Origin of the sequence: Thermomonas sp., assembly GCF_023953935.1 — a bacterium.
GTDB lineage: Bacteria > Pseudomonadota > Gammaproteobacteria > Xanthomonadales > Xanthomonadaceae > Thermomonas.
Genome location: NZ_JAMLIW010000003.1, coordinates 120001 through 235343 on the forward strand (window position 1 = coordinate 120001; position 115343 = coordinate 235343).

The window sequence follows — 115343 nt, forward strand, 5'->3', positions numbered from 1 at the left end:
GGAGAACTGAAATATCTAAGTACCCGGAGGAAAAGAAATCAACCGAGATTCCGTCAGTAGCGACGAGCGAACGCGGACTAGCCCAAAAGTCGAGCAAGTTCTAGCAAAACACTCTGGAAAGGGTGGCCGTAGGAGGTGACAGCCCTGTATGCGAAAGGGCTTGTTCGATGAAATTGAGTAGGGCGGGGCACGTGAAACCCTGTCTGAACATGGGGGGACCATCCTCCAAGGCTAAATACTCCTGACCGACCGATAGTGAACCAGTACCGTGAGGGAAAGGCGAAAAGAACCCTGGTGAAGGGAGTGAAACAGACCTGAAACCGTGTGCGTACAAGCAGTCGGAGCCCCGTGCTTCAAGCACTTTGTGCCTGAAGCCGGCGGGATGCGCGTGGAGTGAGGTTGGGGAAGCGCGAGCTTTTGCCAATCCCGAATCACGAATCCCGAATCCCAGCTTCAAAAGCAGGGTTTTTGAAGCACGGGGTGACGGCGTACCTTTTGTATAATGGGTCAGCGACTTACTGTTTGTGGCGAGCTTAACCGTATAGGGGAGGCGAAGGGAAACCGAGTCTGACAAGGGCGCATAGTCGCAGGCAGTAGACCCGAAACCGGGTGATCTAGTCATGCCCAGGGTGAAGGTACCGTAACAGGTACTGGAGGCCCGAACCCACGCCCGTTGCAAAGGTCGGGGATGAGGTGTGATTAGGAGTGAAAAGCTAATCGAACCCGGAGATAGCTGGTTCTCCTCGAAAGCTATTTAGGTAGCGCCTCATGTGAATCCTCTCGGGGGTAGAGCACTGTTATGGCTAGGGGGTCATCGCGACTTACCAAACCATTGCAAACTCCGAATACCGAGACGGACTGCATGGGAGACACACGGCGGGTGCTAACGTTCGTCGTGAAAAGGGAAACAACCCAGACCCACAGCTAAGGTCCCAAATTACCGCTGAGTGGAAAACGATGTGGAAAGGCACAGACAGCCAGGAGGTTGGCTTAGAAGCAGCCATCCTTTAAAGAAAGCGTAATAGCTCACTGGTCGAGTCGGTCTGCGCGGAAGATTTAACGGGGCTAAGCGGTAAACCGAAGCTTGGGGTGCATGATTCTTCGGAGTTGTGCGCGGTAGAGGAGCGTTCCGTAGGCCTGCGAAGGTGGATTGAGAAGTCTGCTGGAGGTATCGGAAGTGCGAATGCTGACATGAGTAACGACAATGCGGGTGAAAAGCCCGCACGCCGAAAGCCCAAGGTTTCCTTGCGCAACGTTAATCGACGCAGGGTGAGTCGGCCCCTAAGGCGAGGCAGAAATGCGTAGTCGATGGGAAGCTGGTTAATATTCCAGCACCTCGCATACATGCGATGGAGGGACGGAGAAGGTTAGGCAGGCCGGGCGTTGGTTGTCCCGGTGAGAGGGTTGAGGCGGTGCTCTTAGGCAAATCCGGGAGTGCAACGTTGAGACCAAGGACGAGTCCAATTGGACAGAGCTGCCGATATCACGCTTCCAGGAAAAGCTCCTAAGCTTCAGTGTATGCAGACCGTACCGCAAACCGACACAGGTGGGTAGGATGAGAATTCTCAGGCGCTTGAGAGAACTCGGGTGAAGGAACTAGGCAAAATAGCACCGTAACTTCGGGAGAAGGTGCGCCTCGCATGGTTCATAGCTGAGCGAGGCCGAAGTAACCAGGCCGCTGCGACTGTTTATCAAAAACACAGGACTCTGCAAACACGAAAGTGGACGTATAGGGTCTGACGCCTGCCCGGTGCTGGAAGGTTAATTGATGGGGTCAGCCGCAAGGCGAAGCTCTTGATCGAAGCCCCAGTAAACGGCGGCCGTAACTATAACGGTCCTAAGGTAGCGAAATTCCTTGTCGGGTAAGTTCCGACCTGCACGAATGGCGTAACGATGGCGGCGCTGTCTCCACCCGAGACTCAGTGAAATTGAAATCGCTGTGAAGATGCAGCGTTCCCGTGGCAAGACGGAAAGACCCCGTGAACCTTTACTATAGCTTTACACTGAACGTTGAGTTCGTCTGTGTAGGATAGGTGGGAGGCTGTGAAGTGTCGGCGCTAGCTGGCATGGAGCCAACCTTGAAATACCACCCTGATGTGCTTGACGTTCTAACCTGGGCCCGTAATCCGGGTCGGGGACCGTGTATGGTGGGTAGTTTGACTGGGGCGGTCTCCTCCCAAAGAGTAACGGAGGAGCTCGAAGGTACGCTCAGCGCGGTCGGACATCGCGCACTGTGTGCAAAGGCATAAGCGTGCTTGACTGCAAGAGCGACGGCTCAAGCAGGTACGAAAGTAGGACTTAGTGATCCGGTGGTTCTGTATGGAAGGGCCATCGCTCAACGGATAAAAGGTACTCCGGGGATAACAGGCTGATACCGCCCAAGAGTTCATATCGACGGCGGTGTTTGGCACCTCGATGTCGGCTCATCACATCCTGGGGCTGTAGTCGGTCCCAAGGGTATGGCTGTTCGCCATTTAAAGTGGTACGCGAGCTGGGTTCAGAACGTCGTGAGACAGTTCGGTCCCTATCTGTCATGGGCGTTGGAGATTTGAGAGGGGCTGCTCCTAGTACGAGAGGACCGGAGTGGACGAACCTCTGGTGTTCCGGTTGTCACGCCAGTGGCATTGCCGGGTAGCTATGTTCGGAAGCGATAACCGCTGAAAGCATCTAAGCGGGAAGCGCGCCTCAAGATGAGATCTCCCGGGACACAAGTCCCCTGAAGGAACCATCAAGACCAGGTGGTTGATAGGCAGGGTGTGTAAGCGCAGCAATGCGTTGAGCTTACCTGTACTAATGATCCGTGTGGCTTGACCATATCACCTCAAATTGCTTTGGCTTGACCAAAGCCCTTGGCCTCGACGCACGTTGGGCCTCGTCAGTCAATGTTCGCTACTTCCCACTTATCCGCGAGTCCTTCGCAAGAGCCGGCACATCCTTGTGCCGACTTCCCAGGAAGAGCCCGCAACCCCACGAGAGCGTGTGCGCTTGGCATCCTGTGATGCCGTCAGCGACCCTCCACCCTCTCCCTGGTGACAACAGCGCTGTGGTCCCACCCGATCCCATCCCGAACTCGGAAGTGAAACGCAGCCGCGCCGATGGTAGTGTGCATCCGCATGCAAGAGTAGGTCATCGCCAGGGCCTTTATCGAAAGCAAACCCCCAGCTCAATGAGCTGGGGGTTTGTCTTTGCGGCCGGCCATCTTATCCGGCCAGCCCGTTGCTGTGCGCCGCGCAGCGGCGGACTGCAACAGGTCATCGCCAGGGCCTTACACCTAACCCCCGTCCAGTCCTCTGGGCGGGGGTTTTTTCCTTGGGCGGGCGAGCTCAGATCGTGAAGCTGGCGTAGCGCCAGTGCCACGGCTCGTAGACGATGCCGTGCGGGTTGTCGCGAGGGTAGCTCATGTGGAATCCGTGTCCGGGTGCGTGTGTTTGCAACCAGACGAATGCTGGCGTGGCTTCGAAGGATTGCTCGGCCGGGGGGTCGTCCAGCGTGCCGATGTCCAGCGCCAGCCCCGAGTGGTGTTCGGAAAACCCGGGCGCGGCGTTGACCGCGAGGATCTCATCGATCGTCTGTCCACGCGCCAGTTTGCGTTCGAAGATGCCAAGCTGGTAATCGTGGCTGCGATAGCCGGAGATCGCTTCCAGCACGATGCCAGCTTCCAGCGCCGCGTCCTGCATCCGTCCCCAAGCGCGGGCGGCGCCCGGATCGAGCCAGAGCGGCCGCCGCCAGCGATCGAAGCCGGCAAAACGCATCTGCGTCGGCTCAGGGATCAGGGCAAGGCCGCTGCGTGCGGCATAGCGGTCGGCGTCCAGGCCCAGGATTTCCAGACGGACTTGCATTCGATGCAAGGGCAGCGTCGCGACCCGTTCGAGCCCGTTGCGGTGGCGGGCAGCGTCCTGAGCGAGGGCGCGCTTGGCGCTGGCCAGACCGGGTTCGCGGCCGAGGTTCGGGATCAGCGGTTGCAGGCCTTCAGCCAGCGCAGCCGCGAGATATTGCCCATCGCGCTTGCGCCGCAAGACCCGCTGCGCGCGCGCCAGCAGGCGAGCGTGGGCGTTGCTGCGGGCATGCAGCAGCCCGCCCGGCCACAGCTCGATGTCCGGGGTGTTGAGCAGGGTGGCTTGCAGCGGAATGCAGCTGGCGCGCATGGACGCAGGATAGGCCATTGCCGCGGTGGATTCAGGTCGCCGATGCGGCGCGCAGGGCGTCCAACAGCACCTGTGGGCGTTCGAGGCTGAGCAGGATGTGCTGCTTGCCGTTGCGCAGTGGCAGCCACAGCACGCGCTGGCGCTGGGTCAGGAGGCAGAAGGCGCTGCCCAGGTTGTTACGCATCCGGTAATGCCCGGCGGTATAACCGATCGTGGCGTAGCCGTTGCTCCGCCAGCCGGGGCGCAGTTCGGTGTGTTCGTCCAGATTGACCGTGCGAGCGCGCTCCAGGTCCAGTTCAGCGACGGCAACGCGCTTGGCGTACATCGCGGCGCGGACGTGCAACATGCTGCCATCCAGCGTCACCGCACGCCGATGCATCAGCCACAACAGCACTGGGAGCATGACGAGCACGAAGCCGATCGGAGGCAGCAGCGCGTACAGGGTCTTGAGCGGACCCTGGGCCGAATCGAGGATCGCGTAGAGCATGATGCCCAGGGGTAGCAGGCCCACCAGCGCGATCATCGACAGCGGCGCCAGGACCCTGGGCGGGCTGACGTCGAAGGTTTCGGGTGTGGCGTTGTCCATGAATCAGTGCGCCTTGATCCATTCGGCGACATCCCGGATCAGGCTGGCATCGACGTGACCGGGCTGCTGGTATTCAGCCAGTGAACCGTCGCCTTCGCCGGTGATGCCCAGATGGTTGAGCGACTCATACAGTTTGAAGGTCACCTTCGGGTCGGTATGGAAGGCCTCGCGCCAGTTCTGCCAGTCGGCATCGACCACCTGGATGTCGCGTGCGCCTTGCAGGATCAGCATTGGCAATTTGACCTGTTCGGCCTCCGCCACCGGATTGACGGCATCGACGCTGCGCCAGTAGCCGGCGGGCTGGCCCATGAGGGTGGCGGTGGTGGCCGGCGTCAGCGGGTCGCGGGCCTGGCGGACCTGGTCGGTCAGTGCCGCGATCGCGGCGCGTTCGGCGTCGTCGATCTTGCCATCGTTCAAGGCGGCCAGGCGACGATTCTGCTCGATCACGATGTCGAGCAATGAGCGTGACGGTGCGGCCAGCAGGATCAGCCCATCGACATGACCGGACACCGCGGCGATTCGCGGTGCCATCATCCCGCCCTGACTGTGGCCGAGGACAAAGATGCGGTCGGGATCGACGCCCTGCACATGACGCAGCGCTTCGACCGCGAGGACAGCGTCATTGGTGGTCTCATCATCGATGGTGAACTCGCCGCTGGCAAAATCCTGCGGGCGCGCCTTGGTGCGCTTTTCATAGCGCAGCACGGCAATGCCTTGCGCGGCCAGCCCGCGCGCGATGTCGAGGAAGGGCCGGTTCGGGCCGATGGTTTCATCGCGATCCTGCGGGCCGGAGCCGTGCACCAGCACCACCGCCGGAACGAGTTTCGCAGGAGCCTGGCCGTCGCCCTTGGGCATGGCCAGCGTTCCGGGCAGGGCACGTTCGCCGTCACCGACGCTGACATCCTGCTCGGTGAACGGCGCATCGGCGGCAACCGGAGGGACGGCTTCGGCCGTGGGCGCGGGTTGGATCAGGAAGCCGACGATCTTGCCTTCACCATCGAAGGCGAATTTGGCGAGCATTTCGCCTTTCTCGAAATGCAGGGGAATCGTGACCAAGGTGGCGCCATTCTGTTCGGCCGTCTGCGCCTCGCCGCGACCGGTGGCCGCGCCGACCATGCCCGGCAGCGATTCCCACACCGCCTTCAGTTTGTCCTCGGGAACGGCGGCGGCCATTTGCGCACCGAACAACTGTTCGACCTGTGCGTACTGCCCGGCGTCGAGGTGATCCAGCGCCTGGGCGGCGATCGCAGCCGGAGTTGCCGGGACGGCGTCCTGCGCGAAGGCGACGGGGCTGGCAGCCAGACAGGCGGTCAGAAGAACGGAAAGCAGGGTGCGGCGCATGTCAGGCTTCCTTCTTGAAGATCAGGGTGGGGGAGGACACGGTGGGCGTGGCGTGGACCACGTTGACCAGTTCCCAGCCATTGCGACCTTGGCGGTCGAGTTCTTCCTGCAGGGCTTCGAGCTTGAAGCCGCCCATCAGGCCGGTCTTGAGTTCGATGACCAGGTAGTTCCACTTCGTACTCATGGTTCCCTCGCGGATTTCGATTTGGAGTCGGGCAGACGCCCGGCCTTGCGCAGTGCGTCGCGCAACACGTATTCGATTTGCGCATTCAAGCTGCGGAGTTCGTCGTCGGCCCAGCGCTGCGCGGCCACAAGGACCTCGGCATTGATGCGCAGCGGATAGGCCTTTTTTTCGGACATGAAGACGTGATTCGTGATTCGTGATTGGTGATTGGTGATTGGTGATTGGTGATTGGTGATTGGAAAGAGCGGGGGGATTCGCGCTTTGTGAGTCTTGATGCGGGATCGGGGCTGGATGTCTCCGAAAAGCAGAGCAACGCGCTCTTGCTCTTCCGAATCCCCAATCCCCAATCCCCAATCACGGCCCTCAATACAACGTCCCCGTATTGACGATCGGCTGGGTGGCGCGTTCGCCGCACAGCACCACCAGCAGGTTGCTGACCATCGCCGCCTTGCGCTCCTCGTCCAGTTCGACCACGCCGTTCTTCTTGAGTTCGTTCAGCGCCATTTCGACCATGCCCACCGCGCCGGCCACGATGCGGGTGCGGGCGGCAATGATCGCGTTGGCCTGCTGGCGCTGCAGCATGGCTTGGGCGATTTCCGGGGCGTAGGCGAGGTGGCTGATGCGGGCGTCGAGCACTTCCACCCCGGCGTCGGCCAGACGTTCGGTCAATTCGTCCCGCAGATGCTGGCTGATCTCGGTGGCGTTGCCGCGCAGCGACAGCTGGCCTTCCTCGTGCACGTCGTAGGGATAGCTGGTGGCCATCGCCCGCAGCGCGGATTCGGACTGGATGTGGACGAAGCTTTCATAGTCATCGACGTTGTACACCGCCTCGGCGCTGTCCATGACCTGCCAGACGATCACCGCGGCGATCTCGATCGGGCTGCCTTCCAGCTCGTTGACCTTGAGCTTGCCGGATTCGAAATTGCGCACCCGCAGCGACACCTTCTTCTTGCCGAAGAACGGGTTGTTCCAGCGCAGGCCGTTGGTCTTGACCGTGCCGACGTACTTGCCGAACAGGCTCAACACCGCGGCCTGGTTGGGCTCGACCTTGTACAGGCCGATCAGGCTGAGGAAGGCCAGCGCCAGCACCAGCAGACCGAGCAGGAGATTGGCCACGGAGGCGGGGCCTTCCGGGCTGTCGACGTCCGGGCCGACGCCGGTGATGAACAGCCAGATGCCCGCGGCGGCAATCAGGAACACCGCGATCAGGAACGGGATGCCGGGCAGGGAATGGACGGGATTTTCTTTCATGGCGGAGTCTCGCGAAGGTGTGCGGCATATTGATATCAAAATGATATCTAACATACAAGAGCCACCCGACGAACGGTCGTTCGCGCCCGATCACTGCTGGGGAACGAGGTAGAAGATCGGCGCCGGGCTGAACTCGCCGGTGGCGTACAGACCGGCGCCGCCGGCGCTCCAGGTCAGCGCTTCCGCCTGCGGGATGGGCGGCACGTCGTGCGCTTCCGGCGGGTGTGAAACCGCGTCGGCCCAGTCTTCGCCATCGGCACGCCGATAGAACAGCACGCTGCCGTAGGTCAGCACGGCCAGGGTGCTGCGGTCCGGCGAGATGTCGGCCGCCGTCACCTGGGAAAACAAGGCAGCCAGTTCCGGATCCTTGTTCCGCATTTCAGCGCTGGCCTGGGGTATGCCGACCAGTCGACCGACCCGGCGCGCTTCCAGCGTGGCGCCGTGGGGGTCGGCCAAGGGCAGGGTGAACAGCTCCGGCGGTACCCGTTTTTTCGAGATCAGCAGGATCTGCCCGTGCGCGGCATCGACGGCCACCGCTTCGCAGTCGCGGGCGCCGCCGTCCGGCCAGCGGGCATGGATGCTCCAGACGGGCCGCAGTTGACCGTTTTCCAGCGTGGCGGGTTCCTCGAACACGTACAGGACGAAGTCGCGCCGACGCCCGCCGTTGTCGCCGGTGTCGGCCAGCAGCAGGTAATGGCGACCCTGCAGGTCGAAGCTGGAAATGTCTTCCCAGTCGACGTTTTTCGCGCCTTCCACGTCGAACCGCGCCAGCAGACGCCCGCGCCGGCTGATGGCGTACAGCCGCGCCGGGTTGCCGCTGTCGTTGTGGGCCCACAGGACGTCCGCGTGGGCACGCGAGGCGGCAAGCCCGCTGATTTCACTGATTTGACGATTGGTCACCAGCCCGGCCAGCCGGGCAAACGGCAGGCTGGGCGCCGAACAACCCGCCAGCAGCATGGCCAATGCGGCGGCGAGGCAAGCGGCAAGGCAAGCGGCAAGGAGCGGGCGCATCGACATGGGGCAAGGATCGCATGCGCCGGGGTTGCAGCGAAGAGGCAAGCTCCCGGTTCACGCAAGGGGGCGATCGAACGGCATTGCGCCGGAGCGCAAGGTCGGCCGCGCTGGCCCTTGCCCCGCCGCGTGTGCGAGGATGGCGGGATGGCAGAGTCTTCCGGATATGCGGTGTTCTTCTTTCCGCCGGCGCTCGAAGCGCTGGGGGATGGCATCAAGCCTTACCTCCAGATGGGGCCAGCAGGGCCGTTCGTGCCCTGTCGCGAGGTGGATACCGGCGGCGCTTTCGTCGAGATGACCCTGGAAGGGCGGGCGCCGGACGGCCGCACCGTCGAATTGGAGCTGATGGTGCCAGGCAACATGGTGCGGATGATCGTGTCGGCGCGCGCCGATGCCGAATTCGGGTTCTACGATCGCACCAAGCCGGTGGCCGTGGGGGTCAAGGAGGCGTCGGAACCCGTGACGACGGCGCCAACGGCGGCCACCGACGCCCCGCCGCCAGCGTTGCCCCCGGCATAGGGCAGGCGCGGCCCGTCGGCCACAGGCTCGGCGGCATCAGCAGGCAGCGGCATCCCCGACATGCGGCGGCAGTTGCCGACGGCCCGCCTCGTCCGTCCACGGCCGCCACGCGCGCCCATCAAAGCGCTCCAGCGGCTGGAACCGGCGTTTGTAATCCATCTTGCGGTGCCCGTCGATCCAGTAGCCGAGGTACAGATGGCTGCGGCCCTCGCGGCGTGCCCATTCGATCTGGCGCAGGATGGCCAGGGTGCCGAGTCCGCGCTGCACGGCCTCCGGTTCGTGGAAGGTGTAGACCGCCGACAGCGCATCGGGGACGCGGTCGGTGACGGCGACGGCGAGCAGGCGATGGCTGCCGTGTTCGCGCAATTCAAGGAAGCGGCTGTCGTTCCAGCTGCCGATCAGGAATTGTTCGAATTCATGGCGGCCGTGTCCGTCCATGCCGCCGCCGGGATGGCGCGCCGCCAAATAGCGCTGGTAGAGCGCCAGTCGTTCTTCGTTGCACTCGGCCTGGACGATCCGGGTGTCCATATCGGCATTGCGGCGCAGACAGCGGCGCTGGCTTCGGTCCGGCTGGAACGCGGCCACCGGGACGCGCACCGCCACGCAGGCATTGCAGCCGATGCAGCTGGGGCGATAGACGATGTCGCCGGAGCGACGAAAGCCCCAGTCCAGGGCCATCGGATAGAACTGCGGCAGGCGCGGGTCGCGCTGGTCCAGCACCAGGTCGCGCGCCTCCCGTTCGGCAAAGTAGCCGCACGGATGGGGCGCGGTACGAAACAGTCGCAGGGAGTCGTCGCTGCCGCCCATGCCGCCAGCATAGCCGCTTGTTCAGTTGCCAGTCGGAATGCGGCGTCAACGCCGTTCGGAGCGGGGCGTTATCAGGTCATCCCCGGACGGTTCCGGGAGGAGAACGGTTCATGAAAAAGACGCGCCTGCTTGTCCTCATTCTCGCATCCGCCGGCCTGTCGGCAACGGCATTCGCCCAGAGCACGACCGGGAGTGCGACCGCCGCGCCGGCGACTTCGGCGCCGCGCCCTGCCCACGCCATGCGCGTGGATGCCAACGGCGACGGCGTGATCACCCGCGAGGAGGCCGCGAAATTCCCGCGCCTGGCCACCAGCTTCGACCAGATCGATACCAGCAAGGACGGCAAGCTGTCGGCCGACGAAATGAAGGCCTGGCGCATGCAGCAGCGTGGCGATCGCTCCGGCCGGCGCGGCAGCGGTGAGCACCGGGCGATGACGCCGGAAATGCAGGCGCGCATGCAGCAGCAGCGCATGGCCTGCTTCGACAAGGCCGACACCAATCATGACGGTCAGCTCAGCCGCGACGAGTTCGCGAAGCTGCGCGAAGCCTGTGGGTCGATGATGGGGCACCGCGATCAGCGCGGCCAGCGCGGCCAGCGCGGTCCTGCGGGAGCCCCGGCACCTGCCGCAGCGACGCCGGCGCAGTGACCGGCAGCCGCGGCGTCTCCCAAGGGTGACGGTCGCGCGCGGCCATCGGTCCGGCGCCGGCTCAGTGCGTTGGCTGCACGCTCCAATGGACGCCGTCGCGTCGGGCACGGAAGCCCTGCGCGGCGGCGGCGCCGATTTTCAGCTGGACTTCGCCCTCGCCGCTGCCGTCGGTCAGGTAGTTGTCGATTTCGACCCGCAGCGCGTTCGGGTCGCTGCAGGCAGAGGCGGGTTGGACGGTGACGCCGGCTGCAGCGGCCTGCGACACGATCTCCGGCGCCGGATCGCGGCCGTCAACCCGCACGCAGCTGGTCCTGGCGCCCTGGCTGGCGGCCACGGTTGCAATCAGTTTGACGGCCAGCGCCTTGGGCACGTCCAGGCGGAAAATTGCAGTTTCGGTGATGGCCTCCGGAACGACCGGCGGCGGTGCGGCGTGCGCTCGGGCCGCCGTCGGCGCGGCGCTTGAGGCAGGCCGGTGGCGCGGCAGGAACACGATCAGCGCGATCACGATGGCGATCATCGCCAGCACACCAATCCGCCAGCGCTTGCGTGCCGGTGAATTGGCGCCCGATCCCGGAGCGAACTCGAAGCGGGTGTTCGACAATGCATCGGCATTGCCGTCGCGGGTGGATTCCAGCAAGCCCAGGTCGCGCAGGAGCTGGCGTGCGCGCGGCTGGTCGTCGGCGTTGATGATCCACAGCGTCGGCAGCGCGTCCGGATCACGGGCCTTGCGCAGGTCGTAGCTGAAATTGCCGCGTCGGTGCCCGCGCCAGGAGCGGCCATTGCTGATCTTGACCTCGATGCCTTGCTTGCGCAGCAGGTCGGCGGCGGCTTCCACGTTTTCCAGCCGCTGGCTGCGGAACACCTGCCTCACGGTGGCGTCCGGTCGGGCAGCACCCGGATCAGCCCTTCCTGCGCGCTGCTGGCGATCAGCCGGCCGCTGCGGTCGAAGATCTGCCCGCGCGCCAGGCCGCGGGCGTCCTGCGCGCTGGGGCTGTCGATTGAATACAGCAACCAGTCGTCGGCGCGGAACGCACGATGGAACCACAGTGCGTGGTCGAGCGAAGCCATCAGCACGTTCGGCTGGTAGTAGCTGATGCCGTGCGGGAAGGTGGCGGTGCCGAGCAGGTGGAAATCGCTGGCGTAGGCGAGCAGGGCGCGGTGCAGCTCAGGTGCGTCCCCGACCTTTGCGCTGAGCCGGAACCAGACCTGCTGAAAGGGCGGCCGCTTGGGCGGGTTGAGTTCATCGCGCGGATAGACGTGGCGAAATTCGAACGGGCCATGCCGGTCCAGCCAGCGCTGCACCTTGATCGGCAACAGCGCGAGTTTTTCCGGCGGCACCGCCGGCGACGGCTCCAAATCCTCGGGCTTGGGCACTTCCGGCATCGACAGCTGGTGTTCGGCGCCGTCTTCGTGCTCCTGGAACGACGCCGCGCAGAAGAAGATCACCTGGCCGTGCTGGATCGCCGTGACCCGGCGCACCGAGAAGCTGCCGCCGTCGCGAGTGCGGTCGACGCGATAGACGATCGGCGCTTCGATATTGCCCGCACGCAGGAAATAGGCGTGCAGCGAATGCGCCGCGCGCGGCTGCGCCAAGGTGGCTTGCGCCGCCGACAGTGCCTGTCCCAATACCTGTCCGCCGAACACGTATTTGGTGCCGATGTCGCGACTCTGGCCGCGGAACAGGTCGTCTTCCAGCCGCTCCAGCGACAGCAGTTCGATCAGTTCGGAGACGGGGGAGACCATCGGCGAATTATACCGGGGGTGCCGAGGGTGGGCGGTTTTGCGGGATGGCGTGGCGGGATGTGGACTCCGTTCATGGTTCGACAGGCTCACCACGAACGGAGTGTTGGCTCACCACGAACGGAGTGTTGGCTCACCACGAACGGGGTTGGGGGGCATCGACGAGGTCTTCACGAAGTGCCATCACCGTTCGCCCTGAGCCTGTCGAAGGGTGAACGGTGGTCGGCAAGGCCAGTCAGGCTGCGATCCTGGATTCCTGATCCGGATCAAGCCGTTCGCGGCAGCGGAACCGATTGCAGCACCACCTCCCACGGAAAACATGAACCAGGGTCGCGCTTGCGGGGAACGCGCTGGGTCGGGTCGTCGCTGGCCGGGACTTCGGTCGTATCGAGATCCTCGTGGCCGGCGATCTGGATCAGCGAGGGGATGCGCGCGTGCAAGGTGTTGACCAGTGCGACCAGCGCCGCGATCTGCGCCTCCGGATAGGCCTCGTCCATTGCCTGATGGCGCGAGTCCAGCCAATCCGGATAGCGCCCGGTATTGACCAGTTCGATACCGATACTGCGGGCGTTCCAGCCGTGGACGTGATGGGCGATGCGCTCGGTCGGGACGTATTCCTCGATGCGGCCATCCCGGTCGATGTAGTAGTGGCCGCTGTTGCCGGTGCCGGAGGGGTACAGCAAGCGCTCGCCGAACGCCCGCGCGGTGGCCAGATCCGGCAGCTCGGTGCAGTGGATCACCACGGTGTCGATCTGCGCCGTTGCGCGCCGTTCGAGCGCACCGACGTAGGGCAGGGGATGACGATGGATGGCAGGCGAAGGCACGCGCCGATGCTAGCATCCGCGCATGAAAGGACACTGCATTCTCTCCCACGGCTTCGAAAGCGGTCCCGGCGCCAGCAAGGTGACGGCGCTGGCCGAAGTCGCCGAGCGCATGGGCTACAGCCACGAGCGCCCCGATTACACCGATCTGGATGGCCGGCAGGAAGTGACCCCGCTTGGCGACGTGCCGGCGCGGATCGCGCGTTTGCTGACATTGGTCGATGCCGCCGCCCGGCGCGGTCCGGTGGTGCTGGCGGGCTCCAGCCTTGGCGCTTACATCAGCGGCTTCGTGTCGCTGCAGGTGCCGGTGGCCGGGCTGTATTTCATGGCGCCGCCGGTGGTCATGGCCGGCGCGCTGCCGATGCCCGCTGCCGATGTGCCGACCGCGATCATCCACGGCTGGCACGACGAGCTGATCCCCGCCGCGCAGGTGGTGGCCTGGGCCGGCTCGCGCGCCGCGCGTTTGTTGCTGGTGAACGACAGCCATCGCTTGAGCGATCACGTGCAGGCCAGTGCCGAGGCGTTCGCCGCGCTGCTGGCTGCGCTCGTCATGCCCGCGTAGGCGGGCATCCATGGACGGTGAGGCGGCAGGTCGTCATTGCTTCCCTTGCGCGTCAGTCCCGCTTCCGCGGGAATGACGACACATACCCAAGAGTGTCGGAGTTCATTTGAAATTTTTCGCCTCCTGCGGCAAGGGCCTGGAATACCTGCTGGCCGATGAATTGCAGGCGCTGGGCTGTGCCCGTGCCACCGCGACCATGGCGGGTGCCAATGTCGAAGGCACGCTGGAAGACGCGCAGCGCGCGGTGCTGTGGTCGCAGCTGGCCAGCCGCGTGCTGTGGCCGATCGCCGAGTTCGACTGCGCCGACGAGCATGCGCTGTACGCCGGTGCCTGCGCGGTGGACTGGGCGCAGCATATCGGCCCGATGCACAGCATCGCGATCGATGCGCATGTCTCCGGCGCGGCGATCACCCATGCGCGCTACGCCGCGCAGCGGGTCAAGGACGCCATCGTCGATGTCCTGCGTCAGCAGACCGGACAGCGCCCCGACGTGGACGTGGAAGCCCCCGATGTGCGCATCAGCCTGGTCCTCCGCAAGGGCCGCGCGATCCTCTCGATCGACCTGTCCGGCGGCCCGATGCACCGGCGCGGCTGGCGCAAGGTGCAAGGCGTGGCGCCGCTGAAGGAGACCGTGGCCGCGGCGGTGCTGCTGCGCGGCGGCTGGCCCAAGGCCTATGCCGAAGGTGGCGACCTGCTGGACCCGATGTGCGGCAGCGGCACCCTGTTGATCGAGGGTGCGCTGATGGCCGCGGATGTCGCGCCCGGCCTGCGTCGCCACGACGGCTTGCCGCCGACGCGCTGGCTGGGCTTCGACCAGACACAGTGGCAGGCCTTGTGCGAAGACGCGACGGCGCGGGCCCAGCGCGGACTGGCCGCGCTGCGGCCCTGCATCCACGGCAGCGATCTCGATCCGCACGCGATCCGCGCTGCTAGGGAGAACGCGGAGCTCGCCGGAGTGCGGGAAGCGATCGACTTCAGTGTGCGCGATATCACCGATCTTCCGCAGCAGGCCAACGCGAAGGGCGTGGTGGTGTGCAACCCGCCGTATGACGCACGGCTGGCCGCCGATCCGGCCCTGTACCGCGCCTTGGGCGATGCGCTCAAGCACGCCGCGCCGCAATGGCGGGCTGCGCTGCTGTGCGGTGATGCCGAGCTGGCCCACGCCACCGGCCTGCGGGCGAAGAAGAGCTACCAGCTCTTCAACGGGGCGATCGAATGCAGCCTGATTGCGGTCGACCCGATCGCGCCAGCGCAGCGTGAGGGAACGGACAAACGCGCGCTGCCGGAGGGCGCGCAGATGGTCGCCAACCGGATTCGCAAGAACCTCGACAAACTGGCGCGCTGGCGGCAGCAGGAGCAGGTGACCTGCTTTCGCGCCTACGATGCCGACATTCCCGAATACGCCTGCGCGGTGGATGTGTACACCACGCTGGCGGGCGAAACCTGGCTGCACGTGCAGGAATACGCCGCACCCACCGAAATTCCCGAGGCCACCACCCGCAAGCGCCTCAATGACTTGCTGATCGGCGTGCGCGCAGTGTTCGGCCTGCCGCGCGAGCGGGTGGCGGTGAAAACCCGCAGCACCGGCAAGGGCGGCAGCAAGTACGGCCGTTTCGACCATCGCGGCGAATTCCTCACGGTCGAGGAAGGCGCCGCGAAGCTGCGCGTCAACCTGTTCGATTACCTCGACACCGGGCTGTTCCTCGACCACCGCCCGCTGCGCGCACGGATGGCGCTGGAGGCGCGCGGCAAGCGTTTTCTCAACCTGTTCTGCTACACCGGCGCGGCCAGCGTGCAGGCGGCGGTGCAGGGCGCTTTGCTGACCACCAGCGTCGATCTGTCCGCGACCTATCTGGAATGGCTGGCCGACAACCTGCGCGAGAATTCGATTGGCGGCACCCGCCATCGGATCGCCCAGGCCGACGCGCTGCGCTGGCTGGAAGCCGACCGCGGCGAATACGACGTGATCTTCTGCGACCCGCCGACCTTCTCCAATTCCAAGCGCGCCGCCGATTTCGACGTGCAGCGTGACCATGTGCGCCTGTTGCGCGCGGCGGTGGCGCGGCTGGCGCAGGATGGCGTGCTGTATTTCTCCAACAACTTCCGCCGCTTCAAGCTTGACGAAGCCGCGCTCGCCGAATTTGCTCAGGTCGAAGAGATCAGCGCGGCCACCCTTCCGCCGGATTTTTCCCGCAATGCGCGGATCCATCGGGCGTGGCGGATTTCCGCGCGCTGACCGCGGACGGGCGGCGGAACGCGGCCGGGATTTTTTGCAATACTGGCCCTTGCGAACTTGCCTCGGAGTGTTGCCATGCGTGCGCGATCGCGTATCGGAAATTGCCTGCTCGCTGCCGGGCTGTGGGCGGGCCTCGGCCCGGCGGGCGCGGCCCAGCCGCCCGCTGCGGGCGCGCACCTGGAAACCTTCCGCTCGCAGCGCCAGCTCGACAAGCTGGTGGACGCATGGAGCCGCTTGCTTGCCCAGCGGGGCGTGGTGGCCATGAGCGCGGCGGCGATTCCTGCACCGCCGATGGCCGCCCCGGCCCCGCCAGAGAGCGCGGGAGCGGTGAATCCCATCGATGTCTCGGGTGCAGCCGCCAATGGCAACGATTCCATCACCAACAACCAGGTCCAGGGCGTGGACGAGGGCGATATCGTCAAGCGCCGCGGCGATTTCCTGATCATCCTGCGGCGCGGACGGCTGTTCTCGGTCCGAATCGGAGGGGATGCCCTGCAGCCGGTCTCGCGTGTGGACGCGTATGCGCCGGGCTCCGATCCCCGCGGCACCTGGTACGACGAAATGCTGGTCAACAACGACACCGTGGTGGTGATCGGCTACAGCTACCAACGCCAGGCAACCGAGCTGGGGCTGTTCTCGCTGGCAGCGGACGGAACCTTGCACTACCGCGATACCTATTATCTGCGCAGCAACGACTACTACGATTCGCGCAACTACGCCAGCCGCCTGATCGGCAACACGCTGGTGTTCTACACGCCGCTGTACCTGGGCGGCATGCGCGAGGACAGGCTGATCTACCCGGGCCTGGCCGCGCGGCCGCAGGGGGATGCCGAGCCGGTATTCCGGCGCCTGCTGCCGGCAACCGCGATCTATCGCGCCGACGAGGGCATCGATCCGCTGACCGACGGCGTTGCGCTGCACACCGTGACCCGCTGCGAGCTGACGGGCGCGGCCCCGCGCTGCACCTCCACCGGCGTGCTGGGGCCGCGCGGGCGGACCTTCCACGTTTCGCGCGATGCCGTGTATGTGTGGATCGCCGCAGGCGGCAAACGGCAGATCGGGCGGGTGCTGCGCATGCCGCTCGACGGCGGCGCGGTTTCCGCGCTGCAGGTCCACGGCGCGCCGATCGACCAGCTCTCGTTCCACGAGGATGCGGGCGGCCACCTGAACGTGCTGGTGCAATCGGAAGGGCGCGGGCAGGGCATGTGGCGCAGCGAATGGGGCGCGGGCCAGCTCGCGCTGTTGCGCACGCCGCTGAGCGCGTTCGGCACCCTGCAGGCAACCACCCCCGACGGTGCCTATCGCTTCCTGCCGCCGATCGCGGCGGGCAATCGGCAAAATCGCTTCGTCGGCGACTGGCTGCTGTACGGCGTTGCGCCCTATGGCTGGATGCGTCAGGCCGCGGGCACGCCGGATCCGGAGCCGGAACCGGCCTATGCCGTGCACTACGCGCAGCCGAACGACCCGATTCGCCCGCTGGCGCTGGGGCATTGGGTGCAGCGCATCGAGGCGATGGGGCAGGACGCGGTGGCGGTGGGGCCACTGAAGGACGATCTGGTGTTCAGCACGATTGCGCTCGGATCCGATGCGGCCGCGCCGCACGGGCGCTTCGTGGCCGGTTCGTCGCGGCAGTCCGAGAGCCGCACCCACGGGTTTTTCTACCGGCGTGACGATGCCACGCACGGCGTGATCGGGCTGCCGGTTCTGCGCGAGACACCGCCGGAACCGCGGGAGGCCGGCGCCAGTCCATCCAGCGCCACGGTGCTGTATCTGCGCAACGCGGCACTGGACCTGAGCCGGCTGGGCGAACTGGCGGCCAGCCCGTTTCGCAGCGTCGATGACGGCTGCAAGGCCAGCTGCGTGGACTGGTACGGCAATGCGCGGCCGATCTTCATCGGCCCGCGGGTGTTTGCGCTGCTGGGCTATGAGCTGGTGGAAGGCCGGCTTGCAGACGGGAACATCAGCGAGCGGCGGCGGGTGAACTTCACACCATCAATGAAGTAGCGGCGATGGATCCGGGTGTGGGGATTTCGGACGCCATCGCGGGGCGCGTGCTCAGGCAGGCTGCGCGCGTTCTCCTGCACCCATGCCAACGCATCGACACCCCAGCGGACCGGCTCGGCGCGGACCAGCCCGACCGGCCCTCGCTGTTTCAGAAGCTCGACCGATTGGGAATAGCGGCGGATGGCGGTGAATTCGTCATTCACGCGTCTCCGGTGCGGATTCGAAGTGCCATTCAGCCGCGAACGGGCAACGACCAGGGGCCCGGTCTGGTCTTTGCGTCGGACAACGTCGTATTCGCGTTGCTGCATGCGCTGCAAAAGCTCTGGCGGACCGATCCGGATGCCTCCTTGCGTGGCATTGCCGGTCATTCCCGCGTGCATGGAGGCCTGTACCGCTGCCTGCATCCGTTTTCCGGCGCCGCCGCGTATGGGTTCGTCAGCCTCCATGAGGCGCTTGAGCGGGTGGTGGATCCCGATCGCCGGGTGTATCTGCACCTGTGCCGGCGGCAGGGGTTCCGGCTGCGCCGCCAAGGCGCCGTGACCCGGCTTGCGCGGGGTTGGTTTCGCAGCACGAGCGAATGGGTGGCGGATGTCGAGGTCATGCCGGAGCACGTGATTGCAGCGAGCTTGCGGGATCTCGGGCTCCGGGTGGCCCTGCACCCGGAAGGGACGACGCACCTGCAGGCGCTGTTGCGCTATCGCTCGGCGCGCACGGCGTGTTGGAGCCGGACGTTGCGGGATTCCGGCATGACGACTGCCGCCGGGCGTGAGTCGGGTTCGGGCATGGACTGCGCTGAACGGGGCTGAAAAGCCCAAGGCGGGCTTTTCCAGCATTGCCATGTCTGTCGCGTTGCCACTGGACGCAATACGCGTTCAGTGGACAAAGGGCTTACTTCTTGCGCCGTCCGAACAGGCTGCTGACGCCGCTGGCCGGGCGGGATGATGCCGGTGCTGTAGGCGCCGGGGCGGGCTGGGGGGCTTCCGCATCGGCCTTGGCGTTGACCGCGTAGCCGGTCGCCAGGTTGGCGTTGATGAAGTCCCGGACTTCCTCTTCCGGCACGCCGGCAGCTTGGGCGATGTCGGCGACGTTGGCCGCGCTTTTCATCATGATCGTGGCGATCCGGAAGTGCCGCGGGTATTCGCGTTCGATCTGCGGCCATTTGCGCAGCCGGAACGCGCCGTGGGTCGGATTGCCCGAGAGCAGCCCGCCCAGCCATTGCAGCCGTGCCACCGGCTGGGCCGGGCCGAGTTTGGCGACTTCAGCTTTCCAGTCAGCCTCATTCAGGGTTTCGGATGCGACCGCGCCGGGCTCGGCCGAAAAACAAGGGGCGGCGGACTTGAGTTCCTTGGGGCCATGCCAGAGACCGGCTTGGCTATCCAGCAAGACCGTGGTGCCATCCTTCGCCGTCACGCGCACGCGCTGCGCGCCGCGCGCGCCCAGCCAGCCGCGCAGGGTGCGTGGCGTTTGGGTGGCCGTTGGCCCGGGCTTGGTTTCCGGCACGGCGGCAACCACCGGCTCGGTGGCCACGTCCGCTGCGTTTTCGGCCTCGGCCTCGGCGGCGGGTTGCAGGTCGGGTTCGGGCGGCGTCCGGGCAGGAGGGCTGTCGGTCGTCACGGCCGCTTCGGTTGCGGCCACCGGCGCTACTTCGGCCTTGGGCCGTGGCGCTGCCGGCGGTGTGGACTTGTTGTCGACGAGGCCGGACTCATAGGCTTCTTCGCCGGCGATTTCACTCAGCAGTACGGTCAGGTCGTCGGCGCTGATCGGCTTCGGCAACCGATAGGGCGTCTTGCTGCGCTTGGCCGTGGTCAGCCCGATCACCTTGCGCCCGACCCCGTGCAGCTTCAGCCAGCTCATCGGCCCGTACAGGCTGTCCATGTCGACCACGATGTATTCGGCGCTGTCGTCGCCGGTCAGCACCCAGCGATTGCCGCAGGCGGCGTTGGCCTCCTGGAAGGCGGCATGGATCGCGGCCTCGGTGGCCCGGTCCATCCCGGTCGTGCCAAACGTCAGTGTCATGATCGAGTTCCCCTTGTCGTAGCGGGTCGCCGGTGCCACATGGCTGCGATCGCAGACGCCCGAGCGTACGCCGATGGACGGCGACGCGAGCGTCGAATGATACCCGATCGCGGCAGCCCGGGGAACGCGCCTGCGTCGCCGGTCAGTGCTGGCGGGCACGGATCGGCTGACGCGGCGATGGTCTCAGAAGTGGCGCGCCCGGTTCCTGGGCAGCTGGGCCTTCAGGAAGGCCATCTGGTCGGCGAGGATATTGCGGTTGGACAGGATCAGGTGTTCGATCCAGCTCGGCCGGTAGGGCACCGCCAGCAATGGCATGCCGGCCTGCTGCGGGGTGCGGTTGCCCTTGTGCGAATTGCAGTGGAGGCAGGCGCTGACCACGTTCTCCCAGATGTCGCGGCCACCTTTGGACAGCGGCAGGACGTGGTCGCGGGTGAGGGTGTTGCCGTGGAATTCGCGCCCGCAGTACAGGCACAGGTGCTGGTCGCGGGCGAACAGCGCCGGGTTGGTCAACGCGGGCGTTGGGTCGAGCGCGGCGGGACGCGCGTGGCCGCGTGCGGCGATGATCGGATGCAGCTGGATCAGGCTTTGCCGGCCGCTGCCGCGATTGATGCCGCCGTGGATCGACAGGCAAGGGTCGCCCAATGTCCAGGCGACGGCGTCGCGCGCGTACAGGCAGGTGGCGTCTTGCCAGCTCAGCCAGTCGAGCGCGCGGCCGCAGGCATCCAGCCCGAGCAGGCGCAGTCCGGCCGACGGATGATTCCGGTTCGGAAAAGCCAGCAGGCCGGCCGCAGCCATGGCCACGGACCCCGTGCCCACACCCTTGCGGTGCGCGTGTGCTGTATCGCTCTCCATACGGGAATCCAGTTTATACGCCGTTCCTGCGGCTTTGGGTAGCGAACCCGCGCAAACCGGGGGCAGGGACGCCGTTTGCTTCCGCTCGCCGGCGAGTAAGCTCTTGGACTTCGGTGGATACGCCGCTTTTTCGGGGATGGGCGCACATGGGTTCAGAGTCGGTCGTCCGGACGGGGCGGCGCAATTTCGTGAAGGCGGCCGGGACCCTGCTGCTGGCTTCGGCGTTCCCGGCGTCCATTGCCGGCGCGGTTGAGGCCGTGCCGGATGGCTTGGAGCGCGCGCTTGCAGAGCTCGCGGACGCGGCCATCCGCACTCGGGCCTGTCCCGGGATCCAGATGTCCGTCTGGCAGGAAAATCGTCCGCGGGTGACGCTTGCCCGCGGCAGCGCGAATCTGGAAACCGCCACGCCGGTCGCGGCGGCCAGCGTGTTCCGCGCCGGTTCGCTGACCAAGCAGTTCACGGCGGCGTTGATCGCGAAGCTGGAGGAACAGGGCAAGCTGTCCGTGCACGACGGACTGGATCGGTATCTTGAGTTCTTCGCCGGGAAACACCCGCCCACGCTGCTGGAGCTGATCCACCATACCGCCGGGGTCCACGCTGCCACGGAGTCCGTTTTCGATCCGCGCAACGTCACCCAGGTGGAATTGGCCAGGCGCATTGCGGCGCAGGAGAACTTGTACGACTTCCCGCCCGGGACCGCATGGTTGTACAGCAATGCCAATTACATCCTGCTGGGGGCGGTCATCGAGGCGGTCACCGGACAGCCATTGGCCACGGCGGCGCGGCGCCTGTTGTTCGAGCCGCTCGGCCTGGCCGACACGGCGTTCGATGCCAATGCGGACGTCGTGCCGAACCGGGTCAACGGCTACACGCCAACCGCCGCCGGCGCGGTGGCGTTTGCCAATGCCGACTGCCTGCCCGTCGAACAGGCGGGCGGCGCCGGCGCGATCCGATCGACGGCGACCGACCTGTGCCGGTGGCATCAGGCCTTGTTCTCGGGAAGTGTCGTTTCGCGAGCTTCGCTCGAGCGGATGCTGGCCCCGGCCCGGCTGCGGGACGGCCGTCCGGCCATCGAACACCGGTTCGATCCTGCCGATGCCAACATGGGCGCCACCGGCTACGGGTATGGCCTGCTGCTGGATCGCGCCACCAGGGATGGCGGCTTGATCGCGCTGCACAGTGGCTTCATCAGCGGGTTCTCGGCCTGGCTGGCGACCCATGTGCCGAGCCGGCTGACGGTGGCCTGCCTGTGCAACGTCGATCCGAATCCGAATCTGCCGTTCAGGCAACTGCGCAGGACGGTGTTCGCGCAACAGCTGCCGTGATCCCGTTGGGCCGTTCGGCTGTCAGCCCTGCGGCCCGAATCCGGCCTCCGGCAGCGCCATCAGGCTGTCGGCACCGCTTTCGATCGCGGCCTTGTGCGCCAGCGTGCGCGGCAGGATGCGGGCGAAGTAGAAGCGGGCGGTGTCGCGCTTGGCGTCCTTGAACACCTGCGGGCGGTCGGAGGCATTGGCGGCGGCGACCGCGCGCACCCACCAGCAGGCCAGCGCGACGTAGCCGGAATAGAACAGGTAGTCGGTGCTGGCCGCGCCCAGTTCTTCCGGGTTGGCCATGCCGCGCATCACGGTGGCGATGGTGAGCTGGCCCCACTCCTCGCACTTGGCGCGCAGCGGGCCGAGGAATTCGGCCAGCGCGGGGTCGTTGGCATGTTCCTTGGCGAAGGCCTCCATGTCGGCGAGGAACAGCTTGAGCCCGGCGCCCTGGGTGGCGGCGGTCTTGCGGCCGATCAGGTCCAGCGACTGGATGCCGGTGGTGCCTTCATACAAGGTGGTGATGCGGGCGTCGCGGGCGAGCTGCTCGATGCCATGCTCGGCGATGTAGCCGTGGCCGCCGAAGCACTGGATCGCGTTGTAGGTGTTCTCGATCGACCACTCGGTCAGGCAGGCCTTGCAGATCGGGGTGAGGAAACCGACCAAGGTGTCTGCGCGCTCGCGCTCGGCGGCATCCTGCGAACGATTGGCGATGTCGAGCTGGGCATAGGCCGACAGGCTCAACATGCGCCCGCCTTCGATCAGCGCTTTTTGCACCAACAACATCCGACGCACGTCCGGCTGCACGATGATCGGATCGGCCGGCTTGTCGGGGAATTTCGCGCCGGACAGCGAGCGCGATTGCAGGCGTTCGCGGGCGTAGCGCAGCGCGTTCTGGTAGGCGCGTTCGGACAGGGCGTGGCCCTGGATGCCGACCGCGAGGCGGGCGGTGTTCATCATCACGAACATCGCCTGCAGGCCCTTGTGCGGCTGGCCGACCAGATAGCCTTCGGCGCCGTCGAAATTCATCACGCAGGTGGCCGAGGCGTGGATGCCCATCTTGTGTTCGATCGCGCCGCAGCGCACCGCGTTGCGTTCGCCAACCGTGCCGTCACGGTCGACCTCGAACTTCGGCACCACGAACAGCGAGATGCCCTTGGCGCCGGGCGGCGCGTCCGGCAGCTTGGCCAGCACCAGGTGGATGATGTTGGGAACGAGGTCGTGCTCGCCGGCGGTGATGAAGATCTTGGTGCCGGTGATGGCGTACTTGCCGTCAGCCCGCGGCTCGGCGCGGGTCTTGAGCAGGCCGAGGTCGGTGCCGCAGTGCGGCTCGGTCAGGCACATGGTGCCGGTCCATTGACCCGTCACCAGCGGCTTCAGGAAGACTTCCTTCTGCCAGTCCTCGCCGTAGGTTTCCAGCGCTTTCACCGCCCCGTGCGAGAGCATCGGGAAATTGCCCCAAGCCAGGTTGCCGCTGTCCACCAGCTCGGTGACGGCGCTGCCGATCAGCGCCGGCATGCCCTGACCGCCGTGTTCGGGGTCGTTGGTCAGGCCGGTCCAGCCGCCTTCGACGAATTGCTGGAAGGCCTGCTTGAAGCCGGGCGGTGGCGTCACATCGCCGCTGGCGGGATCGAATTTGCAGCCGACCTGGTCGCCGACCTGGTTGAGCGGGGCCAGCACGGTTTCGGAAAAGCGCGCGGCTTCATCCAGCACCGCGTCCATCAGCTCGCGACTGACGTCGGCCTGGCCGAGGCGGGTGAACAGGGCTTCGGCCTGGAGCACGTCATGGATGACAAACCGCAGGTCGTCGAGGGGGGCCTTGTAGCTGCTCATGGGGTCGGGTCCTGGCGCATGCGGGCCGCCGATCGGCCCATCCGGTGAGGGACATACTATAGCGTATGGTGCGGCGGAACGGGAAGCCCGCGCGCTAACTCAGCGCAGGGTGCCGGGCAGGCCGGGCACCGGCGAGAGCGCACTGCTGGCCTTGACCTTCCAATCCTTTGCACCCGCGCCTTCAGGCGTGGCCTGCACGCTGCCTTCGAGGGTGTAGCTCAGGCCGTGGCCGTCGGCCAGCGCAGTCGCAATACGGGCCATGCCGGCGGGCGTGGGGACGAGCGTGGTGACGTGGGTGTCGGCGGATTCCGGGCCGATTTCCAGATTCGGCTGCGCCTCGATATGGGCCGCGGCGCCGTTGTCGAAGCGCAAGTCCAGGCGCACCGCAGTGAAGCGCATCGGCATGCTGCTGTAGTTGTTCAGCCGCAGCTGCAGTTCCCAGCGGCCATCGGCGCGGACGGTGAGCTGCTGGAGGCTGGCGGCGGGCTGGGACACGCGTCGCACCGGGCCGCGGCCGCTGCAGCTGGTCAACAGCAGGATGGCAACGATCGGCAGCGCAAGCCGAAGCAGTCCGCGGAGGGTCAACGATGCCGGCATGGCGTCAGAACGTTTCCGGGCCGGGCACCGGAAGTTCCCGGATGTAGAGGTCCTTGGCCTTGATGAAGGCCTCGGCGCAGCGGTAAGCCTCGCGTCCCAGTTCGATCCGCGTGGCGTCATCCAGCGCGGTTCCGGAGTGGGCGCCCACGAGCTGGGCGAACAGGGTCAGGGCGATGTCGTGGATATCCATGGCGTGGCTCGGTTGGGTCCGGCTGGGCGAATGTCGAACATACACCGCCCGCGCGCCGGCCGGAACCCGGTGATGGTCTTCCGGTGGCGATTCCGCGGCGGTCGGCGCAGGTCCGGACGGCGGTTGTCACCGCCCGGATCGCCTTACCAGATCACCACGCGGGCATCACCGCTGCGCACCATGGCATCGCCCGGCTTGCAGCTGAAGGCCTGCTCGAACGCGGTCATGTTGGATGGTGCGCCGATCGCGCGGAAATTGGCCGGCGCGTGCGGATCGGTGTTCAGGCGCACGCGCAGTTCATCCGGGGTGAAGTTGCGGCGCCACACCGTGGCCCAGTTGAAGAAGAAGCGCTGGTTCTCGCTGTGGCCGTCGATCATCTCGTCACCGGAACGACCGGCATCGCGCAACGCCTTCTGATAGGCATCCCAAGCCACGTTCAAGCCGCCGAGGTCGGCGATATTCTCACCCAAGGTCAGCTGGCCCTTCACGTGCAGGCCATCGATTGAAACGTAATCGTCGAACTGCTTCACCAGCCGCGCGGTGCGGGCTTCGAAACGCTCGCGGTCGCCGGGCGTCCACCAGTTGTTGAAGTTGCCGTGGGCATCGAATTGACTGCCCTGGTCGTCGTAGCCGTGCATCATCTCGTGGCCGATGACCGCACCGATGCCACCGTAGTTCAGCGCCGGATCGGCCTTGGGGTCGAAGAAGGGTGGTTGCAGGATCGCGGCCGGGAACACGATCTCGTTCATCAGCGGGTTGTAGTAGGCGTTGACCGTCTGCGGCGTCATGCCCCATTCGCTGCGATCGACCGGCTTGCCGATCTTGGCCATGCCCCAGGCGTGGTTGAAGCGCGCTGCGGCCAACACGTTGCCGAGGTAATCACCGCGGGAAGTGGCAAGGCCATCCCAGCTGCGCCAGTGATCCGGATAACCGATCTTGGGCGTGAAGCTGGCCCATTTCTCCATCGCCTTCGTCCGGGTTTCCGGGCTCATCCAATCGAGGTGTTCCAGCCGCGCCTTCAGCGCCAGCCGCAGGTTCTGCACCAGCGCCTCCATCTGCGCCTTGGATTCGGCGGGGAAATACTCGCGCACGTACAACTGCCCCAGCGCCTCGCCGGCCGAGCCCTCGACACCATCGAGTACGCGCTTCCAGCGCGGTTTCTGCTGCTGTTGTCCACGCAGGGTGCGGGCGAAGAAGGCGAAGCGCTCATCGGCGAACTTCGAGGACAGCATCGGCGCCATCCCGTCGATCATGTGTGCGCGCAGGTAGGCCTGCCATTGTGCGGCCGGCACGTCGACCAGCATCTTGTTGAATTCGGCGAAGAACGCCGGCTGCGACAGCGAGAAGCCATCCGCCTGCACGCCATTGGCGCTGAAGAAGGCCGACCACGGGAAGTTCGGCGACAGCCGGTCGGCCTCGACCATGCTGACGAAGTGGTACTGGTTGTTGGGGTCGCGCAATTCGATCGGCGAGAGCGAAGCGCGTGCCAGCCGGGTCTCGAAGGCGAGCACGTCACTGGCCTGCTGCTGCGCGTCCGCCGCGGGGATGCCGGCGTTCTGCAACTGCCGAGCGACGTGGGCGACGTAGGCGGCACGAATCGCCTTGTATTTCCCGTCCGGACCGTCTTCGAGGTAGTAGGCCTTTTCGGGTAGCGACAGGCCGCCCTGGTAGGCATAGCCGATCTTGTGGCTGGAATCCTTGAAATCGGCTTCGGCACCGAAGGCGAACACCGCGCCGCGACCGGCCGCGAATTCCTCGCGCAGGTAGGCAGCGATGTCGGCCGGCGTCTTCAGGGTGTCGATGCGATCGAGCATCGGCCGGATCGGAGTGACGCCCGCGGCCTCGATGGTGGCTTCGTTCATGCCGCTGGCGTACAGGTCACCCACCAGCTTTTCGATCCCGCTGGCATTCGGGTTGGCGGCGGCGGCTTCCACAAGGTGCCGGCTGGCGGCTTGCGAGCGCTCGTCGAGCATCTCGAAACTGCCCCAGCTGGTCTTGTCCGACGGCACCGGGTTGGCCGCAAGCCAGCGGCTGTTGACGTAATCGGCGAGGTTGTTGCACGCGTTTTTCGATGGGTCGAGGTCGCTGCTGCGGAAGGCCGCCAGCGGGGGCAGGTCGCTGCCGTGGGCAGACGCACCGGCACTCGCATCGACGGCGGGTGCGTTGGCGGCGGCGAGGGCGGCGGTGATGGCCAGCGACAGGAGCAAAGGTTTGCGGACGGTCACGGGAAGTCTCCTGGGATCAGGTGGGCGCTAGGCGCGAATGCAACCGGGCAATGCTGCGCCGCGCCTTGTTCACGCATGGCGAAGGAAATATCTGGCGGGAACTCAGGGCGAGAAATGCGGATCGGACAGGCGCATCTCCGTCACCGGCCCGTAAGCCTTGAGCAGGTCGCGGATTTTCGCTGCATCGCCGATCACCACCATCACCAGATCCTTGCTGTCCGGGAACACCGCGCGGGCGGCGGCGACTTGCTCGGGCGTGGCCGTGGCCACCGCATCGAGGTAGCCGTCGATGTAGCTGCGCGGCTCGCCGTACAGGGTCAGCCAGGCCAGCGTGGTGCCGACCTGCGCCGCGGTTTCCAGACGCGGTGCGAATTGGCCGGCAATGTAGTTTTTCGCCGATTGCAGGGTGGCGGCATCGAGCCCATCGCGGTGCAGGCGGTCGAGGGTGGCGATGGCCATGTCGATCGCGGCGGCAGTGGAATCGGTCTTGGTGAAGGTGGTGATGTCCACGCTGCCGGGCTGGATCTGGCGGTCGATGCTGGCGCGGGCGCCATAGGTCAAGCCCGACTTCACCCGCAGTTCGGTATTGAGCATCGAGGTGAAACGGCCACCGAAGGCGGTGGCGACGATGTCCTGCGCGGCGCGCGCCGGGTCGTCGCGGGTGGTGCCGATATTGGCCAGCGCGAAATAGGTCTGGGTGGCTCCCGGTTTGTCGACCAGCAGCACGCGACGGCCCGATTGTCTTGGTTCTGCGGCGACTGTCGGCAAGCTGCCGCTGGCACGCGCCCAACTGCCGAACGCACTGCGCACCTGCGCGGTGACGGCGGCCGGATCGAAATCCCCGGAGATGACCAGGATCAGGCGGTCGCCGCCCATCTGCGCCTGCCGGAAGGTTTGCAGATCGTCGAGGCTGATGTGGGCGAGGCTGGTTTCGTCGCCTCCGGTCGGACGGCCGTAGGGATGGCCGCGGAACAGCCAGGCATCCGCGTAAGTGCCGATCAAACGGCGCGGATCGGAATCCTTGGCGGCGGCGATGCCGTCAATCGTGCGCTGGCGCAGCTTGTCGAATTCGTCCTGCTGCATGCGTGGCCGCAGCAGCGCATCGGCCAGCAGCGAGAGCATCAGGCCGCTGTCTTTGGACAGAAATTGCGCGCTGGCGACGATGGCTTCCTGACTGCTTTCGATCGACAAGCTGCCGCCGGCGCCGTCCACGGCCTGGGCGAAGGCGAGTGCATCGCGCGTGCCCGCGCCCTGCGAGAGCAGGCTGGCCAGCAGCTCGGCGCTGCCTTCCTTGCCCTGCGGATCGGCGAGTGAACCGCCGCGCACCAGCGCGGTGGCCGAGACCAGCGGGACATCCTTGCGCGGAACCAGAATCAGGGTGGCGCCGTTGTCCAGCGTGAGGGTCTGGGCTTGCGGGAGGCGTACACCGGAAGCGGCCGCCGTTGTGCTGAACCCGGCCAGTGCGATGGCCACGGTGAGCGTCGTGATGATGATTCGCAACAGGCGCATGGGCAGTCCGTTTCGGTGGTTGAAAGTGCAGGCATTGGCAGCGTTCATCGGCCGGACTCCGTGCCGTCGGCGGCCGGCAGCAGCAGGCCGGTGGTGCGGTTGCGCTGGCGCAAAAGCTTCGCCGCCAGCGCCTGGATGTCGGTGGCGCTCACCGCCGCATAGCGGGACGGGGCATCGAACGCCAGCCGGTAATCGCCATTGAAGACCTCGAAGGTGCCCAGCACACGTGCCTTGCCGTTGATCGTTGCCATCTGCCGCCAGAACGCCGACAGCTGCAGGTTGCGCGCCTTGTCCAATTCGGCGGCAGTCACGCCATCGCGGACGATGCGCGCCAATTCGTCGTCGAGCAGCGCCTGCGCCTTGGTCACGTCGGCGCCCGGCGGCAGCATCGCGTAGACCCAGAACAATCCGGGATCGAAGCCGAGATCGGCAAACGCGCCCACGTCCACCGCCGCCTGTTCGCGTTCGACCAGGCGCTGGTGCAGACGCGAGGAATCACCATCGGCAAGAATCGTGGTCAACAGTTCCAGTGCCGGTGCGTCCTTGCCGGCGGCGCCGAAGCCGGTGTGGAACGCGTAGGCGAGGATCGGCGCGCGCACGTCGCCGCGTTCGACCACGATCCGGCGTTCGCCGAGTTGCTCGGGCTCGACCGTGGTGACGGCGGGCGGTGCCGGCTGGCGCGGGGTTGTCGCGAGATATTGATCGGCCAGCGCGAACACCTGCTGCGGGTCGATGTCGCCGGTGATCACCAGCACCGCATTGTTCGGTGCGTAATAGGTCTTGAAGAAGGCCTTGAGGTCGTCGATGGTCCAGTGCTCGATGTCGCTGGGCCAGCCGATGGTCGGGATGTGGTAGGGATGGGCGATGAAGGCGGTGGCCTGCATCTGCTCCACCAGGGTGCCGAAGCCGTCGTTGTCGACGCTGGAGCGGCGTTCGCTGTAGACCACGCCGCGCTCGCTTTCGACCACCTTGGGATCGAAGGCGAGGTTGGCCATGCGGTCGCCTTCCAGATCGAAGATGGTCTCCAGCGCGGAGGAGGGGAACCAGTCGGTGTAGATGGTGAGGTCATTGCTGGTGCTGGCGTTGTTGCTGCCGCCGGCGGCCTCCATGGTGCGGTCGAATTCACCCGGCGCGCGGCGGCTGGTGCCGTTGAACATCATGTGTTCGAAGAAATGCGCCAGCCCGGTGATGCCGACGTGTTCGTTGCGGCTGCCAACCCGGTAGAAGGTGTAGTAATTGGCGCTGGGGATGTCGTGATCCGGCCAGACGATGATCTTCAGGCCGTTGGCCAGGGTCTTGCTGACGATCTGCTCGCTGCCGGGAACGGCGGCGGCAGCAGGAGCGGGCCCCGCCGGCTGCGCGGCCAGTGCTGGCAAGTTGGCGCAGCCCAGCAGCAGCGCGAGGGCGGAGGAAAGCAGGCGCATGGCGTTTTCCGGAGGGGAATCGGGAAAGCATGACCGATCGCCGCCGCCACGCCAATCTGCCGGAAGTCGTGTTGCGGGCGCCGTGCGGCGGTCGTCTGTGGGAGCGTGCCCTGCGCGCGACGGAAGTGCGTTGATACCTGAAGATGTACTTGCGTCAGCGCCGGTCGCCTGCCTCCGCGTTCGGCCCGCCACTCAGTGCTTCGCATCCGGCTTCGATGCGTGGCCGCGGGCCATCCCTGGCCCGCTCGGACCGATCACGGAGGCAGGCGCCCTAGGGGTATTCCATTCTGACATTCGGTTTGCGTTTGCGTCAGCGCCGGTTGCTTGCCTACGCACTCTGCCCGTCGCTCGGAACTTCGCCGGGCTCCGCAGGCCTTTTGGGCAAATGTCCCCCGGCATCCGCCTGCGGCGAATGCCTCCTCCTTTACTTTGCCCAAAAGGCCCGCGAAACCCGACGAATCGGGGTGCGATTTTTGGCCACGCAAAGCGAGGAACCACAGTTCGCGGGTTGCTCGCTGGGGTTCGAGCGGGCCATCCATGGCCCGCTCGACCCGATCGTGGCGGCAGGCGCCCTCGGGGGACCTCCGAGCTTGTACGCGCATGACGCCCGCACTCTTGCGCTACCCTTTCGTCAACACCTGACAGGGGCAGCGCATGCGCGTGCATTTCCACGGGGCGGCCGGCGACGTCACCGGCTCAATGCATCTGGTCGAGGCGGCGGGGAAGCGGATCCTGATCGACTGTGGTCTGGTGCAGGGCAGCCCGGAGGCGGATGCGCGCAACTTCGCGCCGTTTCCGTTCGATCCGAAGGACCTCGATGCGCTGGTTCTGAGCCATGCCCACATCGACCACCTCGGGCGGGTGCCGCGGCTGTGCATGGACGGATTCCGCGGGCCGATCTTCACCCAGCGCGCCAGCGCCGATCTGCTGCCGATCATGCTGATGGATTCGGCCTCGCTGCAGGAGAATGAGGCCGAACGCGACAACCGCCGGCGCAAGCCAAATCAGCCCAAGGCGATGCCGCTGTACACCCGCGAAGATGTGCGCGAGGTGTTCTCGCAGGTGCGCCCGCTGCCGTATGCACAGCGCACCGAAATCCTGCCCGGCGTCGAACTGGTTCTGCGCGATGCCGGCCACATCCTCGGTTCGGCCATCGTCGAAGTGTTCGCCGACGGCCGCAAGCTGGTGTTTTCCGGCGATCTCGGGATGCAGGGAACCCCCATCCTGCGCGACCCCGAGCCGGTGGCGCAGGCCGACCTGCTGCTGATGGAATCCACCTACGGCGATCGCAACCACCGCCAGCGGCACGATACCGTGCGCGAGCTCGGGGAGATTCTCGATGCGGCATGGAACGATCGCGGCAATGTCCTGATTCCGGCGTTTGCAGTCGGGCGCACGCAAGAACTTCTGTACTGGTTCGCCCGTCACTGGGACGACTGGGACATGGCGCGCTGGCGCATCTTCCTCGACAGTCCGATGGCCTCGAAGGTGGTGCAGGTCTATGACCGCCACCATGAATTGTTCGACGCCGAAGCACGCGAGGTCTGGCGCGGCACACCCAACCCGTTCCGGCTGCCGAACCTGCGGGTCACCGAATCGGCCGAGGAGTCGATGGCGATCAATCGCATCCGCGGCGGCGCAATCGTGATCGCCGGCAATGGCATGGCCAACGGCGGGCGCATCCTGCATCACATGCGGCAGAATCTGCCGCATCGACAGACCCGGATCATCTTCGTCGGATATCAGGCGCAGGGCACGATCGGGCGGCGTCTGGTCGAAGGGGCGCGGTGGGTGCGCATCCACGGTCACGACGTGCGTGTCAACGCACACCGGCACACGGTGGGCGGGCTGTCCGCGCATGCCGATCAGGCGGCGCTGCTGAATTGGTATGCCGGATTCCAACCGTCGCCACCGGTCGCGCTGGTGCATGGCGAGGATCTGGCCCGCGAAGCGCTGGCGGGTGAAATCCACGAGCGCCACGGCGTCGAAGCCGTGCTGGTGCGGCCGGGAGACGTGCTGGAAGTTTGAACGCGGGCTGTCCTTGGCCACTCTGTCCGTTGGGCTGAAGGTATCGGTAATGACTGGTCGCGGGATCGGGGAAGCGCTGGGTTGTGGGTGTCCCTGTTCGCCTTGTGCGCTCGCCTGCGAGATGTAAATGGGACTTGACCTTTCCATGATGTCAAGGTCAAGAATCGAAGCAAATCGACAAAGGAACCGGCGTGAATGACCATCTGCATCACCACGGCCATGCTGTGGGCGAACAGGCCCATGTGGGCATCATCTACACCTGTCCGATGCACCCCGAAGTGCGGCAGGATCATCCTGGCAACTGCCCCATATGTCACATGAACCTGGTTCCCGAGGGGCAGCCGGTTTCAGGCCACGATCACCATGGCCATGCTGCGGGTGAGCAGGTCCCGGCATCCGCGGCTCAGCCGCCTCAGGAGGCCCCAGCGGGCACCACCTACACCTGCCCCATGCACCCGGAGATCCGGCAGGACCATCCCGGCAACTGTCCAATCTGCGGCATGACATTGGAACCGGTGATACCGCTGGACGAGGAGGACAACAGCGAACTCATTGATTTCCAGCGCCGCTTCTGGTGGACGCTGCCGTTCACCGCCGTCGTCACCATCCTGGCCATGTTCGGTCACCGCCTCGGTTGGTTCGACATGCGAACTCAGACCTGGGTCGAACTGGTGCTGTCACTGCCCGTGGTGTTGTGGGCGGGTGTCCCCTTCTTCACGCGCTGCTGGCAGTCCATCATCAATCGCAGCCCCAATATGTGGACGCTGATTGGCCTGGGCACCGGCGCCGCCTTTGCCTACAGCGTGGTCGCCACCCTCGCACCCGGTGTGTTTCCCGATTCGTTCGTGGCCCACGGCCGCGTCGCCGTCTATTTCGAGGCGGCCGTCGTGATCATCTCGCTGACCATGATGGGTCAGATCATCGAATTGAAGGCGCGCTCGCAGACTTCTGCGGCGATCAAGGCACTGCTCGGCCTGGCGCCCAAGACGGCACGCCGCATCAATGCCGACGGCAGCGAGGAGGACGTGCCGTTGAACCATGTCCACGTTGGCGACCTGCTGCGCGTGCGGCCCGGCGAGAAGGTGCCCGTCGATGGCGTGGTGGCCGAGGGCAGCAGCGCGGTCGATGAATCCATGCTGACCGGCGAACCAGTGCCGGTGACCAAGCGCGTGGGCGACGGGCTGATCGGCGCCACGCTGAACACCAGTGGCGCACTGGTGATGCGTTCCGAGAAGGTCGGCGCCGCCACCATGCTGTCGCAGATCGTGCAGATGGTGGCCAATGCCCAGCGATCGAAGGCGCCGATGCAGCGCATGGCCGATGTGGTGGCCGGCAGGTTCGTGGTTGTGGTGGTGCTGATCGCTATCGCGACTTTGTTCGTCTGGGGATTCTTCGGCCCCGAGCCGAGCTGGGTGTTTGGCCTGATCAACGCCGTGGCGGTGCTGATCATTGCGTGCCCGTGTGCGCTGGGCCTGGCTACTCCGATGTCCGTGATGGTCGCCACCGGCCGCGCGGCCACGCAGGGGATTTTGTTCCGCGACGCCAGCGCCATCGAGAAGATGCGCGAGGTGGATACGCTGATCGTGGATAAGACCGGCACCCTGACCGAAGGCAAGCCGGCCTTCGACACTGCCGTCGCGGCCCCGGGCTACAAGGCTGACGAGGTGCTCCGTCTGGCCGCCAGCCTGGACCAGGGCAGCGAGCACCCGCTGGCAGATGCCATTGTTCGCGCCGCCCGGGACAAGGGGCTGGCGTTGAGCAAGGCCGACGACTTCGAATCGGGCAGTGGTATCGGCGTGCGCGGCACGATCGAAGGCAAGCGCCTGGCGCTGGGCAACACCGCCTTGATGCAGCAGGAGAGCGTCGCCACCGATGCGCTCAAGACGGACGCCGAGCGCTTGCGCGGCGAGGGCGGTAGTGTGATGCACTTGGCCGTGGATGGCCGGTTGGCCGGCATCCTGGCCGTCACCGACCCGATCAAGGCAACCACGGCTGACGCCATCAAGACGCTGCACGACAGCGGCCTGCGCATCGTCATGGCGACGGGCGACGGCTTGACCACGGCTAAGGCGGTGGGTGCCAAGCTCCACATCGACGAAGTGCACGGCGAAGTCAAACCGGCCGACAAGCTGGCCCTAGTGGAGCGGCTGCAGAAGGAGGGGCACATCGTCGCCATGGCCGGCGATGGCATCAATGATGCACCGGCTCTGGCCAAGGCCGACGTGGGCATTGCCATGGGCACCGGCACCGACGTGGCGATGAACAGCGGACAGATCACCCTGGTCAAGGGTGATCTGCGCGGCATCGTCGCCGCGCGCGATATCTCCATCGATACGGTGCGCAACATGCGCCAGAACCTGGGGTTCGCCTTCGTCTACAACGGCATCGGCGTGCCGATCGCAGCCGGGCTGTTGTACCCCTTCACCAGTTGGTTGCTGTCGCCCATGATCGCGGCGCTGGCGATGAGCCTGAGCTCGGCTTCGGTGGTATTCAATGCGCTGCGGTTGCGGCACGCCTAGCGCGAACTACCTTCCCGGTTCATCCCGTCAGCCCAACGCAAGCTCGCAGACGCACGGATGCCTGCAACTGATCTGCCCAAGCCCAATTCAGGTACAATGCCAAGGTTCTGCGCACGGCGGATCGTTTTCCCGGTCACGCCCGCCGCCTTTGCGGCCTGCTTCACCCCCACGCCTTTCGTCGCGCAGACGCGGCTCGGAGTCCCGTTGCCGTGACATCTGCCGACCCGCGCTCGGTTTTCGGGAAGCGTGCGGGCCTGCCCGTGCTTGTGCACGGTTTGCAACCTTTGGAGCAAGACAACATGACGTTCGAACAACTTGGCGTCGCGCCGGCCCTGCTGCGCGCGTTGGCCGACTGCGGCTATGCCACCCCCACGCCGATTCAGCAGCAGGCCATCCCGCTGGTCCTGGCCGGCCATGACGTGCTGGGCGGCGCCCAGACCGGCACCGGCAAGACCGCCGCGTTCGGCCTGCCGCTGTTGCAGAAATTGGCAGCGCTTCCCAAACCCGAAGGCCTGCACCGTCCGCGCGTGCTGGTGCTGACCCCGACGCGCGAGCTGGCGGTGCAGGTGGGCGAGAGCCTGCGCAGCTATGCCAAATACCTGCGTCTGAATGTCAGCACGCTGTTCGGCGGGGTGGGCATGCAGCCGCAGCTGGATGCCTTCCGCCGCGGGGTGGACGTGCTGGTGGCCTGCCCGGGCCGGCTGATCGACCATCTCGACCGCGGCAGCTGCAAGCTCGGCGACGTGCAGATGCTGGTGCTGGACGAGGCTGATCGCATGCTCGACATGGGCTTTCTGCCGTCGATCAAGCGGATCATGAAGCACGTTCCGCAGCAGCGTCAGACGCTGCTGTTTTCGGCCACGTTCGAGCCGCGCATCAAGGCGCTGGCGCTGGAGTTCATGCGCGAGCCGAAGCAGGTGCAGGTGGCGGCGCAGAACTCGGTGGTGGAAACCATCACCCATCGCGCGATCCCGGTTGATTCCGCGCGCAAGCGTGATCTGCTGATCGACCTGTTGGCCCAGCGTTATACCGAGCAGGTGCTGGTGTTCGGCAAGACCAAGCACGGCTGCAACCGGCTCGCCGAGCAGTTGGAGAAGGCCGGGTTGCCGGCGCTGGCGATCCACGGCAACAAGAGCCAGAACGCGCGCCAGAAGGCGCTGAACGAATTCAAGTCGGGCAAGACCCGGATTCTGGTGGCCACCGACGTGGCGGCACGCGGGTTGGACATTCCCGACCTGCCGCTGGTGATCAACCACGATCTGCCGATGGTGCCGGAGGACTATATCCACCGCATCGGTCGCACTGGCCGCAACGGCGCCACCGGCGAAGCGATTTCATTGGTGTCGCCGGACGAGGCCAGCCTGCTGCGCCAGATCCAGAAGGTGCTCGGCCGCGAGATCGCGATGGAAGCCGTGCCGGGCTTCGAGCCTTCGCGCGCCATCCGCAGTGATGCCAAGCCGTTTGACGCCGCCCCGCGCGGACCGCGCCCGGCGCGCAATCGCCGCCCGCACGGCAAGCCGCGCAGCGTCGAGGCACACGCGCACACCGGCCCCAAACCGGCGCGCGATGGCCAACGCAGCGGGCAGCGTGACGGTCAGCGCAACGGGCAGCGCGACGGGCAGCGCAGCGGCCAGCAGCAGGGCCACCGCCGCGGCGCACGCTGAAGCGTGGCCGCAGCGGCGCAGTTGGCCGCGTGATGACCCGGAGCTTGCGCGCTTCGTGCTAGCCTCGCGCGCCGACGGTGGCATCACGACAGGTTGACGACGCATGGCAAGTGCATTGACCCAGACCCGGCCCGGCCCTTGGTGGCGGCCGTGGCTGTCGGCCGAAGCGCTGATCCTGGCGGTCAGCGGGTACTGCCTGCTGGTGCTCAACGGGCCGTTCTGGGACGGCGTGCGTGCGGCCACCGATTCGTCCCGGGTCCTGCTGTCGCTGGGCGTGGCGGTGTTCGCGCTCAATGCCTTCCTGCTCGGCCTGCTGAGCTGGGGCCGGGTGGCGCGGCCGGTCCTGGCCGTGGTGCTGGTGGTCAGCGCGCTGGCGCACTGGTACATGACCCGCTATGCGGTGGTGTTCGATGCGGAAATGATCCGCAACGTGCTGCACACCGATGTGGCCGAAAGTCGTGAACTGATCTCGCTGCGGATGCTGTTGCACGTCCTGCTGCTGGGCGTGCTCCCGGCGGCATTGGTGCTGCTGGCGCGCACCCGCAAGCGCACGTTCGGGCGCGGGTTGCTGGTGCACGGCGGCTTCCTGGCCGCGACCCTGCTGCTGACCGTGACCGCCGTGCTGGCCTCGTCGCAGGGCGTGTTTTCGTTGATGCGCGCGCACAAGGCGCTGCGCTACCAGATCACCCCGGGCAACTATCTGGTCGGACTGGTCAACGTGGCCAAGCCGTCGAAGAAAAGCGGCCCGCTGCGGGTCGTGGGCGCGGATGCGGTGCGCCCGCCCGCGGCCAAGGCGCGCGCGCCGCGGCTGCTGGTGCTGGTGGTGGGTGAAACCGTGCGCGCGGGCAATTGGGGCTTGAACGGCTATGCCCGCCGGACCACGCCGGAGCTCGCCGCGCGCGGGGTGGTGAATTTCACCGACGTGCGCGCCTGCGGCACCAGTACCGAAGTCTCGCTGCCGTGCATGTTCTCGGTGCAGGGGCGCGAACACTACGATCGTGATGCCATCCGTGGCTCCGAATCACTGCTCGACGTGGCCGCGCGCGCCGGCGTGGGCGTGCTCTGGCGCGACAACCAGTCCGGCTGCAAGGGCGTGTGCGCGCGGGTGCCGTCGCACACGATGGGCCCGCAGGATGCCGCCACTCTGTGCGCGGCTGGGCGCTGCTTCGACGAAATCCTGCTGGCCGGGCTGGCTGAAAAAATCGCAGCGCAGCCTGGCGATGCGCTGATCGTCCTGCACATGCTGGGCAACCACGGGCCGAATTACTTCGAGCGCTATCCGCCCGCGTTCGAACGCTGGACGCCGGTCTGCCGCACCGCCGAGCTGAGCCGATGCACGCAGGCCGAAGTGGTCAATGCCTACGACAACGCGATCCTCTATTCCGATGCCGTGCTCGGGCGCCTGATCGACCTGCTCAAGAACCAGCGCAGCCACGATGCGGCGATGCTGTACGTGTCCGACCACGGTGAATCGCTGGGCGAATACGGCCTGTTCCTGCACGGCGCGCCGTATTCGATCGCGCCCAGGCAGCAGCTCGACGTGCCGATGGTGCTGTGGCTGTCGCCGCAGTTTGCAGCCGATGCCGGACTCGACGAAACCTGCCTGCGGGCAGCAGCGCGCAAGCCGGCCAGCCACGACAACCTGTTCTCGACCGTGCTGGGCGTGTTCGACGTGCGCACGAAGGTGTACCGACGCGACCGCGACCTGTTGGCCGGTTGCCGCACGCAACCGGTGGCGGCCGCGGATCCACCCCGTATCCCGTAGGAGCACCGAGGCCGCAGGCCGAGGGGCGCGAGAGTCTTTCTGTCAGCCCAGCAACCCGCGCACCTTGCGCAGCGCGGCGATGAACGCCTCGATTTCGGCGTGGGTGTTGTAGTAGGCGAGCGAAGCGCGGCAGGTGGTGCCCACGCCCAGCCATTGCAGCAGCGGGTGCGCGCAGTGCTGGCCGGAACGCACCGCCACCCCTTCCAGGTCGAGCAGGGTGGCCAGGTCGTGGGAATGGGTGCCGTCGATGGCGAAGCTGATCACGGCAGCCTTTTCCGGCGCGGTGCCGAAGATGCGCAGGCCGTCGATCTTCAGCAGCTCTTCGGTGGCGTGCGCCAGCAGCTCCTGCTCGCGCGCGGCGATATTGGCCAGACCGATCGCATCGAGATAATCGCTGGCGGCGCCGAGCCCGACCGCGCCGGCGATATTGGGGGTGCCGGCTTCGAAGCGGTGCGGCGGGTCGTTGAACACGCTGCCTTCGAAGCGCACTTCCTTGATCATCTCGCCGCCGCCGAGGAAGGGCGGCATCGCCGCGAGGTGCTCGCGCCTGGCCCACAGCAGCCCGGTGCCGGTAGGGCCGCCCATCTTGTGGCCGGTGGCGGCGTAGAAATCGCAGCCGATCGCGGCGATGTCCACCGCCATGTGCGGTGCCGCCTGCGAGCCGTCGACCACGCTGACGATGCCGCGTTTGGCGGCCTCCCTGCAGATCGCGGCGACCGGATTGATGGTGCCCAGCACGTTGCTGACGTGGGTCACGCCCAGCAGCTTGACCTCGGGGGTCATTTTCGCGAACAGGCCGTCAAGATCGAGGCTGCCGTCCGGCCGCAGTTCGGCCACCTTGAGCACGGCGCCGGTGCGCTGGGCAATCAGCTGCCAGGGCACGATGTTGGCGTGGTGCTCCATCCGCGTCACCAGGATGGCATCGCCCGGTTGCAGTCGCGGCAGCGCGAACGAATATGCCACCAGATTGAGCGCGAAGGTGGTGCCGCTGCACAGCACCAGCTCGTCGGCGCGGATGTGGAAGTGGCGGGCCAGGGTGGCGCGCGCGCCTTCGTAGGCCTCGGTGGCCTCGTTGCCCAGCGCGTGCACGGCGCGGCTGACGTTGGCGTTGTGGCGACGGTAGAACTCGGCGGTGGCTTCGATCACGCAGGCCGGTTTCTGGCCGGTGTTGGCGCTATCGAAATAGATCAGCGGCTTGCCGTGGACCTCGCGCTCGAGGATCGGGAAATCGGCGCGCACGCGCGTCCAGTCGATGTCCGCCGCAGCCATATCCGTTCGTGGAGAGCCCCCTTCCGTTCGTGGTGAGCCTGTCGAACCATGAACGGAAGGCCGTGGCGTAATCATGTCGTCACCCGTTCCAGCGCGCCGTCCAAGGCGGTCTCGCACAGCGCGCGCACCGGCGCGGCGTCGATGCGCGTCACCACCTCGCGGCAGAACGCGCCGGTGAGCAGGGTGCGCGCTTGCGCCTCGGGCAGCCCGCGCGAGCGCAGGTAGAACAGCGCTGTGGGATCGAGCTGGCCCACCGTGGCGCCGTGGACGGCTTTGACGTCGTCGGCGTGGATTTCCAGCGTCGGCTGGGTGTCGATCTCGGCGGTGTTCGCCAGCAGCAGGTTCTTGTTCGACAGGTCGGCGTCGGTGCCATCGGCGCCCTGGTGGATCAGGATGCCGCCGTGGAAGACCGCGTGGCCGCGCCGGCTGGCCAGCCCGCGCCAGACGAAATTGCTGGTGGTGTCGAGCGCGGCGTGTTCGATCCCCAGCCGGGTGTCGACGTGGCGGCGACCGTCGGCCAGCAGCACGCCGTCGGCGCGCCAGTTCGCGCCGTCGCCTTCAAGGCGGACGTTGAGCTCGTGACGGGTCAGCGCGGCGCCGAGTTCGAGATCGGTGCGGTCATAGCCCGCGGACTGGGCCAGCACCACATCGGTGCGTGCGAACAGGGTGGCGCGCGGCGCGGCGGTCTGGATGCGCGCCTGCGTGAGTTGCGCGTCGTGGGCGACGTGGGCATGCAGCAGGGCGTTGCCGAGGTGGGCGTGGTCGCCTGAGGCCAGCTCGTGCTCGACGATCGTCAGCCTGGCACCTTCGCGCAGTTCGACGAAATGGCGCAGATGCCAGGCGACGTCGCCGGCCGCGGCATCGGCCGCACCGACCTGGACCAGATGCAGCGGCGCTTCGATCATCGCACCGGCGTTGACGCGGATGACCGCGCCCTCGCGCGCCAGCGCCGCGTTGAGGCGGGCAAATGGCTCATCGACGCGCAGATAGCGGCGTTCGAGAAAGGCCAGCGCGCGCGGATCGTCGCCTTGCAGCAGCTGTGACAGCGGGCGCAGGTCGAGCCCGGCGGGGAGCGCGGACAGATCGCTCAGGGCGGCATCGAAGCAGCCGTTGACGAACACCAGCCGCGGCGCCGGAATCGCGGCGAGCAGGGCAGGATCGACCGCCACCGCCTTCGCGACGCCGAAGCTGCGGCGTTCGAGCTGGCGCAACGAGGTGTATTTCCAGGCCTCGGCGCGCGGCGGCGGCAGGCCGTCTTCGAGCAGGCCGTCGAGTTCGGCCCGGCGCGCGGCGTCGCCCTGGAAGCCGGCCGCGAGGGAATCGAGCAGGGCGCTCATCAGGCGGCTCCGCGCGCCGCTTCCGGCGCCATCCGCTGCTTGATCCAGCCGTAGCCGTGCGCCTCGAGTTCCAGCGCCAGCTCCGGCCCGCCGGTTTCGACGATCTTGCCGTCGGCCAGCACGTGCACCACGTCGGGCTTGATGTAATCGAGCAGGCGCTGGTAGTGGGTGATGATGAGGAAACCACGGCTCGGATCGCGCAGCGCGTTGACGCCGTCGGCCACCGCTTTCATCGCGTCGATGTCGAGCCCGGAATCGGTTTCGTCGAGGATCGCGAGCTTCGGTTCCAGCAGCGCGAGCTGGAAGATCTCGTTGCGCTTTTTCTCGCCGCCCGAGAATCCTTCATTGACGCCGCGGTGCAGCAGCTCGTCCTTGAGGTGAAGCACGGCAAGCTTTTCGCGCACCCGCTTGAGGAACTGCATCGAGTCCATCTCGGGCTCGCCGCGGGTCTTGCGCTGGGCGTTGAAGGCCGAGCGCAGGAAATAGGTGTTGTTCACGCCCGGAATTTCCACCGGATACTGGAAGGCGAGGAACACCCCGGCGGCGGCGCGCTGCTCCGGCACCAGATCCAGCAGCGGCTTGCCGTCGAATTCGACCTCGCCCTGGGTCACCTCATAGCCGTCACGCCCGGCGAGGATGTTGCCGAGGGTGGATTTGCCGGCGCCGTTGGGCCCCATGATGGCGTGGACTTCGCCGGCCTTCACCTCGAGCGAGAGGCCCTTGAGGATTTCCTTGCCGGCGACGGAAGCGTGGAGATTGGAGATTTTGAGCATTGTTGGTGATTGGTAGGGCAGTGATTGGTGATTGGTGATTGGTGATTGGTGATTCGGTAGGGACGTGATTGGTGATTGGTGATTCGGTAGAGACGTGATTGGTGATTGGTGATTGGTGATTCGTAAAGAGCGTGATGGGCGATCAAATTGCTTTGGCTCTCACCAATCACCAATCACGAATCACCAATCCCGGCTCTCACCCCACCGACCCTTCCAGGGTGACATCGAGCAGGCGCTTGGCTTCGACCGCGAACTCCATCGGCAATTCGCGGAACACCGATTTGCAGAAGCCATCGACGATCATCGAGACCGCGTTCTCCGGGTCGATCCCGCGGCTGCGGCAGTAGAACAGCTGGTCGTCGGATATCTTCGAGGTGGTGGCCTCGTGCTCGACGGTGGCGGTCGGGTTCCTGACTTCGATGTAGGGGAAGGTGTGGGCGCCGCAGGTCTTGCCGATCAGCAGCGAATCGCACTGGGTGTGGTTGCGCGCGTCCTCTGCGTTGGCGCCGACCTTGACCAGCCCGCGGTAGCTGTTCTGGCCGCGTCCGGCGCTGATGCCCTTGCTGACGATCTTGCTCTTGGTGCGCTTGCCGATGTGGATCATCTTGGTGCCGGTGTCGGCCTGCTGGTAGTGGTGGGTGAGTGCCACCGAGTGGAACTCGCCGGTCGAATCGTCGCCCACCAGCACGCAGCTCGGGTACTTCCAGGTGATTGCCGAACCGGTTTCGACCTGGGTCCAGGTCACCTTGCTGCGCGCGCCGCGGCATTCGGCGCGTTTGGTGACCAGGTTGTAGATTCCGCCGACGCCGTTCTCGTCGCCCGGGTACCAGTTCTGCACGGTGCTGTACTTGATCTCGGCATCGTCCAGCGCAATGAGCTCGACCACCGCCGCGTGCAGCTGGTTCTCGTCGCGCATCGGCGCGGTGCAGCCTTCGAGGTAGGAAACGTAGGCGCGCTCCTCGCAGATGATCAGGGTGCGTTCGAACTGCCCGGTGTTGCCGGCGTTCATGCGGAAATAGGTCGACAGCTCCATCGGGCAGCGCACGCCCTTGGGGATGTAGACGAAGCTGCCGTCGGAGAACACCGCCGAATTGAGCGCGGCGAAATAGTTGTCGCCCTGTGGTACTACCGTGCCGAGGTATTGCCGCACCAGTTCGGGATGGTGCTCGATGGCGTCGCTCATCGAGGTGAAGATCACCCCGACGTTGGCCAGTTCCTTCTGGAAAGTGGTTGCAACTGAAACCGAATCGAACACCGCGTCGACCGCCACCCCCGCGAGCTTGGCGCGCTCGTGCAGCGGCACCCCGAGCTTGTCGTAGGTGTCGAGGATTTCCTTGGGCACCTCGTCCAGCGATTTGTATTTCGGACCCTTGGGCGCGCTGTAGTAGGAGATCGACTGCAGGTCGATCGGATCCATGTGCAGCTTGGCCCAATTCGGCGGGGTCATGGTCAGGAAGCGCTGGTAGGCCGCGAGCCGCCATTCCAGCATCCACTCCGGTTCGTGCTTCTTGGCCGACAGCGCGCGGATGATGTCCTCGCCCAGGCCCGGCGGCAGCGATTCGGTCTCGATGTCGGTGATGAAGCCGGCCTCATACTTGCGTCCGAGCTGGGCGCGGATTTCGGCGTTTTGTTGCTCACTCATTCGATCAGGTCCTGGCGGAGGCCGTACGCGCGAAGGCAGCAGGATGCGGCGCGGGGGCCAGCATCTGCGCCAGCGAAACGCCGCGCAGCGCTTCGATCACGACGTCGTTGATGCGGCGCCAGTTGCTGCGCACGCCGCAGATATGTTCGATCCCGCAGTGGCCGGCGGCCGCGCTGCATTCGGTCATGCTCAGCGGGCCTTCCATGGCCTCGACGACCTCGATCAGGGTGATCGCGTCGGCGGGTTTGGCCAGCCGGTAGCCGCCGCTGGCGCCACGGAAGCCCTGCACCAGCCCGGCGGCGGCCAGCGGCTTGAGCAGTTTTGCCACCGTGGGCTGTTCCAGCCCCGAGCGTTCGGCCAGCTCCGGCGCGCTCAGCACGGCGCCCGGCCGCGCGGCGAGCACGGTCAGGACGACGGTGGCGTAATCGGTCAGTTTGGTGACGCGAAGCATGGGGAGGCAGCGGTCAATCGGTACTGAAATTGTACGATTTTGCGACCGCCGCCGCCATGATCAGCGCCTGATTTGCGTCAAGGTCGTGTTCACCCGGTTCGTTATCCAGCCTGCGACCGCCTGCGTGTACGCCGATGGCAGGCCGAGCTGGCTGTTGATTTCGCCGTGCTGCAACGCTTCCGGCAGCACCTGCGCCGGCACCGACGCGGCGTTGGCACGGCTGGCCAGCTTGCGCGCTTCGTCGCAGGGCGAGGTCGGGAAGTGGCGGGTGCTGGAGCACACCAGCAGCAGCGGCAGGGCGCGTCGATCCAGCTGCTGTTGCGGTGAGACCGAGCGCCAGAACGCCGGATCGCTGCCGAAGGCGTTGCGGTACAGCTCGGGCACGCGCGCCTGACCCATCAAGGACGGCACGTCCAGCGCGCCGCTGTCCAGCGACACCACGCCCAGCGGGCGTTGGGCGCCAGCCTTGCGCAGCAGATCGGGCTTGGTCGCGACCAGCACCACCAGGTGCGCGCCGGCGGAATGCCCCATCAGGAGCATCCGGCCCGGATCTGCGTTCCACTGGTGGGCGTGCTGCTGCACCGAGGCGATGGCCGCGGCCACGTCCTCGGCCTGCTGCATCGGATCGGCGTCCGGGACCAGGCGGTTGTTGGCGGACACGAACACGAAGCCCTGGTTCAGCCAGTACGCGGCCTTGTTGCCGACCACGCCGGGTGAGGCCTTGTCGCCGCGGCGCCAGCCGCCGCCGTGGACCATGAACAGGATCGGCGCGCCGGGTTGCGCGTGCGCGGGCAGGTAAACGTCATAGCGCTGCTTCGGGTCGTTGCCGTAGGCGATGTCGCGCTCGATGCGGGTGCCGGCCGGCAGGTCGGCCCTGGGCGTGGCCGCGCGGCGTTGCTCCAGCAGTTGGCGGAAGCGCTGCTGGGCCGATGCCTCGCTGCCGATGCCGGCAAACAGGGCGACGGCGAGCAGGGAGATGAGCGTGGGAGTGGCGATGCGCATGGGGCTTCCTTCCTTCCGTGCAGAGTCGATCACGACAACGCGTCAGCCCGCCGCCGGTTGACCGTGGGGCAGCAGGCAGGGCTGCCGATGGCGTGAACAAACCCTGCGGGTGACAGTTGTCATCGCGGATCGTTGACGGCTGATCGTGGTGGCACTGAACTCCCTGCGGACAATGGTCCTCGCGAAATGGAATCGGGCCTGCGCCCATCCATCCATTTCGCCACACCTCCGCAACATCAGGACATCACCATGAACAGCCAAGCCAATTTCCAGACTGCCTTCGTCGACCGGCTCCAGTCCACCGCCGGTGAACTGCTCGACCGCGCGAGCAAGGCCGAGGGCGGCGAGCGCTCGCATCTGCTGCATTGGCTGCTGGCCGCGCTGGCGCTGTTTTTGGTCTGGCGGATGGGGCGCAGCATGAAGAAACTGTTCTGGACCCTGTTCGGGGTTGCCATGGCGGTGTACTGGAGCGGCGGCTTCGCGCTGTTGACGCGTTGACAGCGCGTCTCGTGCCTGCGGTCGTGCCCGTTGCAGTGACGGCAGGGCGCGGACTGGGCACAATGGGCGCTTTCATCCCGTATCCGCGTCCATGCCGAGAAAGATCGTCACCCGCAAGTCCGCCATCCACGGCAATGGCGTGTTTGCCGCCGTCGCGATCGCCAAGGGCGAACGCATCATCGAATACAAGGGCCGCCTGCGCAGCCACGAGGAGGTGGACGCCGACGACAGCGGTGACATCGAAAGCGGCCATACCTTCCTGTTCACCTTGAACGAGGACTGGGTGATCGACGCCAATTTCGAAGGCAACGCGGCGCGCTGGATCAATCACGGCTGCGCGCCGAACTGCGAGGCGGTGCTGGTTGAAGATGAAGACAACCCGAAGCGCTCGAAAGTGTTCATCGAGGCGATCCGCGCGATCCTGCCGGGCGAGGAGCTGACCTACGACTACGGCATCACCCTGGCGGTGCGCCACAGCCCGCGCCTGAAGAAGATCTGGGCCTGCCGCTGCGGCGCCAAGACCTGCACCGGGACGATGCTCAAACCCAAGCGCTGATGGTGCGGCAGCCTCAATCCTCCTCGGCCTGCGGTTTGAAGGCCTCCATCAGCTTCTTCTGCACCTGACCCGGGACCGGCTCGTAGCGATTGAAGTCGAGCGTGTAGCGGCCGCGGCCGGCGGTGGCGGACTTCAGCTCGGCGCCGTAGTTCTCCAACTCGGACAGCGGCACCAGCGCGCGGATCACGATTTCCCCGCTGGCCAGCGCATCGGTGCTGTTGATGCGCGCGCGTTTGGTGGCGAGGCCGCCGCTGATGTCGCCCATGCAGGCCTCGGGAGCGGTCACTTCCAGATCGACGATGGGTTCGAGCACCTGCGGCCTGGCCTTGCCCACGGCGTCGAGGAAGGCGCGCTTGCCGGCGGCGATGAACGCCACCTCCTTGCTGTCGACCGGGTGGTGCTTGCCGTCGTACACGGTCACCCGCAGGTCCTGCATCGGATAGCCGGCGATCGCGCCGCTGGCCAGCACCTGGCGCACGCCTTTTTCCACCGCCGGCAGGAACTGGCCGGGGATGGTGCCGCCCTTGACCTCATCGACGAACTCGAAGCCGGCGCCGCGTGGCAGTGATTCGACGCGCAGGAACACCTCCCCGAATTGACCGGCGCCGCCGGTCTGCTTCTTGTGGCGGTGGTGGCCTTCGGCATTGACGCCAATGGTCTCGCGGTAGGCGATCCGCGGCGGGCGGGTCGTCACTTCGACCTGAAAGCGGTCCTTCAGGCGTTGCAACATGACCCGCAGATGCAGGTCGGACAGGCCGCGGATCACCGTTTCGTTGGTCTCGCCGCTGTGTTCGACCACGAAGGCCGGATCCTCTTCGGCCAGCTTGCCCAGCGCGGTCGCCAATTTCTGTTCCTGGCCCTTGGTGGCCGGCTCGATCGCCATGCCGAACATCGCGCGCGGGAATTCCATCGGGGTCAGCGAGATCAGATCCTCGTCGCGGGAATCGTGCAGCACGGCTTCGTAATGGAGTTCGTCGATCTTGGCCACCGCGGCGATGTCGCCGGGGATGGCCTGCTGGATTTCGACGTGCTCCTTGCCCTGAAGTCGGAACAGGTGCGCGATCTTGAACGCCTTCTTTCCATCGTCCACGAACAGCGGCGTGTCGCGCCGCACCGTGCCCTGGTGGACGCGGAAAATGCCGAGCTTGCCGACGAACGGATCGTTGATGAGCTTGAACACGTCGGCGATGACGTGCGCGTCCGGATCCGGCCGCGCCGTGATCGGCTGGGCGTCGTCGCCCTGGCCTTTGCGGAACGGCGCCGGGTTGGCCTCGCCGGGGTTCGGGAACAGGCGCTCGGCAACGTCGAGGAATTTGCGGGTGCCCACGCCGGTGCGCGCCGACAGGAACAGCACCGGGATCAGGTGACCCTCACGCAGGCATTTTTCGAAGGCATCGTGCAGTTCCTCCGGGGTGATCGCGTCCTCGCCATGTTCGAGGAAACGATCCATCACCTCCTCGTTCATCTCGACCACCTGGTCGAGGATCTTCTGGTGCCACTCGGCGACCGGGCCGAGGTCGCTGTCGCCTTCGCGGCCGCCGAAGCAGTCGATCACCCGCGTGCCGCCGTCGGCGGGCAGGTTGATCGGCAGCACCTCCGGACCGAACTCCTCGCGCAGGGCATTGAGCACGCGCCCGTCGGCGTGGCCGGTGTCGATCTTGTTGATCACGATCGCCCGCGACAGCCCGCGCCCGATCGCGTAGTGCATCATCCGACGGGTGCCGTGGCCGATGCCGGTTTCCGGATCGACGACCAAGGCGATGGTTTCCACCGCGTCCATCACCCCCAGCGCCGGACCGCGGAAATCCTGGTAGCCGGGGGTGTCGATCAGGTTGAGGTGCATCCCGGGACGGTCGATGCTGGCGATCACCGCGTCGATCGAATGGCCGCGCTCCTTTTCGATCGGGTCGAAGTCCGACACCGTGTTGCCGCGTTCAACCGTGCCTGCCGTCTGGAGTGCGCCGCCGGCATGCAGCAGGGCTTCGAACAAGGTGGTTTTGCCGGCGCCGGGGTGGCCCGCCAGGGCCACGTTGCGGATTTGCGATGTGCTGTAGGACATGCCGTGCGTCTCCCTTCATGAGGGTGGGTGGTCGCCGTGGCGACCCGCGGTTGGCGCGGCGGAAGCAACGCTGCGCGCAATCGTCACGGCGTGCCGCCACCTTAGCGCAGCCCGCGTGCAGGTGATCGTGCGCTGCAACACGCTGCCGAGTTCCGCCGTGGCAAGCTGTCGCCGGGCTAAACGCCCGTGGTTGCGCCTGCCGTGTTCAGCTTCGCGTCAACTGTTCGGATGCAATGTCATCGCACGCTGGTCGATACGCCACCGGCGAAGGGGATGCCAACATGAAACGCCTGTTTGTCTCGCTTCTGGCCGCGGGTCTGTTTGCCGCCAGCCCGGCGCTGCTGGCCCAGAGCTACGGTGATCCGGACTATAGCGATCCGGACTATGGCCGCCAGTACAACGACCTGCCCGCAGACGATGCCGGCGCTGTCGATGCCGACGCCACCGGGTACTACGACTATGCGCGGGTGATCCGGGTGGATCCGGTGCTGGATGACCGCTACGCCGCCACGCCCGGCCCGACCCGGCGCTGCTACGACCGGCAGATGCCCGGCCGCTACGAATCCGACCCCTACGCCTACGATCGCGGCGGCTATCGGGATGAGGGCTATTACCGTGACCCGTATTACGACCAGGCGCGCGGGTCACGGGCGGGCAGCAATGCCGCCGCGATCATTGGTGGCATCGCCGGTGCCGTGCTCGGCAGCCAGGTGGGCGGCGGCAGCGGGACCTATGCCGCCACCGCCGTCGGTTCGCTGCTGGGCAGCATGGCCGGCCGTGAAATCTACGAGCAACACCAGCGCGACCGCTACGTCCGCGGCGGCAACGTGCGCGTTTGCGACCCCGAGCCGGTGCGTGACGATGGCTATGGCTACGACGGCAATGGTGGTGACCCCGGCACGGGCGGCTACGACGTCACCTATGAATACAACGGTCGCCAGTACACGCGGCGCATGGACTACAACCCCGGCGACCGGATTCGGGTGCGGGTCGAGGTGACGGCCGACTAGCGGCAGCCGCTGCCGCGGGCTCAGACCCCGCCGACGGCCTTGGCGGCGGCTTCGGCGCGGCTGCGCGGGCGTGTCGCATGACGCGGCACCCCGTTTTCGTCGAGCACCCGTTCGATCCGGCTGAACACTTCGGCGCGGGCAAAGGGCTTCTTCATGAAATCGTCGGCGCCGATGCGCTGGACGTAGAACTGCTCGGTTGCCGCCGCGTTGCCGGAAATCATGATGATCGGCACGTTTGCCGTGGCGGGGTCGCGGCGCAGGGTGCGCAGGACGTTGAACCCGTCGACCCCCGGCAGGACGATGTCGAGGAAGATCAGGTTTGGCACTTCCTTGCGTGCGATTTCGATCCCGCTCTCGCCGTCGTAGGCGGTCAGAACCTCGTAATGGTTCTGCTGGAGCATGCGCTTGAGCAGGGCGACGATCGTGTGGGAGTCGTCGATGACCAGCACCCGGGTGCCCGGCTGGGCGTTCTTGCGGTCGTGCTCGCGACGGTCGATCAGGCGCCCGCCGCCATCCGATGCCTGACCCTGACCCGTGGGTGTGACCGGCTTGCGCTTGAAGAGATCGAAGAAAGCCACGAGCGCGCCCCCCAGTGTGCGTCGCGGCTATCTTACCAGCGAAGCGCCGGGATGGTCAGCCTCGCGGTTGCCTGCGGTCGGCGGCCAGTGTGCGCAGGGTGAACAGGCGTGCCGCCTTGCCCCAGGCCAGCGCACCGCTGATCAGGCAGGAAAACAGCAGCCCCAGCGCCAGTCCCGCGCCCAACCGCTGGCGCAGCCACAGCAGGGCCAGCGCCAGCAGCACCGCCAGCAGCCACGGGAAGACATAGGCCGACAGTACCGCGACCGGACGGCGGATCAGCATCCCGGCGCCGCGCCACCAGGCCTTGATGGCGGAACGCAGGTTGGGATCGGCGGCCAGCCAGCCGCGCCCGGCTTCGACGCTGGCATGGGCCAGCACCAGCAGGATGCCGCCGATGAGCATTGCCGCGTCGGTCCAGCGGCTGACGTCGGCGGCGAGGATGGCGTGCTCGTTGAACTTGCTACCCATCCCGAACAGCACGGTGGCCAGCATCGCCGCCGCACCCAGCGGTACGACCGACCACAGCAGCAGCCGCAGCAGCGGCCAGAACTCGCCGATGGCGCCGCGCAGCAGGTCGCCGAAGCCCGGGCGCACGGCGCTGCGCGCCGCGACCAGGGTGGCACCCACCAGCAGCGGCGAGAGCAGCAACATCAGGCCGCTGCCAATCCAGAGGCTGGGACCCAGGAACGACAGCGGGGAGTTGGGCGCGAGCAGCGCGTCGGTCAGCCCCATCGGCGCCTTGCCGTCGGCGGCGGCATTGGCCAGCAGGGAGTGGTCGAGCACCGAGCCCAGCCAGCCCCACAGCGGCAGCGCGGCGATCACGGCGCAGCCGAGGCTGGCCAGGACCCACAGCAGCAGCAGGCGCCATTGCAGGGCGCGCAGGAGCGCGGTGGGGACGGCGGAGCGGGCGCGAACGGGGCGGATTGACAGGTTCATGGGGGCGCCCTCAGACGGTGACCAGCAGGGTGAAGAAGGCTTGCAGCAGGGCGGTGAAATCGCCGAACCAGCGGCGACTGGCGCGCGGGTTGGCTTCGATGCTGTAGCCATCATTGAGCTTGTTGGCGTCCATCCGGATCCGGTTGTCCGGATCGAGCTGGGCCGAGACTGCTTTCACGGGGGTGTCCAGCACGAAGCGCTGCCAGCTCTCCTGCGCGGTGACGGGAAGGTCGCGGTGGCTGCCGTCGGCGAAATTCACCCGCAGGACCTGCGGCGGCTTGACGGCATCACGGCGCACCATGATCACGGTATGGAACGGGAACGGGCCGCTGCCGGGCTTGGCATTGGGGTGGGACTTCTTCCAGGCGGCACGCGCATCGGCGATCTGCTTGTCCACCGCCTTGCTGTCCAGCATGACTTGCTTGCCGTCCTGCTGGTGGTAGCCGGGCAGCGGCAGCACTTCGCGGCTGCTCATGCTTGCGATGCGGTCGTCGGTCTTGCCGGTGGCGAAGACGTAAGCGTTGAAGGCGGTGTTGACGATGTCGGCGCGGCCAGTGCCTTCGGCCAATGCATCGCGCAGGTCGGCGATCGACGGATGGCGGAACTTCCAGCGCTCGTAGTACAGCTTCATCGCCCGTTCCAGCGCAGGCTTTCCGACCAGCATCTCGATCTGCCGCATCGCGGTGGCGGTGCGCGAATACACGGTGCCGTAGCTGGCGCTGGACATGCGCGACCAGCTGTTGCCGCCGAGTGGATCAGCCGGATCGGTGAGCATGGCGCTGATCCGTTCCATGTCGAACGGGCGCAGCTGGTAGCCGATCCCGAAGGCCTGCAGCCAACTGGTGCCCACATTGAGCATCTGGTTGCGCGAGGTCATCATGCGCTGGTCCCAGTACTCGTTCATGCCTTCGTCGAGCATGGGCTCCTCGAACTCGTTGGAGCCGAGGATGCCGTAGAAGTAGCCGTGGCCGAACTCGTGCACGGTGACGAAATCGAGCATGAAGCGGCCGAGGCTGCCGGGCGCGACCTGATCGGTGCTGTCGGCGGTGAAGAAGGTGGGATATTCCATGCCCCCGGCTTCGGCCGCGCCGTAGGGCGGCACCACCGCGGTGGCGGTCTTGTAGGGATAGGGGCCCAGCGTGCGCGAGAAATACGCCAGCGAGTCGATCGTGGCCTGCGCCACCGGCTCGGCGTTGCTGGTGTATTCGGGGGTGTAGAGCACGCGCACCTCGACCGGGCCCAGCGGGCCGTTCCAGGTGCGCACCAGCGGCTTGGCGTAGCGGCGGTCGGCGGTCCAGGCGAAATCGTGGACGTCGTGCTGGACGTAGCGGTGGGTCACCTTGCCGTCGCGCTCGACGGGGGCGCCGGTTTCCTGCCCAGTGGCGCCGACGGTATAGCCCTTCGGAACCGTCAGGCGCACGTCATAGCTGCCGTAATCGGCATAGAACTCGCTGTGTAGGTGGAACTCGTGGGCGTTCCAGCGCGGCGCGGTGGCACCGCGTTCCCCCGGCAATTCCAGCACGCCGATCTTCGGGAACCACTGGCCGATCAGATGGAAGCTGCCGTAGTAGCCGGTCCGCGCCACCACCCGCGGCAACTGGTCGAAGAAGTCGATGTTCAAGGTGGTGCTGGCGCCCGGCGCGACCGGCTGCGGCAGGTCGATGCGGACCACGCTGCGGTCGGTCTTCGGGCCGTTGTCGGGCTGCACGTAGGTCCACTTCGCCGCCGCGCCGCCCTGGGCGACGCGATCAAGGCGGATGTAGCCGTATTCACCGTCGCGGGTGGCCACGTTGCTGCGGAAGCCGCTGGCGCTGGCGCGCTTTTCGGTCATGAAGGTGCTGCCGGGGCCTTCAAACGCATTCAGGTACAGGTGGACGTAGATGCTGCACACCGGCTGCGCGCTGCGGTTGCGCCAGGTGAGGGTCTGCTTGCCGGTGATGGTGTGCTTGTCGGGGTCGAGGGTGGCGTCGATCGAGTAGCTCACCACGCGGTCGGACAGGGTGGCGGCGTTGGCGGCACGCGGGCCACCCCAGGCGGTGGGGGCACTCGCGGTGCGCACTGCGGCGGCATCGGGCGCGGCCAGGGGAATGGCCGCGCAGGTGGTCGGTGCCGCGGTTTGCGGGACAGTCGCGCCTGGAACGGTATCCGGCGCCTTGGCGATGGCGGTGGACACGGGCAGGGCGAGCAAGGCTGCCAGAACGGCGGAGGTGTGGCGGCGGATCATGCGATGGAATCCCGGCAATGGGCTGTCACCCAAGATGGGCGATCGACCAGGGTGCGACAAGTGACAAGAGTCACGTGTCCGGAAGTCATGTTTCCAGACGATATGAGGGAGCCGTCGTGCGGCAATTTGCCGGCGAACCCGGTTCGGATGACCTGGTTTCAGGATGCGCGCAGGAAGCAAAGGATTTATCGTGGCCGCGTACGTGGGCCGGGCAAGGGGACAATCGGTGAATCGGGACAAAAAGGAACTGGTCTTGGAGCGGATCGCGCGGATGTTCCTGTGGGCGCTGTTCCCGGTGCTGCTGCTGGCGGGCGTGTCGGCTTGCACCCGGTCGGCCAGCCCCGTTGGCGGTGGCGACGCCGAGGCTTCGGCGACCGTGCCCGCCGATGGCACCGCCGAGCGGCCAGGTTCCATGTTGGCCTACGAGCATCGCATCAATGTGGTCTTGCCCGAGGATGCGATCATCGGGCGCTTGCGGGCGACGCAGGCGGCCTGCACCGGCGCGCGATTCGGACGTTGCGAAGTGCTGACGGTCGATCAGTCCGGCGGCGATGCGCCGAGGGCGACGCTCACGGTGCGGATCGTTCCGGCCGGCGTGGAGCCGATGATCGCGCTGGCGGGCGAGGGTGGTCGGATCGGTGCGCGCAATACCCGCGCCGAGGATCTGGCTCAGGCGGTCAATGACAACGCGCGCCAGCGCGCACGCCTGCAGAAGGAATTGGCCCTGCTGCAGGAATTCCAGCAGCGCAAGGATCTGGCGGTGGCCGACATGGTGGCGCTGTCGCAGCGGATCTCCGACACCGAATCGCAGCTGGAATCGGCGGAACAGGAAGGCGCCCAGCAGCAGCGGCGGATCACCACCCAGTTGCTGACGATCGGGTTCGGCCCCACCGGCAGTGATTCCGGGCTGGGCGAGATCGGCAGCGCAGTGCGGGATTCCGGCGAACTCTTCGCCCAGGGCGTGGCGTGGATGATCCGCGCCGTCGCGTTCCTGCTGCCGCTGGCGCTGGGCCTGTTCGTGCTGGTCGTCATCGTGCGCCGACTGCGGCGCAGGAAGTCGGCGGGCAAGCCGCAAGGGTGATGCCACCCCGGAGTCACCAGTCGCAACAGGGCGCCGCGGTGGTTCGCCGGTGCGTCAGCGCGCGGGCGGGGTTCGCACCGGCAGCGGGACGCCGCACAGGTCGATATGGCCGGGCGGCTGGGTGTAGAAATCGTCCTTGCGGTTGCGCCGCGCCTCGGTGGCGTCGATGAAGGCCTGGCTGTCGGTGCGCAGCAGCTGCAGCGGCGTGCGCTGTGCCGCCGGCACGTCGCTGGCCAGCTTGACCGACAGGATCGGCGTGCGCAGGGCCGGGTCGGTGTAGAAGCCCATCGGCGCGGGGCCGCGCGGGATCACGCTGAGCAGTTCCATGCCTTGCACCACCCGGCCGACCACGGTGAGCTGGTGGTCGAGCGCGCGCGGCGCCTGCCCGATCACGGCATAGAGTTCAGCGCCGATGCTGGAATCAGGCGCGTTGTTGCGGCCGGCGCCGACCACGCCGTAGCAATGGGCCATCCACATCCGGCCGGTCTGCGGATTGCGCCCGACCGGGAAGCCGTCGGCGAATCCCACCTGTGGCGCCCAGCCGTCGACATCGGGCAGCCGGTCGAAGCGCACGCCGGCATCGCTGCGGGTGAATTCGGCGGGCAGGTGGGTCTTGGTGCCCGCCGGATAAGGCTTGGCCTTGCCGGCTTCCTCGCCTTCGGCATCACCGAACTGGACCACGAAATTGTCCTGCGAGCGGTAGATCGTCAGGCCATCCCAGAAGCCGCCCTTGGCCATGGTCTTGATGTTGGCGACATGCTCGGGCGCGAAGCCGGGGGCCAGTTCGATGATCACGCGGCCGGTCGCCAATTCCATGTACAGCGTATTGGCCGGATCGAGGTCGCGCCAGGCGCTGGCGGGTGCGGCGTCGATGATCTCTTGCGCCGTGCGCGGCTTGGGCGGCGCACCGGCATCCTGCGCGACGGCGGGGGCGATGACGGCGGCCGCGAGGGCGAGGGCGAGCAGGGCGAGGCGCATGGTGTGACTCCAAGGAGAATGATCAAGCATAGACCTTGGAACCACCTTGGAGGCACATGCGGGGTTCGCACAAGTATTGGAGGGGGTGAGTTCGGTATTCTTTCCGACATGAACAGGACTGCATTTGCATCTCCCAAGGGTGTTTGCCAGAACTGCGGTGCGAAGTTGGCCGAAAACATGCGTTTTTGCAGTGTGTGCGGTCAGGATCATCGCCATCGACGCCTGCGGGTCGACGAGCTGGCACGCGATTTGTTATCCGACCTGTGGACGCTGGATGGACCATGGTTTCGGACCCTGCGTGCCCTGGTTCCGGAGGCCGGGAGCTTGTCGAAGCAATACGTCAATGGCCACCGCGTCGGCCATGTGAATCCGGTCCGCTTCCACCTGATCATCCTGGTGGTCGAGGTGGCGTTGTTGGGCCTGTTTTCCGGAATATTCGAGTTCAATCTCCCCGGCTACGTCGAATGGGAGGCACTGCTGCTGCTCGTCATCTTCGTGCCGCTGATATCGTGGTTGCTGCGAGTCACCTGCGGCCCGACTTACAGCTTGGCCGAGGTCATGGTGCTGACCTTGTACATGCTGGGAATGACATCACTGACCTGTGTCTTGTTGCTCGGCATGTTCGGGCTGTTGGCATGGATTCTCCATAACATTCAGCAGCCGTGGCTGTGGAACGCTGGGGTGCTCGTCATCGCCGGTATCGGCTACGTTCTGCTGCCGGGCTACTTGATGCTCAGTCTGGTTCGTTTCTTTGGCTGCCGCTGGGGCCGTGCCTTCGTCGTGGTCGCAGGCTTTCCTCTGTTGGGGCTTGCGGTGGGTGCGGGATTCAAGTGGATCAACGCGCTGTTTGGCTGGGCTCTGGCGGGAAAGTGAGCGGCAACCGATACGCCTGCAGAATCGGGATGTCCGTTGCTTTCCTTCGATCGCCTGCCGTTGTGGCAACTGCGTCATGCGGTCGAACGATAGAATCATCCTCGAGACGGGAGAATCATGAAATGCGCGTGTTGGCCTTCCCCGCAACGCGAGGAGCGGGTTGGGTGGGCAGGTTTCTACCCGCGCTGCGATCGGCGTCGCGGCGAGGGCTGAGTTGAGCGCGCTGGCGCTTTCGTGGGCGTGGCGGGCTTCACCGGCGCCTGTGCCTGCGCCGCGATGAACTCCCGCACCTGCGGATAGATCTGCGTGCGCCAGCGGCGGCCGCTGAAGATGCCGTAGTGGCCGGCGCCGGCGGCGGTGAGCTGCTGGCGCTTGCTTGCCTGGATGCCAGTGCACAATGCGTGCGCGGCGTGGGTCTGGCCGAGACCGGAAATATCGTCGAGCTCACCTTCGATGGTCAGCAGCGCGCAGTCGCGAATCTTCGACGGATCGACGCGCTCGCCAGCGACATCCCACAACCCGCGCGGCAGCAGGTGCTCCTGGAACACGGTGCGTATGGTGTCGAGGTAATACTCGGCGGGCATGTCCAGCACCGCGTTGTATTCGTCGTAGAACTTGCGGTGGGATTCGGCGGAACTGAGGTCGCCCTTGATCAGATCCTGATAGAAATCCCAGTGCGACAGCCCGTGCCGTTCCGGGTTCATGGCGACGAAGCCCATGTGCTGCAGGAAGCCCGGATACACGCGGCGTCCCACGCCCGGATAGTTGGCCGGGACAGTGTGGATGACGCTGTTCTCGAACCACCACAGCGGCTGCCTGGTGGCGAGGTTGTCCACCGCGGTCGGCGAGCGGCGGGCGTCGATCGGGCCGCCCATCATCGTCATCGATTTCGGCAGCGGCTCGTCGCGCCCGGCCATGAGCGAGATCGCGGCCAGTACCGGCACGGTCGGCTGGCAGACGCTGATGACGTGCAGGTTGTCGGTGCCGATGTGGCGGATGAAGTCCTGCACATAGGCCACGTAATCATCGAGGTGGAAGGCGCCGGCATCGGTCGCCACCATCCGCGCATCGGTCCAGTCGGTGATGTAGACCTTGTGGTCGGGCAGCAGGGTGCGCACGGTGTCGCGCAGCAAGGTGGCGTGGTGGCCGGACAGCGGCGCGACCACCAGCACCACCGGGTCGTCCTTCATCCGCGCCAGGCCGTCGGCCTGGTCGTGGTAGCGCTTGAAACGCAATAGTCGGCAGAAGGGTTTTTCCAGCTCGACCCGTTCGACCACCGGGATCGGGTGGCCTTCGACCTCGATCTGGTGGATGCCGAACTCGGGTTTCTCGTAGTCCTTGCCGAGTCGGTACATCAGCTCGAAGCCGGCGGCGGTGCGCTGCGAGCCGGGCAGCGAGGACAGCCAACTGTCCTGCGCGGAATAGATGCGGGCGTTGGCATCGGCCCAGTAGGCGAGGGGCGCGAGCCCGGTGCGCCAGAGTTCATGCAGTGGATAAAGCACCATCGGCTGGACGTGTTCCCGTATGCGGCGATGCAGCATAGCGCGCCGGGCGCGGCGGAATGTGATCCAGTTCGCGTTTCCGATGCCCCCGGCGCCGCTTCAGTCCGGCAATTCCAGTGCGGCGGCGGCCCCGACCCGTCCCGGTGACAGCCAGCAATGTGAACCCAGCGGGCGCAAACCCAGCGCGCGCAGACGCTTGCGATAGAACGCGGCGGACCGCTGCTTGAATTCGTCCTCGTCCCCGATCGCACCGTCACCACGGGTGAAGGCCTCGATGAAGGCAACCCCGCCGCACAGTTCCGCCAGCGCCGGCAGGCCGCGATCGAGCTCGGGCGTTGGCAGGTAATGCAGCACGTCGCTGCAGATCAGAAGATCGGCCGGCGGGCAGGGCCGCAGCTGCGCGAAGTCACCGAAGCGCGCGTAGTGCAGATTGCGCCGGCGGCCGTAGCGGGCGATGGCGTATGCGCTGGCGTCGAAGCCCAGGTATTGCACGTTCGGCCGCAGCTTCAGCAGCGGCGCGCGCCACGCGCCTTCGCCACAGCCGATGTCGAGCACCGTGCGAAGTGGGCGCTCCAGATGGTATTCGGCGGTCGCCACCGCCAGCAGCACCTTGCGCGCCAGCCGTGCGGCACCGCCGATGCCGCCGTGACGATACCACTGGTCGAAGTAGGCGCGGTCGTAGGTCTTGGTCATCGTGGCATCCTAATGGCGAACCTGTCGTCGAGCCCGCGCATGGCCTATCTGCTGACCAAGACCTTCCACCTCGTGTTCGTGATCGCGTGGATGGCGGCGGTGTTCTACCTGCCGCGCATCCTCGTCAACCTCGCCGAGGCGGGCGACGTGCCCGCGGTGCGCGCGCGGCTGCTGCTGATGGGGCGGCGGTTGTATCGTTTCGGCCATGTGATGTTCGCGCTGGCATTTGCGCTGGGCCTGACCCTGTGGCTGGGCTATCGGGTGTTGCCGCACTTCCCGACGCTGGTGGTGGCAGGCACGCTCTGGCTGCACGTCAAGCTGGGGCTGGTGATCCTGTTGTTCGCGTATTACGTCTGGAGCGGGCGGCAGCTGGCGCGGGTCGAACGCGGCGGGGCATTGGGGTCGGCCACGCTGCTGCGCTGGATCAACGAACTGCCGCTGCCGCTGCTGGTCGCGATCGTCTGGCTGGTGCTGGCCAAGCCGTTTTGAGGTCTTCGCGCCGCGGAGGCGAGATTGCGATTGCACGTGGCGCCCGGGGTCGCCTTGCGCTCCTGCGGTCAGTGAGGTGGCTGGAAGTCGGGAATCTTCGGCAATTCCACCGGCACGCCGTTGCCATCGCACAGGCCGCGTGCGCACAGCGCGGCGCGCAGGCGCGGGGTGGCCTGGATGATGATGTGGTAGAGCGCGTTCTGTTCGAGCGATCCGCGCACCGCGGCGCTGCCCGGCCCCAGCGCCCAGACGCCGACGTCTTCGCCACCGTGGGTTTCACTGCCCAGCGGGACCAGTGCTTCCTGCAGGTAGTCGGGGGCCGCGGTGTCAACCTGGCCCAGGTCCGGGCGGCCGGTGGGCGGCGCGGATTGTCGCTTGGGGTGGTGCGGGAAATGCTTGGGCCCGGCGGGCTGGGCGTCGCTGGCGCCGGTGTTGCCGGGGCCGTTGGCGTAGATCAGGCTGGTGTAGGGCAGGCCCGCCTGGTCCGGCGACGGCGTGTCCTTGCCCGCCGCGCGCACCAGGCCGAGGATCGGATTGCCGCGCGCCGGATAGCCGATGAGGTTGAGCGTATGTGAGTGGTCGGCGGTGACGAGGATCAGGGTGTCCTCGGACGAGGTCAGCTCCCGGGCGGCGCGGATCGCGTTCGAGAATTCGATGGTTTCGTCCAGCGCGCGGAAGGCGTTGCCCTCGTGGTGGGCCATGTCGATGCGCGCGCCTTCGACGAGCAGCACATAGCCGTTGCCGCCGCGGGACAGGTGCCGGATCGCCGCACGGGTCATTTCGGTGAGCGAAGGTTCGCTGCTGCCCGTGGCGATGCGGTCGTGGTTGTAGGCCATGTGGTCGTAGTCGAACAGGCCGAGCACGCTGCGCGCGCCATCGGCGGCGGCCAGTTCCGCGGCGGTGGTGACATAAGCACCCTGTGGATGCGCCTGCCGCCACTCCGCGATCAGGTCGCGGCCGTCGCTGCGCAGGCCGTGTTGGTCCGGTCGCTGCGGATCGGCCTGTGCCTTGGTCAGGAATTCCTTGCGCCCGCCGCCGAGCACGATCGACGGCCCGCGCCCGTTGGCGGTGGCGTCGATCAGCTGGCGGGCGATGTCGCGGCAGCCGGCCGCCTGCGCGTCGGCGGGCAGCTGGGCGTTGTTTTCCCAGCGCCGGTTGGGCGAGTGGGCATAGGTCGCCGCCGGGGTGGCGTGGGTCACGCGGGCGGTGGTGACGATGCCGCTGGCCATGCCGGCCGCGTCGGCCAGTTCCAGCCAGGTCTGCGCGTGCTTGCCGAGGCTGTCCGCGCAGTCGTTGGTGTGGCCGGCGTAGACCGCAATCGCGCCCATGTGGGTCTTCACGCCGGTGGCAATCGCCGACATGGTGCCGGCGGAGTCGGGGGTCTGGGCGTCGGTGTTGTAGGTGCGGCTGAGCGCGGTGTTCGGAAAGTTTTCCCAGGCCAGCCGGTTTTCCTCGCCGCTGCTGCCCTTGCGCTGGCCTTCGAGGATGCGCGCAGCCGCCACCGTGGTCAGGCTCATGCCGTCGCCGAGGAACACGATCACGTTCTTCGCGCGCCCGGCCATCGCGCCCCGCGCCGCTGCCTGCGCGGCGCCGTCGCGGTACCACCAGGCCGGCGTTTCCCCGCCGGGGCGGGCGATGGTCGGAACTTCCACGCGGATGGCGGCCGGCGGTGCTGCGGGTGCGGGCACCGTGGTTGGCGCGCCGGCGCAGGCGGTGAGGGTGAGCAGGCTGGCCAGCGCGGGAATGAAGACGCGTGAGGGGCTTGTTGGTCGCATGCGTGCATTATGGCTTGCGGCGATGCCGACTTGCGCGTCCGGTCAGTGACGGGTTCGCGGATTTCGAAGTATCGTGTCGCGCTGGTTCCCCTGGATGGCCCGATGTTCGACTGGTGGTTCCGAATCCGGTTCTGGAAACGCGTGGCCCTGGGCTTCGTGCTCGGCGTGCTTGCCGGTTTGGCATTCGGGCCCAATGCCGAGAAGTGGTTCGGGCCGATCGGCGATCTCTATGTCACCCTGATCGAGATGATTGCGGTGCCGCTGGTGCTGTTCGCGGTGATCAACGCGGTGTCCTCGCTCAGCGGCCAGAAGTCGATCATGGCGCTGGCGGGGCGCACCTTTGCCTGGTTTGCGATCACCGCGGTGCTGGCGGTGGGCGTGGGGCTGCTGTTCGGCTGGCTGTTGCAGCCGGGCACCGGGGTTGACGTGGCAACGCTCCACATCGCCTCCGACTACAAGCCCAAGAACGTGCCGAGCGTGCTCGACATGCTGCTCAACCTGGTGCCGTCCAATCCGTTCCAGGCGATGGCCGGTGCCGACAGCCAGGAGCTTCCCGACGGCAGCAAGATTCTGGTCCCGCGCAGTGGCACCGTGCTGCAGGTGATCTTCTTCGCCGGGCTGGTCGGCTTTGCGATGGTCAAGCTGGGCGACAAGGTGGCCGGGCTGCGCAAGCTGGCCGGCGAGGCCAGCGAAGTGATGATCCAGGTGACCCGCTACGTGCTGGAGTTCACCCCGTTCGGCACCTTCGGCCTGATCGCCGCGCTGGTGGGTGGCTATGGATTCGAACAGCTGCGCCCGCTGCTGAATTTCGTGATTGCGCTGTACCTGGCTTGCGCCTTCCACATCCTGATCGTGTATCCGGCGCTGCTGCTGGCGCACGGCCTGAATCCGGTGAAATTCCTGCGCGGCGCGCTGCCGGGCATGCAGGTGGGTTTCGTGGCCTCCAGCAGCTTCGCGGCGCTGCCGGTGTCGCTGCGCTGCACCACCCACAACCTGGGCGTGGACAAGGATTACGCCGCGTTCGCGGTACCGCTGGGCGCCACCATCAAGATGGACGGCTGCGGCGCGATCTATCCGGCGCTGGCAGCGGTGTTCATCTCGCAATATGCGGGGATCGACTTGTCGCTGCCGCAGTACCTGACCATCGCGATCGCCTCGGTGCTGGGCAGCTTCGGCACCGCCGGCATCCCCGGCACTGCCGTCATCATGGCCACCGTCGTGCTCAGCGCCGCCGGGCTGCCGCTGGAAGTGATCGGTTATCTGTATGCCATCGACCGCGTGCTCGACATGATGCGCACCATGACCAACGTGACCGGTCAGATGCTGGTGCCGGTGCTGGTGGCGCGCGAGTCGGGCATTCTCGATCGTGACATCTACGAGGCGGCATCCACCAATGTCGGGCTGGAGAAGGGCGATCTGGCCTGAGTGCCGCACCGCGTACCCGCAACTCCCGGTTGGCCGTTCCGACAGCGCCCCCACTTGACCCGGAGCGGCGGTCGCGGTTTGCTTGGCGCCATCATGACCGCTTGCCAGACCGGGAATCCGCCATGCCCCGCATCCTGATTCTGCTGCTTTCCGTGCTTCTGCTTGCCGCCTGTGATCGCGGCGATCTGGGTGATTCAAGCAAACCGCAGCCCCGCCTGTTGACCTCCGGCGCGGCCGCGACCGCGACCGCCCCCGCCGTCGGGCACGAAGCTGTCGATGCGGCGGCCGCCGATGGAAAAGGCGGAAACAATGCGGAGGAGCCCGCACAGCCGCCCGAGGATTTCGTCCGCGAATTCTTCACGACCTACATCGACGCGATCGACGACGGTTCGTGGTCCGGCAACCGGGATTTGATGTCGACCTGGTTCAGCGCCGATCTGACCCGCCTGCTCCTCGCCAACGACAAGGCCTGTCAGAACGTGGATTCGGAAGCCTGCCGCCTTGACTTCGATCCGATCATCGACGCCCAGGACTATGACGATGACGTTGCATCGACCTTGCATGCCGAGCGCATGGGCACGGGCACCCCGGTGCGGGTCAAGGTGGAGTTCACGAACCTCGGCAGCAGGAAGACGATGACCTACACGCTGGTCCAGGTGGGCGACGGCTGGAAAATCAGCGACGTCCAGTCTCCGAGCTACGGGTCGCTGTCCTCGCTGCTGTCATCGAACGGCGGGCCTGCAATCTAGACCGTCAGGACGTCGCGCTGCCAGGCAACCCGGTGGTTGAACGCAACAAAAACCCGCCGCGCGGCGGGTTTCTTGCGTTGAAACGTGAGGACCCCGATTCGTGATCCACCAACACCAATCCCGAATCCCGAATCCCGAACAATCAAACCTGCATCGCCTTAGCGACTTCGGCCAGATAGTCTTCCTGCACCTTTTCGATGCCCTCACCGACCACCATCCGCTGGAAGCGGATCACGTCGGCGCCGGCGGCCTTGAGCGCGGCTTCAACGGTCTTCTCGCCGTCGAGCACGTAGCTCTGGCCGTACAAGGTGACATCGTTGACGATCTTGTTCATCTTGCCGCTGATGATCTTCTCGAGGATCTCGGCCGGCTTGGCGCGGTCCTTCTCGCTCATTTTCGCCAACTCGATTTCCTTTTCCTTGGCGATGAAATCGGCCGGAACGTCGGCCGCCTTGTTGTAGGGAGGGTTCATCGCGGCCACGTGCATGGCCAGCCCGCGCGCCAGTTCGTCATTGCCGCCGGCCAGCTCGACCAGCACGCCGATCTTGCCGTTGGTGTGAACGTAGGCGCCGATGTGGCTGGAAGTTTCGATGCGCACGAGGCGACGCACCTGGATGTTTTCACCCAAGGTCTGCACGATGGCGGCGCGGGCCTCTTCGACGCTGTTGCCCGCAGGGGTCCTGGCCGACTTGAGCGCCTCGATGTCGGCGGCGCCGGAGGCCAGCGCAGCGGCGGCGACGGAATCGACGAACGTCTTGAAGTTGGCGTCGTTGGCAACGAAGTCGGTCTCGGAATTGATCTCGACCAGCGCGGCCTTGCCGTCGTTCTGGGCGATGGCGACGCGGCCTTCGGCGGCGACGCGGCCGGCCTTCTTGTCGGCCTTGGCCAGGCCGGATTTGCGCAGCGCCTCGGCGGCGGCGTCGATGTCGCCGCCGGCCTCCGTGAGCGCCTTCTTGCACTCCATCATGCCGGCGCCGGTGCGCTCGCGCAGTTCCTTGACCAGGGATGCGGTGATTTCTGCCATGGGGATTACCTCTGGATTGAATGCTGTGAAGCCCCTCTCCCGTCGGGAGAGGGGTTGGGGTGAGGGTTCGAGGGATGTGGAACTCCACATCGGGTGAACCCTCATCCGGCCCTGCGGGCCACCCTCTCCCGGAGGGAGAAGGGAAAGCGCACGCGGGCGCAGCCGCGTGACGGGGTGATTACTCGGCCTTCGGCTTGCTGCTGCGACGCGCCGGCTTGGCGGCCTCTTCGCCTTCGACCGCGGCGGTGAAATCTTCCTCGCGCACCGACGCGGCATTCGGGGAAGCGGCCTTGCCTTCCAGCACCGCGTCGGCGGCGGCGCGGGCGTACAGCTGCACGGCGCGGATGGCGTCGTCATTGCCCGGGATCGCGTAGTCCACCAGGTTCGGATCGTAGTTGGAATCGACCACCGCGATCACCGGGATGCCGAGCTTCTTGGCTTCCTTGATGGCGATGTCTTCGTGGCCGATGTCGATCACGAACAGGGCGTCGGGCAGGTGGGTCATGTCCTTGATGCCGCCCAGCGAAGCCTCCAGCTTGTCGCGCTCGTGGCGCAGGCGCATCACCTCGTGCTTGACCAGCTTCTGGAAGGTGCCGTCGGTTTCCGCGGCTTCCAGTTCCTTCAGGCGGCCGACCGACTTCTTCACGGTGGCGAAATTGGTCAGTGAGCCGCCCAGCCAGCGCTGGGTCATGAACGGCATGCCGCAGCGCTCGGCTTCTTCCTTGATCGCCTCGCGCGCGCTGCGCTTGGTGCCGACGAACAGGATGGTGCCGCGCTTCTGGGCCACGCCGCTGATGAAGTTCATCGCGTCGTTGAACAGCGGGACGGTCTTTTCGAGGTTGATGATGTGGATCTTGCCGCGGGCACCGAAGATGTACGGTGCCATCTTGGGATTCCAGTAGCGGGTCTGGTGGCCGAAATGGACGCCGGCTTCCAGCATCTGGCGCATGGTGATCTGGGGCATTGCAGGAACTCCTGTGGGTGGAACCCGCGCCGGGGAATGGAGGCGCTGCGCCGCATCCGTCAGGACTGGCGCTGGATTCCGGGGTTGGGCCTCCCTGTCGTCACTGCGTCCGAACCCGCTTGCGCGGGCACCCCGGAACAGGGATTGCCGACAGGTGTGGATTCGACGGGCCGAGGCTTGGGCCCCGGCTTGGTTGCGTCGCCCGTCGTGACGGCGCTGGAACCCTGCAATTATGGAAGATTGGCGGGGTTCATGCAAATCATGGTTCCAAAGCGGTGGTTCCAAAGCTGCCGGGGGAGCCGCGCCCGAACCCCGCGTTGCCGCAGCTTCACCGCAATGCGCGATAATCCGCGAATGGCTATCAATATCAAGACAGCGGCGGACATCGAGAAAATGCGCGTGGCCGGGCGGCTGGCGGCGGAAGTGCTGCAGGTGGTCGCGCCGCACGTGAAGGCGGGCGTGAGCACCGAGGAGCTGGACCGCATCTGCCACGATCACATCGTCAACGTGCAAAAAGCCATCCCGGCCAACGTCGGTTACCGCGGGTTCCCCAAGACCGTGTGCACCTCGGTCAACAACGTGATCTGTCACGGCATCCCCAGCGAGGCCAAGGTGCTGCGCGATGGCGATATCGTCAACATCGACGTGACGGTCATCAAGGACGGCTGGCATGGCGATACCAGCCGCATGTACGTGGTCGGCACGCCCTCGGTGATGGCACAGCGGTTGGTGGATGTGACGCGCGAGGCGATGTTCCGCGGCATCCGCGTGGTGCGGCCGGGCGCGACCCTGGGCGACATCGGCCATGCGATCCAGGAATATGCCGAAAGCCAGCGTTTTTCGGTGGTGCGCGAATACTGCGGGCACGGGATCGGCAAGGTCTACCACGACGAGCCACAGGTGCTGCACTACGGCCGCGCCGGCGACGGCCTGGTGCTGCGCGAAGGCATGACCTTCACCATCGAACCGATGATCAACGAAGGCAGCCGCCACACCCGCGTCCTGCCCGACGGCTGGACCGTGGTCACCAAGGACCGCAAGCTGTCCGCGCAGTGGGAGCACACCGTGCTGGTGACCCGTGACGGCGTGGAAATCCTGACCCGGCTGCCGGGCGACGACAACGATTTGTGAACATCGACCTGCCGGCCGATCCGCGTGCGGTTCTGGCCGGGTTGCCCGCCGGCAGTGAAGGCGATGCGGCATGGAGTGCGTTGGTCCGCGCATTGCTGGTACGCAACGACGCGCGGCTGGCGCAGCGGTTTGATGCCGGCGCGCCCGCCGAGCACCTGATCCGCCTGCGCGCGCGCGCCATCGATTTTCTGGTGAACAAGACCTGGCAGCGCTGCATCCCGGCGGCGGCGCCGCTGGCGCTGTTTGCGGTCGGCGGCTACGGCCGCGGCGAATTGTTCCCGCATTCCGACGTGGATCTGCTGGCCTTGGCCGAACCCGACCAACAGCAGCATTTCCACGCCGCGCTGTCGCGCTTCGTGGCGCTGCTGTGGGACGCGGGCGCGCCGGTCAGTCAGGCGGTGCGCTCGCTGGACGAATGCACGCGGGCGGCGAGCGAGGATCCCACCGTATTGACGGCGATCGTCGAGGCGCGGCCGCTGGTCGCGGATGCAGCGGCCGGCGCGCGCCTGCGCGCGGCGATTGCGCCCGAGCGTGCGTGGCCGCCGCGGGCCTATTTCGAAGTCAAGCGCGAAGAACAGCAGCGCCGGCACGCGCGCTTTGGCGATACCGCCGACAACCTCGAGCCGAACCTCAAGGAAGGGCCGGGCGGGCTGCGCGACCTGCAGCAACTGGGCTGGCTGGCGCAGCGCTGCTTCGGGGTGGCCAGCCTGTCCGGACTGGTGCCGCTGGGCCATCTGGGCGTCGACGAGGCGGCGGCGCTGGAGCGCGAGCGCCGCGCGCTGTCGCGGCTGCGCTTCGGCCTGCATCTGGTGGCCGGTCGACGCGAAGAGCGGCTGCGCTTCGATTACCAGAAGGCGCTGGCGGCGCGTTTGCACGAGAGCGATGACGCCGACACGCTGGGCGTCGAAAAGCTCATGCAGGGTTTCTACCGCAGCGCCGCCATCGTGCAGCGGCTCAACGAGCGGGTGCTGCAGCGCTTCGAGGAGTATTTCGAAGGCCACGTCGCGCCGCTGCCCATCGACGCCGACTGGGAGCGTCGTGGCGGCTATCTGGCGGCGCGCCGCGACGGCTGGATGCGCATGGAGCCGGCGCGGGTGTTCGCGCTGTTTGCCGCGTGGGCGGGCAATCCGGCCCTGCGTGGACTGCATTCGCAAAGCGCGCGCGAACTGGCCGAGATGCTGGGCGAGATTCCCGACTTTGCCCATGCGCCGGAACCGATGCGGCAAGCCTTCCTGGCGCTGCTGCGCGGGCCGCAGCCAGTGGCCACGCTGGAGCGGATGGCACGGCTGGGCGTGCTGGCGCGCTGGATTCCGGCTTTCGCGCGGGTATCCGGGCGGATGCAGTTCGATCTGTTCCACGTGTTCACGGTCGACCAGCACACGCTGGCGGTGCTGCGCAACCTCGCGGGCTTTGCCGCCGGCGCGCCGGACGAGCGGTTTTCGATCGCCCATCAAGTCTGGCCTTCGTTGCGCAAGCCCGAACTGCTGCTGTTGGCCGGGCTGTTCCACGACATCGGCAAGGGCCGCGGTGGCGATCATTCCAGACTGGGTGCGGCCGACGCGCGTGAATTCTGCGTCGCGCACGGGCTGTCGGAGGCCGACACCGCGCTGGTCGAATGGCTGGTGCAACAGCACCTGCTGATGTCCACCACCGCGCAGAAGCAGGACATCACCGATCCCGAAGTCATCCAGCGCTTTGCCGAAACCGTGGCCGACCGCCAGCGCCTGGATTATCTGTACCTGCTGACCTGCGCCGATATCGCCGGCACTTCGCCCAAGCTGTGGAACAGCTGGAAGGATCGCCTGCTGGCCGACCTGCACACGGCCACCCGACTGGCGCTGCGGCGCGGGCTCGGCCATCCGGTCGCGGCCGCGGAGCGGGTGGCCGAAAACCGGGCGGCGGCACGCGCGCTGTTGCGCGAGGAAGGGCGGGCGGATGCGGCCATTGACGCGCTGTTTGCGCGGATGCCGGATGAGAGTTTCCTGCGTGGCCGTCCCGACCAGATTGCCTGGCAGGCCGCGGCGTTGGCAGACGCTGGCGGACGCATGCCGGTGGTGGCGGCACGCCACCCGGCCGGGCGCGATCGGCTGGAAGTGTTCGTTCACACCCGGGATCGCGATGGCGTATTCGCCGCCATCGTCATCGCGTTCGATCGAATGGGGCTTGGCATCTTGCATGCGCGCGTGCTCGATGGGCCGGCTGACACCGTGTTCGACACCTTCCAGGTGCAGCCTGGCGATGCGCGCAGCCCGCTTGACCCTGCCGCCGTGGAAGCGCGGCTGGTGCAGGCACTGTCGGGCGACTTGGGCGCGGTGCGACCCGCCCGCCGCAGTCGTCCGCGCCACCTGCGGCATTTCCGGATCGTTCCGCAGCTCGATTTCACCGACATCGACGGCGGCACCCGGATCGGCCTGATCTGCAATGATCGGCCCGGCCTGCTGGCGGATATCGCCGGTGTCCTGCGCACCCAGCGCCTGCGCGTGCAGGATGCCCGCATCGCCACCTTCGGCGAGCGCGCCGAAGATCTGCTGCTGGTCAGTGACGAACGCGACGCGCCGCTTGCTCCCGAACGCCGCGCCGCGCTGCGCGATGCATTGCTTGCCATCCTCGACGGAGATTCCTGATGCCCGCCAAGCCCCCTGCGAAGAAGACCCTCACGCCCAATCGCGCCGCGCAGGCCGAGGAATTGCGCTTTCTGATCGACAGCGCCTGGGAGCGCCGCGCCGCGCTCACGCCGGAGGAGATCGACGGTTCGACCCGGCCTGCGGTCGACCGCGCGATTGCCGGTCTCGAACAGGGCTGGCTGCGGGTGGCCGAGCCTGACGGCAGCGGTGGCTGGCAGGTCAACGAATGGCTGAAAAAGGCGGTGCTGCTGTATTTCCGTACGCAGGAAATGGAGTTCATCGAGGCCTATCCGGCGCCGTTCTGGGACAAGGTGCCGGCGCGCTTTGCGGACTTCGACGAAAACGCCTTCCGCAAGCTGGGTGCGCGGGTGGTGCCCGGCGCGGTGGTGCGCGCGGGCAGCCACATCGGCAAGGACGTGGTGCTGATGCCGAGCTTCGTCAACATCGGCGCCCATGTCGGCGCCGGCACCATGGTCGATACCTGGGCCACGGTGGGTTCTTGCGCGCAGATCGGCAAGGGCTGCCATCTGTCCGGCGGGGTCGGGATCGGCGGCGTGCTGGAGCCGCTGCAGGCGACGCCGACGATCATCGAGGATCACTGTTTCATCGGTGCGCGCTCGGAAGTGGTGGAAGGCTTCGTGGTCGGCCATCACAGCGTGGTCGGCATGGGCGTGTTCCTCGGCCAGAGCACGCGTGTCTACAACCGCATGACCGGCGAGGTCAGCTACGGCCGCGTGCCGCCCGGCAGCGTGGTGGTCTCCGGCGCGCTGCCGGCGGCGGATGGCAGTCATTCCTTGTATTGCGCGGTGATCGTCAAGCAGGTGGACGAGAAGACCCGCAGCAAGACTTCGGTGAATGAATTGTTGCGCGGGTTGGCGGATTGAGTTGGGATTTCGACGTGGGGATGGCCTGCGAACGGTGTTCGCGACACGCCGTGAATACATCCCTGTAGGCTCATCGGCGACGTCCCTGTCGCCGATGGTCGCGAACACCATCCGCAGGCCATCCCTTTGGAGTAGTTGCGCATGACCACCCTCTATGGACTCGACAACTGCGACACCTGCAAGAAAGCGCGCAACTGGCTGGCGCGCTTCGGCATCGAACATGTCTTTGTCGATTATCGTGATCAGCGCCAACCGCCCGAAACGCTGCTGGCGTGGAAGGCCGCGGCCGGAGGCTGGGAGGCGTTGATCAACAAATCCTCGACCACCTGGCGGCAACTGCCGCCCACCCGCAAGGCGCCCGGTAGCGATGCCGAATGGAAGCTGTTGTTGAAGGAATATCCACAATTGATTCGCCGCCCGGTGGTTGTGCTGGATGATGGCAGCATGTCGCAAGGCTTTTCCGACAACGGCTTCAAGAAGCTGTTCGGGGTGCCGTAAGTCGTCGCTGCGATTTGCGATGCAAGCTGGGCAGCTATCGGTCATCCACTGCGAGCCAATTTCCCCCGTTCGTGGTGAGCCTATCGAACTCCCCGTTCGTGGTGAGCTTGTCGAACTCCCCGTTCGTGGTGAGCCTATCGAACTCCCCGTTCGTGGTGAGCTTGTCGAACTCCCCGTTCGTGGTGAGCTTGTCGAACTCCCCGTTCGTGGTGAGCTTGTCGAACCATGAACGGCCACGGCCCAAGTCTTGGCGTTATTCCCCTCCCGCGTCCCTACAATGCCCCGATCCACTGCAACAAAGCGTGCCGATGACCAGTGATATCCTGCAACTGACCTGCGACCTGATCGCCCGCTCATCGCTGACGCCGGACGATGCCGGCTGCCAGCCGCTGATCGCGCAGCGCTTGCAGGCGGCGGGCTTTGCCATCGAACACCTGCGCTTCGGTGAGGTCGACAACCTGTGGGCCAGCCACGGCAGCGGCGATGGTCCGGTGCTGGTCCTGCTTGGCCATACCGACGTGGTGCCGCCGGGTCCGCGCGAGGCGTGGCGCAGCGATCCGTTCCTGCCTGAAATCCGCGATGGTCTGCTGTACGGCCGCGGCGCCGCCGACATGAAAGGCAGCGTTGCGGCATTCGTCATCGCACTGGAACGATTCGTCGCCGCGCATCCGCATCACCGCGGCAGCGTGGCGCTGCTGCTGACCTCGGACGAAGAAGGCGATGCCATCGACGGCGTGCGCAAGGTGGCTGATGTGCTTCGTCAGCGCGGTCAGCGCATCGACTGGTGCGTCACTGGTGAACCGTCATCGAAACAGGCGCTGGGCGACCTGCTGCGGGTGGGCCGTCGTGGCAGCCTGTCGGCCACACTCAGCGTGCGCGGCGTGCAAGGCCACGTTGCCTATCCGGAAAAGGCGCGCAACCCCATCCACGCCGCCGCGCCGGCGCTGGCGGAACTGACGGCGCGGCGCTGGGATCAAGGCTTCGAAAGCTTCCCGCCCACCTCGCTGCAAATCAGCAATATCCACGCCGGCACCGGCGCCAACAACGTGATCCCCGGCGAACTGCAGGTGCTGTTCAACCTGCGCTACAACCCGCATTGGACGGCGGAAACACTGGAATCCGAATGCGAGGCGATGCTGCGCCGGCACGCGCTCGACTACGCCCTCCACTGGCACCGCAGCGGCGAACCGTTCCATACCCCGGAAGGCCCGTTGCGTGCGGCAGCGCGCGCCGTGCTGACGCAGTTTGCAGGCAAAGCGCCGGAAGAAAGCACCGGCGGCGGCACCTCGGATGCCCGCTTCATCGCCCCGCTGGGCGCGCACTGCATCGAGATCGGACCGATCAACGCCAGCATCCACAAAGTGGACGAACACATCCGCGTGGCGGATCTGGAGGCGCTGCCGGGGCTGTATCTGGCGCTGCTGGAAACGCTGCTGGCCTGAGTGTCCTCACGCCGTTCGGCTTGTTCGAACCATGGGCCTCGGTCCGTGCCGAATTGCGATCGCCCGAGTGCAGTCAGCGCGCCGGTTCCAACCGCAGTGTGTAGCGCGTCTTGCCCGGCAGGAACGGCGTGGGCGTGCCGTTCACCCAGGCTTCGTGGCCCGCGCCCCAGAACGGTGACAGCGGGTGGTCGCTTTGTCCGCCCGGCATGTGGAAATAGCCGTCGGCCTCGTGTCCGGGTGCCACCACCATGCGCTCGGAGGCGCCGAAATTCGGGCCCACCACGCGCGGCATGTCGTCGTCGCCGGCCAGCGGCTGCGACGGCATGCACAGCCAGCGCTTGCCGAGGACTGGAACGGCCTTGGCCAGCGGATGGCAGATCGCGGCGGTGTTGCGCTCGCCCCAGGTCCGCAGCGGCAGCGGGCCGATCGGGCGCAGCGCGTCGCGCACGGCGACCGCCGCATCCTCGAACAGCGTGTCCCAGCTGGCGAAACGGCGTGGCAGCAGGTGGGGCGGCCGCTGCGTCACCAGCGGCCAGACCACGCCTTCGAGCTGCGGCAGGTCGGGCATCACGAAATCGTTGCCGAGCGCCGCGCGCGCCGGTGCGGTGAGGCCGTCGGCGATGCGCTTGTGCACCTCCAGCCGCCAGGCGCGGACGATCCGATAGCTGACCGATTCGGGCTCGGCGCGGCCTTCCCAGCGGTGTGCGGCAACTTCCAGGTCGCGCAGCGCGGGGGTGCCGGCGGCGCGGGCGCGCTCGCGCAGCAACGCGCTCCATTGGGTCAGCAGCACCGCGCGGTCGTCGAGCTGGATGCCCAGCAGATCGCGTTCATCAAACCGCTGCTTGCGCTGCAGGTCAGCGCGAATCTGGGCGGCGCGGGCACCCAGCACGTAGCCGCCGTCGCCCACGTGGCGCAGCGCGGGCCCGTCCAGCACGCGGGTGTTGGCCGTCCACATGCGGTCGCGCTGTGGCGAGCGCAGCAGCGGATTGTCGCGGGTGGACAGCAGCCACGGCGGGCAGTCTTCAATCTGCGGATCCTCGACGCTGGCCGTCAGCGTGCAGCTGGGCGCGCGCTGCGGAATCGGGCCGAACAGGCGCCACGCAATCTGGCCGTCGCGGTCAGCCAGCATCAGATTCTGGGTCGGGATGGCGGCGTCCTGCGCGATGGCGAGCGCAGCATCCAGGCTGTCGGCCTGCGCGAACCGGCTCAGGCCGAGGTTGACCGCACCTGGAAGCTGCGCGGCCCAGCGCAGTGTCAGCACCCGGCCATCGGCTTCGCGATGGACGATCGGTCCCCACGGGGTTTCATCGACTGCCAGCCACACCGTGTCAGCGCCGGCCACGTCGATGCGCTCATGATGGCCGACCAGCTTGCTGCAGCCGGCCGGGAATCCATGCTGGCACGGCGTTTCCAACTTCCAGTCCATCGTGTCGATGTAGCTGTTGGTGAAGCCCCAGGCGATGTGGCCGTTGCTGCCCACCACCACCATCGGCAGGCCGGGCAGGGTGACGCCCTGGACATCGACCTTGCCGCCGGGCGCGGCCGGGTCGGGCCAGCGCAGGCGGGCGCGAAACCAGATGTTGGGCGCGCGCAGGGTCAGGTGCATGTCGTTGGCGACGATGGCGCGACCATCTGCGGTCAGCGCGCCGGACACGGCGAAGTTGTTGCTGCCGGGCGCGCCGCGCGGTTCCGACGCGGCGGCGGATGGCGGCCCCGCCGGCAACGTGCGCAGGTTCACCTGCTGCGGCGTTGGCAGCATGGCATCGCCGCGGGAACCACCTTCCAGCGGCGCGTCCCAACGGCTGCCGGCGTGGGTCAACAGCGCGAACAGCGCCGGCGGCAGATGCGGGCGCAACCGCCACAGCGCCAGTTCGCTGGCGTTCTTGCCGCCCTGCAGGTCGAAATACATCGCCATGCCGACCAACGGACTGTCCTCGGCGCGCCAGGGTTGCGGTGATTGCCGCAGCAGCAGGTAGGCCCAGGGCCGGACGCGCAGCGCGGCCAGCCCGGCGTTGACGCCTTCGACGTAGGCATCGAGCTGGGTGCGCTTGTCGCCGACGATCGCGGGTAGATCGTGTTCGACGCGGGCGCGCAGCCGGTGCAGCCGATGCTGCTTGTCGTTGTCCAGTGCCAGCGGCCCGACCAGCGCCGCCAGTTCGCCGGCGGCGCTGCGCCGCATCAGATCCATTTCGAAAAATCTTTCCTGCGCGTGCACATAGCCCAGCGCGCGCATGGCGTCAGCCTCGCTGCCGGCGTCGATGGTGACGGTGCCGTCGGCATCGCGCTGGATCGTCGCCGGTGCCGACAGTCCAGCCAGTGCCTGCTGCCCGTCCAGCTGCGCCAGGCTGCCGCGCAGCAGCCACCACAGTGCCAGCGCGCACAGCGCCAGCAGGGCCAGCAGGATGAGGATCCAGCGTTTCCGACTTGTGCGCATCGTCGCCGCTTGGGTGTCAGGATGTGACCTTCTTACCACGCGAGCCTGCGCCTGTCTTTCCCGGCCCGCTTGCGCGCCCCCGAACGCCCGTGCCATAGTCGGCCCATGCGCTCCATCGCCGCCACCGCCAACAATCGCAACCGCAATAATCGCGGCACACCATGGTGTGCGCGGCCGCGGGTCCGCGCCTAGGCAGGCAATACAGCCCCATCAGACAACCCGCCCGCAAGGCGGGTTTTTTTTCGCCCGATTTCGCCAAAGCCAAGGGAACCCCGCAATGTGCTCGATCTTCGGAATCTTCGATCTGCAAGCCAGCGATGACGCCCATGCCTTGCGCCGCGAGGCGTTGGAACGTTCGCAACGCCAGCGCCACCGCGGCCCCGACTGGAGCGGGGTGTATCTGGACGCCGGCGCGATCCTCGTGCACGAGCGCCTGGCCATCGTCGATCCCGCCGGCGGCTCGCAGCCGCTGCGCTCGCAGGACGGCGGTCTCGCACTGGCGGTGAACGGCGAGATCTACAACCACCGCGAACTCAAGCGCGAACTCGCGCAGCCCTACGCCTTCCAGACCGAATCCGATTGCGAAATCATCAACGCGCTGTACCGCGAGGATGCGCCGGCATCGTTCCTCAATCGCCTCAACGGCATCTTCGCCTTTGCGTTGTGGGACAAGGCGGCCGGGCGCGCGCTCATCGCCCGCGATCCGATCGGCGTGGTGCCGCTGTACTGGGGCCACGACGCGCAAGGCCGCCTGCGGGTGGCCTCGGAAATGAAGGCGCTGGAAGGCGACTGCAAGGATGTGGCGCAGTTCCCGCCGGGGCACTGGTATGACAGCGCCACCGGCGAACTGACGCGCTACTACCAACGGCCGTGGCGTGAGTACGCGGCGGTGGAGGGCGTGGAAGTGGCGCTGACGGAATTGCGCGAGGCCTTCGAAGCCGCCGTGCATCGCCAGCTGATGACCGACGTGCCCTACGGCGTGCTGCTCTCCGGTGGCCTCGACTCGTCACTGGTCGCGGCGGTCGCGGCACGTTACGCGCGCCATCGCATCGAAGATGGCGACCAGACCGAAGCCTGGTGGCCGCGCCTGCACAGCTTCGCGATTGGTTTGCACGGCTCGCCGGATCTGGCGGCCGCACGAATTGCGGCTGACAAGCTCGGCACCGTCCACCACGGCTTCGAATACAGCTTCGAGGAAGGGCTCGACGCGCTGCCGGAAGTGATCCGGCACATCGAAACCTATGACGTGACGACCATCCGCGCCTCCACCCCGATGTACCTGCTGGCACGCCGGATCAAGGCGATGGGCGTGAAGATGGTGCTCTCCGGCGAAGGCAGCGACGAAATCTTCGGCGGCTACCTGTATTTCCACAAAGCCCCGAACGCCCGCGAATTCCACGTCGAGCTCATTCGCAAGCTCGATGCCCTGAACAACTACGACTGCCTGCGCGCCAACAAGTCGATGATGGCCTGGGGCGTGGAACCGCGGGTGCCCTTCCTCGACCGCGCATTCCTCGACGTGGCGATGCGTATGGACGCCCGCTGCAAGATGGTGGACAAGGCCAGCGGACGGATCGAAAAGGCGGTGCTGCGCGAAGCCTTCGCCGGCTACCTGCCCGACGAAATCCTGTGGCGGCAGAAAGAACAATTCAGCGACGGCGTCGGCTACGGCTGGATCGACGGCCTGAAAGCCCACGCCGAAGCCCACGTCAGCGACCGCGAACTTTCCGCCGCCGACAAACGCTTCCCGATCAACCCGCCGCAGACCAAGGAAGCCTACTTCTACCGCACGCTTTTCGAGCGCTACTACCCCAGCTCCGCGGCCGCTGAAACCGTGCCCGGCGGCAAGTCGATCGCCTGTTCGTCACCGGCGGCGATTGCATGGGATGCGAGTTTCGCCAATGCCGCCGATCCGTCGGGGCGGGCGGTGGCGGGGGTGCATGGGGGATGAGGTGAATCCTGGCACGTGCGGCCGCAGGGTTTGAGGCAGACCTCCCGCGCCTGATCAACCGCGCCCCATTGAAGCCCGATCCATAACGGGTCCCGAAGACCGGATCGGAAAATTGGCGCCGTCCCATTTCTTCCGGATCATGGGTTGCCGGCTTCAGTCAATTTGCCCGGATGAAACAGTTTTCGAGCTGCATTGCAGCATTCCGATCACGTTGCGCTTGCTAGACTGGCGTGGTTATCGGTCAGTCGAGGTGCGCAATGAACTGGTTCAACGAGATGCTGCGGAATGATCCGGACCCGCAGGAATCGCGGGAATGGATCGAATCGCTGAAGGCGGTCATCGACCACGATGGTCCGCAGCGTGCGCACCAGCTGCTGGAAGGCATGGTCGAGCTGACCCGGCGCGCCGGCGCGCACATGCCGTTCACGCCCACCACGGCGTACGTCAACACCATCCCGGCCCACATCGAGCCGCAGATGCCCGGCGATGCCCACATCGAATGGCGGATCCGCTCGATCATCCGCTGGAACGCCATGGCCATGGTGGTGCGCGCCAACCGCAAGCCGGGCGCGCTGGGCGGCCACATCGCCAGCTTCGCCAGCTGCGCCACCCTCTACGACGTCGGCTTCAACCATTTCTGGCACGCGCCGACCGCCGAGCATCCGGGTGACCTGCTCTACATCCAGGGCCACAGCTCGCCGGGCATCTATTCGCGCGCCTTCCTCGAAGGTCGGATCAGCGAAGCCCAGCTGGAAGCGTTCCGGATGGAGGTCGATGGCCACGGCATTTCCAGCTATCCGCACCCGTGGCTGATGCCGGGTTTCTGGCAGGTGCCGACGGTGAGCATGGGCCTGGGCCCGCTGACCGCGATCTACCAGGCGCGCGCCTGGAAGTATCTGGAAGCGCGCGGGCTGATGCCCAAGACCAACCGCAAGGTCTGGTGCTTCCTCGGCGACGGCGAAACCGACGAGCCCGAATCGCTGGGCGCGATCGGCGTGGCCGGCCGCGAAGGTCTGGACAACCTGATCTTCGTGGTCAACTGCAACCTGCAGCGGCTCGACGGCCCGGTGCGCGGCAACGGCAAGATCATCCAGGAGCTGGAAGGCCAGTTCCGCGGCGCCGGCTGGAATGTCATCAAGTGCATCTGGGGCAGCTATTGGGACCCGCTGCTGGCCAACGACACCCAGGGCCTGCTGCGCAAGGTGATGATGGATACCGTCGATGGCGAGTACCAGAACTGCAAGGCCTTCGGCGGCGCCTACACGCGCCAGCATTTCTTCGGCAAGACCCCGGAGACGCTGGCGATGGTGGCCAACCTGTCCGACGACGACATCTGGCGCCTGAACCGCGGCGGCCATGATCCGCACAAGGTGTACGCGGCCTACGACGCGGCGGTGAAGACGGTGGGCCAGCCGACCGTGATCCTCGCCAAGACGGTCAAGGGCTACGGCATGGGCAGCGCTGGCGAGGCGCTCAACCCCACCCACCAGACCAAGAAGCTCGACGATGAATCGGTGCGCGCGTTCCGCGACCGTTTCCAGCTGCCGATCAGCGACGAGCAGCTCAAGGACGGCGCGATTCCGTTCTATCTGCCGGGCGAGAAATCGCCGGAAATGGAATACATGCACGAACGCCGCAACGCGCTGGGCGGCTACCTGCCCAAGCGCCGCCAGCGTTCAACGCAAACCCTGAAAGCGCCGCCGCTGGACACCTTCGCCCGTCTGCTCAAGTCCACCGGCGAACGCGAGATCAGCACCACCATGGCCTTCGTGCAGATGCTCAACATCCTGCTACGCGACAAGGAAGTGGGGCCGCGCTGCGTGCCGATCGTGGCCGACGAGGCGCGCACCTTCGGCATGGAAGGGCTGTTCCGCCAGCTCGGCATCTATGCGCCGCAGGGCCAGAAGTACAAGCCGGTCGACGCCGACCAGCTGATGTTCTATCGCGAGGACGCCGCCGGGCAGGTGTTGCAGGAAGGCATCACCGAAGCCGGTGCGTTCGCCAGCTGGATGGCGCAGGCCACCAGCTACAGCGTCAGTGACCTGCCGATGGTGCCGTTCTACATCTACTACTCGATGTTCGGCTTCCAGCGCTTCGGCGATTTTGCCTGGCAGGCCGGCGACATGCGCGCGCGCGGCTTCCTGCTGGGCGGCACCGCCGGGCGCACCACCCTCAACGGCGAAGGCCTGCAGCACGGCGACGGCCAGTCGCACGTGCAGGCGGCGCTGATTCCGAGCGTGCGCAGCTACGACCCGGCGTTCGCCTACGAGGTGGTGACGATCATCCAGCACGGCATGCAGGAAATGCTGTCCGAACAACACGACGGCTACTACTACCTCACCGTCCACAACGAAAACTACACCCACCCCGAGATGCCCGAAGGCAGCGCCGAGGGCATCATCAAGGGCATGTACCTGTTCCACGACGCCGGCAAGGCGAAGAAGGGCGAGTTGCGGGTGCAATTGATGGGCAGTGGCACGATCTTCCGCGAGGTGATCGCCGCCGCCGACCTGCTCGATGCCGATTTCGGCATCAAGTCCGATATCTGGTCCTGCCCGAGCTTCACCGAACTGGCCCGCGACGGCGTGGACGCCACCCGCTGGAACCGCTTCCACCCGGAGGCCAAGACCCCGCGCAAGCCCTGGGTCACCCAGCATCTGGAAGGCCGCAACGGCCCGGCGATTGCCGCGACCGACTTCGTGCGCGCCTTCCCCGACCAGATCCGCGAGTTCGTGCCGATGCGCTTCACCGCGCTGGGCACCGACGGCTACGGCCGCAGCGACACCCGCGAGAACCTGCGCCGCCATTTCGAAATCGACCGCTACCACGTCGCCCACGCCGCGGTGGCCGCGCTGGCCGACGAGGGCAAACTCACCGGCAAGGACGTGGCGCGCGCGCTCAAGCTCTACAAGATCGACCCGGAGCTGCCGAATCCGCTGCTGGCGTGAGGGCGGCGCGTGAGAATAAGGCGGCCGTCCGGCCGCCTTTTTTCTTGGGCTTTGCAAGCCCCGGACGGTCTGGCTGCTGCGGATGACGCGATTGCCTGGAGAACAGGCGGCCAGCACCGTTTCTGCAATTCCTGCATGCGCGCCCTGCGCACTCGTTGCCGCACGGGTTCGGCCGATCCCGGCGCAACCCTGCTGCGCCAGTGTCTCAGCCGGGGGGCGAACTTCCGCTGATTGCGGCGTGATGGACGAACGCATCCCGAATCTGGGCACGCAGTTCGTCGTCGTTCCATGGCTTGGTGAGGAAGCGGAACACCGCGCCGCGATTGACGGAGTCGGTGATGACGTTCAAGTCGGTGTAGCCGGAAAGAATGACGCGGATGGTGTCTGGGTACAGTGTCTTGACCGTGTCCAGCAGTTCGGTTCCGGACATGCCCGGCATGCGCTGATCGGAGACGATGACCTGCACCGGGTATTGCGCAAGCAGTTCAAGTGCCTGGCTGCCGCTGTTGGCCGTCAGGATCCGATAACCGTCCCGCCGGAGCAGGCGTGTCAGCGCTTTGCAGATGCTTTGTTCGTCATCCACGAGAAGCAGGGTGTGGCCATTCTCCGTTTCCGGTTGTTGTGACTCGAGCCTGCGGTGATCCCGCAGGAACCCGGCGAAAATTGCGGGTTCGACCGGCGGACTGAACAGATAGCCCTGGATTTCGTCACAGTGGTGTTTGGCCAGGAAACCCAGTTGGGCTTTGGTTTCAACGCCTTCGGCGACCGATGTCAACTTGAGGCTGCGTGCCAGCGCGATGACCGCCAGGGCAATTGCGGCATCCTCGACGCTGTGGGTGATGTCGGTAATGAAGCTGCGGTCGATCTTGACGCGGTCCACCGGCAAACGCTTGAGATAGGACAGCGATGAGTAGCCGGTTCCGAAATCGTCAAGCGAGAGTTTTACGCCAAGGCCACGCAGTGAATTCAGGATCCGGGTGGCCCGAGCCACGTCCTGCATCACCGCACTCTCGGTCAATTCAAGTTCCAGCCATTCCGGTTCAAGCGCGTTGTCGGCGAGCGCTTCCCGGACGATGGCAGGCAAGTCGCCGCGATTGATCTGGACGCCTGACACGTTCGCGGCAACCGGAACGATGGGAATGCCGCTGGCACGCCAGTCGCGCTGCTGGCGACAGACCATCTGGATGACCTTGGCCCCGAGCGTCAGGATCAGGCCGGAACGTTCGGCCAGATCGATGAATTCGGCTGGCGGCAGCAGGCCCTTGCGTGGATGTTGCCAGCGGACCAACGCTTCCGCACCGATGATCTCGCCGCTGATGATGTCCACGCGGGGCTGGTAGTGCAGGATGAATTCGTCATTGTCGATGGCATCCTGCAGCTGCGACTCGAGCGACGGGCTGCGTTCTTCTGAACTGTCCTCCGCGTTCGAGTAGTAGTAAACCTGCTTGTTATGCGCCTTGGCCTTGTTCAGCGCGCGCAACGCGTGATCGAGGTCGATCGGGGTGGCCCCGGGCACGGAGATGCCCGGGTAGCTGACGGCGCCAACGCGGAATGCGATCTGGGCGGGGTGGCCGTGGAGATCGAAGGGTGCGGAAAACGCGGCCTGCAAGAAACGTTCGACGCAATTGTCCGGGCCGTCTTCTGGCGCAAGTCCGGCCATGGCAAACGAGTCGCCGCCGATTCTTGCAACCGTGGCTGTCTCCCCGGCAAGCTGCTGCAGGCGCTCGCTGATCTTGCGCAGCAAATGATCACCGCCCTCGCGACCGAAGCGGTGGTTGAACTGGGAGAAGTTTTCCAGATCGATGGCGCAAATATGCAGCTTCCGGTGCTGTGCGGACGCGACGGTGCCCAACTCATGGAGTTTGTCGCGGAGGCCATTGGCATTGAGCAGTCCGGTCAGCGGGTCGTAATAAGTCAAGCGCTTCAGTCGTTCGGTCGTTTCCAGGTGATCGATGGCAAAAGACAAGTCACTGGCCATCCAGTCGAGCAGGTCGAGTTCTTCTGCATCGAAGGTGTTTGCCCGGTTGGACAACATGAGCAGCGCGTAATTCGAGCGTCCCTGCACCCACAACGGGATGGCTGCGGCCGATTGAGCCGTTGTCTTCGGCGCCATGTCCGGGGTCGGCGTGGAAAGCTCCGGGCGGGCCTCCGCTGAGCGGGTTTCAGAGATCGACTTGCCTGCGCGCATGGCATACAGGACGAGATGATTGCTGTCGGTGACGGTCGCCGCGACCGCATCAGCGGGAACCGCCTCGAGTGCCTGTGATTGCTGCATGCATACGATTCTTGCTCGATGGGTGACGGGGTCCCGGTCGAGAATGACGGCAACGAGGAAATCCGGTTGAGAAACAATGGCGCGGCAGGTGTCAAGCAGCAGGTCATCGGACTTGCTGCCGCGCAGCATCGAGGAGTGGAAATTCCCGATCATGCGCCGCGTCCGATCGAGGCGCGCCAGCTTGCGTTCCTGTACCAATCGTTCGGTGATGTCGGAATTGATGACCAGGTGATTGCCATCGTCCATGCGGGTGATGACAGCGCTGACATGGACGGTGTGGCCGTCCTGATGCAGCAGGCGCCAAACACCACGGTGGATCTTGCCTGTTTGCAGTTCAGCGAGCGCGGGTTTGATTCGGGGCAGGTCAACCTGGGAAATGATGTCGGTGTTGCGTTTGCCGACAAGTTCACCTGCTTCGTAGCCCAGCATCTGGCAGGTGGCTGGATTCGTGTCGAGGAGTTTGCCTTCGGTGTCGGCGATCAGGATGCCCACCGGTGCGGCGTCAAACAACTGGCGATAACGGCCTTCGCTGAGATGACGCGCTTGTTCCGCGGCTACCCGGTCCGAAATGTCGATGCCCAGGCCCAGCAGACACTCGGCTTCGTTGAACCTGATCCGTCGCCCGATCAGCAGGTAGGGGCGAGTGCTCCCGTCCTTGACGAGCAGGCTGGTTTCGGTGGAACCGAACCCGGTGCTGAAAACGGATTCGATGGCGGTACGCAGCTTGGGGTGTTCGGATGAGGGAAAGAAATCCAGGAACCGCATCTGGTCGAGTTCGGCGGGGCTGTAGCCGGAGACCTCCGGAAGATTCCCGCTCCAGCGCAGGCCGTGCAGCTGTTTGTCGCACAGGCACAGGATGCCGGGCGTGCTCTCGGTCAGCACCCTTGAAAATTCCTGCTCGTCCTTCAGGCCCTGCTGGGCTCTGCGTGCGTGCTCGGCATTGTCGCTGCTGGAAACCACCAGCCCGATGCTGCGCGCCACGTCTTCCAGCAGACTGATTTCCGCCGGCTTGAAAAAATTGATCTGATGGGCGTAAACGGACAGAACGCCGATTGCCTCGTCGCCGGCAATGATAGGCACGGCCGCACTGGAACGGAATCGCGCCGCCTCCATGCGTGCGCGCCAGGGGCGCGATGCCGGGTCCTCGAGCAGATCGTTGCTGACCTGGGTTTCTTGGTTGGCGAATGCACGCCCGGTCGGGCCACGGCCTTGATCGCTGTCATCGCCGAATATCTGGAGGCCCTGCACATAGTCGCCGGGAGAGCCTTCGGAGGCCAGCGGCAGGATTCTCCTGGTGGCAGGGTCAAACTTGCCGATCCAGGCCAAGGCAAACCCGGCGTCATGAACCAGGATTCGGCAAGCTTCTTGCGGCAGCGCTTCGCGTGGCCTGCCCTCCGCAATGGCCCGGTTGAACTTGCTCAAGGCGGCATGCAGGCGTATTTGGCGTCTGGCCTCGCGCTCACGCGCAATCAACGGCGAGACGTCCTGGATGCATTTGGTGATGCCGATCACTTCGCCGTCGGTGTTCCTGACCGGCGCCGCGCTGATCAGGACATGTATGGAGCGGTTGTCGTGGGACAGGCGAACGGACTGATAGGGTTCCACGATCTGACCACGCTGGATGGTCGAGTGGATCCAGTCTTCCTCGCCCAGGCGATCGTGGGGGATGATGCGGCGAATGGATGAGCCCAGCGCGTCCGCGCTCTGGAGCCCGAAGAGCCGTTCGGCCCCGTGGTTCCAGCCCGTGATGGTGCCATCCAGCTGCACGTTGACAATGGCCGCCAGCGAGACCTCGAGAGCCGCGGACAGGTCTTGCACAGTCGGGGTTTCGCGTGTCATCGACAGCCCTCCGTGAAACCAGCGACGATCCGGGCAGGATCCAAACCAGAATGATCAGCCCACGGCCGGATGGCAACAAGCGTATCCTGACGGGACACGGCCCGTACACACCCTGTGACCGAAGCTGCGGCGGATGTGCGGGAGTGTGACCGATGCCGCGGGCCGGCACGACAAGGAAGGCTACGCTAACCCACGTTGTGTCAGGGCGAACGTCATGGAATCGGATGAGAGCAGCACACCTGCCCCTCCCTTGGGGGCGTTTTCCGCAACGGCCGATTTCGGTGTGGATGCCATTGCCGGCTACGTGGTCCAGTTCATGGAAGAGGCCAAGGTTGCGCTGGCCATGTTCGACGCAACCGGCCATGTGCTGTACAGCAACCTGCCGGCCCGGCTGTTCGCGACCTCTCTGAATCCGGACAGGAGCAGCGAGGAACTTGCCGTGGTTTTCAACTGGCACGAAGGCCTGGTCACGGCTGAAACCATGGAGAGCGCCAGAACGTTCGGCAGATGGGCGGGGAAGCTGCGTCTTGGCGATGCGGACATGCAAGGGCGAGTCCTGCAGCTTCGCCTGCATCCGCTCGGGCCGCAGCGCAGCTTTCCGTTCATGCTGGTGATTCTAGATATCACCCAGGAGACCGCCCGCGAGATGGAGTTGCACGAGCGCAATGCCGAGCTCGAAGTGGCCTACGCCAAGCTGAAGAGTGCGCAGGAGCAGGCCTTGCATGCGGAAAAAATGGCTTCAATCGGCCAGTTGGCAGCGGGCGTGGCGCATGAAATCAACAATCCAATCGCCTATGTGAAATCCAATCTCGGCGCGCTGCGCCTGACCGCGGCGCAATTGCTCAACCTGGCCCGCATTCCGGAGTGCGAGAACGACCTGCGCCAGATCGTGGCGCAGGAACGGGCGGAGGATGACGAGGATCCTGGCTACGACAACATCGCCATCGATACCCACGATCTGATCATGGAGTCCCTCGAGGGCGTGGACCGGGTTTGCAAGATCGTCAGCGACCTGAAGGACTTTTCCCGACAGGGGCAGATCGACAGCTGGGCCGTGGTTGACGTGCAGGTTGGCCTTGAATCCACGCTCAACATCGTCTGGAATGAAATCAAGTACAAGGCACACGTCGTGAAGTCCTACGGCGAACTGCCGTTGATCGAGTGCATTCCTTCACAGCTCAACCAGGTGTTCATGAACCTTCTGGTCAATGCGGCACAGTCGATCGAGGGGAAGGATGGCATCATCACGATCTCCACGGAGTGCGTGGATGATCAGGTCATCATCTCGATCGGCGACAATGGCGCCGGGATCCCAGAGGCCGTGCTGCCGAAAATCTTCGATCCGTTTTTCACGACCAAGGAAGTGGGGCGCGGTACCGGCCTGGGTCTTGCCATTTCCTACGGGATCATGCAAAAACACCATGGATCCATTGAAGTGACCAGTGTCGCCGGCGAGGGGACGTTGTTCCTGCTCAAGCTGCCGGTCAAACAACCGCATTGACCATAGCCAAGGCAGAGGGTGCGATGTACCGGATACTACTGTTGGACGATGAGACCAATGTCCTGAACGCCTTGCGGCGTGCACTGGCGTCGATCCCCGCATCCCGCCTTGGGGGCGAGGAGTTGCTCATTGAAATGTTCACCGACCCCCGGACTGCCCTTGAACGCTGCGAAGCTGTGCCTTTCAGCCTGTTGATGTCCGATTTCCGGATGCCGGAGATGAGCGGCGTCGAATTTCTGGCGCGCTCGATCGCGAGTCAGCCGCACGTGCCGCGCGTCATCGTGTCCGGCTTCGCGGATCGCGATGCCATCATCGCGGCCATCAACGAGGCCCAGCTGACGCGTTTCATCGAGAAACCCTGGAATGATGCCGAACTGAAAAGCGCGGTGGTGACCATCCTCACGGCGACTGACGGCCGTTCGGCCAGTTCGTTTGCGAGCGAGGCCAGCGCCAGACATGAAATGGACCGGTTGGAGCTGGAAGATCCCGGAATCACGGAGGTGAAGCGGAATCCGGATGGTTCCATCAACCTCGATCTCGACCTCGACCTCGACCTCGACCAGGACCTGGATTGAAGCCAGACGCCGATTCAGGACACCTGATTCAGGACACCTGATTCAAGATGTCTGCTTCAAGACGCTGATTTTCGGGCAAGCGTGCCGGGAACGCGCCGGAACCTTCGATCCCGGATCGACACGGCTGGCGCAGGTGCTGCCCTTGGCCGGTGTGGAGCGGGCCGTCTTGTTGGCGACAGCCCATGCCCCTCGCGCTCATTCACCGCGCTCGCCTTTCGCTCTCGCGTCACTCCCGAACCCGCCCTCCGCCTGCGCGGCGAGCCAGGTGAACGCGGCGTAGGCGGCCACGTTCTGCGCCAGTTCCTGCGGGATCACCTTGTCCAGAGTGTCATCGGCGGTGTGGTGGAGGTCGAAGTAGCGGGTGCCGTCGTGGCCCAGCCAGGCCCAGGCGGTGCCCAGATCGACCATGCCGCCGATGTCCGATTCCGGGTCGCCTTGCTTGGGCAGCCATTCGATGCCCAGCGGCGCCAGCACCTGCTGGATTTGCGCCAGCGCCTGCGGTTGCAGGTCGCGGGCGCTGGAGTCGAAGCCGAAAATCGGCGCGGCGCCGAAATCGCTTTCGATCGCGATCACGTGGCGGGCGACTTCGTCGGCGTGCTGCTGCGCGTAGGCGCGACCGCCCCACAGGCCTTGCTCTTCGTTGGCGAAGGCGACCACGCGGATGCTGCGGGCCGGATGCAGCGGCTTGAGCAGGGCGCCGGTGGCCATGGTGATGGCGACGCCGGCGGCATCGTCGATCGCGCCGGTGCCGTAGTCCCAGGAATCGAGGTGGCCGCCGAGCAGGATGATTTCGTCAGGGCGGGTGCTGCCGGTGATTTCGCCGATCACGTTGTACGAGGTCGCTTCGCCGTCGTAGCCGCAGTCCAGCGCCAGGCGCACGCGGGTCGGGCCGAGCGCGACCAGCCGCGCCAGCTGGGCGGCGTCGATGGTGGCCAGCGCGGCGGCGGGGATCGGCGTCAGGCCCGGTTCGAAACCGGTGTTGCCGGTGTGCGGTTCGCGTGAAAGCGAAGTGCCGGCCGAGCGCATCAGAAATCCGATCGCGCCCTTCTTGATGGCCACCGACGGGCCGGCCCAGCGAATCCCGCCGGCGTTGCGGTAGTCGCCGCCGTCGCGACGGGCCTGCATGGTGTAGTCCACGAACACGATCTTGCCGGCCAGTGAACCCTCCGGCGCCGCCTGCAGCGCGGCCAGGTCGGCAAAGCGCACCACTTCGCCTTCGACCGTCCCGCCCGGGCTGCCGCCCAGCGCGCCGACCCGCAGCGGCTGCGCGTGCGCGCCCAGCACGTCGAGGGTTTCCGAGCGCCGCACCCACCGCGGGAAGGTGACGGGCTCGGTCCAGACCCGGTCATAACCGAGTTCGCGGAACTTGGCCTGCGCCCAGGCCACCGCGCGGGCGTCGGCCGGGCTGCCGGCCAGACGCGGGCCGACTTCGGTGGTCAGTGATTCCAGCACCTTCCACGCGGTGGCGTCGCGCAAGGCGACGTCGCGGACGGTGCCGGCCTGGGCAATCGCGGTGGCGTCGATGCGGGTGGGCTGCGCGGATTGCGCGGGCGCGGCCACCAGCAGGCTGAGGGCAAAAAAGAGTGAGGCGACACGCATGGGCGCGGCTCCGGAAGACGAGGGCAACAGTAGTCTGGAAGGCGCGCTGGCCGGCGCGCCTGTGCCACAAGTCGCGGGCGCGGCGCGGCTACTTCTTCAGCAGGTCGCGAATTTCGCGCAGCAGCAGCACGTCTTCGGGATCGGCCGCCGGCGGTGCCGGCGCGGGCTCGGGCTTCTTGTGCATGGCATTGATCGCCTTGACCGCGATGAAAATCGCGAAGGCGACGATGATGAACTGGAGGACGGCATTGATGAACTCGCCATACGCCAGCACCACGGCGGGCACCTGCTGGCCCGCCGCATCGACCGTGGCCTGCTTGAGGGTGATGGACAGCGAAGCGAAATCGACGCCACCAATCAAAACACCGATCGGCGGCATGATCACCTTGTCGACCAGTGCCGTCACGATTTTCCCGAATGCCGCGCCGATCACCACGCCGACCGCGAGGTCGACCACGCTGCCGCGCATCGCGAATTCCTTGAACTCGGCCATCATGCCCATCGGGGTCTCCGTTGATGAAGAATGGAAACCGCCATCCTAAGGCAATGCCGACCAAGTCAGCATTGCCCTAGCGTGCGGAAGGCGCGATGCGACCGTGCAGTTCCGGCAGTCCGTCGATGCGCGCGCTGAAGCGGTCCTCCGGCCACAATTCCCCGACGCCGGCCGGCGTGCCCATGAAAATGAGATCGCCGGCGCGCAGGGCGTAGAGCTTCGACAGCTCGTGCAGGATCTCCGGCACGCTCCAGAGCATCTGGTCGAGGGTGGCGTGCTGACGCGTGGCGTCGTTGACCGTCAAGGTGATCCCGGCGGTGTTCGACAAACCGGCTGCGGCCGCTTGCAGCAGTGCCCCGAGCGGCGCGGAGCAATCGAAGCCTTTGGCGGTATCCCAGGGCAGGCCCTTTGCCTTGGCCGCGTTCTGCAAGTCGCGACGGGTCAGGTCGAGGCCGACGGCATAACCGAAGACGAGGGCATGGGCGTCCTCCGTCGCGACGATGCCCGCCGGCGCATCCCGCCCCAGCGCCACCACCAGTTCAACCTCGTGGTGCAATTGTTGGGTGGCGGGCGGATACGGAATATTGCCGTCGATGACGATGGCATCGGCGGGCTTCATGAAGAAGGTGGGCGCGCCGCGCTCGGCTTTGGACGCGGGTGCCGCCGCGCCCATTTCACGCGCATGGTCGGCGAAGTTGCGGCCGACGCAGTAGATTCGGTGTACGGGGAATGTCCCCGCCGCATGGCCGGCACGGTCGACCACCGGGACACGCGGCCCCTGCGCGGCAGGGATCAGGTCCACCTCAGCGCGGCAGCGGCAGGCGGGGTGTATCCACGACCCGGAAACTGCCGTCGATGACGCCTGTGTCGCTGGCGGGCGGTGGCGCGGCGTGGCGCTGGGTCAACGCGCGCCACAGCACCCCGCCGAGCAGCATGGCGGCGCCGACGAACACGCCAAGCACCAGCAGCAACAGCAACAACACGATGCCGGCGAAACCGGCGAGCGCACGCAGCAGCCGGTGGCGTGGACGACGCGGCGCGGTGAAGCCATCGAAGCTGAACCAGCGGAAGGCGGAGCCAGGGAAGATCGTCATGGGGGGAGGTCACGGACTGCGTGCGATACTGGCGCCCAGTATCGGGAGAACCAGCAGGTCAGTTGTGAGTAGTTCGTTAAATGAAGGGGGGAAAAACGCCGCAACCTTGCTGCCCTTGGCCGACCTGCCCCCCGACAGCCTTGGTGAAACCGAAGCCGTGATCGACGGCGACCTCGAATCACTGATCCTTTACCGCGATGGCGAAGGGGGCGTGCGCGCCTGGATCAACACCTGTCCGCACGCCGGCCGCCGGCTTGACTACGCCCCCGGCAAGTTCCTGCGCACCAAAAAAGGCGAACTGGTGTGCGCGGTCCACGGCGCCACCTTTGCCCTGCCCGAAGGCAACTGCGTGGCCGGCCCCTGCCGCGGCGAGTGCCTGTGCGTGGTGGCGGTCCATGTGGAGGACGGGCTGGTGAGGTTGGGAGACAACGCGACCGCGGCTGAGTGAGTCAAATGGCGACGTCGCTTGGCCGGGGTCAGAACATGATGTTGATCATCACCACGATGATCGCGGTGTAGATCAAAGTCAGCGGGCCGCCGGAGCGCCACATGTCGGCCGACGTGCAGCCGGTGGGGCCGGTCACCATCGCCACCGACGGGTTGGAAGCGGTCATGAAGTTGTTGGACGCCGACAGCGCCACGATCAACGCGAACGCGGTGGGATCGCCGCCGACGGCCAGCGCGAGGTTGATCGCCAGCGGCACCAGGACAATCGTGGCCCCGACGTGGCTGATGACCAGGCCGAACAGGGTGGTGAACAGCGCCAGCGCCAGCTCGATCAGCCACAGCGGCACGCCTTCGGGCATCCGGTCGATGGTGTGGCCGGCGACCCAGGCCGCCGCGCCGGAAGAGTCCATCGCCCAGCCCAGCGGGATCAGGCAGGCCATCAGGAACACGGTCTTCCAGCTGATCGCCGCGTAGGCTTCGTCCATCTTCAGCACGCCGGTCACCAGCATCCCGGCCACGCCGGTCATCAGCGCGATCGAGGTCGGGATGGTCGACACCAGCGCCATCAGCATGCTGACTGCGAAGATGGCCATGGCGATCTTGAACTTGTGCGGCCGCTGCTCGCCCTTGGGGTAGTCGGTGACGACCACGAAATCGCGGCTCTTGGCGGCCTCGGCCAGATCGATCCAGATGCTGTGCAGCACCAGCATGTCGCCGGCGCGGATCGGGATGTTGCGCACGTCCTCGCGCAGGACGTGCTTGTCGCGGTTGATCGCCAGCAGGCTCAGGCCGAACTGCTTGCGCAGCCGCAATTGCGCCTGCGGCTTGCCGATGAACTTCGAGTTGGGCGGCACCACGGCTTCGGAAATGCCGGCGCGGCTGGGGTTGAACAGGTCGCCGAACACCCGCAGCCGCGACGACAGGCGCAGGAAGTTTTTCTGCGCGAAGTCGGCGATGGCGCCGCGTTCGCCCATCACGCCGAGCACGCTGCCGACCCAGATGCGAGCGTCGGCCGGCGGCGCCAGCCGCGATTCGGTGCCGGTTTGCAAGGCCAGCAGCAGCGGCGCGCCGACCTGCGATTCGGCGTCGCCGACGCTCATGCCCACCAGCGGGCTGTCGGCCGTCACCGTCAGCTCATGGATGTCGCCTTCCAGCCCGTAGGCGCGGGCGAAATAGCTCTGGGTCCGGGCGGGCGTGACGGCGTCGTCGCGCGCATCGGGCAGCACCCGATGGCCGAAGAAGTGGAAGTAGGCCAGCGATGCGGCCAGCAGCGCCAGCCCGATGGGCAGCGGCGCGAACATCTTCAGCGGTTCCAGCGTCGCGGCGCCGGAAGGCATGTTGGCGTTGGCCGACACCAGCAGGTCGTTGAGCAGGATCAGCGGCGAGTTGCCGACCATGGTCAGGCTGCCGCCGACGATGATGGCGGCCGACATCGGAACCAGCACCCGCGACAGGCTGATGCCGGTGCGCGCGGTCAGCCGCGAGGCGACCGGCAGGTACAGTGCGGTGGTCGCGGTGTTCTGGATGATCGAGGAGTTCAGCCCCGCCACCGCCGAAGCCAGCAGCACGAGCCGGCTTTCCACGCCTTTGGCGTGTTGCAGCAGCCAGCCGGCCAGGCGGTTCAGCGCGCCGGTGCGGTCCAGCCCGGCGCCGAGGATCATCGAGGCGATGACGTTCATCACCGCGCCCGAGGAGAAGCCGCCGAACAGGTCTTCCGGCGCCACCAGTCCGGTCAATCCCAGTGCGACCAGCACCACCAGCGAGACCACGTCCCCGCGGATCCGCTCGAACAGGAACATGACCATGGTGAACGCCACCAAGCCAAGCACCAGCAGCATGTCGTTGGTGAGGGCGAGGGAGGAGTCCATTCAATCGAGATTCGTGATTGGTGATTGGTGATTCGAAAGAGCGATCAAGAGCGGGTTGAAGCGGGTTGAAGCGGGTTGCCGAGGTTCAGGGTAGCGCGTTTTAACGCAAACCTAACCCTGTCGCCTGCTTCTTGCTCTTGCTTTTGCCAATCACCAATCACCAATCACCAATCACGGCCTCAAGTACAACAAATCCCACACGCCGTGCCCCAGCTTCTGGCCGCGGGTTTCGAAGTGGGTTTGCGGGCGCCAGTCGGGGCGGGGGATGTGGCCGCGCGGGCCGGCGCTGTTGCGCAGGCCGGCGGTGGCATCGAGCACGTCCCACATCTGCTCGGCGTAGTCCTGCCAGTCGGTGGCCAGGTGCAGGCGGCCGCCCGGGGCGAGCTTGCGCACCAGCAGCGCGGCGAAGTCTGGATTCACCAAGCGACGCTTGTGGTGGCGCTTCTTGTGCCAGGGGTCGGGAAAGTAGATCCGGATCTCGTCCAGCGCAGCGTCGGCGATCTCGTGCTCCAGCACTTCCACGGCATCGTGGCGGTACACGCGCACGTTGTCCGCGCCGGCACCCGCCAGCGCGTTGAGCAGGCGGCCGACGCCGGGGGCGTGGACCTCGATGCCGATGTGATCACGCGCGGGATCGCGCTGGACAGAGTGCAGCAGGGCTTCGCCGTTGCCGAAGCCGATTTCCAGAATGCGCGGCGCGCAGCGTCCAAACGCGGCATCGAAATCGCGCGGCGTGCCGGCGTAGTCGAGGCCGAACCGCGGCCAGAGTTGATCGAACGCGCGCTGCTGGGCCGGGCTGAAGCGGCCCTGGCGCAGCACGAAACTGCGGATCTTGCGTGCCGGCGAGGCCTCTGCCGGCGCCGCGATCACCGCGCGTTGTGCGGGGTTTTCCGGGTTCTGGGTCAACCTGCAGCTCCTGCAAACGGCCGGAGGCGACCCTCTGCCCGCGGCTTTCCAGCCACCGTCCAGGCGGGCGGGCGGTTCGGGAGGGGCGGGTTGGATACCGGGGGCTTGATCGGGGACAAGAGGAAAATGTTGTGATTTCGTGAAATCATCGCGTACCATGCGCTTGCGTATGCCCTTTCCGTCGGCGTGGGCCGGCCGTCGGGGCGTACATAACGGAGCATTCCACCCGCCATGTCGAGGATACCCATGAAAACCGCTTTCCGCAGGACCCTGCTGTGCGCCGCGCTGGCGCTTGCCGCGTCACCCGTGTTCGCGCAGAGTCAGGAAGCCACGCCAGAATCGCCGTTCAGCCAGACCGTGTTCTTCGGTGACAGCCTGACCGATGCGGGCTACTTCCGACCCCTGCTGGTCCAGATGCTGGGCCCGAACGGTGCCGTCATCGGCCAGTTCACCAACAACCCGGGCTATGTCTGGTCGCAGTACATGGCGGACTATTTCCACAGCAATGCCAGCATCGCCTGGCACGGCACCGGGGTGCCGCCGACCTTCACCGCCCTGGACAACGGCAACAACTGGTCGGCGGGCGGTGCGCGGGTGGCCACCGATTCGGTGAGCGCGCTCGGCTACATCCCCTCGCTGCAGAGCCAGTACGCGGCCTATCTCGCCTCCGGAAACACGGTCGACCCGAACGCCCTGTACACCGTGTGGGGCGGCGCCAATGACATCTTCGCCGCCAATGACGCCTACATTGCGGTGCTGGTGGGCGGCGGCACCCCGGCGCAGGCGCTGGCCGCGGCGCAGGCCATCATCGGCGCGGCCGCCACCGCTCAGGTCGGCCTGATCGGTGCCCTCAAGACCGCCGGCGCCCAGTACGTCATGGTGCCCACCGTCCCGGATATCGGCCTGACGCCGTCGGCGATTGCCTCCGGCCCGGCGGGCCAGGCGCAGGCCACGGCGATGGCCAACGGCTACAACACCGCCGTGTTCGGCGGGCTGGCCACGGCCGGGCTGAACGTCATCCCGGTCGATACCTATCACTTCCTGCAGGAGGTGGTGGCGCATCCGAACGAATTCGGTTTGACCAATGTGACGGGCGTGGCGTGCTTGACCCAGCCGCCGCCGGCCGGAAGTTCCTCGCTGTTCTGCAGCCCGGCGTCGATGGTGCCGGGTGGGCAGGATTACCTGTTCGCCGATGGCGTCCACCCGACCCAGATTGCGCACAAGGCGCTGGCCGACCTGGCGATTTCGATGGTCGACGGCCCCCGCCAGATCGCGGTGCTGCCGCACTCGGCGGCGACGGTTGGCTATGCGCGCGCGCGTGAGGTCGGCAGCGTGATCAACGGCTTCTCGACCAAGAATGAAGACGGCATGAGCTGGTGGCTGAACCTGCGCGGCGACCAGCAGCGCTTCGAGAACACGATCGGTTTTGACGGCAACGGCGCGACCGGCTCGATCGGGATCGGCTGGCGCAGCGACAACTTCTCCTACGGCCTGTTCGGCGGCTATGGCCAGCAGAACATCGATTTCGGCTTCCGCCGCGGCGACTTCCGCCAGAAGGACGCCACCCTCGGCGGCTTCATCGGCTGGGGCGGTGACGCCGGCCTGTGGGCCAACGCGCAGGTCAGCTACACCTGGCTGGACTACCGCGTGCGCCGCGACGTCAAGCTCGGCAACGCGGTGCGCAGCTATGACGGCTCGCCCAACGGCGAGAACCTGAGCTTCGGCGGCGGCATCGGCTGGAACTTCCGCCACGGTCCTTGGCAGCACGGCCCGGTCGTGAACGTGCTGTGGCAGAACATCAAGGTCGATGGTTACGCCGAAAACAGCGTTCAATCGACCGCGCTGACCTTCCCGAACCAGCGCTTCCATTCGACGATCGCCAGCGCCGGCTGGCAGGGCAGCTATGCCATCAACGATCATCTGGTGCCCTACGCCAGTGTCACCTGGAACCGCGAGTTCGAGGACCAGCCGGCGCAGGTCTGGGCGCAGTCGAACTCGATGCCCAACGCGCTGCCGTATGCGGTGCCGGGGCTCCAGTTCGACCAGAGCTACGGCATGCTGATGTTCGGCGTGCGCGCCAAGGTGCTGGGCCTCGACGTCACCACCGGCAGCAGCCTGACCTTCAACCAGAACGGCGGCGGCGACGCCAGCACCTTCATCAACTTCAGCGGCTCGTTCTGATCCGCCAGCCGCGGCCCCGGCGCTTTGCATCGCGCCGGGACCTCGGCATACACTGGCGGCGTCCGCGGGTGTAGTTCAATGGTAGAACTGCAGCTTCCCAAGCTGCTAGCGTGGGTTCGATTCCCATCACCCGCTCCAGTTCCGGCAGGCCGGCGACTTGAAAGCACGGGCGGCATCCGCAGGGATGCCGCCTTTTTCATGGCCGCGATCAGGTCCCGCCCGCCGACGCTTGCCCGGTTCCCCTTCCGAAATCCGTTGGTGAGATGATCACGACGACGCGGATCGGCCGCGCGTGGAGTCCCCGGTGAAGCTCGCCATTCTTTCCCGCAACAGCAAGCTCTACTCCACCCGACGGCTGGTCGAGGCGGCGCGCGAGCGCGGCCACAGTGTCCGCGTGCTCGATCCGCTGCGCTGCTACATGCGGATCGACAGCGAAGGCTTCGCCATGCGCTACAAGGGCAAATCGGTGGCGGGTTATGCCGCGGTCGTGCCGCGGATCGGCGCTTCGGTCACCCGCTACGGCTGCGCGGTGGTGCGCCAGTTCGAGCTGATGGGCAGCTACAGCCCCAGCGGCGCCACCGCGATTGCCAGAGCGCGCGACAAGCTGCGCTGCCACCAGGTGCTGGCGGCCGATGGCATCGGCTTGCCCAACACGGTGTTCGGCGACAATCCGGACGATACCAATGACCTGCTGGCCATGCTCGGCCCGCCGCCGCATGTCATCAAGCTCAACGAGGGCACCCAGGGCGCGGGGGTGATGGCAACCGAGAAACCTTCGGCCTCGCGTGCGGCCATCGAAACCCTGCGCGGTCTGTACGCGAATTTCCTCGTGCAGGAATTCATCGCCGAAGCCCGCGGCGCCGACCTGCGCTGTTTCGTGGTCGGCGGGCAAGTGGTGGCGGCGATGCGCCGACAGGCGCCGAGCGGCGATTTTCGCTCCAACCTGCACCGTGGCGGCAGTGCCAAGGCGGTGCGGCCGTCGAAAGCCGAGATCGCCACCGCGGTGCGGGCCGCGCAGATCCTCGAGCTGGGCGTGGCGGGTGTGGACATGATCCGCAGCGCGCGCGGGCCGCTGGTGCTCGAGGTCAACGCCTCGCCGGGGCTGGAAGGCATCGAAACATCCACCGGGATCGATGTTGCCGGCGCGGTGGTCGAGTTCGTCGTGCATGAAACCCTGGCCCGTGCGGCCAGGCCGAATCGCAATCCCGCGGTGATCTGACTCCGGCTTCAGGGCCACCGACAAGCACGGCGTTCACCTCGGCTTCCGCCGGCGCGGGCGCGGCTGTGCCAGAATCAGGCCAAGCGCAGCAGGCCGCACCTGCGGTTTCGCGTACCAAATGCTTGTGGAAGGACGACATGCGCATCCTGGTCATCGAAGACAATACCGACATCGCCGCGAACCTCGGCGATTACCTTGAAGAATGCGGCCACGTCGTCGATTTCGCAGCCGACGGCGTGACGGGGTTGCACTTGGCCGTGGTCCACGATTTCGATGCCATCGTGCTGGACCTGAACCTGCCCGGCATGGACGGTCTGGAGGTCTGCCGCAAGCTGCGCAGCGATGCGCGCAAGCAGACTCCGGTGCTGATGCTGACCGCGCGCGACAGCCTCGACAACAAGCTGGCCGGGTTCGAATCCGGGGCCGACGACTACCTGATCAAGCCGTTCGCGCTGCAAGAGGTCAACGTGCGCCTGAACGCGCTGGCGCGGCGCGGCCGCGGGCTGCCGGCGCGGGTGCTGACGGTCGGCGATCTGGAGTTCAACCTCGACACGCTGGAGGTGCGGCGCGAGGGCAAGCTGATCCAGCTCAACCCGACCGCGCTCAAGATCCTGCAGGCGCTGATGGAAGCCTCGCCGGCGGTCGTCACCCGGCAGGATCTGGAAAGCCGGGTCTGGGGTGAAGAGCTGCCGGACTCGGATTCGCTGCGGGTCCACATCCACGGCCTGCGTGCCGTGGTGGACAAGCCGTTTGCCCTTCCGATGATCCAGACCCGCCACGGCATCGGCTATCGGATCACCCCGACGGGGGGCGATTGACCCGGAATGTCCGAGCCTGATTCGACCACGGCACCGCGCCGCAAGCAGGCGCGCTACCGGCGCCGGCTGCGCAGCCGCATCATCCTGTCCTACCTGCTGCTCGGCTTCGGGCTGACGCTGGCGCTGGCCTTCACCACCAACTGGGCGCGCGGCCGGGTGGAGAACCAGCTGGTCGAAGACCTGATGAACCGCAACCTCGACGAGTCCTGGACGCGCTTCGTCCAAAGCGGCGGGCGCGAGCCGGAAGTGCCGGTCCAGCAGCTCAAGGCGTTCTACTACACCCCCGACAAGTTCGAGGAACTGCGCACCCATCGGCCCGAGTGGTATGCGCTTGGCGACGGCATCCACAGCATCACCGCGGTCGAGGAGGACGGCAGCAAGTCCTACTACAAGCTGGGCGTGCGCAAGACGCCGCAGGCGTGGTTCTTCCTCGCCTACGACATGTCGCAGTCGGCGCGCGGCGAGAAACAATTCAACAACGCGCTGATCGGCGTGGTGGTGGTGTTCACCGGGCTGTCGTTGTTGGTGGGCTGGTGGGCCGCCTCCAGGGTGATGAGCCCGGTGTCGGATCTGGCGCAACGCATCCGGCGTTCCGGCACCAGCTCCGATCCGGAGGCATTGGCCCCGCATTTCCCGCAGGACGAGGTGGGCGAGCTGGCCAAGGCCCTGGACGACTATGCGGAGCGCCTGACCGAAGTGGTGCAGCGCGACCGCGAGTTCAACGCCGACGTCAGCCACGAGCTGCGCACGCCGCTGGCGGTGATCCGCGGCGCGGTCGAGCTGATGCTGACGCGGGCCGATCTCGATGTTCGCACCCACACCCGGCTGCTGCGGATCCAGCGCGCCGAACAGCAGTGCACCGACCTGATCGGCGCCTTGCTGCTGCTGTCGCGCAACGAGCGCGCGCAGGGCGCCTGCGATGTGGTGAAGGTGGCCCAGCAGCAGTTGGAGAGCCATCGCGCCCAGCTCGGCGGCAAGCCGGTCGAACTGCGGCTGGAAGGCGAGGGCCATGTGCTGCTCGACGTGCCCGATTCGGCGCTGGCCGTCGCGCTTGGCAACCTGATCGGCAACGCGGTGAAGTACACGCCCAGCGGCGAGGTGGTGGTACGCGTCCACCGCGATGCGGTGGAGGTGATCGACTCCGGACCAGGGCTCAGCGCCGAGGACGCGTCCAGCCTGTTCACCCGTGGCTATCGAGGCAGCCACGCCGGTGCTTCGCAGGGTGGCGGCATCGGCCTGTCGATCGTGCGCCGGCTGTGCGTGCTGTATGGCTGGGATGTTTCCGTGCGGCCGGGCGCCGAGCAAGGCGTGGTGGCAGTGCTGCGATTTGGCTGAGCCGCCGCCGCGCTGCCGCCGTGCCCCGCGTCCGTCAGACCGGTTCCAGCCAACCGTGCTGGTCGGGCGTGCTGCCGTCGAACAGGCCGAAGAACAATTCCTGCATCCGCCGTGTCACCGGGCCGGCCTTGCCGCTGCCGACCTGGCGCGCGTCGACCGAACGGATCGGGGTGATCTCCGCCGCCGTGCCGCACATGAAGATTTCGTCGGCCAGATACAGGTATTCGCGCGGCATGTCGCGCTCGACAACCGTGAGTCCGGCCTCACGCGCCAGCGTCATCAGCGAATGGCGGGTGATGCCATTGAGCAGCGCGGCGCTGACCGGGGTGGTGTGCAGGGCGCCATCGATGACCAGGAACAGGTTCTCGCCGGCGCCTTCGCTGAGCAGGCCGGTCGAGGCCAGCGCGATGCCTTCGCCAAAGCCCAGCCGCCGCGCCTCGCGGGCGATCAGGGTGCCGGAGAGGTAATTGCCGCCGGCCTTGGCGCCGGCCGGGATGGTATTGGGCGCGAACCGCTGCCAGCTCGACACGCAGGCGTCGATCCCGTTTTCCAGCACGCCTTCGCCGAGGTACTTGCCCATCTTCCAGGTCGCCACCGCGACGTCGGTGGGTGTCGCGGCCGACAGCCCGAACCCGCCCAGGCCACGGAAGGCGACCGGGCGCAGGTAGTCGGTGCTGTTGCCATTGGCGGTGATGACCTCGCGGCAGGCCGCGTTGATCGCATCGAGATCGAATGGCATGTCGATCTCGTGGATCTTGGCCGAGGTGAACAGGCGCTTGTTGTGGTCGGTCAGGCGGAAGATTGCCGGGCCGCTGGCGGTCTGGTAGCAGCGGATGCCCTCGAACACCGACGAGCCGTAATGCAGCGCGTGCGCCATGACGTGGACAGTCGCTTCGGCCCACGGCTTGATCTTGCCGTTGTGCCAGATCTTCTGCGGGTATTCCGTCGCCATCGTCGTGTCCTCGCTGCAATTCCAGTGCGTCATTGTGCCGCAATGCGGCAGCGGCCGTGACTGACCGGGGTCACGCGGGTGCTGAGTCGGCTCAATTGCGAATCCACCAGCAACCCATGCGTTTGACCAGGCCGAAGCTGACCTGCGAAGGCGTGTGGCCGTCGGAGAGTACCTGCTCGATCCGCAGGCCGACCACGCGGCGCGCGGGTGGGCTGGGCGGCATCGGCAGGTTGCCGGGGTCCGCACCGCTTGCGGAAGGCGATCCTGCGTCCGTGACGGGCGCCTGCGTGACGACGGCGGCATCGCCTGCGGAAAAAACCGGCACGAGGTCCACGAAGGTGCGGTTGGCGATGCGGTCGAATGCATCCATCAGGCGTTCTGCCGCCGCCGTGCCCATCCCGGTCCAGTCATACAGGCTGGCGATCCGGTTGGCGTCACCGGACTGGATCGCACTTTCCAGCCCGTAGGCAAGATCGCGGACGTTGCGTGCGCACATGCTGCGCAGCGTGCTGCCGCCGGACCCGCTGCCGGCGGGTGCCGCGGGTGCCAACGCGGAGGTGGCTCCGATGTCCGCGCACATCCGGTCGGTGTAGACGATGTTGCCGTTGGCGGCCACGCAGCGGCGTACCTGCGCCTGCGCCGGGGGCACCGGCGCAAGCCCGGAAAACAGGAGCAGCAGCAGAAGTACGGCGCGATGCATCGGCGCAGGGTACCCGCGCCGGCGGAAACGCGGAAGCCTTGGCCTTGAGGCGATGCCAAGCGGCGCTGCCCGGGACAGCGTCATGGCGTCCGGCCTGCCGCCGCGTCAGGTCAACCGCTGCAAGACGGCCTGGATCGGCCGCGCCAGATTCAAGGTGTAGAAATGCAGCCCCGGCGCGCCGCCGTCGATCAGACGCTGGCACAGCTGGGCAACCACGTCGGCGGCCAGTTCGCGCACGCTGTCCACGTCATCTCCGAAGGCGCGCATGCGTTGCGCCATCCAGCGCGGAATCTCGGCGCCGCAGGCTTCGGAGAAACGCCGCAACTGGCTGAAATTGGCGATCGGCATGATGCCGGGCACGATTGGAATCTCGACCCCGAGCCGGCGCACGTCGGCGACGAAGCGGAAATAGGCATCCGGGTTGTAGAAATACTGGGTGATGGCCCCGTCCGCACCGGCCTCGACCTTGGCCTTGAAGTGGCGCAGGTCGACGTGGGCATCGTCGGCCTGCGGGTGGGTTTCCGGATAGGCTGCCACCTCGATCTTGAACTGATCGCCGTGTTCGTCGCGGATCAATTGGACCAGTTCGCTGGCGTGACGCAGATCGCCGGTGCGCGCCATGCCCGAAGGAAGATCGCCGCGCAGCGCGACGATGCGGTCGCAGCCGAGTGCGCGGTAGAGCTTGAGCAGGCTGCGGATCTCCTCGCGGCTGCCGCCCACGCAGGTCAAATGCGGCACGCCGACCACGCCGTGGTCGCTGCGCAGGCGTTGCACGGTCTCGGGGGTATGGCTCAAGGTGGAACCACCGGCACCGAACGTCACCGACATGAACTGCGGCGCATGCGCCTTGAGCTTGCGCACGGTGCGATCGAACTGCATGCGCTGGTCGTCGGTCTTGGGCGGGTAGAACTCGAAACTGATCGGGATCATGCGGGGTTCCGGTGCGCTGCATCTATGCATCGCTTCATCGCGATGAAGAGAATATCAATGATCGCGTGGGCATGACAACCGCGGGCGCAATGACGCCCGCAGCGGATTGCCACGTCGGAGTCGCTCAGTAGCGGTAGTGTTCCGGCTTGTACGGCCCGGCCACCGGCACGCCGAGATAGTCGGCCTGGGCCTGGGTGAGCCGGGTCAGCTTCACCCCGATCTTTTCCAGATGCAGGCGCGCCACTTCCTCGTCGAGGTGCTTGGGCAGGCGATAGACGGTTTTCTCGTACACGTCCTTGTTCGCCCACAGGTCGATCTGGGCCAGGGTCTGGTTCGAGAACGAATTGCTCATCACGAAGCTCGGGTGGCCGGTGGCGCAGCCCAGGTTCACCAGGCGGCCTTCGGCGAGCAGGAAGATGCTGTTGCCGTTGGCGAGGGTGTACTTGTCCACCTGCGGCTTGATGTTTGTGTGGACGATGCCCGGCAGCGCCTTGAGCGCGTCGACCTGGATTTCGTTGTCGAAGTGGCCGATGTTGCAGACGATGGCCTGATCTTTCATCGCCTGCATGTGTTCGACGCGGATGATGTCGCGGTTGCCGGTGGTGGTGACGTAGATGTCGGCCTGGCCGAGCGTGTCCTCGACGGTATTGACCTCGAAGCCTTCCATCGCCGCCTGCAGCGCGCAGATCGGGTCGATCTCGGTGACAATCACGCGGGCACCATAGGCGCGCAGCGAATGCGCGCTGCCCTTGCCGACGTCGCCGTAGCCGCAGACCACCGCCACCTTGCCGGCCAGCATCACGTCCATCGCGCGCTTGAGGCCATCGGCCAGCGATTCGCGGCAGCCGTAGAGGTTGTCGAACTTGGATTTGGTGACCGAATCATTGACGTTGATCGCCGGCACCAGCAGCTTGCCCTGTTCGGCGATCTGATAGAGGCGGTGCACGCCGGTGGTGGTTTCTTCCGAAACACCCTTCCAGTCGGCAACGACGCGGGTCCAGTAGCCGGGACGCTCGCTGGCGACGCGCTTGAGCAGGTTCTTGATGACCTGTTCTTCGTGGCTGTCGGATGCGGAATCGACCCAATCGCTGCCGTGCTCCAGCTCGTAGCCCTTGTGGATCAGCAGGGTGACATCGCCGCCGTCATCGACCACCAGCTGCGGGCCAAGGAAGCCGCCCTTGCCGTCCGGGAAGGACAGCGCGGCCAGCGTGCAGTCCCAGTATTCCTCCAGCGTCTCGCCCTTCCAGGCGAACACCGGCGTGCCGGTGGCGGCAATTGCAGCAGCGGCGTGGTCCTGGGTGCTGAAGATGTTGCACGAGGCCCAGCGCACGTCGGCGCCGATGTCTTTGAGGGTTTCGATCAGCACCGCGGTCTGGATCGTCATGTGCAGCGAGCCCGTCACACGCACGCCCTTGAGCGGTGTGGAGGCAGCGTGCTTCTTGCGGATCGACATCAGCCCAGGCATCTCGTGCTCGGCGATGTCGATTTCCTTGCGGCCCCAACTGGCGAGGGAAATGTCGGCGACCTTGTAATCACCTTCCTGCGAGAAGGTCTTGATCTGTGCGTTCATGCTGGCTCCGTGAGGCAGTGGATGCGGTCACGGGCGCCGTTGTTGCGATGAACCCGCCGAGCCTGGCCGTGGTATCCACGGTCGCAGCGCCCCTCGGCAGGGGTGGCCATTATAAATGGCAAATCCGTTCATGGTTCGACGGACTCACCACGAACGGATTCGGTTCCGCATTCAATCACCCATCCAGAGCTTCCCAACGGGCATAGGCCGCATCCAGTTCGGCTTGCAATGCCGCCAGCGTGTCGTTGGCAGACACGATCGCCGCGCTGTCCTGCTGGAAAAACGCGGGTGCGTTCATCGCTTCGGTGCGGGCGGCGATATCGGACTCCAGTTGCTCGATCCGATCGGGTAGCTGTTCCAGCTCGCGCTGCTCCTTGAAGCTGAGTTTTTTCTTCGCGGCGGGAGCAGGTGGACTTGGCTTTTGCTCGTCATGCCCGCGCAAGCGAGCATCCATGGTGGCCGAATTTTTTGGCTCGTCATGCCCGCGAAGGCGGGCATCCATGGACGTTGCCTTGGCGCCCTGCCTTGGCATAGCCCGCCGCCGCAGCCAGTCGCTGTAGCCGCCGACGTATTCGGCCAATCTCCCTTCGCCTTCCAGCGCCAGCGTGCTGGTCACCACGTTGTCGAGGAAGTCGCGGTCGTGGCTGACCAGCAGCAGGGTGCCCTTGTAGTCCAGCAACAATTCCTCCAGCAGCTCGAGTGTCTCCACGTCGAGGTCGTTGGTGGGTTCGTCCATCACCAATACATTGGACGGCTGCGCGAACAAGCGCGCCAGCAGCAGGCGATTGCGTTCGCCACCGGACAGGCGGGTGATCGGCGCGCGCGCGCGTTCCGGCGAGAACAGGAAATCCTGCAGATAGCCGATGATGTGCTTGCGGCTGCCGTTGATCTCGACGAAATCGGCGCCGCCGGCAACGTTCTCGACCGCGTTGCGGCTCTCGTCGAGTTGGCTGCGGTGCTGGTCGAAATAGGCGATCTGCAGCTGGGTGCCTTGCTCCACGCTGCCGGCATCCGGCGTCAGCTCGCCCAGCAGGATCTTCAGCAGGGTGGATTTGCCGCTGCCATTCGGGCCGATGATGCCGATGCGGTCACCGCGCAGGATGGTGGTGGACGCATCGCGCAAAATGACCTTGTCGCCGAACGCCTGCGCCACCCCGGTCATCTCGACCACCTTCTTGCCCGAAGCCTGTGCGCCGGCGGCTTCCATCTTGACCTTGCCGGTCAACTCGCGCCGCGCCGCCCGTTCCACCCGCATCGCCTTGAGCGCGCGCACGCGGCCTTCGTTGCGGGTGCGGCGGGCCTTGATGCCCTGCCGGATCCACACCTCTTCCTGCGCCAGCAGCTTGTCGAAGCGGGCGTTTTCCTGCGCCTGTGCATGCAGGCGCTCCTCGCGCCGACGCAGGTAGTTGTCGTAATCGCCGGGCCAACTGGTGAGCTGGCCACGGTCGATCTCGACGATGCGGGTGGCGAGCGCACGCAGGAAGCTGCGGTCGTGGGTGACGAAGACCAGACTGCCGTTGAACGATTTCAGGAAGCCTTCCAGCCAGTCGATCGCCTCGATGTCGAGGTGGTTGGTGGGCTCGTCCAGCAGCAGGATGTCGGGGGCGCGCACCAAGGCCTGGCCCAACAGCACGCGGCGCTTCATGCCGCCGGACAGGGCGGCGAATTCGGCCTCGTCCGGCAGGTCGAGCTTCTCCAGTACCTGCGTCACCCGGCGGTCCAGATCCCAACCGTGCCGGGCTTCGATCTGCGTCTGCGCCGCCGCCATCGCGTCCATGTCACCGTCATGCACGGCATGATGATACGGCGCCAGCAGCGCGCCCAATTCGCCCAGCCCCTGCGCCACCACGTCGAATACGCTGCCTTGGGTGTCCTGCGGCACTTCCTGCGCCATCCGCGCGACCACCACGCCGCCCTGCACGCGGATCTCGCCATCATCCGGTTGGATCTCGCCCGCGATCAGCCGCATCAAGGTGGACTTGCCGGCGCCGTTGCGGCCGACGATGCAGACCCGCTCGCCGGGGTCGATCGTGAAGTTGATCTGCGCGAGCAGCAGCGGGCCGCCGACGCTGTAGTCGACGTTCTGGAAATGAAGAAGAGGCATCCGCGAATTTTACGGGCAGAGGGCACAATGCCGGCAGGTTTTCACGCAGGCGATGCCATGAACGCACCGAAACCAGCACCGGAACTGCAATGCACGCAGTGGTTCAACAGTCCCGAGCCGGTGACGCTGGCGTCCCTGCGCGGCAAGGTGGTGGTGATCGAGGCCTTCCAGATGCTGTGTCCGGGCTGCGTGGCGCACGGCCTGCCGCAGGTGCAGAAACTGCGGCGGGTGTTCCCGGAGGAACACGTCGCAGTGCTCGGCCTGCATACCGTGTTCGAACACCACGCCGCGATGACACCGGTGTCACTGCAAGCCTTCCTGCACGAGTACAAGATCGGCTTCCCGGTCGGCGTCGATACGCCGGCGGACGACGGCCCGATCCCGCGCACGATGGCCGCCTACGGCATGCGCGGTACCCCGAGCCTGCTCCTGATCGACCGCGCCGGCCAGCTGCGGCAACACCACTTCGGCCAGATCGAAGACCTCGCGCTGGGCGCGCAGGTGGCGCTGTTGATGGGGGAGGCGGGGCCGGAAGCCCCTGCTGCATCTGCTGGCGGCCAGAACTGCGTCGTCGATGGGGGCTGCGCGCCCTGAAACGACCGGCCTACCGAGGCACCGTCAAGCGACGGCAGCGGCGAAATCAGTATAGAGATCGCCCGGTAAAGGCACCTGCAGTCGCCAGGTAATGGCCAGCGGCCGTTCGCCTTGGTGGGAAACGTAGCCAGCCGGTCCGAGCAGCCAGAACGCACGCTGTTCCGAGTCAATACGGGCCAGCAATACGGCGCATGCGGCGGCGCCATCGAGGGCACGGTAGCGGCGCCCGGTGGGGCTGTCCTCACGGGTAGTGGATTGGCTTTCCCAGTGGATAAGCTCGCGGCTGATCGCGTAATCGCGATAACGCGTGGTGGGCGAGAAGTGTCCACTGGACTTGTCGAGCGTGACCGCGAGCAGGTCGATGCCGGCCTCCGGCAACCAGCGCACGCCTTCTCGCCATACGGGTAGCGCGAAGCTATTGCCACTGGCGAATGCGGCTAGGATTTCACGGCGGCTGTAACGGGCATGGACATGAAGCGGCGTCTCGCAGGGAATCGCCAGCGGTGGCTGTCGGTGGTCGATCTGCGCCTCGAGCACGCCGAGCAGCTCGTCCAGCTCGGCGCGAACTTGCGGGTGCTGGTGCAGCACGTGCGCGGCTTCGGTTAGCGTGTCGATGCCGCTGGCGCGTTCCAGCAGGGTGGCCGCCAGCATGTGGAACAGACGCTGGGCGCGTGGCGTGGCCGTGCTTGCGTCGAATGCATCACTGGCGCGCGCAAGATCGCGCCATGCGAGGATGCGGGTGGCGTCGTTGACGTGCAGCAATCGGCCGAGTGCGCGGCGCAGGATGGCTTCCTGCGGGCCGTGCCGCGGAGTCTGCAGGCCTGCAGCTTCGCGCAGCTCTGCCCACGAGTGGTTGTTGGCGTAGACATCCTCCAGCGCAAGCCCGGTTTCATCGAGGAAGCGGGTCAGCGTCAACTCGGGAAAGGTGGTGGCAAGGCTGCGCAATGCGCTGACTTTTGCCGTCCAGGTGCCGGGCAGGCTTTGACGTAGATTGTCGAGAATAGTCTTGGAGGCCACGGGATCGAGCTGCATCTGGCAGCCACTGGGCAGGAAGGGGAATCCGGCCTCGACCGCTTCGATGAGCTGCTTGCGACTGCCACCAAGCAGCGCACCCAGCCGGCGCTGGAACTGGAACTCGCGCCGGTGCTGGGCGACGAAATCAAGAACGGTGCAGGCTGTCTTGCCGGCGTGGCGACGCAGGCCGCGGCCGAGCTGCTGCAGGAAAATCGTGGCGCTGTCGGTCGGACGCAATAGCAGCAGGGTATCCACCGCCGGAAGATCAACGCCTTCGTTGAATAGGTCCACTGCAAACACGATGCGCACGGTGCCTGTTTGCAGGTCGCGCAAGGCGTTGGCGCGTTCAGCCTCGCTGCTGGTTGCTGATACAGCGACGGCGGCAAGGCCGGCGGCATTGAAGGCGCGCGCCATGAATTCGGCATGGCGTACCGATACGCAAAATCCCAGTGCGCGCATCGTTTCCGCATCGGAAACATGGGCGAGCGTTTGCTTGATGACGAGCCGTGCCAGCACGTCGTTGCCGGTGACCAGCGTCTCCAGTTCGGCCGGGTCATAGCCCCGGCCGCGGCGCCAGCCGACATGGCGCAAGTCTGTGCCATCGCTGATGCCGTAGTAGTGGAATGGGCACAGACGCTGCTGTTCGATCGCGTCCCACAGGCGCAATTCAGCGGCGATCCGGTCGTCGAACCAGTGCAGGATGTCCAGCGCGTCGCCGCGCTCTGGCGTCGCGGTCAGGCCGAGCAGTTCGCGCGGCTGCAAGTGGCCGAGCAGGGCGGCATACGTGGGCGCAGCGGCGTGGTGGAACTCATCGATGATGACCACGTCGAAATGATCTGGAGCCAGTGCGGTAAGGCCATTGGCGGTCAATGACTGAATCGATGCGAACACGTGCTCGAAGAGCGCGGGCCGCGCCTCGCCAACCCACAGCTCGCCAAAGGCGGCATCGCGCAGTGCGTGGCGGAATGTCGCGAGGCTTTGTTCGAGAATCTCCCGGCGGTGGGCCACGAACAGCAATCGCGCGCGGGGCAGGGTCGTGCGCAGTTCCTGGTAATCGATGGCAGCCATCACCGTCTTGCCGGTGCCGGTAGCGGCAACCAGCAGGTTGCGATGATGACCGTGCGTACGTGCCACCGTGATCTGTTCAAGCAGGCGTGCTTGGAATGGCTCCGGCCTGAGCTCGATCGGGCTAAGGTAAATGCGCGGACCGGAGGATGCTGCCTGCGTCAGCTGGCGGAATTCGTCGGCATCGAAGGGGCGGAAGTCATCGCTTGCCCAGTAGCTTTCGAAAACCGCATTGAATTTTTCGATCACATCCGGATTGCGTGCGCCAGCGATGCGTATATTCCATTCCAGTCCGCTCACTTGGGCCGCATGGGTCAGGTTCGATGAGCCGATGTAGGCCGTCGAATAACCGGACTGGCGATGGAACAGCCATGCCTTGGCATGTAGCCGCGTGCCAGAGGTGTCATAGGAAACGCGGATCTCAACGCCGATATCACGCAGGGCTTGCAGCGCTGAAAGCTCGGTGGATTGGGTATAGGTGGTGGTCAGTAAGCGTAGCGGCCGGCCGCTGGCGCAATGTCGACGCAAGTTGTCCAGCAGGGGGCGGATTCCGGTCTGGCGAACGAAGGCCATGAGGACATCGATGCGATCAGCCGAGGCGATTTCGGATTTTATCTGGAAGCCGATGCGTGGTTCGCCGGGGGCATTGGTGAGGAGGGTGGTATCCAGCAGTGGCGTTGCCGGTGGCGTGATCGACTCGGGCGTGCCGTCCGGGTGTCGAGCGCATACGGCGCTCAAAACGCCGCCACGCGCATCCAGTTGGTCGCCGGGATCTGCTTTGGCATCCTCCTGCAGCAGAGCGATGATGCGCTGCGCCAGCGCGATGCCTTGCGGCACGCGCTGTGCATCGTCCAGATCGTCCAGAAGGCGGCGCAGCATGCGGCCAAGATGCAGTGCTAGGCGATCGGCTGCATCGGCTGGGTGTAGCGTTGTTTGTGCTGCAACCAGTGCCGTGTCGATCCGATCGATCCGGCCCTGCAGTGTGGCGTCGATCAGTTGTTCGTAGAGGCCGCGGCGGAGATTGGGCATTGCCCAGGTTAGAGGCACCCGGGGAGGATCGTCCAGTGGCTCTGCCGCGAGGAGCCTAATGCCAACCGGTTTGCTGCGGCGGGGGCAATTGATGCGGATAAAACAAAACAGCCCGCATCGCTGCGGGCCGTTTGGTGTCGCCGGGAGAGGTCGCGCCCCTGCGGTGCGCTCTTACAGTTTGGCGGCCTTGCGCAGGGCGTCGGCCTTGTCGGTCTTCTCCCACGAGAACGCGGTGGCCTTGTGTTTCTTGCCGGCGCCGTCGGTGTAGCTGACTTCCTTGGGCTTGCGGCCGAAGTGGCCGTAGCTGGCGGTGGCCTGGTAGATCGGGTGGATCAGGTCGAGCATCTGGATGATGCCGTACGGGCGCAGGTCGAAATGGGCGCGGATCAGCTTTTCGATCTGCGCATCGGCGATCCTGCCGGTGCCGAAGGTGGTCACCGAGATGCTGGTGGGCTGGGCCACGCCAATCGCGTAGCTGACCTGCACTTCGCACTTGTCGGCCAGGCCCGCGGCAACGATGTTCTTGGCCACGTAGCGCGCCGCATAGGCCGCGCTGCGGTCGACCTTGGAGGGATCCTTGCCGGAGAACGCGCCGCCGCCGTGGCGGGCCATGCCGCCGTAGGTGTCGACGATGATCTTGCGCCCGGTCAGGCCGCAGTCGCCGACCGGGCCGCCGATCACGAACTTGCCGGTCGGGTTGATGTGCACCTTGCTCTTCGGCAGTGCGTCCAGCCACTTTTTCGGCAGCACCGGGGCGAGGATGTGCGCGCGCACGGCCTCGATGAGGTCCTTCTGCTTGATGTCCGGGTCGTGCTGGGTGGACAACACCACCGCGTCCAGGCCTTCGATCTGGTGACCGGATTCGCTGTAGCGCAGGGTGACCTGGCTCTTGGCGTCCGGGCGCAGCCATTTCAGCTTGCCGGCGCGGCGCACCTTGGATTGCTGCTCGACCAGCCGATGGCTGTAATAGATCGGCGCCGGCATGAACTCGGGCGCTTCGTTGCAGGCGTAACCGAACATCAGGCCCTGGTCGCCCGCGCCCTGGTCTTCCGGCTTCTTGCGGTCCACACCCTGGTTGATGTCCGGCGACTGCTTGCCGAGCATGTTGATGATGGCGCAGGTGTGGCCATCGAAGCCGACGGTGGAATTGTTGTAGCCGATGTCGTTGATGACCTTGCGCGCCAGCGTCTCGATGTCCACCCACGCGCTGGTCGTCACTTCGCCGGCAACGATCGCCGCGCCGGTCTTCACCAGGGTTTCGCAGGCCACGCGGGCGGACTTGTCCTGAGTCAGGATCGCGTCCAGCACCGCGTCGGAAATCTGGTCGGCGAGCTTGTCCGGATGGCCTTCGGACACCGATTCGGAGGTGAACAGATAGTTCGACGTCACTTCATTATCCTTGTATTCGGATGAAACGATGGGCGCGAATGATACCGCGTCGTGCCCGTGTCTGCATGGTCGCGCCAACCCGGGATCCAGCATGCCGGATCGGGTCCGGCAACACGGACTTCAGGATACGTGCATGGACTTGTCACCGTTCACCCTTCGACAGGCTCAGGGCGAACGGTTGGGTTCGTGGTGGGCCCTTCGACAGGCTCAGGGCGAACGGTTGAGGTTCGTGGTGGGCCCTTCGACAGGCTCAGGACAGGCCTGTCGAGTCCCCGTTCGTGGTGAGCCTGTCGAACCATGAACGGCAGCGGATTTGCTGATTGGATCGATTTCTTCCTAGCATCCACACATGGATTCGATCACCCACCTGTTCTACGGCGGCGTCATCTGTGCTGCCATCGCGCCCAAAGCCCATCGCCGCGCCGCGCTGTTGGCCGGTGCGGCGCTGAACACGCTGCCCGATCTGGACGTGCTGCCGCTGCTGCTGAGCCACGATCCGATCGTGCGGATGACCTGGCACCGCGCGGCCACCCATTCCTGGCTGGTGCTGCCGCTCATCGCGTGGGCGATCTGGTGGTTTTTCAAGCGTCGTGGGGGGCGGGTGGCGGCCGCGCCGACGCGCTGGTGGTGGGCGATCTTCGTTTGCCTGATGGCGCATCCGTTGCTGGACAGCTTCACCGTCTACGGCACGCAGTTGCTGTGGCCGCTGCCGGTGCGGCCGCTGATGTGGAGCTCATTGTTCATCGTCGATCCGTTGTTCACCTTGCCGTGGTTGTTGGCATTTCTGCTGGCGATGGTGGCGGGCACCCGGCGCTGGGGCGGCCGTGCGCTCGCGGCGGGGCTGGCACTGGGTGTGGGCTATCTGGGCTGGTCGCTGCTGGCCAAGGCGCAGGTGGCGCGCGCCGCCGACAGCGAATTGGCCGCGCTGGGCCATGCCGATGCGCCGCGCTTCTCGGTGCCGATGCCGCTGACGACCTTGCTGTGGCGCGAGGTGGCGATGGTGCCGGGTGGATACCTCGAAGGCTTCCGGTCGCTGTCTGTTGACCGCGGGCCGATGCATTTTCGCTTCCATCCCACCGACGCCGCCGCGCTGCAGGCTGCCGGAGCCGTGCCGGCGGTGCAGCGGATGGCGTGGTTTACCCGTGGATTCATCGCGGCGCGGGTGGTCGATGACGATCTGCTGATCGATGATCTGCGCATGGGCAATGCGCCCGAGTATTTCTTCAGTTTTCGGGTTGCCCGGCACGCCGAGGCTGGCTGGCGTGCCATTCCGGTAGCGGCGGTGCGTTCGCCGCCGCGCGACGTCGGTGCGCAGTGGGATGCGGTCTGGCAGCGGATCTGGACGGAACCGGCAGGTCAGGCGGCAACGGGCAATTCCGGCGCCACCCCGGCGGCCAATGCGTCGAAGTAGCTGCGGGTCAGGCGGAGCTGCTCGTCCGCCGTCTGCGCGCGGTTGACCACGGCGCGAAACGCCGCATTTTCGGGGCGATCCTTGGCGTACCAGCCCAAATGCTTGCGGGCGATGCGCACGCCCGACTCCTCGCCATAGTGCGCATGCAGCGCGTGCAGGTGGTCGATCAGGATGGCGCGTACCTGCGCCGGCTCCGGCTCGGGCAGCAGCTCGCCGCTGGCAAGGTAGTGGGCGATCCGGCCCGGCAGCCACGGCCGGCCCTGTGCGGCGCGGCCGACCATGACCGCATCGCAGCCGGTGGCGTGCAACACGAATGCTGCTTTCTGCGGTGAGTCGATATCGCCATTGGCGATTACCGGGATCGTCGCCACCGCTTTGATTTCAGTGATGGTGGCGTATTCGGCGACCCCGGTGTAATGCTGGTCGCGGGTGCGGCCGTGCACGGCCAGCGCTTTGATCCCGGCGTCTTCGGCAATGCGCGCGATCTCCGGCGCGTTCTTGTGCCGGGCATCCCAGCCGGTGCGGATTTTCAGCGTCACCGGCACGTTGACCGCCCGCAGGACCGCTTCGAGAATCCGCGCCACCAATAGCGGGTCGCGCATCAGCGCTGAACCGGCCAGCACGTTGCAGACCTTCTTGGCCGGACAGCCCATGTTGATGTCGATGATCTGGGCGCCGTGGTCGACGTTGTAGCGCGCCGCGTCGGCCAGTGCGGCCGGATCGGTGCCGGCGATCTGCACGCTGATCGGGTCCGGCTCGCCGGAATGGTCCATCCGTGTGCGCGATTTGGCGGTACTCCAGAAGCGCGGATCGGAAATGGTCATTTCCGATACCGCCAGCCCGGCACCCAGCCGCTTGACCAGCTGCCGGAACGGCTTGTCGGTCACGCCGGCCATCGGGGCCAGCGCGACCGCCGGCTGGATGCTGTAGGGGCCGATCTGCATCGGCGCATTGTACCGGCAGGGTGGGCCTGTCCTTGCGCCGATCAGGTGTGTCGGGGAACGACATCGCGCGCCTGCGGTGCGCTCCTACTGCAGCAGCGAGCGCAGCATCCAGGCGTACTTTTCGTGGGTCTGCAGGCGCTGGGTCAGCAGGTCCTCGGTGGGGGCATCGTCGGCGTCATCGGCCACGTCCAGTGCCACTCGCGCGGTGCGGCAGAACGCTTCGTTGCCGTCCACCAGTTGCTGCACCATCTCGTGCCAGGCCGGGGCGGTGGTCATGCCGGGCTCTTCCTTGATGGAAGTGAGCCTGGCGAACTCGGCGTAGCTGCCGGGAGCGTTGAAGCCCAGCGCACGGATGCGCTCGGCGATTTCGTCCAGCGCCGCCCACTGCTCGGTGTACTGCGCTTCGAACAGGGTGTGCAGCGAATTGAACATCGGGCCTGTCACATTCCAGTGGAAGTTGTGGGTCTTCAGATACAAGGTGTAGGCATCGGCCAGCACATGCGCCAGCCCGGCGGCGATATCGGCGCGGTCCTTGGCGTTGATGCCGATGTCGATCTCGGGGGCACTGGCTGCGGGAACCTTGGCCGGTTTCTGCGCGGATTGCTTGACGGACTGCTTCGCGGACTGCTTGGCGGTCTTCTGGACAGGCTGCTTGGCGGTCTGCTCGGCGGGCTTGCCGGGGGATTTGCTCGTGGCCACGACGGACTCCTTTGTGCGGCGGGTAGGGGGAGTTGCGACAATAAGCGTAGTGCGTTTGACCGGGGAGCGGAAACCCCGCGGGTATCAATGGATGGGGGCCGAGAAACCCAAACCCAAGCGACACCCTGAGCCGACGTTCAGACAAGCCCGGCGCGCCATCGAGGCCGCGCTGACGGGCGACCGTGGTCGCCTGCTGGGGCTGCTGAAACAATGGCAGGGCAAGCCGGCCGATGCGGCACTGCAGGCGGCGTTCGCGCACAAGCTGCAGGCTTCGATCGACGAGCGCGAACGGCGTGCGGCGCGGTTGCCGAAGGCGACGGTGAACGCGGATTTGCCGATCGCCGCGCACGCCGAGGACATCATCACGCTGATTCGCTGGCACCAGGTGGTGGTGATCGCCGGCGAGACCGGCAGCGGCAAGACCACCCAGTTGCCCAAGTTGTGCCTTGCGGCCGGGCGCGGCGCAGCCGGGGTGATCGGTTGCACCCAGCCGCGGCGGCTGGCGGCGCGTTCGGTGGCGCGGCGGGTGGCGGAGGAGTTGCAGGTGCCGCTGGGCGGCGCGGTGGGCTTCCAGGTGCGCTTCAACGACGCGGTCAGCGAGCAGACCGCGATCAAGTTCATGACCGACGGCATCCTGCTGGCGGAAATCCAGCACGACCGCTGGCTGTCGAAGTACGACACCCTGATCATCGACGAGGCGCACGAGCGCAGCCTCAATATCGATTTCCTGCTCGGCTTTCTCAAGCAATTGCTGCCGCGCCGGCCTGATCTGAAATTGGTCGTCACTTCGGCCACCATCGATACCGAGCGCTTCGCTGCGCATTTCGGTGGTGCGCCGGTGGTGCAGGTGGAGGGGCGTGGCTATCCGGTGGAGCTGCGTTATCGGCCGCTGGATGAAATGGTGTCGGATGAAATGGTGTCGGATGAAATGGTGTCAGGGACAATTTCCGGCGATGCGAAGGCAATCGGTCGTACAGGTCGCGAAATTGTCCCTGACACCATTTCCGGCATCGTTGCCGCCTGCGACGAAATCCAGCGCGAAAAAGGCATCGGCGATGTGCTGGTGTTCCTGCCCGGCGAGCGCGAGATCCGCGATGCCCATCAGGCGCTGGAGAAGCGCAAATATCGCCACACCGAAGTGCTGCCGCTGTATGCGCGGCTATCGGCCAAGGATCAGGACCGGGTGTTCCATCCCGGCCCTGTGCGGCGGATCGTGCTGGCCACCAATGTCGCGGAAACCTCGTTGACGGTGCCGCGCATCCATTACGTGATCGACCCCGGCGTGGCGCGGGTCAAGCGCTACAGCCCGCGGCAGAAGCTCGATCGGTTGCATATCGAAGACGTGGCGCAGGCCAGCGCCAACCAGCGCGCCGGCCGCTGTGGGCGGATCGCGCCGGGGGTGTGCATCCGCTTGTATTCCGAAGCCGACTTCCAGTCGCGCGCGGAGTTCACCGATCCGGAAATCCGCCGCGCCGCACTGGCCGGAGTGATCCTGCGGATGCTGGCGCTGGGCTTGGGCGAGATCGAGAAATTCCCCTTTCTCGAAGCGCCGGACCCGCGTGCCATCGCCGACGGCTGGCAGCAGCTGGCCGAACTCGGCGCGGTCGACGGCGAGCGCAAGCTCACCCCCATCGGCCGCACGATGGCCAAGCTGCCGGTGGATGTGAAACTTTCGCGCATGCTGGTCGCCGCGCAGGCGCACGGCGTGTTGCCGGATGTGCTGGTGATCGCCAGTTTCCTCGGCGTGCAGGACCCGCGCGAGCGCCCGGCCGATGCCCGCGCCGCCGCCGATGCCGCGCATGCGCAGTTCGCCGATGCCAAGTCGGAATTCGTCGGCATCCTCAATCTGTGGGAGGCCTACCGTGCCGCGTACGAGGCGTCGAGCCAGTCGCAGCTGCGCAAATGGGCGGACCGACATTTCCTCGGCTTCCTGCGCCTGCGCGAGTGGCGGGAGCTGCATCGCCAGCTCAAGCTGCAATGCGAGGAACTCTTCCCGTCATCCCCGCAAAAGCGGGTCGCTTCTGACCGACGCGTGTCTGCCCAATCCATGGAAGTTTCAGCGAATCCGGAAACGTCCATGGACTCCCGTTTCCGCGGGAGTGACGGGCAACGCCATGAATACACCGCACTGCACCGCGCCCTGATCGCGGGCCTGCCCACCCAGATCGGTCACCGCGGCGAGAAGAACCAGTACGACGGCCCGCGCGGGCGCAAATTCGCGCTGTTCCCGGGATCGAAGCTGGCCAGCAAGCCGCCGCCGTGGGTGCTGTCGGCCACCCTGCTCGATACCGAAAAAGTGTGGGCACTGACCAATGCCGCGATCGAGCCGGAGTGGGCGATCGCCGAGCTGGCGCACCTGCTGGCGCGGCGCCCGCACGACCCGCACTGGTCGCGCGCGCAGGGCCGGGTGCTGGGCAGCGAGCAGATCAGCTTGTTCGGCTTGGTGCTGGCGCCGAAAAAACCGATCCATTACGGTGCGCTGTTTCCCGAGGAAAGCCGGCAGATCTTCGTGCGCGAGGCGCTGCTGACCGGCGAGATCAATACCCGCTGCGCCTTCCTTGCGCGCAACCTGCGCACACTGGAGCAGGCCGGGCAGGAAGAAGCCAAGCAGCGTCGGGTGGGACTGGTGGTGGACGAGGACTGGCAGGCGCGCTGGTATCTGGACCGACTGCCGCCACACGTCCACAACGCGCAGGCGCTGGATGCCTGGTACGGCAAGTTGTCGAAGGACGCCAAGGCCGCACTGGAGTGGGCGCGCGACGACCTGCTGGTGGCCGACCTGACCGACGCTGCGCGCTTCCCCGCCTATCTTGCGCTGGGTGATGCGCGGCTGGCGGTGCAGTACCGCTTCGAGCCGGGCGCGCTGGACGACGGCATGACCGTGGCGGTGCCGCTGCACCTGCTTGGCGCGCTGGATGCCGAACGGCTGTCGTGGCTGGCGCCGGGCTTCGTCGAGGACAAGGCGGCAGCGCTGATCAAATCGCTGCCAAAATCGCTGCGGCGCAACTTCGTGCCCGCGCCGGAGTTTGCCCGTGCGTTTGCGGAGGCGCATCCGCAGCCGGAGGCCGATGCCATCACGGGCGTGCTTGCCCGTTTCCTGAAAAAACTGTCGGGCGTCGAGTTGCTGCCCTCCGATTTCGACGAAGCGGCGCTGGAGCCGCATCTGCGCGCCAACCTGCGCCTGCAGGACGGCAAGACGGTGCTGGCCGAATCGCGCGATCTTGCCGAGTTGCGCGCGCGCTTTGGCGCACGCGCCGCGCAGGCCTTCGCCAAACATGCGGCGCAGGACCTGGCACAGTCGGGGCTGCGGGAGTTCCCGGCGCGGCCGCTCCCGGACAGCGTGCCCGGCGCGGGTGGGGTGCCGGCGTATCCGGCGTTGCGTGATGACGGTGAATCGGTGTTGGTGGTGGTGCTGGCCCGGCGCGGCGACGCCGAGCGCCTGCACCCACAGGGCGTGCGGCGGCTGCTGGCCATCGCGCTGGCGGAGGCGTGCAAGCAGGCGCGCAAACAGTTGCCGATCCAGCCCAAGCTCTCGCTGCTGTATGCCGCGATCGCGGCAAGGGGGACGGACTCGCTTTTTCTTCGGCATGGGCACGAGGCGGCGCGGCACGGCTGGACAAGCGACCCTGACCCCCGTGCCCGCGATCGGTTGCGTGCGGATCTGGTCGAGGGTGCTTTCAATGCGCTGGCGGCTGATGGCCTGCTTGCCGTACGCGATGCCGCGGCCTTCGCCTGCCGCCGGGAGGCCATCGGCCGGGAGCTGTTCGGCGAGGCCATGCGGCGGTTGGGACAAGCCGAAAACATCCTCGATCTGGTGGCCGAGGTACGCGCGAAGCTGGAATCACGGCTGATGGGCTGGGCGCGCGCCAATCTCGATGACATGCGGGCGCAGCTCGATGCGCTGGCCGGCCCCGACTTTCTGCTCACGACCCCGGCCGCCGCACTGGCCGAGTATCCGCGCTGGCTGAAGGCGCTGGCGCTGCGCGCCGAACGCGCCCAGCGCGATCCGGTCAAGGACCAGGCGCGGATGCTGGAGTTCAAGCCATTCCAGGATGCGCTGGCCGCTGCCGACGCCGATGCCCCGGAGGCGCAGGCCCTGCGCTGGGAGCTGGAAGAATTGCGGGTGTCGCTGTTTGCGCAGGAATTGGGGGTGAAGGGCCGGGTATCGGCCAAACGACTGGCGCAGCGGTTGCAGCGCCTGGCTTGATCCGGAGGCTGGCCGAGCCGCATCGGCGCCGCTACTGTAGAGCCATGCACGCCGCTGCCGTCCCCACCGTTTCCGGCTATGCCGACGCTCTGGCGCGCGTCCCGGAAGGCGCGCTGCCCGAGGCATTGGCGGCTTTCTGGCTGGAGCGGGCCAACGCCGGCGCGGCGATGCGTGATCGCGGCGAAGTGCTGATCGATACCCTGACGATCCTGGATTCACTGCATGCCGATGCCGAGGTGATCGCGGCGGCACTGCTGGATGCCGCGATGGATCTGGCCGAGGCCACCCGGCAGGCCGGGCTCGACATCCCGGAGCGCCTGCGAATCCTGCTCGAAGGCCAACGCGCCGCCAGTCGGGTCTGGGCGCTGCACCGCAGCCACGGCGGCGGCCGCAATCCCGAGGGCATGCGTCGACTGCTGCTGGCGCTGGTGCGCGACTTGCGGGTGGTGACGATCGTGCTGGCGCGCCAGCTGGCGCGCATGCGCGCGGCCTGGAGGCTGCCGGAACCCGAGCAGCAGGCGCTGGCGAAGCTGACCCGTGACATCCACGCGCCGCTGGCCAACCGGCTCGGTATCGGCCAACTGAAGTGGGAGCTGGAGGACCTCGCTTTCCGCATCCTGCAACCGGCGGACTACCTCCAGATCGCGCGGCTGCTGGACGACAGCCGCGGTGGTCGCGAGCGCTTCGTACTCAAGGTGGTCAAGCAACTTCGCGCCGCGCTGCTGGCGCAGGGCATGGACGCGGACGTGGCCGGTCGTCCGAAGCACATCTACAGCATCTGGCGGAAGATGCGGCGCAAAGGCGTGGGCATCGACGAACTCTATGACCTGCGCGCGGTGCGGGTGCTGGTGGACGACGTCCCGTCCTGCTACGCCGCGCTGGGGCAGGTGCACGCGATGTGGGTACCGATCCCCAGCGAGTTCGACGACTACATTGCCAGACCGAAGCCGAACGGGTACCGTTCCTTGCATACCGCGGTGATCGGTCCGGAGGGCAAG

At 66.3% G+C, this 115343-nt stretch carries 88 protein-coding genes, 1 tRNA gene, 2 rRNA genes, 1 pseudogene and 1 riboswitch (2 of these 93 only partly in view); of the genes and pseudogenes, 40 read left to right on the forward strand and 52 right to left on the reverse strand.

All coding sequences use genetic code 11. From position 1 onward, the window contains the following. Positions 1–2815, forward strand: a 23S ribosomal RNA gene (locus M9902_RS04860); it begins 178 nt to the left of the window's first position. A 210-nt stretch (positions 2816–3025) separates the two neighbouring features. After that, positions 3026–3138, forward strand: a 5S ribosomal RNA gene (gene rrf / locus M9902_RS04865). 185 nt (positions 3139–3323) lie between these two features. Here the strand turns inward: rrf and M9902_RS04870 are convergent. The 7 genes from M9902_RS04870 to M9902_RS04900 all read right to left on the reverse strand — a co-directional run bounded on the left by M9902_RS04870 (position 3324) and on the right by M9902_RS04900 (position 8524). Further along, a complete protein-coding gene (locus M9902_RS04870; protein ID WP_297221396.1) occupies positions 3324–4145 on the reverse strand; it encodes a M15 family metallopeptidase in 822 nt (273 codons plus the stop codon). A 31-nt stretch (positions 4146–4176) separates the two neighbouring features. Then, positions 4177–4731 carry a hypothetical protein gene (locus M9902_RS04875; protein ID WP_297221397.1) on the reverse strand — a complete coding sequence of 185 codons (555 nt, stop codon included), beginning with the start codon at positions 4729–4731 and terminating at the stop codon, positions 4177–4179. Positions 4732–4734: 3 nt separating this feature from the next. Beyond that, entirely contained in the window at positions 4735–6072 is a 1338-nt protein-coding gene (locus tag M9902_RS04880; RefSeq protein ID WP_297221398.1) for an alpha/beta fold hydrolase, read from the reverse strand. A gap of 1 nt (position 6073) precedes the next feature. Then, the gene (locus M9902_RS04885) at positions 6074–6256 is read right to left on the reverse strand and encodes a DUF4177 domain-containing protein (RefSeq protein ID WP_297221399.1); all 183 of its coding nucleotides are present in this window, start codon (positions 6254–6256) and stop codon (positions 6074–6076) included. Further along, positions 6253–6432, reverse strand: a complete 180-nt coding sequence (locus M9902_RS04890; RefSeq protein WP_297221400.1) for an Arc family DNA binding domain-containing protein — start codon at positions 6430–6432, stop codon at positions 6253–6255. The genes M9902_RS04885 and M9902_RS04890 overlap by 4 nt, the downstream gene beginning before the upstream one ends. Positions 6433–6619: 187 nt before the next feature. Continuing rightward, positions 6620–7507, reverse strand: coding sequence for an SPFH domain-containing protein (locus M9902_RS04895; protein WP_297221401.1), 888 nt, complete (start codon positions 7505–7507; stop codon positions 6620–6622). A gap of 90 nt (positions 7508–7597) precedes the next feature. Continuing rightward, positions 7598–8524 (reverse strand): hypothetical protein, encoded by a 927-nt coding sequence (locus tag M9902_RS04900; RefSeq protein WP_297221402.1) that lies wholly within the window; start codon positions 8522–8524, stop codon positions 7598–7600. 141 nt (positions 8525–8665) lie between these two features. Between M9902_RS04900 and M9902_RS04905 the strand changes: the two genes are divergently transcribed. Then, positions 8666–9037, forward strand: a complete 372-nt coding sequence (locus tag M9902_RS04905; RefSeq protein ID WP_297221403.1) for a hypothetical protein — start codon at positions 8666–8668, stop codon at positions 9035–9037. A gap of 36 nt (positions 9038–9073) precedes the next feature. Here M9902_RS04905 and M9902_RS04910 read toward each other — a convergent pair whose 3' ends face one another. Then, entirely contained in the window at positions 9074–9844 is a 771-nt protein-coding gene (locus tag M9902_RS04910; RefSeq protein WP_297221404.1) for an arginyltransferase, read from the reverse strand. A 110-nt stretch (positions 9845–9954) separates the two neighbouring features. Here M9902_RS04910 and M9902_RS04915 point away from each other — a divergent pair, with 110 nt between their 5' ends. After that, positions 9955–10491, forward strand: a complete 537-nt coding sequence (locus M9902_RS04915; protein ID WP_297221405.1) for an EF-hand domain-containing protein — start codon at positions 9955–9957, stop codon at positions 10489–10491. 61 nt (positions 10492–10552) lie between these two features. Here the strand turns inward: M9902_RS04915 and M9902_RS04920 are convergent, their stop codons facing one another. From M9902_RS04920 to M9902_RS04930, 3 genes are all read right to left on the reverse strand, one after another. Further along, positions 10553–11362: a hypothetical protein gene (locus tag M9902_RS04920; RefSeq protein ID WP_297221406.1), complete on the reverse strand. Its 810-nt coding sequence runs from the start codon at positions 11360–11362 to the stop codon at positions 10553–10555. After that, on the reverse strand, positions 11359–12234 hold the full coding sequence (locus M9902_RS04925; protein WP_297221407.1) for an acyl-CoA thioesterase II: 876 nt from the start codon (positions 12232–12234) through the stop codon (positions 11359–11361). The genes M9902_RS04920 and M9902_RS04925 overlap by 4 nt, the downstream gene beginning before the upstream one ends. Before the next feature lie 263 nt (positions 12235–12497). After that, entirely contained in the window at positions 12498–13055 is a 558-nt protein-coding gene (locus M9902_RS04930; RefSeq protein WP_297221408.1) for an N-acetylmuramoyl-L-alanine amidase, read from the reverse strand. A 22-nt stretch (positions 13056–13077) separates the two neighbouring features. Here M9902_RS04930 and M9902_RS04935 point away from each other — a divergent pair, with 22 nt between their 5' ends. The 4 genes from M9902_RS04935 to M9902_RS04950 all read left to right on the forward strand — a co-directional run bounded on the left by M9902_RS04935 (position 13078) and on the right by M9902_RS04950 (position 18660). Next, positions 13078–13614 carry a hypothetical protein gene (locus tag M9902_RS04935; RefSeq protein WP_297171785.1) on the forward strand — a complete coding sequence of 179 codons (537 nt, stop codon included), beginning with the start codon at positions 13078–13080 and terminating at the stop codon, positions 13612–13614. A 106-nt stretch (positions 13615–13720) separates the two neighbouring features. Then, positions 13721–15850 (forward strand): bifunctional 23S rRNA (guanine(2069)-N(7))-methyltransferase RlmK/23S rRNA (guanine(2445)-N(2))-methyltransferase RlmL, encoded by a 2130-nt coding sequence (gene rlmKL / locus M9902_RS04940; protein ID WP_297221409.1) that lies wholly within the window; start codon positions 13721–13723, stop codon positions 15848–15850. Between the two features lie 75 nt (positions 15851–15925). After that, a complete protein-coding gene (locus M9902_RS04945; protein ID WP_297221410.1) occupies positions 15926–17854 on the forward strand; it encodes a beta-propeller domain-containing protein in 1929 nt (642 codons plus the stop codon). 5 nt (positions 17855–17859) lie between these two features. After that, positions 17860–18660 (forward strand): hypothetical protein, encoded by an 801-nt coding sequence (locus M9902_RS04950; protein WP_297221411.1) that lies wholly within the window; start codon positions 17860–17862, stop codon positions 18658–18660. An 82-nt stretch (positions 18661–18742) separates the two neighbouring features. Here M9902_RS04950 and M9902_RS04955 read toward each other — a convergent pair whose 3' ends face one another. Then, complete coding sequence (locus tag M9902_RS04955; RefSeq protein ID WP_297221412.1) at positions 18743–19870, reverse strand: hypothetical protein; 1128 nt, start codon at positions 19868–19870, stop codon at positions 18743–18745. Between the two features lie 183 nt (positions 19871–20053). Then, positions 20054–20611 (reverse strand): annotated as a pseudogene (locus M9902_RS04960) (HNH endonuclease); the annotation flags it as partial. Positions 20612–20910: 299 nt separating this feature from the next. Between M9902_RS04960 and M9902_RS04965 the strand changes: the two are divergent. Next, a complete protein-coding gene (locus M9902_RS04965; RefSeq protein ID WP_297221413.1) occupies positions 20911–22047 on the forward strand; it encodes a serine hydrolase domain-containing protein in 1137 nt (378 codons plus the stop codon). Positions 22048–22068: 21 nt separating this feature from the next. Here M9902_RS04965 and M9902_RS04970 read toward each other — a convergent pair whose 3' ends face one another. From M9902_RS04970 to M9902_RS04995, 6 genes are all read right to left on the reverse strand, one after another. Then, on the reverse strand, positions 22069–23865 hold the full coding sequence (locus M9902_RS04970; protein ID WP_297221414.1) for an acyl-CoA dehydrogenase C-terminal domain-containing protein: 1797 nt from the start codon (positions 23863–23865) through the stop codon (positions 22069–22071). A 99-nt stretch (positions 23866–23964) separates the two neighbouring features. Next, positions 23965–24360: a hypothetical protein gene (locus M9902_RS04975; RefSeq protein WP_297221415.1), complete on the reverse strand. Its 396-nt coding sequence runs from the start codon at positions 24358–24360 to the stop codon at positions 23965–23967. Positions 24361–24466: 106 nt separating this feature from the next. Then, positions 24467–24652: a hypothetical protein gene (locus M9902_RS04980; protein ID WP_297221416.1), complete on the reverse strand. Its 186-nt coding sequence runs from the start codon at positions 24650–24652 to the stop codon at positions 24467–24469. A 143-nt stretch (positions 24653–24795) separates the two neighbouring features. Further along, positions 24796–26877 (reverse strand): M13-type metalloendopeptidase, encoded by a 2082-nt coding sequence (locus tag M9902_RS04985; RefSeq protein ID WP_297221417.1) that lies wholly within the window; start codon positions 26875–26877, stop codon positions 24796–24798. 102 nt (positions 26878–26979) lie between these two features. Beyond that, entirely contained in the window at positions 26980–28386 is a 1407-nt protein-coding gene (locus M9902_RS04990) for a pitrilysin family protein (protein ID WP_297221418.1), read from the reverse strand. A 44-nt stretch (positions 28387–28430) separates the two neighbouring features. Continuing rightward, positions 28431–29810, reverse strand: coding sequence for a pitrilysin family protein (locus M9902_RS04995; RefSeq protein ID WP_297221419.1), 1380 nt, complete (start codon positions 29808–29810; stop codon positions 28431–28433). Between the two features lie 654 nt (positions 29811–30464). On the opposite strand from M9902_RS04995, the gene M9902_RS05000 reads away from it, so the two are divergent. The 4 genes from M9902_RS05000 (at position 30465) to M9902_RS05015 (ending at position 37786) form a co-directional block, all read left to right on the forward strand. Further along, positions 30465–31838: an MBL fold metallo-hydrolase gene (locus M9902_RS05000; protein ID WP_297171256.1), complete on the forward strand. Its 1374-nt coding sequence runs from the start codon at positions 30465–30467 to the stop codon at positions 31836–31838. Positions 31839–32104: 266 nt separating this feature from the next. Further along, a complete protein-coding gene (locus M9902_RS05005; RefSeq protein WP_343231872.1) occupies positions 32105–34357 on the forward strand; it encodes a copper-translocating P-type ATPase in 2253 nt (750 codons plus the stop codon). Positions 34358–34656: 299 nt separating this feature from the next. Further along, positions 34657–36021 (forward strand): DEAD/DEAH box helicase, encoded by a 1365-nt coding sequence (locus tag M9902_RS05010; RefSeq protein WP_297221421.1) that lies wholly within the window; start codon positions 34657–34659, stop codon positions 36019–36021. A 103-nt stretch (positions 36022–36124) separates the two neighbouring features. After that, entirely contained in the window at positions 36125–37786 is a 1662-nt protein-coding gene (locus M9902_RS05015) for a phosphoethanolamine--lipid A transferase (RefSeq protein WP_297221422.1), read from the forward strand. 42 nt (positions 37787–37828) lie between these two features. Here the strand turns inward: M9902_RS05015 and M9902_RS05020 are convergent, their stop codons facing one another. From M9902_RS05020 to M9902_RS05045, 6 genes are all read right to left on the reverse strand, one after another. After that, positions 37829–39055: a cysteine desulfurase gene (locus M9902_RS05020; protein ID WP_297221423.1), complete on the reverse strand. Its 1227-nt coding sequence runs from the start codon at positions 39053–39055 to the stop codon at positions 37829–37831. A 71-nt stretch (positions 39056–39126) separates the two neighbouring features. Next, complete coding sequence (sufD, locus tag M9902_RS05025; protein WP_297221424.1) at positions 39127–40392, reverse strand: Fe-S cluster assembly protein SufD; 1266 nt, start codon at positions 40390–40392, stop codon at positions 39127–39129. Continuing rightward, positions 40392–41165 (reverse strand): Fe-S cluster assembly ATPase SufC, encoded by a 774-nt coding sequence (gene sufC / locus M9902_RS05030; protein ID WP_297171268.1) that lies wholly within the window; start codon positions 41163–41165, stop codon positions 40392–40394. Before sufC ends, sufD begins: the two co-directional genes overlap by 1 nt. 196 nt (positions 41166–41361) lie before the next feature. After that, a complete protein-coding gene (gene sufB / locus M9902_RS05035; RefSeq protein ID WP_297221425.1) occupies positions 41362–42807 on the reverse strand; it encodes a Fe-S cluster assembly protein SufB in 1446 nt (481 codons plus the stop codon). A 4-nt stretch (positions 42808–42811) separates the two neighbouring features. Then, the gene (locus M9902_RS05040; protein ID WP_297221426.1) at positions 42812–43258 is read right to left on the reverse strand and encodes an SUF system Fe-S cluster assembly regulator; all 447 of its coding nucleotides are present in this window, start codon (positions 43256–43258) and stop codon (positions 42812–42814) included. A gap of 60 nt (positions 43259–43318) precedes the next feature. Continuing rightward, positions 43319–44260, reverse strand: a complete 942-nt coding sequence (locus tag M9902_RS05045) for an alpha/beta hydrolase (protein ID WP_297221427.1) — start codon at positions 44258–44260, stop codon at positions 43319–43321. 249 nt (positions 44261–44509) lie between these two features. Between M9902_RS05045 and M9902_RS05050 the strand changes: the two genes are divergently transcribed. Together M9902_RS05050 and M9902_RS05055 are read left to right on the forward strand one after the other, a co-directional pair. Beyond that, entirely contained in the window at positions 44510–44758 is a 249-nt protein-coding gene (locus M9902_RS05050) for a hypothetical protein (RefSeq protein WP_297171275.1), read from the forward strand. 91 nt (positions 44759–44849) lie between these two features. After that, positions 44850–45314, forward strand: coding sequence for an SET domain-containing protein-lysine N-methyltransferase (locus tag M9902_RS05055; RefSeq protein ID WP_297171277.1), 465 nt, complete (start codon positions 44850–44852; stop codon positions 45312–45314). Between the two features lie 13 nt (positions 45315–45327). Here M9902_RS05055 and fusA read toward each other — a convergent pair whose 3' ends face one another. Next, positions 45328–47373: an elongation factor G gene (gene fusA, locus M9902_RS05060; protein WP_297221428.1), complete on the reverse strand. Its 2046-nt coding sequence runs from the start codon at positions 47371–47373 to the stop codon at positions 45328–45330. 281 nt (positions 47374–47654) lie between these two features. Between fusA and M9902_RS05065 the strand changes: the two genes are divergently transcribed. Further along, positions 47655–48383 carry a glycine zipper 2TM domain-containing protein gene (locus tag M9902_RS05065; RefSeq protein WP_297221429.1) on the forward strand — a complete coding sequence of 243 codons (729 nt, stop codon included), beginning with the start codon at positions 47655–47657 and terminating at the stop codon, positions 48381–48383. A gap of 20 nt (positions 48384–48403) precedes the next feature. Here the strand turns inward: M9902_RS05065 and M9902_RS05070 are convergent, their stop codons facing one another. The 3 genes from M9902_RS05070 to M9902_RS05080 are packed head-to-tail and all read right to left on the reverse strand — an operon-like array spanning position 48404 to position 52122. Further along, complete coding sequence (locus M9902_RS05070; RefSeq protein WP_343231870.1) at positions 48404–48961, reverse strand: response regulator; 558 nt, start codon at positions 48959–48961, stop codon at positions 48404–48406. A gap of 55 nt (positions 48962–49016) precedes the next feature. Continuing rightward, positions 49017–49898: a hypothetical protein gene (locus tag M9902_RS05075; protein WP_297221430.1), complete on the reverse strand. Its 882-nt coding sequence runs from the start codon at positions 49896–49898 to the stop codon at positions 49017–49019. Between the two features lie 10 nt (positions 49899–49908). Further along, positions 49909–52122 carry a M1 family metallopeptidase gene (locus tag M9902_RS05080; protein WP_297221431.1) on the reverse strand — a complete coding sequence of 738 codons (2214 nt, stop codon included), beginning with the start codon at positions 52120–52122 and terminating at the stop codon, positions 49909–49911. A gap of 226 nt (positions 52123–52348) precedes the next feature. Here M9902_RS05080 and M9902_RS05085 point away from each other — a divergent pair, with 226 nt between their 5' ends. Then, positions 52349–53203: a DUF4349 domain-containing protein gene (locus M9902_RS05085; protein ID WP_297221432.1), complete on the forward strand. Its 855-nt coding sequence runs from the start codon at positions 52349–52351 to the stop codon at positions 53201–53203. 54 nt (positions 53204–53257) lie between these two features. Here the strand turns inward: M9902_RS05085 and M9902_RS05090 are convergent, their stop codons facing one another. Then, positions 53258–54181, reverse strand: coding sequence for a peptidylprolyl isomerase (locus M9902_RS05090; RefSeq protein WP_297221433.1), 924 nt, complete (start codon positions 54179–54181; stop codon positions 53258–53260). A 108-nt stretch (positions 54182–54289) separates the two neighbouring features. Here M9902_RS05090 and M9902_RS05095 point away from each other — a divergent pair, with 108 nt between their 5' ends. Beyond that, the gene (locus tag M9902_RS05095; RefSeq protein WP_297221434.1) at positions 54290–55054 is read left to right on the forward strand and encodes a zinc-ribbon domain-containing protein; all 765 of its coding nucleotides are present in this window, start codon (positions 54290–54292) and stop codon (positions 55052–55054) included. Positions 55055–55230: 176 nt separating this feature from the next. Here M9902_RS05095 and phaZ read toward each other — a convergent pair whose 3' ends face one another. Further along, positions 55231–56559: a polyhydroxyalkanoate depolymerase gene (gene phaZ / locus M9902_RS05100; protein WP_297221435.1), complete on the reverse strand. Its 1329-nt coding sequence runs from the start codon at positions 56557–56559 to the stop codon at positions 55231–55233. A gap of 96 nt (positions 56560–56655) precedes the next feature. Next, a complete protein-coding gene (locus tag M9902_RS05105; protein WP_297171293.1) occupies positions 56656–57249 on the reverse strand; it encodes a class I SAM-dependent methyltransferase in 594 nt (197 codons plus the stop codon). 39 nt (positions 57250–57288) lie between these two features. Here M9902_RS05105 and M9902_RS05110 point away from each other — a divergent pair, with 39 nt between their 5' ends. Then, positions 57289–57738 (forward strand): CopD family protein, encoded by a 450-nt coding sequence (locus M9902_RS05110; RefSeq protein ID WP_297221436.1) that lies wholly within the window; start codon positions 57289–57291, stop codon positions 57736–57738. Between the two features lie 68 nt (positions 57739–57806). Here the strand turns inward: M9902_RS05110 and M9902_RS05115 are convergent, their stop codons facing one another. After that, positions 57807–59513: an alkaline phosphatase gene (locus tag M9902_RS05115; RefSeq protein ID WP_297221437.1), complete on the reverse strand. Its 1707-nt coding sequence runs from the start codon at positions 59511–59513 to the stop codon at positions 57807–57809. A gap of 102 nt (positions 59514–59615) precedes the next feature. Between M9902_RS05115 and M9902_RS05120 the strand changes: the two genes are divergently transcribed. Both M9902_RS05120 and M9902_RS05125 read left to right on the forward strand, forming a co-directional pair. Then, a complete protein-coding gene (locus M9902_RS05120; RefSeq protein WP_297221438.1) occupies positions 59616–60938 on the forward strand; it encodes a dicarboxylate/amino acid:cation symporter in 1323 nt (440 codons plus the stop codon). A 122-nt stretch (positions 60939–61060) separates the two neighbouring features. After that, positions 61061–61687: a DUF3828 domain-containing protein gene (locus tag M9902_RS05125; RefSeq protein ID WP_297221439.1), complete on the forward strand. Its 627-nt coding sequence runs from the start codon at positions 61061–61063 to the stop codon at positions 61685–61687. A gap of 142 nt (positions 61688–61829) precedes the next feature. Here the strand turns inward: M9902_RS05125 and tsf are convergent, their stop codons facing one another. Continuing rightward, complete coding sequence (gene tsf / locus M9902_RS05130; protein ID WP_297221440.1) at positions 61830–62711, reverse strand: translation elongation factor Ts; 882 nt, start codon at positions 62709–62711, stop codon at positions 61830–61832. Between the two features lie 178 nt (positions 62712–62889). Then, positions 62890–63675: a 30S ribosomal protein S2 gene (gene rpsB, locus M9902_RS05135; protein WP_297171309.1), complete on the reverse strand. Its 786-nt coding sequence runs from the start codon at positions 63673–63675 to the stop codon at positions 62890–62892. A gap of 354 nt (positions 63676–64029) precedes the next feature. Here rpsB and map point away from each other — a divergent pair, with 354 nt between their 5' ends. The 5 genes from map (at position 64030) to dapE (ending at position 70254) form a co-directional block, all read left to right on the forward strand. Then, positions 64030–64806 carry a type I methionyl aminopeptidase gene (gene map, locus M9902_RS05140; protein WP_297221441.1) on the forward strand — a complete coding sequence of 259 codons (777 nt, stop codon included), beginning with the start codon at positions 64030–64032 and terminating at the stop codon, positions 64804–64806. Between the two features lie 32 nt (positions 64807–64838). Continuing rightward, entirely contained in the window at positions 64839–67430 is a 2592-nt protein-coding gene (gene glnD / locus M9902_RS05145) for a [protein-PII] uridylyltransferase (RefSeq protein ID WP_297221498.1), read from the forward strand. Further along, entirely contained in the window at positions 67400–68314 is a 915-nt protein-coding gene (gene dapD / locus M9902_RS05150; RefSeq protein WP_297221499.1) for a 2,3,4,5-tetrahydropyridine-2,6-dicarboxylate N-succinyltransferase, read from the forward strand. Before glnD ends, dapD begins: the two co-directional genes overlap by 31 nt. 141 nt (positions 68315–68455) lie before the next feature. Next, a complete protein-coding gene (locus M9902_RS05155; protein WP_297221442.1) occupies positions 68456–68812 on the forward strand; it encodes a Spx/MgsR family RNA polymerase-binding regulatory protein in 357 nt (118 codons plus the stop codon). A 308-nt stretch (positions 68813–69120) separates the two neighbouring features. Further along, positions 69121–70254, forward strand: a complete 1134-nt coding sequence (gene dapE, locus M9902_RS05160) for a succinyl-diaminopimelate desuccinylase (protein WP_297221443.1) — start codon at positions 69121–69123, stop codon at positions 70252–70254. Positions 70255–70327: 73 nt separating this feature from the next. On the opposite strand, the gene M9902_RS05165 is transcribed toward dapE, so the two are convergent. Next, positions 70328–72688 carry a penicillin acylase family protein gene (locus M9902_RS05165; protein ID WP_297221444.1) on the reverse strand — a complete coding sequence of 787 codons (2361 nt, stop codon included), beginning with the start codon at positions 72686–72688 and terminating at the stop codon, positions 70328–70330. 277 nt (positions 72689–72965) lie between these two features. On the opposite strand from M9902_RS05165, the gene asnB reads away from it, so the two are divergent. Further along, the gene (gene asnB, locus M9902_RS05170; RefSeq protein ID WP_297221445.1) at positions 72966–74639 is read left to right on the forward strand and encodes an asparagine synthase B; all 1674 of its coding nucleotides are present in this window, start codon (positions 72966–72968) and stop codon (positions 74637–74639) included. A gap of 257 nt (positions 74640–74896) precedes the next feature. Beyond that, positions 74897–77587 carry a pyruvate dehydrogenase (acetyl-transferring), homodimeric type gene (gene aceE, locus M9902_RS05175; protein WP_297221446.1) on the forward strand — a complete coding sequence of 897 codons (2691 nt, stop codon included), beginning with the start codon at positions 74897–74899 and terminating at the stop codon, positions 77585–77587. 205 nt (positions 77588–77792) lie between these two features. Here aceE and M9902_RS05180 read toward each other — a convergent pair whose 3' ends face one another. Next, a complete protein-coding gene (locus M9902_RS05180; protein ID WP_297221447.1) occupies positions 77793–81701 on the reverse strand; it encodes an EAL domain-containing protein in 3909 nt (1302 codons plus the stop codon). Positions 81702–81915: 214 nt separating this feature from the next. On the opposite strand from M9902_RS05180, the gene M9902_RS05185 reads away from it, so the two are divergent. Then, the gene (locus M9902_RS05185) at positions 81916–83202 is read left to right on the forward strand and encodes an ATP-binding protein (protein WP_297221448.1); all 1287 of its coding nucleotides are present in this window, start codon (positions 81916–81918) and stop codon (positions 83200–83202) included. A gap of 41 nt (positions 83203–83243) precedes the next feature. Further along, positions 83244–83777: a response regulator gene (locus M9902_RS05190; RefSeq protein WP_297221449.1), complete on the forward strand. Its 534-nt coding sequence runs from the start codon at positions 83244–83246 to the stop codon at positions 83775–83777. Between the two features lie 195 nt (positions 83778–83972). On the opposite strand, the gene M9902_RS05195 is transcribed toward M9902_RS05190, so the two are convergent. From M9902_RS05195 to M9902_RS05210, 4 genes are all read right to left on the reverse strand, one after another. Beyond that, positions 83973–85376, reverse strand: coding sequence for a M28 family peptidase (locus M9902_RS05195; protein WP_297221450.1), 1404 nt, complete (start codon positions 85374–85376; stop codon positions 83973–83975). An 88-nt stretch (positions 85377–85464) separates the two neighbouring features. Continuing rightward, positions 85465–85878: a large-conductance mechanosensitive channel protein MscL gene (mscL, locus tag M9902_RS05200; RefSeq protein ID WP_297221451.1), complete on the reverse strand. Its 414-nt coding sequence runs from the start codon at positions 85876–85878 to the stop codon at positions 85465–85467. A 67-nt stretch (positions 85879–85945) separates the two neighbouring features. Then, on the reverse strand, positions 85946–86671 hold the full coding sequence (locus M9902_RS05205; RefSeq protein ID WP_297221452.1) for a fumarylacetoacetate hydrolase family protein: 726 nt from the start codon (positions 86669–86671) through the stop codon (positions 85946–85948). Position 86672: 1 nt separating this feature from the next. Then, positions 86673–86963 (reverse strand): hypothetical protein, encoded by a 291-nt coding sequence (locus tag M9902_RS05210; protein ID WP_297221453.1) that lies wholly within the window; start codon positions 86961–86963, stop codon positions 86673–86675. Positions 86964–87078: 115 nt separating this feature from the next. Between M9902_RS05210 and M9902_RS05215 the strand changes: the two genes are divergently transcribed. After that, positions 87079–87411 (forward strand): Rieske 2Fe-2S domain-containing protein, encoded by a 333-nt coding sequence (locus M9902_RS05215; RefSeq protein WP_297221454.1) that lies wholly within the window; start codon positions 87079–87081, stop codon positions 87409–87411. Between the two features lie 28 nt (positions 87412–87439). Here the strand turns inward: M9902_RS05215 and M9902_RS05220 are convergent, their stop codons facing one another. Next, positions 87440–89278, reverse strand: coding sequence for an SLC13 family permease (locus M9902_RS05220; protein ID WP_297175646.1), 1839 nt, complete (start codon positions 89276–89278; stop codon positions 87440–87442). 171 nt (positions 89279–89449) lie between these two features. After that, positions 89450–90148, reverse strand: coding sequence for a tRNA (guanosine(46)-N7)-methyltransferase TrmB (gene trmB, locus M9902_RS05225; protein ID WP_297175668.1), 699 nt, complete (start codon positions 90146–90148; stop codon positions 89450–89452). A 282-nt stretch (positions 90149–90430) separates the two neighbouring features. On the opposite strand from trmB, the gene M9902_RS05230 reads away from it, so the two are divergent. The 5 genes from M9902_RS05230 (at position 90431) to M9902_RS05250 (ending at position 95737) form a co-directional block, all read left to right on the forward strand. Continuing rightward, positions 90431–92365 carry an autotransporter domain-containing protein gene (locus M9902_RS05230; RefSeq protein WP_297170615.1) on the forward strand — a complete coding sequence of 645 codons (1935 nt, stop codon included), beginning with the start codon at positions 90431–90433 and terminating at the stop codon, positions 92363–92365. A gap of 64 nt (positions 92366–92429) precedes the next feature. Then, positions 92430–92503 (forward strand) — tRNA-Gly (locus tag M9902_RS05235). Positions 92504–92669: 166 nt separating this feature from the next. Continuing rightward, complete coding sequence (gene rimK, locus M9902_RS05240; RefSeq protein WP_297170613.1) at positions 92670–93584, forward strand: 30S ribosomal protein S6--L-glutamate ligase; 915 nt, start codon at positions 92670–92672, stop codon at positions 93582–93584. A 137-nt stretch (positions 93585–93721) separates the two neighbouring features. Further along, complete coding sequence (locus M9902_RS05245) at positions 93722–94402, forward strand: response regulator transcription factor (RefSeq protein WP_297170611.1); 681 nt, start codon at positions 93722–93724, stop codon at positions 94400–94402. Between the two features lie 6 nt (positions 94403–94408). Further along, the gene (locus M9902_RS05250) at positions 94409–95737 is read left to right on the forward strand and encodes a HAMP domain-containing sensor histidine kinase (RefSeq protein WP_297170609.1); all 1329 of its coding nucleotides are present in this window, start codon (positions 94409–94411) and stop codon (positions 95735–95737) included. 34 nt (positions 95738–95771) lie between these two features. On the opposite strand, the gene M9902_RS05255 is transcribed toward M9902_RS05250, so the two are convergent. The 5 genes from M9902_RS05255 to M9902_RS05275 all read right to left on the reverse strand — a co-directional run bounded on the left by M9902_RS05255 (position 95772) and on the right by M9902_RS05275 (position 101993). Next, positions 95772–96689, reverse strand: a complete 918-nt coding sequence (locus tag M9902_RS05255; RefSeq protein WP_297170607.1) for a branched-chain amino acid transaminase — start codon at positions 96687–96689, stop codon at positions 95772–95774. A gap of 91 nt (positions 96690–96780) precedes the next feature. Then, positions 96781–97389: a DUF4124 domain-containing protein gene (locus M9902_RS05260; protein ID WP_297170605.1), complete on the reverse strand. Its 609-nt coding sequence runs from the start codon at positions 97387–97389 to the stop codon at positions 96781–96783. Between the two features lie 105 nt (positions 97390–97494). Next, positions 97495–98319 carry a methylenetetrahydrofolate reductase [NAD(P)H] gene (gene metF, locus M9902_RS05265; protein ID WP_297170602.1) on the reverse strand — a complete coding sequence of 275 codons (825 nt, stop codon included), beginning with the start codon at positions 98317–98319 and terminating at the stop codon, positions 97495–97497. Between the two features lie 124 nt (positions 98320–98443). After that, complete coding sequence (gene ahcY / locus M9902_RS05270; RefSeq protein WP_297170599.1) at positions 98444–99889, reverse strand: adenosylhomocysteinase; 1446 nt, start codon at positions 99887–99889, stop codon at positions 98444–98446. Positions 99890–99913: 24 nt separating this feature from the next. After that, positions 99914–99990, reverse strand: a riboswitch (S-adenosyl-L-homocysteine riboswitch). A gap of 74 nt (positions 99991–100064) precedes the next feature. Beyond that, entirely contained in the window at positions 100065–101993 is a 1929-nt protein-coding gene (locus tag M9902_RS05275; protein ID WP_297221455.1) for an ATP-binding cassette domain-containing protein, read from the reverse strand. Between the two features lie 57 nt (positions 101994–102050). Between M9902_RS05275 and M9902_RS05280 the strand changes: the two genes are divergently transcribed. Continuing rightward, entirely contained in the window at positions 102051–102587 is a 537-nt protein-coding gene (locus M9902_RS05280) for a redoxin domain-containing protein (protein WP_297221456.1), read from the forward strand. A 24-nt stretch (positions 102588–102611) separates the two neighbouring features. Here M9902_RS05280 and M9902_RS05285 read toward each other — a convergent pair whose 3' ends face one another. Continuing rightward, positions 102612–105695: a DUF3427 domain-containing protein gene (locus M9902_RS05285; RefSeq protein WP_297221457.1), complete on the reverse strand. Its 3084-nt coding sequence runs from the start codon at positions 105693–105695 to the stop codon at positions 102612–102614. Positions 105696–105866: 171 nt separating this feature from the next. Further along, complete coding sequence (metK, locus tag M9902_RS05290) at positions 105867–107084, reverse strand: methionine adenosyltransferase (protein WP_297221458.1); 1218 nt, start codon at positions 107082–107084, stop codon at positions 105867–105869. 349 nt (positions 107085–107433) lie between these two features. Here metK and M9902_RS05295 point away from each other — a divergent pair, with 349 nt between their 5' ends. After that, positions 107434–108495: a metal-dependent hydrolase gene (locus M9902_RS05295; RefSeq protein ID WP_297221459.1), complete on the forward strand. Its 1062-nt coding sequence runs from the start codon at positions 107434–107436 to the stop codon at positions 108493–108495. Here the strand turns inward: M9902_RS05295 and dusB are convergent. Beyond that, positions 108441–109439 carry a tRNA dihydrouridine synthase DusB gene (gene dusB / locus M9902_RS05300; RefSeq protein WP_297221460.1) on the reverse strand — a complete coding sequence of 333 codons (999 nt, stop codon included), beginning with the start codon at positions 109437–109439 and terminating at the stop codon, positions 108441–108443. The genes M9902_RS05295 and dusB overlap by 55 nt on opposite strands. Before the next feature lie 84 nt (positions 109440–109523). Beyond that, positions 109524–110138: a Dps family protein gene (locus M9902_RS05305; RefSeq protein WP_297221461.1), complete on the reverse strand. Its 615-nt coding sequence runs from the start codon at positions 110136–110138 to the stop codon at positions 109524–109526. Positions 110139–110229: 91 nt separating this feature from the next. Between M9902_RS05305 and hrpA the strand changes: the two genes are divergently transcribed. Further along, a complete protein-coding gene (gene hrpA / locus M9902_RS05310; RefSeq protein ID WP_297221462.1) occupies positions 110230–114345 on the forward strand; it encodes an ATP-dependent RNA helicase HrpA in 4116 nt (1371 codons plus the stop codon). A 167-nt stretch (positions 114346–114512) separates the two neighbouring features. Beyond that, positions 114513–115343, forward strand: the beginning of a protein-coding gene (locus tag M9902_RS05315) for a bifunctional (p)ppGpp synthetase/guanosine-3',5'-bis(diphosphate) 3'-pyrophosphohydrolase (RefSeq protein ID WP_297221500.1). The gene runs 1209 nt beyond the window's last position; 831 of the gene's 2040 nt are visible here — the first part of the coding sequence; it begins with the start codon at positions 114513–114515; the stop codon falls past the right edge of the window.

Coding starts and splice junctions, on each gene's coding strand:
- M9902_RS05230 (WP_297170615.1), top strand. CDS start 90,431: ATGAAAACCGCTTTCCGCAGGACCCTGCTGTGCGCCGCGCTGGCGCTT.
- M9902_RS05110 (WP_297221436.1), top strand. CDS start 57,289: ATGGCCTATCTGCTGACCAAGACCTTCCACCTCGTGTTCGTGATCGCG.
- M9902_RS05050 (WP_297171275.1), top strand. CDS start 44,510: ATGAACAGCCAAGCCAATTTCCAGACTGCCTTCGTCGACCGGCTCCAG.
- M9902_RS05010 (WP_297221421.1), top strand. CDS start 34,657: ATGACGTTCGAACAACTTGGCGTCGCGCCGGCCCTGCTGCGCGCGTTG.
- fusA (WP_297221428.1), bottom strand. CDS start 47,373: ATGTCCTACAGCACATCGCAAATCCGCAACGTGGCCCTGGCGGGCCAC.
- M9902_RS05155 (WP_297221442.1), top strand. CDS start 68,456: ATGACCACCCTCTATGGACTCGACAACTGCGACACCTGCAAGAAAGCG.
- M9902_RS04885 (WP_297221399.1), bottom strand. CDS start 6,256: ATGAGTACGAAGTGGAACTACCTGGTCATCGAACTCAAGACCGGCCTG.
- M9902_RS05280 (WP_297221456.1), top strand. CDS start 102,051: ATGAACGCACCGAAACCAGCACCGGAACTGCAATGCACGCAGTGGTTC.
- M9902_RS05095 (WP_297221434.1), top strand. CDS start 54,290: ATGAACAGGACTGCATTTGCATCTCCCAAGGGTGTTTGCCAGAACTGC.
- M9902_RS04875 (WP_297221397.1), bottom strand. CDS start 4,731: ATGGACAACGCCACACCCGAAACCTTCGACGTCAGCCCGCCCAGGGTC.
- M9902_RS05055 (WP_297171277.1), top strand. CDS start 44,850: ATGCCGAGAAAGATCGTCACCCGCAAGTCCGCCATCCACGGCAATGGC.
- M9902_RS05220 (WP_297175646.1), bottom strand. CDS start 89,278: ATGGACTCCTCCCTCGCCCTCACCAACGACATGCTGCTGGTGCTTGGC.
- sufB (WP_297221425.1), bottom strand. CDS start 42,807: ATGAGTGAGCAACAAAACGCCGAAATCCGCGCCCAGCTCGGACGCAAG.
- M9902_RS05090 (WP_297221433.1), bottom strand. CDS start 54,181: ATGCGCCTCGCCCTGCTCGCCCTCGCCCTCGCGGCCGCCGTCATCGCC.
- M9902_RS04900 (WP_297221402.1), bottom strand. CDS start 8,524: ATGTCGATGCGCCCGCTCCTTGCCGCTTGCCTTGCCGCTTGCCTCGCC.
- sufD (WP_297221424.1), bottom strand. CDS start 40,392: ATGAGCGCCCTGCTCGATTCCCTCGCGGCCGGCTTCCAGGGCGACGCC.
- mscL (WP_297221451.1), bottom strand. CDS start 85,878: ATGGGCATGATGGCCGAGTTCAAGGAATTCGCGATGCGCGGCAGCGTG.
- M9902_RS05185 (WP_297221448.1), top strand. CDS start 81,916: ATGGAATCGGATGAGAGCAGCACACCTGCCCCTCCCTTGGGGGCGTTT.
- map (WP_297221441.1), top strand. CDS start 64,030: ATGGCTATCAATATCAAGACAGCGGCGGACATCGAGAAAATGCGCGTG.
- asnB (WP_297221445.1), top strand. CDS start 72,966: ATGTGCTCGATCTTCGGAATCTTCGATCTGCAAGCCAGCGATGACGCC.
- M9902_RS05275 (WP_297221455.1), bottom strand. CDS start 101,993: ATGCCTCTTCTTCATTTCCAGAACGTCGACTACAGCGTCGGCGGCCCG.
- M9902_RS05295 (WP_297221459.1), top strand. CDS start 107,434: ATGGATTCGATCACCCACCTGTTCTACGGCGGCGTCATCTGTGCTGCC.
- M9902_RS04905 (WP_297221403.1), top strand. CDS start 8,666: ATGGCAGAGTCTTCCGGATATGCGGTGTTCTTCTTTCCGCCGGCGCTC.
- M9902_RS05005 (WP_343231872.1), top strand. CDS start 32,105: ATGCACCCCGAAGTGCGGCAGGATCATCCTGGCAACTGCCCCATATGT.
- M9902_RS05255 (WP_297170607.1), bottom strand. CDS start 96,689: ATGGCGACGGAATACCCGCAGAAGATCTGGCACAACGGCAAGATCAAG.
- M9902_RS05040 (WP_297221426.1), bottom strand. CDS start 43,258: ATGCTTCGCGTCACCAAACTGACCGATTACGCCACCGTCGTCCTGACC.
- M9902_RS05080 (WP_297221431.1), bottom strand. CDS start 52,122: ATGATCCGCCGCCACACCTCCGCCGTTCTGGCAGCCTTGCTCGCCCTG.
- M9902_RS04890 (WP_297221400.1), bottom strand. CDS start 6,432: ATGTCCGAAAAAAAGGCCTATCCGCTGCGCATCAATGCCGAGGTCCTT.
- M9902_RS04990 (WP_297221418.1), bottom strand. CDS start 28,386: ATGCGCCTGTTGCGAATCATCATCACGACGCTCACCGTGGCCATCGCA.
- M9902_RS05165 (WP_297221444.1), bottom strand. CDS start 72,688: ATGCGCACAAGTCGGAAACGCTGGATCCTCATCCTGCTGGCCCTGCTG.
- M9902_RS05260 (WP_297170605.1), bottom strand. CDS start 97,389: ATGCATCGCGCCGTACTTCTGCTGCTGCTCCTGTTTTCCGGGCTTGCG.
- M9902_RS04945 (WP_297221410.1), top strand. CDS start 15,926: ATGCGTGCGCGATCGCGTATCGGAAATTGCCTGCTCGCTGCCGGGCTG.
- M9902_RS05210 (WP_297221453.1), bottom strand. CDS start 86,963: ATGACGATCTTCCCTGGCTCCGCCTTCCGCTGGTTCAGCTTCGATGGC.
- M9902_RS05285 (WP_297221457.1), bottom strand. CDS start 105,695: ATGCCCAATCTCCGCCGCGGCCTCTACGAACAACTGATCGACGCCACA.
- M9902_RS05015 (WP_297221422.1), top strand. CDS start 36,125: ATGGCAAGTGCATTGACCCAGACCCGGCCCGGCCCTTGGTGGCGGCCG.
- phaZ (WP_297221435.1), bottom strand. CDS start 56,559: ATGGTGCTTTATCCACTGCATGAACTCTGGCGCACCGGGCTCGCGCCC.
- M9902_RS05045 (WP_297221427.1), bottom strand. CDS start 44,260: ATGCGCATCGCCACTCCCACGCTCATCTCCCTGCTCGCCGTCGCCCTG.
- tsf (WP_297221440.1), bottom strand. CDS start 62,711: ATGGCAGAAATCACCGCATCCCTGGTCAAGGAACTGCGCGAGCGCACC.
- M9902_RS04910 (WP_297221404.1), bottom strand. CDS start 9,844: ATGGGCGGCAGCGACGACTCCCTGCGACTGTTTCGTACCGCGCCCCAT.
- M9902_RS05245 (WP_297170611.1), top strand. CDS start 93,722: ATGCGCATCCTGGTCATCGAAGACAATACCGACATCGCCGCGAACCTC.
- M9902_RS04915 (WP_297221405.1), top strand. CDS start 9,955: ATGAAAAAGACGCGCCTGCTTGTCCTCATTCTCGCATCCGCCGGCCTG.
- M9902_RS04970 (WP_297221414.1), bottom strand. CDS start 23,865: ATGAGCAGCTACAAGGCCCCCCTCGACGACCTGCGGTTTGTCATCCAT.
- M9902_RS05065 (WP_297221429.1), top strand. CDS start 47,655: ATGAAACGCCTGTTTGTCTCGCTTCTGGCCGCGGGTCTGTTTGCCGCC.
- aceE (WP_297221446.1), top strand. CDS start 74,897: ATGAACTGGTTCAACGAGATGCTGCGGAATGATCCGGACCCGCAGGAA.
- M9902_RS05075 (WP_297221430.1), bottom strand. CDS start 49,898: ATGAACCTGTCAATCCGCCCCGTTCGCGCCCGCTCCGCCGTCCCCACC.
- M9902_RS04950 (WP_297221411.1), top strand. CDS start 17,860: ATGGATCCGGGTGTGGGGATTTCGGACGCCATCGCGGGGCGCGTGCTC.
- M9902_RS04980 (WP_297221416.1), bottom strand. CDS start 24,652: ATGGATATCCACGACATCGCCCTGACCCTGTTCGCCCAGCTCGTGGGC.
- M9902_RS05020 (WP_297221423.1), bottom strand. CDS start 39,055: ATGGCTGCGGCGGACATCGACTGGACGCGCGTGCGCGCCGATTTCCCG.
- M9902_RS05000 (WP_297171256.1), top strand. CDS start 30,465: ATGCGCGTGCATTTCCACGGGGCGGCCGGCGACGTCACCGGCTCAATG.
- M9902_RS05195 (WP_297221450.1), bottom strand. CDS start 85,376: ATGCGTGTCGCCTCACTCTTTTTTGCCCTCAGCCTGCTGGTGGCCGCG.
- M9902_RS04870 (WP_297221396.1), bottom strand. CDS start 4,145: ATGCGCGCCAGCTGCATTCCGCTGCAAGCCACCCTGCTCAACACCCCG.
- M9902_RS04955 (WP_297221412.1), bottom strand. CDS start 19,870: ATGACACTGACGTTTGGCACGACCGGGATGGACCGGGCCACCGAGGCC.
- ahcY (WP_297170599.1), bottom strand. CDS start 99,889: ATGAACGCACAGATCAAGACCTTCTCGCAGGAAGGTGATTACAAGGTC.
- M9902_RS05125 (WP_297221439.1), top strand. CDS start 61,061: ATGCCCCGCATCCTGATTCTGCTGCTTTCCGTGCTTCTGCTTGCCGCC.
- hrpA (WP_297221462.1), top strand. CDS start 110,230: ATGGGGGCCGAGAAACCCAAACCCAAGCGACACCCTGAGCCGACGTTC.
- sufC (WP_297171268.1), bottom strand. CDS start 41,165: ATGCTCAAAATCTCCAATCTCCACGCTTCCGTCGCCGGCAAGGAAATC.
- M9902_RS05180 (WP_297221447.1), bottom strand. CDS start 81,701: ATGACACGCGAAACCCCGACTGTGCAAGACCTGTCCGCGGCTCTCGAG.
- rpsB (WP_297171309.1), bottom strand. CDS start 63,675: ATGCCCCAGATCACCATGCGCCAGATGCTGGAAGCCGGCGTCCATTTC.
- M9902_RS04995 (WP_297221419.1), bottom strand. CDS start 29,810: ATGCGCCTGCTTTCCTCCGCCCTCGCGCTGCTGCTGGGCTGCGCCAAC.
- M9902_RS04880 (WP_297221398.1), bottom strand. CDS start 6,072: ATGCGCCGCACCCTGCTTTCCGTTCTTCTGACCGCCTGTCTGGCTGCC.
- M9902_RS04925 (WP_297221407.1), bottom strand. CDS start 12,234: ATGGTCTCCCCCGTCTCCGAACTGATCGAACTGCTGTCGCTGGAGCGG.
- M9902_RS04935 (WP_297171785.1), top strand. CDS start 13,078: ATGAAAGGACACTGCATTCTCTCCCACGGCTTCGAAAGCGGTCCCGGC.
- dapE (WP_297221443.1), top strand. CDS start 69,121: ATGACCAGTGATATCCTGCAACTGACCTGCGACCTGATCGCCCGCTCA.
- M9902_RS05105 (WP_297171293.1), bottom strand. CDS start 57,249: ATGACCAAGACCTACGACCGCGCCTACTTCGACCAGTGGTATCGTCAC.
- M9902_RS05115 (WP_297221437.1), bottom strand. CDS start 59,513: ATGCGACCAACAAGCCCCTCACGCGTCTTCATTCCCGCGCTGGCCAGC.
- metF (WP_297170602.1), bottom strand. CDS start 98,319: ATGATCCCGATCAGTTTCGAGTTCTACCCGCCCAAGACCGACGACCAG.
- dusB (WP_297221460.1), bottom strand. CDS start 109,439: ATGCAGATCGGCCCCTACAGCATCCAGCCGGCGGTCGCGCTGGCCCCG.
- M9902_RS05250 (WP_297170609.1), top strand. CDS start 94,409: ATGTCCGAGCCTGATTCGACCACGGCACCGCGCCGCAAGCAGGCGCGC.
- M9902_RS04895 (WP_297221401.1), bottom strand. CDS start 7,507: ATGAAAGAAAATCCCGTCCATTCCCTGCCCGGCATCCCGTTCCTGATC.
- M9902_RS05120 (WP_297221438.1), top strand. CDS start 59,616: ATGTTCGACTGGTGGTTCCGAATCCGGTTCTGGAAACGCGTGGCCCTG.